Genomic DNA, 112,928 nt, shown 5'->3' with positions numbered 1-112,928 from the left:
CAGAACGATCTGCTTGTCTTCCTCGGTGAGCGCCGCGTAGTCGGCTTCCACGCCCGCGCGCGCGAGCAGTTCGGCGATCACCGCCTCGTGGATGTCCGAGCTCTGGCGCAGGTCGATGCTCGCGAGGTGAAAGCCGAACACTTCCACGGCGCGCAGGAGCGGCGCGAGGCGCGGCGTGGCGAGCGAGGCGCCGTGATGCTCGGCGAGCGAGTCCATGAGGACGTGCAGGTCGCGCGAGAATTCGGCGGCGTCGGCATAGGGCTGCGCGCGCACCGGCGCGGCGCCGCGGTCGGCGCGGCCCGCGCGGCGCACCGTGACGACGCCTTCGCCCAGACGCACGCGCGCGCTCGCGGCAAGGCGCGTGTACACGCCGATCAGCGCGCGGCGGTACGGTTCGTCCACGCGGTGCGGCGAGGTGTCGGGCGAGGCCTCGGCCAGCGCCTTCAGTTCCTCGCTGCCGCCCGAGAGCAGGTTCGACACCGAAAGCTCGGCGCCGAGCTTGTGCACTTCTTCCAGGTAATGCTCGAAGATCACGATGGCCTGGCGCTCGATGGCGGCTTCGAGGGTTTCCGCGGTGACGTTCGGGTTGCCGTCGCGGTCGCCGCCGATCCAGCTGCCCATCTGGAGGAACGCGGGCAGGCGCGCCGCCAGGCCGTGCTCCTTGAGCACCGTTTCGATCTCGCCGTAGAGCGCGGGGATCTCGGTGAGGAAAGTCGTGTGGTAGTACGAAAGCGCGTTCTCGATTTCGTCGGCGACCGTGAGGCGCGAGTCGCGCAGCATGCGGGTCTGCCAGAGCGAGGTCACGCGCGCGCCCAGCAGCGCTTCGTTCTGCGCGCGCTCGCGCTGCGTGAGCGGCTGGTCGCGCTCGGCGAGCAGGCGCGCGATGTCGTGCTGCGCGTCGAGAATGCTCTTGCGCTGCACTTCGGTGGGGTGCGCCGTGAGCACGGGCACGATCAGCGCCTCGTTGAAGAACTGCTGCAGCACGGGCGTTGCGGCCGCGCCGGCTTGCGCGAGGCGTTCGAGCGAGTGCGAGATGGTGCCCGACTGCGGCACCGAGCCGGCCAGATCGTGAATGCGGTGACGGCGGTTGCGGTGACGGTCCTCGGCGATGTTCGCAAGGTGCGAGAAATAGCTGAACGCGCGTACCACGCTCACGGTCTGCTCGGGCGAGAGCGCGCGCAGCTGCTTTTCGAGCGCGAGCGCGGCGGCGTTGTCGTCCTCGCGGCGAAAGCGCACGGCGGTCTGACGGATCGTTTCCACGACATCGAACACGGCGTCGCCTTCCTGCTCGCGCAGCACGTCGCCGAGCAGGCGGCCGAGGAAGCGGATGTCGTCGAAGAGCGGCTGGTCCTTGTCGTCGCGCGTGCGCGCGTTGCGCGCCGGGGCCTTCGCCGCGCCGGCGGCGGTCTTTACGGCCGGGGTCTTCGGAGTCTTCGGCGCCGCTTTCGCGTTCACCGCTTTCTTCGTGGTGCTCGCCGTGCCGGCCGTTGCCGCTTTCGCAGCCTTCGCGGCTTTCGAGGTTTTGGCCGGCCTGGCGGTTTGCGTGGCCGTCGTGTCCGAGGCCGATGAAGAAGCGTTCTGCGATGCGTTGTTGCGGCGCTCTGCGCGCGCCGATCCGGAAGACTTCACGATGGGTTCCTTAAGGCTTGCCAGGGGATGAGTCGGTTGATCCAAAGACTACCTGATACATGAGCCGCGGCGCCTCGCCGGGCTCGCTACTGCGGGTGCAACCTGGAACGGGGGGTGGGTGTAACCCGGCGCCACGCCCGCAAAGCCCTAAGGGGCCTGCCGGAAAAAGGGCGCGTGCTAACATTGCCTGTTATCCGATTCTGTTTTTCGATCCCGTCATTCGATGTCCTTGCCATGAACTCCGAGACCTTATCCGCGCCCATGCCGGCCACACCGCGCACGCTGGTGATCGCTTCGCGGGAGAGCCGCCTTGCGATGTGGCAGGCCGAACATGTGCAAGCTGCGCTGCACAAATTATATCCATCCTGCGACGTGAAAATCGTTGGAATGACGACACGCGGCGATCAAATTCTCGACCGCACGCTCTCGAAGGTGGGCGGCAAGGGGCTCTTCGTGAAGGAGCTCGAGCAGGCGCTGGCCGAAGGGCGCGCCGATCTTGCCGTGCACTCGCTCAAGGACGTGCCCATGGAGCTGCCCGAAGGCTTCGTGCTCACGGCCGTCATGGAGCGCGAGGATCCGCGCGACGCGTTCGTTTCGAACCACTACGGTTCGCTCGCGGAGCTGCTGGCGGGCAGCGTGGTGGGCACGTCGAGCCTGCGGCGCGAAGCCATGATCCGCGCGCATTATCCGCATCTGGACGTGAAGCCCTTGCGCGGCAACCTCGATACGCGCCTCGCCAAGCTCGACCGTGGCGACTATGCGGCCATCATCCTCGCGGCGGCGGGCCTCAAGCGCCTCGGCCTCGGTGCGCGCATCCGCGCCCTCATCGAGCCCGAGGACAGCCTGCCGGCGGCGGGCCAGGGGGCGCTCGGCATCGAGATCCGCGCCGATCGCGCCGACATCGCCGCCTGGCTCGCGCCGCTGCACGACGAGGCGACCGCGAAGGCCGTCGAGGCCGAGCGCATGGTGTCGCGCGCGCTGGGCGGCAGCTGCTCGGTGCCGCTCGCGGCCTATGCGCAGTGGCATGACGGCGCGTTGCGGCTGCGCGGCACCATCGCCACGCCCGACGCAAGCCGCGTGCTGGCCGCCGAGGGCGCCTCGCGGGCCGCGAGCGTGGACGAAGCCCTCGCGCTGGGCCGCGACGTTGCCGATGCGCTGATCGCGCAGGGCGCGCTCGATATCGTGCGCGCGCTCGCCGACGCCCCGAACACGCCGCCGGGCGCCGGCCCGGCAGACCCGCAATGACCGGCGCCGCGAACCCCGGCGCCGGCCGCCCGCGCCAACCCGACGAATGGGGCGGCCCGAGCGATCGCGCGCCCACGCCGCCTGTGCCATTCACGGCCGTCATTACCCGTCCGGCCGGTCAGTCCGCGGCGCTGTCGGCGCAGTTGGTCGCGCGCGGCATCCGCACGCTCGAATTTCCGCTGATCTCGATCGAGCCGGTTCGCGACGACGCTCCGCTGCGCGCGGCGCTCGCGGCCCTCGACCGCTATGCGCTCGTCGTGTTCGTCTCGCCGAACGCCGTCGATTGCGCGTTCGCCGCCTATGCCTCGATCTCGTCGATCTGGCCGCATGCGCTGCCGGTGGCCGTGGTGGGGCCGGCCAGCGTGGCGGCGCTCGCGCGCCATGGCGTCGCGGCGCCCGGGCATCGCGTGATCAGCCCCGCGGGCGCGGGCGACGAAGAGCCCGCGCGCTTCGACTCCGAATCGCTCTATGCGGCGCTCGAAGCGCAGATGGGCGCCGATGCGTTCGCGGGCCGGCGCGTGCTGATCGTGCGCGGCGACGGCGGCCGCGAGTGGCTGGCCGACCGCCTGCGCGAAGCGGGCGCCGAAGTGGAGGCTGTCGCGGCCTACCGGCGCGTCGTGCCCGAGCCGTCCATCGCCGCCTGGGCGCAGGTGCACGCGCTGCTGGCGGGCGTGCCGCATGCCTGGCTCGTGACGAGCTCCGAGGGCGCGCGCAATCTCGCCGAACTCGCGCGCGAGCATCTCACGGCCGGCGAGATCGTCGAGCTGTACCACGCGCCGCTCGTCGCGCCGCATCCGCGCATCGCTGACACGGCCCGCGGAATGGGTTTTGATAGGATTACGGTGTCCGGCGCCGGTGACGACCGCATCGTCGAGACGCTGCTTGGCCTTGCTTCTTCCGTTGTACAACCGGTTCAGAACAGTCCGGCCCAGGCGCCGGCACAACCACGCATGACTGATTCGAACGATTCCAGCAACGTTACCCATCAGGGCAGCGCGTCCGCAGGCGCGTTGTCCACGCCCGCACGGCCCGTCTGGTCCGCCGCGCCGGTTTCGGCAAGCGGCGGGCGGCGCGGCGGCAGCTCCGCACTGCTGTGGCTCGTGCTCGTGCTGGTGGCGGGCGGGGCCGGCGCGGGCGGCTACGCGCTGAACCGCAAGCTCGACCGCGTCGATCAGCAGCTCGTGCAGCGCCAGCAGGCCGCCGACCAGCAGACCGCCGCGCTGCGCGCGCAGGCCAACGCGGCGATCGCGGGCGCGCAGCAGCTCGACAAACAGATCGCGCAGCTCGAAGGCAAGATCGCCGATGCGCAGACTTCGCAGCAGGCGCTCGCGCAGCAGTATGCGGACCTCGCGAAGAACCGCGACGACTGGACGCTCGCCGAAGTCGGCCAGATGCTTTCGAGCGCGAGCGAGCAGCTCCAGCTCACGGGCAACACGCAGCTCGCGCTCTTCGCGCTGCAGAGCGCCGACACGCGCCTCGCCGCCTCCGACAGCCCGCAGGCGCTCGCGGTGCGCAAGGCCATCGCGCAGGACATCGACAAGCTGAAGGCCGCGCCCTCCACCGACCTCGCGGGGCTGGCGATCAAGCTCGACACCGCGCTCGCCCAGATCGACACGCTGCCGCTCGCGGGCGAGGCGATCGTCGCGCACACGAAGCCGGAGGCCGCCGCGCCCGCCGATATCGCGCAGATCGCCGCCGCCAACGACGAACCCCGCTGGAAGGCGTGGCTCCAGACGTTCGGCGCGGGCATCGGCCAGCAGATCGCGAGTCTCGTGCAGGTGCGCCGCATCGACAATGCCGACGCCATGCTGGTGTCGCCCGACCAGGGCTACTTCGTGCGCGAGAACGTGAAGCTGCGGCTGCTCTCGGCGCGCCTTTCGCTGCTCTCGCGCAACGAGGAGACGCTCAAGTCCGACCTCGCCGCCGCCGACGCGGCGCTCGGGCGCTACTTCGACAACGCCTCGAAGCAGACCCAGGCCGTGCGCGATCTCGTGAAGGAGGTGAGTGTTGGCTCGGCCGCGGTGGCGGTGCCGAACATCGACACGAGCCTGCAGGCGGTCGAGCAGTACCGGAGCCGGGGGTAAGACATGGGTATCCGTGGACTCCTGTGGCTCGCCGTCCTGTTCGTGATCGCCGTCGCGCTCGCGACGGTGGGGCGCTTCGACGCCGGGCAGGTGCTGTTCGTCTATCCGCCGTATCGCGTGGACGTCTCCCTGAATCTCTTCATCGTCGGCGTGATCGTGGCTTTCCTGCTGCTCTACGCGATCCTGCGCTTCGCGCGCAACATCGTGACGATGCCGCGGCGCGTCGCCGCCTATCGCGCGCGCATGCGCACGGAGAAGGCGAATTCGGCGCTGCGCGACGCCGTCGGCAATCTCTATGCGGGCCGCTTCTCGCGCGCCGAGAAGGCTGCGCGCGACTCGCTTGCGGAGGAGAAGAACAAGGGCGCCGCGGGCCTCATCGCCGCGCTCGCCGCGCATCGGCTGCACGAATACGCGCGCCGCGACGAGTGGCTCGCGCAGGTCGAGGATGCCGATCTGCAGGAAGCGCGCCTCATGGCGACCGCCGACATGCGCGCCGACGGCCGCGATGCCGACGGCGCGCTCGCCGCGCTCACCGAAATGCGCTCGCAGGGCGGCCGGCGCATTCACGCGCAGCAGATCGCGCTGCGCGCGCAGCAGCAGCTGAAGAACTGGAGCGAAGTGCTCAAGCTCGTGAAGACGCTGGAAAAGCGCGAGGCGCTGCATCCGGCCGTGGCCGTGCGGCTACGGCAGCTCGCGGCGGAGAATCTGTTGCGCGATCGCCGTCACAACGCCGAGGCGCTGCTCGAACTGTGGCAGACGCTCTCGCCCGTCGAGCGTCATTCGCCGCGTCTGGCCGATTGCGCGGCCGAACTGCTGATCGCGCTCGACCGCCAGAACGATGCGCGCAAGATCGTCGAGGAAGCGCTCGCGCAGAACTGGGACGCGCGCCTCTTGCGCCGTTATCCGGACACCTCGGGCGCCGACGCGCTGCCGCTGATCCAGAAGGCGGAAGCCTGGCGCAAGGATCGTCCCGAAGACGGCGACCTGCTGTTCGCGCTCGGCCGTCTGTGCCTGAAGCAGCAGCTCTGGGGCAAGGCGCAATCGTTCCTCGAAGCGGCGCTCAAGTCGGCCGACGCGACCGACAACGAGCCGCTCAAGATCCGCTCGCATCGCGCGCTCGCGCGCCTGCACGAGCAGCTTGGCGACAGCGGCAAGGCCGCGAGCCACTACCGCGAGAGTGCGCTGTCGATGAATATTGTCTAGGCGCGTTTCCGGCGCGGCTCACGCTGCGACAGAAACAGAAATGAGAAATGAGAAATGGCCGCTTTTTAGCGGCCATTTCTGTTTGGGCGGGCGGAAAACGCGCCGCGCCAGTGAATCAGCGGTTCACGAGCTTCGCAGGCGCGGCAAGCGCGAGCAGGCCGCCCAGGATCATGAAAGCGGCGAGCATGACCATGCCCGAGTCGTTGGCGGCGGTGGCCTGCTTGAGCCACCCCACGGCATACGGGCTCAGAAAGCCCGCCAGATTGCCGATCGAGTTGATGAGCGCGATGCCGGCCGCCGCGCCCGTGCCGGCGAGCCACGCCGTGGGCAGGCTCCAGAACAGCGGCAGCGTGGTGAGGATGCCGATGGTCGCGAGCGTGAGCGCGGTCATGGCGAGCGTGGTGTCGTGCGCCCATGTCACCGAAAGCACGAGGCCGAGCGCGCCCGCGGCCGCCGGAATCGCGATGTGCCAGCGGCGCTCGCGCGTGCGGTCGGCACTCCTTGCCACCAGCACCATGCCGATCACCGCCGCCGCGAACGGAATCGCGGCAAGGAGGCCGATCGCAAGCGGATCCTTCACGCCCGTCGCCTTGATGATGGTGGGCAGCCAGAAGCTCACGCCGTAAAGGCCCATCACGAACGAGAAGTAGGTGAGGCTCATCACGAGCACGCGCGGATTCGTGAGCACGGTCGAGAGGGGCAGGTCTTCCTTGGTGGCCTCCTCGGCCGCGATATTGCGTTCGAGCAGCGCGCGCTCTTCGTCGGTGAGCCACTTTGCCTTGCCGATGCGGTCGTCGAGCACGAAAAACACCAGCACGCCCACCAGAATCGACGGCGCCCCTTCGAGCAGGAACAGCCATTGCCAGCCCTGCCAGCCGTTCAGTCCGTCGAAGGAGCGGAGGATCCCGCCCGAGACCGGGCCGCCCACCACGCCCGAGATCGCGATGGCCGTCATGAACCATGTCGTCATGCGGCCGCGCCGGTGCGCCGGATACCAGTAGGTGAGATACAGGATGATGCCGGGGAAGAAGCCCGCCTCGCACAGGCCCAGCAAAAAGCGCATCACGTAGAACATCGCCGGCGTGGAGATGAACATGGTCAGGATCGAGACGATGCCCCATGTCACCATGATCCGCGCGATCCAGACGCGCGCGCCCACCCGATGCAAGATGATATTACTTGGCACTTCGAACAAAAAGTAGCCGATGAAGAAGATGCCCGCGCCGAAGCCGTAGACCGCATCGGAGAGGTTGAGCGCCGAGCTCATCTGCAGCTTGGCGAAGCCGACGTTCACGCGGTCCAGATAGGCGACCACGTAGCAGAGCATCAGGAGCGGGATGAGGCGCCACGCGACCTTGCGGTAGGTGGCCTCCTCGAAAGCGGAGGGCGGCACGCTGGCGTCCGCCTGCGGCAGGTGATTCGCTGGAGTGGTCATGATGTGTTCTCGCGTTGTGTTCCCGCGCTGTGTTCCCGCTATACGCAGCGGCCGCCGTCCACTTCGATACAGGTGCCGGTGATGAACGCGGCTTCGTCGGAGGCGAGGTACAGGCAGGCGTTCGCGACATCCTGGGGCGTCGAGAAGCGGCCGAGCGGAATGCTGGCGACGAAGCGCTGGCGGTTCTCCGGCGTGTCCGCGACGCCCATGAATTCGGCGGTGAGGCCCGTGTTGCCGATCACCGGGTTCACGCAGTTCACGCGGATCCCGTCCGGGCCGAGCTCGGCCGCGAGCGTCTTGCTCGCGACGATCATCGCGCCCTTGCTGCCGTTGTACCAGACGAGCCCGGGACGCGGCCGCACGCCGGCCGTCGACGCGATATTGACGAACACGCCGCCGCCGTGCGCGCGAAAGTGCGGCACGAAGGCCCGGACGCTCCAGTAGAGACCTTTCACGTTGACGGCATAGACACGGTCGAATTCGGCTTCGGTCACTTCGAGCACGGGCTTGTTGCGGTGGGTCGTGCCGGCGTTGTTGACGACCACCTGCACGCTGCCGAAGTCTTCGAGCGCCGCGTCGTGCAGGGCGTGCCAGTCGGCCTCGCGCGTCACGTCGCCCGCCACGGCGATCGCCTTGCCGCCCGCGATGGCGATCTCGCTCGCCACGCGCTGCGCCGCCGCGGCATTCAGGTCGTTGACGACGACGTTCGCGCCTTCGCGCGCATAGGTCTTCGCGATGCCTTCGCCGAAGCCCGAGCCGGCGCCCGTGACGACGGCCGTCTTGCCTTTGAGTCGCATGGTGTCTCCGTGTTGTTGTCGATGGGTATCGATGGTTCAGCCGTGGCGAATGGCGATCGTCTTGAGCACCGTGAAGCCGTAAAGCGCCTCGAAGCCTTTCTCGCGGCCGTGGCCCGACTGCCCGCTGCCGCCGAACGGCAACTCCACGCCGCCGCCCGCGCCGTAGTTGTTGACGAACACCTGTCCCGCGCGCACGCGGCGCGCGATGCGCAGCTGGCGCGCGCCGTCGCGTGTCCAGATGCCGGCCACGAGCCCGTAGGGCGTGCTATTGGCGAGTGCGACGGCTTGGGCTTCGTCGTCGAACGGCATGGCGGCGAGAACCGGGCCGAAGACCTCTTCCTGGGCGAGCCGGCTTTGCGGCGGCACGTCGCGCAGCAGGGCGGGCGCTTCGTAGAAGCCTTGCGCGGGCGCTTCGGGCACGATGCGCCCGCGCGCCGCCGTGGCGATGCCCTCGTGCGCCGCTTCGTCGAGGAAAGCGCGCACGCGCTGGCGCTGCTTCTCGCTGATGAGCGGCCCGCACTCGAGATCGGCCGATGCGGGCCCCACGCGCAGCGCTTCGAATGCCGCGGAGAGCCGTTCGAGCAGCGGTTCGTAGGCCGCGCGCTCGATCAGCACACGGCTGCCCGCCGAACAGGTCTGCCCGGCGTTCTGCACGATCGCACCGACGAGAAAGGGCAGCGCCGCGTCGAAGTCGGCGTCGGCGAAAACGATCTGCGGGGATTTGCCGCCTAGTTCGAGCGTGGCCGGCACGTGGTTTTCGTTAGCCATCCGCGCGACGAGCTTGCCCGTTTGCGGCGAGCCCGTGAACGAGAGGTGATCGATGCCCGCATGCGCGGCGAGGGCCGCCCCCGCTTCATGGCCGTAGCCCGTCACGATGTTCAGCGCGCCCGGCGGCAGGCCCGCTTCGTGCGCGAGCGCGGCGACGCGCAGGACCGAGAGGCAGGCGTCTTCGGCGGGCTTCACGACGCAGGCGTTGCCCGCCGCGAGCGCGGCGCCCACGCTGCGGCCAAAGATCTGCATGGGGTAGTTCCAGGGGACGATGTGGCCCGTCACGCCGTGCGGCTCGCGCAGGGTCAGCACCGTATAGCCTGCCTGGTACGGCAGCGTTTCGCCGTGAAGCTTGTCGGCGGCGCCCGCGTAGAACTCGAAATAGCGGGCGAGCGCGGCGGCGTCGGCGCGCGCCTGCTTGAGCGGCTTGCCGGTGTCGCGCGATTCGAGGTGCGCGAGCGTTTCCTGATGTTGCGCGACGAGCGCCGAGAGGCGGGCGAGCGCGCGGCCGCGCTCGGCGGCGGAGAGCGCGCCCCATGCGCCGTCGAACGCACGACGGGCGGCGCTCACGGCGGCATCGACGTCGGCCGCATTGCCGCGCGCGATCCGCGCGAACGTCTCGCCGTCGGAGGGATCGATCACGGCGATCGTCTCGCCGCTTGCCGGCGCGCGCCATGCGCCGTCGATGAAGTGCTTCGCTTCGTCCATGCCTGCGCCTCGCTGAAAAGGAAAACGCAAAACGGGAAACGTTGCTGGGCCCGGCCGCCGTGCTATCGGAGCGCAGGCGGCGCCAGCCGGACCATTATCGCGCTATTCGCAGCGCGCTTCATAGTCTTCCTCAGTGCGCCGTCGCGGGGCGTTGCGGGGGCCGCCGCCCTCGATTGGCTATAATGACGCCATCCTCTAACGTCCGGTTTCCGCGCCGGCGCGCCCTGCCAGCAAGGCGCGCACGAACCAGTTTGCGCGCGGAGTCGCCGGTTTTCCCTCTGAACCGAGAGTGCCCATGAGCTTCGCAAACGTCCCCGCCGGCAAGGATCTGCCGCAAGACTTCAACGTGATCATCGAGATTCCCGCGCAAAGCGACCCGGTGAAGTACGAAGCCGACAAGGATCTGGGCCTGCTCGTCGTCGACCGTTTTGTCGGCACGGGCATGCGCTACCCGGTGAACTACGGCTTCATCCCGCAAACGCTCTCCGGCGACGGCGACCCCGTCGACGTGCTCGTGATCACGCCGTTCCCGCTGCTCGCGGGCTCGGTGGTGCGCTCGCGCGCGCTCGGCATGCTGCAGATGACCGACGAGTCGGGCGTCGACGCCAAGCTGATCGCCGTGCCGCACGACAAGGTCTGCCCGATGACGGCCAACATCAAGTCGATCGAAGACGTGCCGCAATACCTGATGGACCAGATCAAGCACTTCTTCGAGCAGTACAAGGCGCTCGAAAAGGGCAAGTGGGTCAAGGTGGAAGGCTGGGCCGGCATCGAAGCCGCGCACAAGGAAATCACCGAAGGCGTTGCGAACTTCAAGAAGTAAGCTGCGCATCGTGCCGTTCTTCGCGGGCGCCGGCGTGCGGGAACGGGGCTGCAGTCGACGCCGCACGGGCTATATGGGCCGTGCGGCTTTTTTCATGGCGTGCTGGCCGGGGTGAATGCTTCGTCTGCTTCGGCTTTCGTATCGGCAAGCTCCACCACCGGCAACACCGATTCGAGCGTGCGCTCACCCGCCGCAAGCGCGCGCTTCTCGCGCGGCGTGAGCCGCTTCACCCAGTATTCGGCGCTCGATGCCTCGGCGCGGCCGGCCAGCTCGAACGAAGCCAGCACGCGCACCGGCTTGCGCGAGCGCGTGTAGCGCGCGCCCGTGCCGCTCGCGTGCTGCGCGAACCGCGCGGCAACATCGGTGGCGATACCGGTGTAGACGCTGCCATCGGCGCATTCGAGCAGATAGAGGAACCACGGCGCGGCGCGTGTCTTCGCGGGAGAGCGTGTCATGAGCGAAACGGATTGTGCTCGTTCAACTCGTGCACATAAGCATGAATGTGGTTCGTCTCGCTCGCCAGAAAGCGCGCGACTGCATCGGCAAAGGCAGGATGCGCGAGCCAGTGCGCCGAGCGCGTGACGGTGGGCATGAATCCGCGCGCCATCTTGTGCTCGCCCTGCGCGCCGCCCTCGAACACAGCCAGCCCTTCCTCGATGCAGAACTCCAGCGGTTGATAATAGGCCGTCTCGAAGTGCAGGCAGGGCACATGTTCGAGCGCGCCCCAGTAGCGGCCGTACAGGGTGCCGCCGTCGCCGTTCGTGTCCCGCTGATAGACCACCAGCGAACTCGCGATCGGCTTGCCCTCGTACTCGGCGATCACGAGCAGGAGGTTCTCCGGCATCGACTCGCCGATCATGCGGAAGAAGTCGAGGTTCAGATAGGGCGTCGAGAAATGCTCGCGGTAGGTCTGCCGGTAGCAGCGGCTGAAGAAGCGCCAGTCCTCGTCGCGAATGTCCTCGCCGCGCACGCGCCTCAGCGTCACGCCGGCGTCGCGCACCTTGCGCCGCTCCGCGCGGATGTTCTTGCGCTTCTTCTGCTCGAGCGTGGCGAGGAATTCGTCGAAGTCGCGATAGCCCGGGTTGAGCCAGTGAAACTGCACGCCTTCGCGCTCCATCATGCCTAGATCGGTCAGCGCGCTCGCGTCCTCGGTCGTGGGGAAGAGCACGTGCAGCGAGGAGACGTCCGCCTGCTCGGCAAAGGCCAGCAGCGTGGCGGCGAGGTGGCGCCGCGCGGTTTCGTCGGCGGCGATCAGGCGCGTGCCCTGCACCGGCGTGAACGGCACCGCGCAGAGCAGCTTCGGGTAGTACTCGACCCCGTTGCGCTTGTACGCGTCGGCCCAGGCCCAGTCGAACACGTATTCGCCGTACGAGTGGCCCTTCAGATAGACGGGCGCGGCCGCGGCGAGGCGGCCCGTGCGCTCGTCGGTCAGCGTCACGAACTGCGGCGCCCAGCCGGCCTCGGGCGTCGCGCAGCGCGCGGCGTGCAGGGCCGAGAGGAATTCGTGGCGCAAAAAGGGCGTAGGCTGCGCCTGGCGCGCGAGCAGCGCGTTCCATTCGCCCGCATCCACCTCGGCCGGTGAGCCGAGGATGCCCGTGCGATAATCGAAATGTTCCTTGTTCAACGTGCGTGCCTGTCCGATAAGGCTTGCGCAGCGCCGGGACTTCATGCGGCGCCGCTGCGGCAAACGGTCATGGTAAAGCAAACGCCCCGAACGGGTGAGGGCCGTCGCGCCGCGTTTGCGTGGGTGTTCGAGCCGGCGCTCAGGTCCGCAATCGACACAGGCCGCCCGCGCGTGCCTCCAGGGTTATCGAAATGAAAGAGCGCTTCTTCAATCTCTACACGCACGGTTTCGCGCGCGTGGCCGTGGGCGTGCCGCGCTGCCGCGTGGCCGATCCGGCGTTCAACGCGGGCGAAACGCTCGCGCTCGCGCGCGAGGCCGCCGAAAAGGGTGCCGCGCTCGTGGCGTTTCCCGAGCTGGGCATTTCCGCCTACACCTGCGACGACCTCTTTCACCAGAAGGCGCTGCTCGACGCGTGCGAGCGCGCGCTCGAAACGCTCGTCGAGGCCTCGGCCGCGCTGCCGCTCGCGATGATCGTCGGCATGCCGGTGCGCGCGGGCCAGACGCTCTTCAACTGCGCCGTGGTGGTGGCCGGCGGGCGCGTTGCGGGCGTCGTGCCGAAGAGTTATCTGCCGAACTACGGCGAATTCTACGAGCCGCGCCAGTTCAGCGCCGCCGATTGCGCGCGCACCGATACGGTGCGGCTCGCCGGCGAGGACGTGCCGTTCGGCGCGTCGCTGCTGTTCGACGTGCCGGCCGTGCCGGGCCTGCGCTTTCATGTCGAGATCTGCGAGGACGTGTGGGTGCCGATTCCGCCGTCGTCGTTCGCGGCGCTCGCGGGCGCTTCGGTGCTCGTGAATCTTTCGGCGTCGAACGTGGTGGTGGGCAAGGCGGGCTACCGGCATCAGCTTGTTTCGCAGCAGTCGGCCCGCTGCCTCGCCGCGTATCTGTACACGTCGGCGGGCAAGGGCGAGTCGACGACCGACATGGCCTGGGACGGCCAGGCGCTCGTCTACGAGAACGGCGAGCTGCTCGCCCAGTCGGAACGTTTTCTCGACGATTCTCACCTCATCGTTGCCGATGTCGATCTCGAACGGCTCGCGCAGGAGCGTATCCGCCAGACCACGTTCGGCGACTCGATTCGCCGCCATCACGACGAGATCGGAAAGTTTCGCGTGATCCGCTGCGAGGTGCCGCAACAAGGCGCCTGGCAGGCGCCGGCGCTGCCGCTCGTGCGCCGTGTGGAACGTTTCCCGTATGTGCCGGCCGACCCGAAGCGCCGCGACGAACGCTGCAACGAGGTCTACAACATCCAGGTGCAGGCGCTCGTGCAGCGGCTTTCGCAGAGCGGCATCAAGAAGGTGGTGATCGGCGTGTCGGGCGGGCTGGACTCCACGCATGCGCTGCTCGTCTGCGCCAAGGCCATGGACCGGCTAGGCCTGCCGCGCGCGAATATCCTCGCGTACACGATGCCGGGCTTCGCGACGAGCGAGCGCACGCTGCGCCAGGCACGCCAGCTGATGGAGCTGGTGGGCAGCACCGCCGCGGAGATCGACATCCGCAAGAGCTGCATGCAGATGCTCGAAGACCTCGGCCATCCGTACTCCGCAGGCAAGGAAAGCTACGACATCACCTTCGAGAATGTGCAGGCCGGCGAGCGCACGAATCATCTGTTCCGGCTCGCGAACTTCAATCACGCCATCGTGATCGGCACGGGCGATCTGTCCGAACTGGCGCTCGGCTGGTGCACGTATGGCGTGGGCGATCACATGTCGCACTACAACGTGAATGCGAGCGTGCCCAAGACGCTGATCACGCACCTCGTGCGCTGGGTTGCGGAGACGGGGCAGATAGGCGAAAGCGGCTCGGACGTGCTCGAAGCGATCCTCGACACCGACATCAGCCCCGAGCTGATTCCCGGCAAGGCGAACGGCGCGCCCGAGCAGAAGACCGAGAGCGTGATCGGGCCGTACGAGCTGCAGGACTTCAACCTTTACTACACGCTGCGCTTCGGTTTTACGCCGGCGAAGGTCGCGTTCCTCGCGCAGCACGCGTGGGGCGACCGGGAGCAGGGCGCGTGGCCCGAGAACGCGAAGGTCGCGCGCAATCAGTACGATCTCGCGGCCATCAAGCGCAATCTGCGTATTTTTCTCGACCGCTTCTTCCGCCAGAGCCAGTTCAAGCGCACCTGCATCCCGAACGCGCCGAAGGTGGGCTCGGGCGGTTCGCTCTCGCCGCGCGGCGACTGGCGCGCGCCGAGCGATTCCGAGTCCGTGGTCTGGCTGGCGGATCTCGAACGCGTGCCCGACACGGCGCCGGCGCCGTGAGTGCCGCGCGCGCAGCGTAGAATTCCCAGCAACACCGACGATTTTTCTACCGATACGACAACCCGATCCGAGACGAGGTCCGCCATGAAACGCATTACTGCCGTCATCAAACCGTTCAAGCTCGACGAAGTGCGCGAGGCGCTGGCCGAAGTCGGCCTGACGGGCCTGACCGTCACCGAGGTCAAGGGCTTCGGCCGCCAGAAGGGCCACACCGAGCTGTATCGCGGTGCCGAATACGTGGTCGATTTCCTGCCGAAGGTGAAGATCGAAGTGGTGGTCGCGAACGACCAGGCCGACCAGGTGATCGACGCGATCATCGGCGCGGCGCGCACGGGCAAGATCGGCGACGGCAAGATTTTCGTCACCGACGTCGAGCGCGTGATCCGCATTCGCACGGGCGAGGAGAACGAAGCGGCAGTTTGAGCTTCGACTCGCACGGGCCGCCGGCGCGGCCCGTGCGTCGTTATGTGCCGCACGCCGGCGTAAATACGCCGGCACAAAAAAAATGGTGCGGATCCTTTCGGATACCGCACCAATACGCGCCTCTCGCAGCAGCGTGAAAACGTTGATGTTGCTGTTCTTTGCGCACCCGTTCGATCGGAACGCGTGCCGTCATCCATTCCTTCCGTTATCTATCCCCAAGGGCTCTACCTAAGCACTGCGAAAAGTGTCCGCGCGCATATCTGCATGTAAATTGCAGCGGACGAAAGTCGCAGTCGCGGAAGGGGGCTCGATTGGGGATCAGGCGTTTGCCGGGCGGTTGCCCTGCGCCTGAACGACACGTCTTGCTGGTCTCCTGACTGATGTTCCCGGTTCTTCTTTGAAGTGAAACTACTTTTTAGCCGTGTTGTTTTGCTACTTTGGTTACTAATTTAGCAAAAAAGCGCAGGCGTGGCGACCGAAATTATCGGCGTGATCGCGCGCGATGCTCGAAACGCTGGAGGAACGAAGCGTAGTGCCTTGTCAGACAAGGGATTCTCGGCGCTTGCGAAGCGGCGCTCAGGATTGCCACAATTGACGCATCGGGCCACCGGTAGTAATGCGAAACGGCTCGTGAGACGTCGAAAATGTGGGATGCCAAGCCTGGCGGAAGGAAAAAAGAAAAGGCGCTGAAAGCGCCTTGAAGTACTACTTTGACTACATCGGGCCGGCCTACTTGAGGCTGCCCGAAATGAACTGCCGCAGGCGTTCGCTCTTCGGATTGCCGAACACTTCGGACGGATGGCCCTCTTCCTCGACACGCCCCTGGTGCAGGAACATCACGTGATTCGAGACGTTGCGCGCGAAACCCATCTCGTGCGTGACGACGATCATCGTGCGGCCTTCCTCGGCGAGCTTCTGCATCACCTTCAGCACTTCGCCCACGAGTTCGGGATCGAGCGCCGAGGTAGGTTCGTCGAACAGCATGACGTCCGGTTGCATGGCGAGCGCGCGCGCAATCGCCACGCGCTGCTGCTGGCCGCCCGAAAGATGCGACGGATACTGCTTTTCCACGCGCGGCGCGAGACCCACCTTTTCGAGGTATTCCCGCGCGCGCTCCTCGGCCTGGCGGCGCGGAACGCCCAGCACGTGCACGGGCGCTTCCACGACGTTCTCCAGCACCGTCATGTGGGCCCACAGATTGAAGTGCTGGAACACCATCGCGAGCTTCGTGCGCACGCGCTGCAACTGCTTCGGGTCGGCCGCCTGCAGCGCGCCCGTCCGCCCGTTCTGGCGTGTGAGGACTTCTTCGCCGTCCACGATGATGCGGCCCGCGTTGGGCTGCTCGAGAAAATTAATGCAGCGCAGCATCGTGCTCTTGCCGGAGCCGGACGAGCCGATCACGCTGATCACGTCGCCGGCGTTGGCCTGCAGCGAAACGCCTTTGAGCACTTCATGGTCGCCGTACTGCTTGTGCAGGCCATCGACGAACAGCTTTTGCTTCTGGGAATTCATCAAAATCCTCGGTGCGGGCTCACTTGCCAAGCGGTCGCAGGTACGCGAGCCAGCGGCGCTCGGCCTGGCGGAACAGCCACACGAGCGTGAACGAAATGGTCAGGTACAAGAGCGCGGCGATGCCGAACGCGGTAAACGTTTGATAGGTCGCCGAATTGACGTCGCGCGCGATCTTCAGGATGTCCGGCACCGTGGCCGTGAACGCCACGGTGGTCGCGTGCAGCATCAGGATGACTTCGTTGCTGTAATAAGGCAGCGCGCGGCGCAGGGCCGAAGGCAGGATCACGCGCCGGTACAGCGTGAACTGCGACATGCCGTAGGCGCGCGCCGCTTCGATTTCGCCGTAGGGCGTGGCCTTGATCGCGCCGGCGAAGATCTCGGTGGTGTACGCGCAGGTGTTGAGCGTGAACGCGAGCAGCGTGCAGTTCATGCCGCTGCGGAAAAACGCGGCGGTGAGCTCGTGGTTGCGGACGATCTCGAGGCTGTAGAGGCCCGTGTAGCAGAGCAGCAGCTGCACGTAGAGCGGCGTGCCGCGGAAGATGTACGTGTAGAGCCACACGAGCCCCGAGAGCCACTTCTTCTTCGAAACGCGCGCGACGGCCAGCGGCACCGAGAGGCAGAAGCCGAGGCCGATCGACACCACGAGCAGCCACAGCGTGATGGCGACGCCCGTGAAGTGATAGCCGTCGGTGTAGAGGTAGTTGCGCCAGTACTGCTGGATCAGCTGGATCAGGTCTTGCATGTTCTTGGCCTTGTTGTTCCGGATCCGCTCAGAGGTCCGCCTTGCGCACGCCCGTGGAATAGCGGCGGTCCAGGTACATCAGCACGAAGTTCGAGACGGTCGTGATGACGAGATAGATCGCGCCCGCAAGCAGCGCGAAGAAGAAAAAGCGCAGCGTGCCCTTGCCGGCGTCCTGGCTCGCCTTGACGACGTCGGCAAGACCGATGATCGAAACGAGCGCCGTCGACTTCACCAGCACCTGCCAGTTATTGCCGATGCCCGGCAGCGCGAAACGCATCATCTGCGGGAACATGATGCGGCGAAACACCTGCCAGTTCGTCATGCCGTAGGCGTGGCCCGCTTCAAGCTGGCCGCGCGGCACGGCGAGGAAGGCGCCGCGGAAGGTCTCCGTGAAGTACGCGCCGTAGATGAAGCCCAGCACGATCACGCCCGCAATGAACGGGTCGATGTCGATCTGATCCCAGCCGAGCAGGTCGGTGAGGTCGTTCAGCCAGATCTGCAGGCTGTAGAAAAGCAGCAGCATCAGCACGAGGTCGGGCACGCCGCGGATCAGTGTGGTGTAGACGGTGCCCGCGCCGCTGGCAATGCGGTTCTTCGAGAGTTTCGCCGCCGCGCCAATGAGCCCGAGCAGGAACGACAGCACGAGCGACAGCACCGAGAGTTTGACGGTCTGCCAGGTGCCGGCGAGGATCAGCGGGCCGTAGCCTTGAAGCAACATAGAGGGGTCCTTGACGAGGCTCGTCACGAAGGCTGTCACTGTATACGAAGCCCGGAAGCGGTCCATCGGGTCCGGTCCCGGGCACTGCCGTTCTACGGCGTTCGGTGCTTACTTGCCTTTGTAGATATCGAAATCGAAGTACTGCTTCGCAATCCGGTCGTATGTGCCGTCCTGGTGGATCGACGCCAGCGCGGCATTGAATTTCGCCTTCAGGTCGGTGTCTTCCTTGCGCAGGCCGATCGCGGTGCCGTCGCCGATCGTTTTCGGGTCTTCCACCGCCGGGCCCGCCCAGGCGTAGCCCTTGCCGCGCGGGGTCTTCAGGAACCCGAAGTCCGCCTCTACCTCGTCTTGCAGCGTCGCGTCGAGTCGGCCCGACATCAGGTCCTGGTAGACCTCGTCCTGGTTCTGGTACGAGACCACGTTCACGCCTTTGCCGGCCCAGTGGGCTTTCGCATAGGCTTCCTGGGTCGAGCCCTGCTCGACACCGACGGTCTTGCCCTTGAGCGATTCCGGCGTGGGCAGGAGCGGCGCGCCGGCCTTCGCGAGCATGCGCGCGGGGGCGTCGAACATCTTGTCGGAAAAGTCGATCTGCTGGCGGCGCTGGTCGGTGACGCTCAGCGACGACACGATCGCGTCGAACTTGCGGGCTTTCAGCGCGGGGATGATGCCGTCGAGATCGTTCTCGACCCAGACGCACTTGACGTTCATGCGCGCGCACAGCGCGCGGGTCAGATCCACGTCGAAGCCGACGATCCGGCCGTTGGGCGCCTTCGACTCGAATGGCGGGTAACTGGCGTCCACGCCGATGCGCACGGTCTTCCAATCCCTGGCGGCGGCGCTGCCCGCCACGAGGGCGAGTGCGACGCACACTGCGAACTTCTTCATCTCTCTCCTGATACGGACGGCGCGGGCATGCCTTGTGGCGGACCTCTCGGGGTTGTACCTCGGGGCGGACCTGCAAGGCGCTGCCGGCGCGCGGCCGGCCGGCTCGTGGCCGGTTGCCGCCATTTCAGGCGGCCAAAAATGCGGGGGCGGGCGGGTGGCGCCGGACGCTCGGGACTAGCCGATCGGGCTGCTCGCGCGGCACGGGCCGCTGTGCGGACAACGCACTGGCCGAAAAGCGCGGTATTTTACCCGAAGCCGCAGGGGGCGCCAGCCAAACCCAGCCAGACCGAACCAGGCGGGCCGGGCCGCGGCTGGTTCCGCCCCGTCGTGGCGGGATGCCAGCGCGGCGCCCCATTGACGTTGCTGGCGAAACGATCCGGTGCGCGGGCGCGGATTGTCGTGCGTGCAGGCGACCCTTACATTCGGGTATCGAAACGCCACACGGAGATTCTCATGCTGACCATCCGCCATGCCGACGAACGCGGCCACGCCAACCACGGCTGGCTCGACTCGTTCCACAGCTTTTCGTTTGCCGACTACCACGACGAGGAGCACGTCCACTACGGCGCGCTCAGGGTGCTCAATGACGACCGCATCGCGGGCGGCCAGGGATTCGGCGCGCACGGCCACCGCGACATGGAGATCGTCACCTACGTGCTCGAAGGCGCGCTCGCGCACCGCGACAGCATGGGCAACGGCTCGACGATCCGCCCGGGCGACGTGCAGCGCATGAGCGCGGGCACCGGCGTGATGCACAGCGAGTTCAACGGCTCGCGCGAGGACGAGGTCCATTTGCTGCAGATCTGGCTGCTGCCCCGCGAGCGCGGCGGCGCGCCGGGCTACGAGGAAAAGCGCTTTTCCGATGACGACAAGCGCGGCCGCCTGCGTGTGATGGCGTCGCCCGACGGGCGCGACGGCTCGGTGACGGTGCAGGCCGACGCTTCGATCTACGCGGGGCTGATCGATGGCGCCGAGCGCGCGCAGTACCCCGTGCCTGCCGGAAGGCGCGTGTACGTGCACGTCGCGCGCGGCGCGCTGGACGTGAACGGCGAACGCCTCGGCGCGGGTGACGCGGCCATGATCGAGGTCGAGGAGGCCGTGACGCTCGCGAACGGCGAGAAGGCCGAGGTGCTGCTGTTCGACGTGGCCTGATAGCGGGGCCGCCGCTCGTATCGGCCGCACGGGCATAGCAGGCAAAAAAGCGCCGCGGGTTGCCCCGCGGCGCTTCGTTTTTTTGATGCCCTGGCCGGTGGTTGCCCGGGCCCGGTTCAGGGTCGGTTTCCGACCCCAAATCGGCCCCGGCGGCATAACCGCCGCTCAGGGAAAGGCGCTTACTGCCCGGCCGGCGCCGATGCTGCGCCGTGGTGCTGCCAGTGCTGGCGCATCTTCTCGCGGAACTGCTCCATCTTTGCGAAATGCTCCTTGAGCGCCGTGCTGACGGTGGTCTTCTGCTGGTCGTTCAGGCCGTTATAGAACGCGAGCCAGGCCTGGGCGCCCTGTTCGCGCAGCTGCGCGCTTTGCTGCTCGGCCTGCTGATGCGCGGCGTGCAGCGCGTTCATGTCGAGGATCGGCTGATTCTTCATCGACTCGAACTGCTGCTTGAGCTGCTCGTGAATCTTGCGCATCTGCTCGTGGTTCTGCTTCATCGTGTCGAGCGCGGCTTGCCACTGCTTTTCCTGATCGGCGTTCAGGTTCAGCTTGTCGTGCAGCTTCTTGAGGCCCATCATGAAGCCGCCGTCGTGCATGTGATGCATGCCGGGGCCGCCGGCGCCATCGGGGCCGCCCGGGGGCGGCGTCTGGGCCTGGGCGACGCCCGCGGTGAGAGCGAGCGAGGCGGCGGCGATCGCGAGAAAGCGCGAGGTCTTCTTGTACATGGTGATGCTCCTGACAAATCCGTGAAGGGTTTTATCCGGTGAGGCGCGGCGCTCCCTGCAAAGTGCTATTGCCGCATCCGGTGACCCTAGCGTATCGGGCGCCTCTGCCTCGCGTGTTACTTGGCGGGTCCGTGTCATTACGCGACATTACTCGCGCCTTTCGTCGTAACACCCCGTAACCCAAAGTGCCTTATCGTAAGAAAAGGGCTTCTGCGCGCGCGTTAAACTTCGTCCCATGGCTACTCAAATCCTTGTCGTCGACGACGACCTCGAATTACGCGACCTGCTGCGCGACTATCTGGCGCGCCAGGGAATGGAAGTGTCGGTGCTGCACGACGCCGGCTCGCTGGAGCGGCGCCTCGAGCGCGAGCGCCCCGACCTGATCGTGCTCGACCTCATGATGCCGGGCGTCGACGGGCTGACGGCGCTGCGCAAGCTGCGCGCGTCCGGCGACGACATTCCGGTCATCATGCTCACGGCGCGCGCGGACGACGTGGACCGCATCGTCGGCCTCGAACTCGGCGCCGACGACTATCTCGGCAAGCCGTTCAATCCGCGCGAGCTGCTCGCGCGCGTGCAGGCCGTGCTGCGCCGGCGCCGCACGGTGCCGTCGGCGGCGGCGCCGGAGCAGCGCGAACCGTTCACGTTCGGCCGCTTCACGCTCGATTTCCAGTCGCGCACGCTGCAGCAGGAAGGCAAGCCCATCATGCTGTCGGGCAGCGAATTCGCGCTCCTGAAGATCTTCGTCAATCACCCCATGCGCACGCTCACGCGCGAGCGCCTGCTCGAGCTGCTGCACGGTCCCGAGTACGACGGCACCGACCGCGGCATCGACGTTCAGGTGTGGCGTCTGCGGCGCATTCTCGAAACCGATCCCTCCACGCCGCGTTTCATCCAGACGGTGCGCGGCCGCGGTTACGTGTTCGTGCCGGACGGCGAGCAGGCGAGCCATGCGACGCCCGGTTGATTCGCTGTTCGGGCGGCTCGCGCTGCTCTTCGTCGGCGTTCTCCTGCTCTCCCATGTGGCGTGGTTCGCGCTGATGCGCCTCGACCGCAACCAGATGCAGACGCGTTATGCGGTGGAGGAGGCGGCCTTTCTCGTCGATGCCGTGCGCCAGCACGTCGCGCGCGAGCCCGACCAGCCGCTGCCTTCGCGCGTGCAGCTGGTCGATCCGGCGAGCAGCGCGGTGCCGCCGGACAACGCCGGCATTCCCGAACCGCTGCGCCGTTTCCTCGACGAAGTGCGCGAGCGCATGCCGCCGGGCACCGACGTGCGCGTCGGCCCGCCCGGCCATCCGCCCACGCTCTGGGTGCGCGGCCCGCAGGATGCGCGCTGGATCGTCGTGCCGGTGCAGCCGCTGCGGATCATGCGGCCCGCGATCGACCGCATGATCCCGTGGCTGGTCATTATTTTCTCGGCGGCCGTGATCGCGGCGCTGGTGGCCGCCTGGACGCTGCAAAAACCGCTGCGTCTGCTGGCGCAGGCCGTGGCGCGCTTCGGGCGCGGCGAGCCGGTCCCGCCGCTGCGCGAGCGGGGTCCGCGCGAGCTGCGTCTGCTCACGCACGGCTTCAACCAGATGGTGAAGGAAGTGGAGCGCACCGAGCACGACCGCGCCGTGATGCTGGCCGGCGTCGCCCACGATCTGAAGACGCCGCTTGCGCGCCTGCGCCTGCGCGCCGAGATGATGGACGAGGCCAAGACGCGCGACGGCGTGGTGCGCGACGTGGAGTCGATGGCGCATATCGTCGACCAGTTCCTCGTGTTCGCGCACGACGGCGCGGACCGCAGCGAGCCCGTGGAGGTTGACGAGCAGTGCGAGCGCATCGTGCGCAATTACCGCACGGCGGGCACGGGCGAGAGCGCGTCCATCCAGATGCGGCTCGCCGCCGGCAGCGACTTCCGCCTGCCTGCCGCCACGCTCGACCGGGTGGTGTCGAATCTGCTCGATAACGCGCATGCCTATGGCGCGCCGCCGGTCGTAATCGAAACCGCGCTCGGGCCGGACGGTTACACGCTGACGGTGCGCGATCATGGCAGCGGCATCGCGGCCCCGGATCTCACGCGCGCGAGCCGGCCGTTCGTGCGGCTCGACCCGGCGCGGGGCGGCAACGGCCATAGCGGCCTTGGCCTCGCGATCGTCGAGCGTCTCGTGCGGCGTGCGGGCGGAGAATTGCAGATCGGCAACGGCGAAGGCGGCGGCCTTGCCGTGCAGATGACCTTTCCCGAGGAAGTGGTGCAGCGCACCGTCGCCGAGGCAGCGCACGCCTGGTGAGCGCGCTGTGGCCTGGGGTGGCCCCGGAGTGGCCAGGTGCTGACGATTACGCGGAGAAGAGCGTGTCGAGTGCCGCCGCCGCTTCGCTGTCGACGGTGTTGTAGGTCACAGTGCCGGCCTCGAAGATGTAGTGCGTCGTGTATCTGCCGAGACGCGCGAGTATTTCCTCCTGAATCAGCTCGGGCGCGGCGTCGAGCTTCAGATACCACGCGGTCGAGGACAGGCGCGTCTGGAACGCGCCGTACTCGACCATCAGCTGGTCGAACGCGTGAGCATCCTGATCGCGGCAGACGATGACCAGATTTCCCTTCATGCGATTACCTCCAGATTGAGCGGAACGGCGCGGTGCTGTGCGCTTTCCTGAGCCAGAGCCTGCCGTGAGGGCGAACAGGCTCGCATGGCGCGCCGCCGGATGCGGCGCGGGCGTTCATTCGATGATACCGCGTTGTTTCCCCGTCAGTTTCCCGTCGGTTTCCCGTCACCTGGGCGGGCTCCGCAGCGAGGCGCGGGCCGACGTGCCGGCTACCAGGTCTCGGCAGTGGCGCGCGGCGGCGTGGCGCCGTCGGCGGGCATGGCTTCGCAGCGGTCGCGGCCGCCCGCTTTCGCCATGTAGAGCGCGAGGTCGGCGCGGCTCATCAGCCGCTCCGGCAGATCCTGGGTCACCGCCAGTTCCGTGATGCCGATGCTCACGCTCAGGTTCGACTCGGCCGGCAACTCCGGGCAGGCGCTCGTCTTCACCTTCTGGCGCAGCCGCTCGATCACCTCGCGGCCGGTCGAGAGCGAGGTTGCGGGCAGCAGAATGCCGAACTCTTCGCCGCCAAGGCGTCCCACGGCGTCGTCGGAGCGCAGTCCGGTCCGGCAGGTTTCCACGAAATGCTTGAGAGCCCGGTCGCCGGCGGGGTGGCCGAAGCTGTCGTTGATCTGCTTGAAGTGGTCGAGGTCGGCGATCGCCATGCACAGGGTCGTGCCGCTTGCGTAGGCGCGCTCGATTTCGCGGCGCAGCAGATCGAGGAAATAGCGGCGCGACAGCGCGCCCGTGAGCGCGTCCACGCGCGCCTCCGCCGCAAGCATCGCATTGGCCGACTGCAACTGTTCGGCGAGGTCGCGGCTCGCGCGGTGCAGCCGCCGCTCGCGCACCCACGACACGGAGATCACGGCCGCGAGCGCCGACGTGCCCGCGAGCGTCAGGAAGATCAGGATCTGGTCGCGGCGGCGGTTCGCAAGCAGTTCGGGCCAGGCGTTCAGCGGATCGACGAGATGCGCCGAGAGCCCGGAATTGAGGCCGCCGCGCCATTCATAGAGGGCGGGCGCCGGCCGGCCGGGCAGCTCGACCATCTCGGCGGCCTGGGCGCGCGGCATCCAGGGCGCCTCGCCCAGCACGTCCCGCTCGGCCGAACGCAGCGCGACTTCGGAGAAGCGCTCGCGCAGATAGGTGTTCACCCGGTCGACGGCATTCATTTCCTCGACGTGCGAGCCCGGCAGCACGAGGCCCTCCAGCGCGCTGTCGTGCGCCATGATGACGACGCCGTTGTTGTCCGAAACGAACGTGCCCGGCCGCGTGACCCAGTGCCGTAGCCGCGAGATGCTGACCTTGGCCACCACGGCGCCGACCAGCAGGCCGTCGTCGTAGGCGGGCGCGGCGACGAAGATGCCGGGCTCGCCGCTCGACATGCCGACACCATAGGTTTCCGTGAAGGCGCCGAGCAGGGTTTCGCTCAGGTAGGCGCGGGCGTGCATGTCCACGCCCACATAGGAGAGCTTGTCGAGCGCATTGCTCGACGCGATGCAGATGCCGTTGGCATTGACGAGCCAGATGGCGTCGAGACCGGAGAAACCCTGGGCTTCGTGCAGAAAGCGGTCCACGGCGAGGAGCGCGGGCGTGCTCTGCAGTTCGGTGCGCCGCACCAGTTCCGTCGACTGCGGCGTCGCGGCGTATCGCGCGGACTCGGCCAGCGCCTTCTCGACGACTTGCGTCTGCGCCATCGTGGCCGGAATGGCGCGCGTCATCGAAAGGTCGCTCGCGATCACCTCGGCCATGCTGTCCACGACCGAGCGCGACACCTGCCGTTGCATGGCGAGCGCCGTATCGAGCTCCTGGCGGACCATGCGGTCGGCAAGCAGACCCGCCACGATCCAGCAGAGAATCGCCACTGCCATGACCCCGAGGGGGCCGGCTGTCTGACGCAAGAGTCTCCGGTTCATCGGCCTTGGGAGTCGTGGATGGGCGTGGTTCGGCGGTAGGCGGCGCGGCCGGCGGGCGCGGCGGCTTCAGGGCGGCGGTACCCGCCTCGCATCCGCCGTCACGCCGCGATTTTACCGCTCGAATCGCGCCTGCGATCCTCCGTTGAGCGGGCCTGACCGCACTTCGGCTGCACTTTTTGCCATGGTTTTGCGGCGGCCTGTCTGCGGCGGGGGCTTCGCGCGGGTCCGCCTCGTGTGCCTGCGGCGCGTTCGCGACCATTGGGCGGACCGAAGCGCCGGGGCGGCTAGCCAGTTCCGGCGCGGGGCGGCCAATGCGTTGTTGTTCACGAAGGCGAGGTTGTATCTGTCACAAAGGTTGTGTAGTGTCGTTCCCTTCAAATCAGGGCAAGCCTGCAAAGATTGCTGTCATGGCGCAGATGCCGGGGATCGCCGGCAGCTGCGCGCAGTGTGTGCGGCGGTGCCCACGCCGCACGCTTGATCAACGCCAACGAGTATTTGTGCCCATGCGCCTTGCCTTCCTCGATTTGTCACAGCCGGGCGATGCGCCCGGCGTCGATGCGAATTGCATTACGCTCTGCCAGGGAGACGCCTGAATGGACTTCGGCTTCAACCTGAACCGCACGGCCAACGCCTCGGCGTGGCGCGTGCTGCCCAATCGCTGGGACTTCGTCGCGTTTCCGCTCATCATCTGCCTGATCGCGATGGCGGCCATCGGCTTCCATCAGACGCTTGCGCCGATGTCGACGCTCAAGACCCAGGTGATCTCCACCGATCCGCGCATGCTGCCCGAGTACGCGATGCGCACCACGCTGCGCATGCTCGCGGCCATGGTGGCCTCGCTCGTCTTCACGCTCGTCTACGGCACGCTCGCGGCCAAGAGCCGCCGCGCGGGCCAGGTGCTCGTGCCGATTCTCGACATCCTGCAGTCGGTGCCGGTGCTGGGCTACATCTCGTTTACCGTGACGTTCTTCCTCTCGCTGTTCCCGGGCCGCGTGCTGGGCGCCGAGCTGGCCGCGATCTTCGCCATCTGGACGAGCCAGGCGTGGAACATGACGTTCAGCTTCTACCAGTCGCTGCGCACGGTGCCGCGCGATCTGGATGAAGTCTCGAAGGGCTTCCACCTCACGGGCTGGCAGCGCTTCTGGAAACTGGAAGTGCCGTTCTCGATGCCGGGCCTCATCTGGAACATGATGATGTCGATGTCGGGCGGGTGGTTCTTCGTGGTGGCTTCGGAAGCGATCACGGTGGGCAACAACACGATCACGCTGCCGGGCATCGGCGCGTATCTGTCCCAGGCCATCTCGGACAAGAATCTCGGCGCGGTGGGCTGGGTGATTCTCGCGATGACGGTCGTGATCGTCGCTTACGACCAGTTGCTGTTCCGTCCGCTCGTCTCCTGGGCCGACAAGTTCCGCATGGAAACGACGAGCTCGGGCGATGCGCCGGGATCCTGGCTGCTCGATCTCGGACGCCGTACCCACCTGATCCAGCAGATGCTCATGCCGGTGGGCTGGTTCTTCACGACGGCGGCGCGCGTGCCGCTCAGGCTGCCGTCTTTCCCCGTGATCGAACGCGCCATGCCGGCGGCGCCGGGCAAGGGCACGCTGCGTTCGCGCGTCGGCGACGTGGTGTGGGCGATCCTCGTGCTCGCGCTCACGGTGTACGTGGTGTGGCGCGTCGTGGCCTATGTGCGCACCGGCGTGACGCTCGACGAGGTGGGCCACGTGCTCGTGCTCGGGCTCATCACGCTCGTGCGCGTCCTGCTGCTGATCGTGATCGCTTCGGTCATCTGGGTGCCGATCGGCGTGCTGATCGGCCTGCGCCCCGCGCTCGCCGAGAAGGTCCAGCCGCTCGCGCAGTTCCTGGCCGCGTTCCCCGCGAACCTGCTGTTCCCGGTGTTCGTGATCGTCATCGTGAAGTTTCACCTGAACCCGGACATCTGGCTCTCGCCGCTGATCGTGCTCGGTACGCAGTGGTATATCCTCTTCAACGTGATTGCCGGCGCGAGCGCCTATCCGAACGACTACCGCGAAGCCGCGACGAACTTTCGCATTCGCGGCTGGCAGTGGTGGCGCAAGGTCATGCTGCCGGGCATCTTCCCGTACTACATCACGGGCGCGATCACGGCGTCGGGCGGCGCGTGGAACGCGAGCATCGTTTCGGAATTCGTGCAGTGGGGCGACACGAAGGTGCAGGCGCATGGCCTCGGCGCCTATATCGCGCAGACCACGGCCGCCGGCGACTTTCCGAAGATCATTCTGGGCATCGCGGTGATGTCCCTGTTCGTGACGCTGTTCAACCGCCTGCTCTGGCGCCCGCTGTACGCTCACGCCGAAGCCAGGCTGCGGCTGGACTGAGACCGATTGAGAAACGAAGGCAAACGCGATGCAAAATCCCAAGACTATGAGTGCCGCAAACAGCGATGTCGAGACGCCGGCTCCGCCGCGGCTCGGCGAGGAAATCCTGCGCGTGCAGGACGTGTGCCGGGGCTTCAGCAAGGCCCAGGGCGAGCTGCTCGTGCTCGACGACGCGAATCTCTCGCTGCGTGAAGGCGAAATTGTCGGGCTGCTGGGCCGTTCGGGCTCGGGCAAGTCCACGCTCCTGCGCATCATCGCCGGCCTGATCTCGCCGACTTCCGGCGAGGTCACCTGGCGCGGCAAGCCGCTCGACGGCCCGGCCGAAGGCGTCGCGATGGTGTTCCAGACCTTCGCGCTGTTCCCGTGGCTCACGGTGCTGCAGAACGTGGAAGCGGGCCTCGAAGCGCAAGGCGTGGGCGCACAGGAGCGCCGCGAGCGCGCACTGGCCGCCATCGACCTGATCGGTCTGGACGGCTTCGAGAATGCCTACCCGCGCGAGCTCTCGGGCGGCATGCGCCAGCGCGTGGGCTTCGCGCGCGCGCTCGTGGTCGACCCGATGCTGATGCTGATGGACGAGCCGTTTTCCGCGCTCGACGTGCTGACCGCCGAAACGCTGCGTACCGACCTGCTCGACCTGTGGACCCAGGGTCGCCTGCCGATCAAATCGGTGCTGATCGTCACGCACAACATCGAGGAAGCGGTGTTCATGTGCGACCGCATTCTCGTGCTTTCGTCGAACCCGGGGCGCGTCGTGGCCGAGATCGAGGTGCCGTTCAAGCACCCGCGCAACCGTCTCGACCCGGCGTTCCGCAAGCTGGTGGACGACATCTACGCGAAGATGACCGCGCGCCAGATCGGCGAGACCACGAAGAAGGGGCTGGAGCTCGGCAGCTGGCTGCCGCGCGTGTCCACCAACCTGATGGCGGGTTTGATCGAAACGCTGGCGATGGCGCCGTACCACGGCCGCGCCGACATGCCGGAAATCGCGCGCACGCTGCATCTGGAAGTGGACGACCTGTTCCCGATCGCCGAAATGCTGCAGAACCTCGGCTTTGCCGACGTGCGCGAGGGCGACGTGCTGCTCACGCCGCCGGGGCGCGTGTTCGCCGAGTTCGGCACGCAGGAGCGCAAGATGATGTTCGCGGAGCACCTGCTGCGCCACGTGCCGCTCGCGGCGCGGATCAAGAAGGTGCTCAACGAGCGTCCGGGACACCGCGCGCCGCGCGTGCGCTTCGAGCAGGAGCTGGAGGATTTCCTCTCCGACGGCGCCGCCGAAGAAACGCTCGATACGGTGATCGACTGGGGCCGTTACGGCGAGATCTTCTCGTACAACGACCAGTCGGAGATCTTCAGCCTCGAGGACGTCGAGTCCTGAACGCCGGCAGTGCCCGCCAGCAAAAACGGTCGCCCAAGGCGACCGTTTTTTCTGCAGCTTTTGACACGCTTACTGCAGCGTGCCCCAGCGCTCGACCGCCGGCTCGGCCGACGCCCACTTCCAGCCGCCGGCGTCGCGGCAGGTGCTCGCGGTGTACCACTGCTCGGGGGCGTCCGCGGCCTCGCCGTCCTGCACCGAGAACACGAATTCCTTGCACAGCGCGAGCGCCGACGAGAACGCCCGCGTCACGCGCACCTGCCCGTGGCCGTTCTCGACCGGCAGCTGGTGCTTGACGCGCCAGATGTCCATGCCGCCCACGGGCAGCCGGCCGGCGGTTTGGGCGATCATGTCCTGCTGATCGGCGTGCATGTTCTTCATGAAGCGGTTCACGGCCTCGTCCGTGGCGGCCTGAACCGCGATGCCCACGCCGACGCCGACGGCCGGGTTGGCCGTGACGATGCCCGTTGCGGCGGCCGCGGCCGCGCCGCTGGCGGCGCCGATCGAGGCGCAGCCGCTCGCGGCCAGTGCCGCGCCGGCGCACAAGGCGGCGAGCGCGAGGAAACGCGCACCGGGGCGTAGAAGCGGACCCGCGAGCGGCGCGCCGGGCGCGGATGCGGCTGCGGCGGTGCGCGCGGTCATTGCAGCGCACCCCAGCGGTCGGTGGCAGGCTCGGCGGAGGCCCACTTCCAGGCGCCGCCGTCGCGGCAGACGGCGGCCACGTAGAACGCGCTCGTGGCGGCGGCGTCCTTCGTCGCGTCGTGATCGACCGAGAACACGATTTCCTTGCAGTCCAGCGCGCCGCTGCTGATCACGCGGCTCACGGTCACGCGGCCATGCTCGTCGTCCTCGATCGGGAACGAGTGCGTGATGGACCACGGGGCGACGCCGCCCACGTCGAGCGGCCCGGCAACCTTCGCGATGCTGTCCTGGGTGTTGCGGTGGACGACCCGTTCGGAGTACTGCACGCCGGCCTTCGCGGCGGCCACGAAACCAAGGCCGATACCCGTCGCGACCGCGGCGTTGTTCGTGACCTTCGAGGCGATCGCGGCGCCGCCGATACCGGCGCCCGTCTGCGCCCCTTCGGAATAGAGCGAGCTGCATGCCCCGCAGGCGAGGCTCAGCGCGGCAAGCAGTGCGAGCGAGGCCGCGCGTCGCGGCGAAAAGGAAGGGGGAGCGGATTCAACCGAGGATGTGAGCCGTTGCGCGGCGCGTCGTTCTTGCATGTTCTATCCCTGCCTTGCGCCAGCGGCCTGCAGGACGGCCTGCAAACGGCATGCGGCGCGCTTTTGTGCTGTCGCGAATTGTGCAGGACGCTACCGGGGAAGGGGATAGGGAAAGTGCAAAAGTTTGCAAAATATGCTGCGATGCAAGTGCGGATCTGCTTGGCGCCGCGGCTTAGCCGGGCTCGCGCTCGCTCGTCTCGCCGCCTTCGTCGCTGTCTTCGGCGCCGTAGCTGCCGAGCCGGTTGTAGAGCGTCTTGAGGCTCACGCCCAGCGTGCGCGCGGCGAGCCGTTTGTCGCCGCCGCAGTACTTGAGCGTGCCGAGGATGATCTGTTTCTGCGCGTCGGCGAGCGGCGTGCCGATCCACACGCTCATCGCGTCGCCCTGGGTGACGGGCTTTTTCACGCGCGGCACGAGTTGCGGATGCGTGATCTCCACCACTTTCTCCGCGAGGATGAACGCGCGATAGACCGCGTTCTTCAGCTCGCGCACGTTGCCGGGCCACGACCAGTTGCGCACCGCGTCGAGCGCGCGCTTGCTGAAGGTCTTTTGCGTGCGCTCCTGTTCGTTGAGTTCCGCGAGAAAGTGCTGCGCGAGCAGTTCGCGGTCGCGCTCGCGTTCGCGCAGCGGCGGCGTGCGCAGCGGAAATACGGCGAGGCGGTACATCAGGTCCTCGCGCAGGCAGCCTTCCTTCACGGCGACGACAGGGTCGCGGTTGGTCGCGGCGATGATGCGCACGTCGCCGCGGATGGCGGCACTGCCGCCCACCGGGAGATATTCACCGGTTTCGAGCGCGCGCAGGAGCTTCACCTGATGCAGGAGCGACATCTCGGTGATTTCGTCGAGGAACAGCGTGCCGCCGCGCGCGTGTTCGAAGTGGCCGTCGCGTGCCTGCACGGCGCCCGTGAAGCTGCCCTTCTCGTGGCCGAAGAGCTCGGCTTCGATCAGTTCGTCGGGGATCGCGCCGCAGTTGACCGCGATGAACGGGCCGTCGTGCCGCGCGCCGCGCTCGTGTATCGTGCGCGCGACGAGTTCCTTGCCGGTGCCCGATTCGCCGACGATCAGCGCCGTGGCGTCGGTGACGGCCACGCGCTCGATCTGCGCATAGAGGTCCAGCATCACCTCCGACGATCCGAAGAGCAGGCCATAGGATTGCAGGCCTGCGGCGCGCGCACCGGCGCTTCCGGTTTCGTTGCCGGCGTTTTTGCCGGCGCCGCTGCCGGCGCTGTTGCCAGATTTGTCGCCGGGGGTGTCACGCCTCGTGGCGGGCGAGCCCGGTTCGGTTGATGCCATAGGGTAATCGTCCTGCAAAGGGTTTCGGTCGTTACGCTGCCGCGCGCCGACGGCCACTTTGTTTCTATCTCGTAAACATTTAACCACTGTCGCATGTTGCACGGCAATGGAGCGGCCAGGTGGCCGCCGCCGCCGCTCGCCGCGCGGGACGGACAGACGGCATGAATCCTGCTGCGGAACTCGTGGCGTCTGCGGGAATCGAGAACATCAGGGAGGGCGGCTGCGTTGGCGCGAAGTGCGAACTTTACCGGCTCATCCCGTGCAAAGAGATTGGACCGACGAAACTGGGAGGACGCAAGATGTCGAGGAACAGGACGAATCTGGCCAGCGCGCTGATTGCCGTCGGGGCGATCGGTGCAACGGCGGGGATGCTGGCCTGGCGCTGGTCGCAGCGCCATCGGGCGCAGCGTTTCACTTACCACCGCGAACTGAATCGCTGGGAAGGAGAAGGCGGTTCGCTTGCGTCGGCGGTGGACGGCGCGGTCGAGGCCGGCGCGTCGGCGAATGAAGCGACCCTGGGCGCCGCTTCGGCGCCGTCGGCGAACGGCGCCGCGGGTACGCCCTGGCCGTTTCCTCACGGCAACGCCTGAAGGGGCATCCCGTCAGGCCAGAAAGACTCGAGGTAGGCGCGCGCTGAGGCCCTGCGTGCGCCTCTATCTCGAATATGTCTATAATGGTCATATCTACAACAATCGGTTCCGGGATCGCCGAATGACGGCGAGATTGTTGCGTCAATGCGGTTAAACCGCGCCTGCAGCCTCTTCGGCGCGTATTCCGCCGCTTCGTACTCCACTGTGCAGCACCGCCGTAGGCGCCGTCAGGCGCCGGTTGCCGTTGCCCGGCGCCGGGTGCGGGGGCGACGGCCGAGTGGGGTCATTCAACTTTCACGACTGACGAGACGCGATGCCACATGTATTGATTGTCGACGACGATGCAGAAACCCGCGAGGCGCTCGCCGTCGTCGTGGGAGAGGACGGACTCACCACGGCTCAGGCCGGCGACCTGCGCGAAGCCCGCATCCAGCTCGTGCGGCAGATGCCCGACGTCGTTTTCACCGACCTGAAGCTGCCCGACGGCAGCGGTACGGACCTCTTTCAGGATCTCGACCCGCGTTCGGGCGTGGAGCTTGTCGTCATCACGGGCCACGCAACCGTCGAGACCGCCGTCGACGCGCTCAAGGCGGGCGCGATCGACTACCTCGTCAAGCCGATCAACCTGCAGCGCGTGAAGGCGATCCTGAACCGCCTGCCGCGCGCGGGCGACCTCAAGGCAGAGATCGGCACCTTGCGCGGCGAGCTGCGCCGCATGGGGCGCTTCGGCCTCATGCTCGGCAATTCCGCGGTCATGCAGGACGTCTACGACCAGATCGGCCGTGTCGCGCCCACGCCCGCTTCGGTGATGCTCGTGGGCGAATCGGGCACCGGCAAGGAAGTCGCCGCGCAGACCATTCATCAGCTGAGCCTGCGGCGCAAGCACGAATTCCTCGCCGTGAACTGCGGCGCGATCTCGCCCAACCTGATCGAATCGGAGATGTTCGGCCACGAGCGCGGCTCGTTCACGGGTGCGGATCGCCAGCACAAGGGCTACTTCGAGCGCGCGAACGGCGGCACGCTGTTCCTCGACGAAATCACCGAAATGCCGATCGAGCTGCAGGTGAAGCTGCTGCGCGTGCTGGAGACGGGCATGTTCATGCGCGTGGGCACGACGAAGGAGATCGAGACCGACGTGCGCCTCATCGCCGCGACGAACCGCGATCCCGAAGAGGCCGTGGCCGAAGGCAAGCTGCGGCTCGACCTCTATCACCGGCTCAACGTGTTCCCGATCAGCCTGCCGCCGCTGCGCGAGCGCGGCAAGGACGTGGAACTGCTCGCCCAGTCTTTTCTCGACGAACTCAACGAGCGGCACGGCACGAAGAAGCAGTTCCCGCCGGCGGTGCGCGAGACGCTTGCGACCTACCCGTGGCCCGGTAATGTGCGCGAGCTGAAAAACTACGTGCAGCGCGCGCACATCATGTCCGGCGCGGACGGCGAACTCACGGCGGCCGTGCCGTTGCAGATCTCGCTGTCGAAGCCGATGGCCGGCACGGCGGTGACGATCCCGTTCGGCACGTCGCTCGCCGACGCCGACCGTCAGCTGATCCTCGCCACGCTCGAGCAATGCGGCGGCGTGAAGACGCGCGCCGCCGAGATTCTGGGCATCAGCCTGAAGACGCTCTATAACCGCCTCGTCGAATACGGCAACGAGCCGGCCGGCAAGGGCGGCGTGGAAGCGGAGCCGCGTGCGCGCGCGGCGGGCGGCGCGGGCGTCTGAGGCGAGGCCTTGCGACCGGCTCCGGCGGCCGGGTTTTGTGCGCGGTATGTCTCTTGCAAACGCTTGGGACAGTGCCCCCGAGGAGTCAGCCATGCCGTTTTGCCGAGCCGCCGATCACTTCCGCGTCCAGCCTTCGATGGCTCACACGCCGCAACCCGACGATCCGCCGCCGGGTGAACCCGACAGTCCCGACGTGCCGCCCGTCGGCGATCCGCCGCCGGAGCCCGGCGAAGTCCCGCGCTCGGCCGGCCGCCGTCCCCGACCGCCGGCCCGGGCCGGCCGCGCGGCCTCGATGCGCTGGGCCCGCTGGGCCTGCTGGATCGCCCGCGCGGGCTGAATGGCTGCGCGACGGCCCGCCCAGGACGTTTATGTACGACTTACAAGCGCTGCACCATTTTTACCGGCATTTTCACGCGGCGACCCCTAGACTGTAAGAGCGCCACCTCCATGTGGCGGCCTTCCGCTGGAGGCTTCGAGATGAGACACCCTGCATTGCGCCGCTCCGCACGTCACCCGGGCAAGCGTGGCCCGCGTGACGGAGAACAGAAGGGCAGCAATCCGCCACCGATGGCCGTGCCCGACCCGGCTGGCCAGAACCGCCCCGCGCCGGGCATTCCGCCGGACGGCGAGCACAATCAGGGCGGCTCGCGGGCCGAGGGTCTCGAGTACCAGCGCGATCTCGGCTCGGAACAGGACGCCTGAGCGCCCGGCTCCGGCCAGGCTCCATCGCACGCTATCGAATGTTTGAACGGGCGCGAATATCGCGCGGAGTGCGCTCGCGCGTGCGCCGGGCCGCGCCTTGTCGCAGCTTGTCGAATATGTCCTGCCGCGCAGGCGGCACGAAATTTGCATTCATTTGAAAAGCAGAGTCTTTGAATAACGAAACAGGAGGATTGCCGCAATGGGCAGACTGATCGTGGTATCGAACCGCGTCGCGCCGACACAGGAAGGACGACCCGCAGCAGGAGGCCTTGCCGTGGGCGTGCTGGATGCGCTCAAGGAAACGGGCGGCGTATGGTTCGGCTGGAGCGGCGAAACCGTTGCGGAGCCGTCGTCTCCGGTCATCGAGCAGCAGGGCAGCGTCACCTACGCGACGGTTGGCCTCACGCGGCGCGATTATGACCAGTACTACAAGGGTTTCTCGAACACGACGCTCTGGCCCACCTTCCACTACCGCAACGACCTTGCGCGCTACGAGCGCCAGGAATACGCCGGCTATCTGCGCGTGAACGTGACGCTCGCACGCCAGCTCCAGCCGCTGATCGAGCCCGACGACATCATCTGGATCCACGACTATCACCTGATCCCCTTCGCGCGCTGCCTGCGCGACCTCGGCGTGAAGAATCCGATCGGCTTCTTCCTGCACATTCCGCTGCCGGTGCCGGAGGTGATGCGCTCGGTGCCGCCGCACGAAGAACTGATGAAGTTCATGTGCCACTACGACGTGGTGGGCTTCCAGACCGACGCGGACCGCCAGGCCTTTCTCGACTACATCGAGCGCGGCGGCCATGGCAGCGCGAGCGAGGACGGCATGGTGCACGCCTGGGAGCGCTTCCTGAAGGTGGGCGCCTATCCGATCGGCATCTACCCCGATGCGATCGCGGAGGCCGCCGGGCAGTTCACCGATCGCAAGTCCGTGCGCAGCTTGCGCGACGCCATGCGTGGCCGCAGGCTGATCATGAGCGTGGACCGGCTCGACTATTCGAAGGGTCTCGCCGAGCGCTTCCAGGCGTTCGAGCGCCTGCTGCAGAACGGGCCGGGCTGGCACGGCCGCGTTTCGCTGCTGCAGATCGCGCCGCCGACACGCTCCGACGTGCAGACCTACCAGACGATCCGCCGCAACCTCGAAGGCGAGGCGGGCCGCATCAACGGCCGGTTTGCGCAGCTCGACTGGACGCCGATCCAGTACCTGAACCGCAAATACGAGCGCAATCTGCTGATGGGCCTGTTCCGGCTCGCGCACGTGGGCTTCGTGGCGCCGCTGCGCGACGGCATGAATCTCGTTGCGAAGGAGTACGTGGCATCGCAGAACCCGGACGATCCGGGCGTGCTGGTGCTCTCGCAGTTCGCGGGCGCGGCCGAGCAGATGCCCGGCGCGCTCGTCGTGAATCCTTACGATCTGAACCAGACCGCGGAGGCGCTCGAGCGGGCCCTCTCGATGCCGCTTGCCGAACGGCGTTCGCGCTACGAGGACATGATGGCGGGGCTGCGCCTGAACAATCTTTCGGTATGGCGCGACTCGTTCCTTGCCGATCTGCGCAGCGTGGCGACCGCGGCTTCCGTGACGGCGAAGGCGCGCGGCGCGGTGCCCGCCCCTTCGCCCGAGAAGGCGAAGGCTGGCTGACGCTTGCTGCGCGCGCCTTGTCGGGCGCGCACGGTCCCACCCACGCGGCGGCCTTCGAGCCGCCGCGTTGCGTTGCAGCAGTCCTTCGGCAGTCCGTCGCCAGTCCCTGGGCTAGGCCTGCTGCTGGCCCGCTTCTCCATAGGGCTCGGGCGAGCGGGTCGGATCGAAGTCCGCCCAGTGCCCGCCCTGCCAGTGGCCGGAGGCGCGCTCGATGTCGGTGGCGCCGGCTTCGCCGAGCACCTCGGCGGCGATCGCCTGGTTTTCGGCGCACACGTGCACCGCGAGCAGCACGCCCGAATTGCGCGTTTCGCGCAGCACCCGTTCATGATGCTCGTCGACGTGCGGCCGGCTCGCGCTGATGCCGATGCGCGAGCCGACCCACGCACCCACACCCGCCGCGATCACGACGATCGGAAACGACGCCGACATCCCGCCGAAGATCACGACGCCCACCACGGCACCGGCGACCGCGCCGGCCGTGAGGTTGCGCGCGAGATGCGGCGACATGGGAAGGGCGGCGTGAGGCGCTGCGGCGTGCGCCGCGTGACGGGCATGCTGCCCGCGCGGATTGACGAAGAAAAGGTTGACGTCTTCCTCGACGAAGCCGCGCGCGAACAGCTTTTCGGCGACGGCCTCGGCGGCGGGGAAGGTGGTGAAGCGTCCAGCGACGATCAGTGACATGGCAATCCCCCTTTTGACCTCGCGCGAGGCGCCGTGAAGGGACGAAAGACGCGGCAAGGCGCGGAGCGTGCGCGAACCGGGGGCTGCTCAGTACGACTGATCAGGCTCGGCCGGCGACGCGCGCTGAGCGCGGCGCCGCCAGGAAATGGGTCAGCGGCCGCGCGGCGGAGTGCGACGAGGTATGTACTGGGTAGTGTAGTCAGGCGTGCGCGGCGCGGGGCCCGTGTGCGGGAATTTACTCCGGCGTCCCTGCCGCGTTGCCCGGCACGAGCCGCAGCATGCTGACCACGGCGGCGAGCGCCGCGAACCCCGTCGCCACATAGAGCGCGATCGTGGGTCCGTGCTGCGGCGCCACACCGAAGATCAGCGCGACCAATGCCGCGCCCAGCGTCTGGCCCGTGAGGCGGGCCGTCCCCAGCATGCCGCTTGCGCCGCCCGAGCGTTCGCGCGGGGCCGACGCAAGCATCTGCCGGTTGTTCGGCGACTGGAACGTGCCGAAGCCCGCGCCGCACAGCGCCATGCGCCAGCCGATGTCGAACGCGGAAGGATGCGCGCCGAGCGTGGCGAGCAGCAGGAGCCCCAGCGCGAACAGCGCGAGCCCGATGCCGCCGAGCATGCCCGCGGGGTGGCGGTCGGAGAGCCAGCCGGCGAGCGGCGCGGCGCCGACGATCACGAGCGGCCAGGGTGTCATGAGCAGGCCGGTCGCGACCTGGGTGAAGCCGAAGGCGTCCTGCAGCAGAAAGGGCAGCGCGACGAACGCGAGCATCTGCGCGCAGAACGAGCAGACGGAGGTGCCGACCGAAAGCGCGAACACGGGAATTCGCAGCAGGTCGACGGGCAAGAGCGGCGCCGGCTGGGTCAGCTGGCGGCGCACGAAGAACCAGCCGATCACGAGCGCCGCGGCGAATTCGGCGCCGATCCACGCGCGGCGCTCGCCGTGACCGAGGCCGTCGACGGCGAAGATCAGGAGGCCGAACACCAGCGCGTTGAGCACGGCGCTCCCGTAGTCGTAGGGGGCCGGATGCGGCCGGTTGACGGGCAGCGCGCGCAGGGCGAGCACGTAGGCGGCGACGCCGATCGGCACGTTGATCGCGAAGAGCCAGGGCCACGAGGCGACCGAGAGCACGCCCGACGCGATGGTCGGTCCCACCGCCGACGCGACCGCCACCACCATCGCGTTGATCGACACGCCGCGGCCGAGCTGGTTGCGCGGATAGATCATGCGCACGAGCGCGGTGTTGACGCTCATGATGCCGGCGCCGCCCAGGCCCTGCACCATGCGCGCGACCGCGAGCAAGGGCAGCGAGGTGGAGAGCGCGCAGCCGAGCGACGCGATGGTGAAGAGCCCGAGCCCCCATAGATACACGCGCCGGTAGCCGATGCGGTCGCCGAGCGAGGCGAGCGGCAGCAGCGAGATCGTCACCGCGAGCTGGTAGGCGTTGACGATCCAGATCGAGCTCGCTTCGCTCGCGTGGAGATGGCGCGCGATCGTCGGCAGCGCGACGTTGGCGATCGCGCTGTCGAGCACGGCGAGCGTGATGCCGAGCGCCACCACGACGATGGCGTGATAGCGCTGCGGGAAAGGCAGGCCGGCTTCCGCCTCGGCGGCGGGATCGGCGTTCGGATGGGGCAGCGTGGATGTGGTGGTGGGCATCGATTGGCGGGCGCGCGCAAGGGCGGTCGGCATGGCTCGCGGGCGCGCACGCATCGCGCCTGGCGGCGCAGGCATGGGCCGCGCCGTCTGGGCTGCCGGCGACGCTTGCGCACGCGCGGTTATTTCAGTTCGTAGAGCCCGACGTAGGTCGTCGAATCGATTTCGTTCAGGTGCGTCATGAAGCGCGCCACCGCATTGGTCGTGTCGGGCGTGACCGGAAGTTCCGGCACCTTCAGCGCATGCACGCGGAAGATGTAGCGATGCGGCTTGTCTCCGCGCGGGGGCGCCGCGCCGCCGAAGCCGACCGTGCCGTAGTCGTTGCGCAGCTGCAGGGCCCCGCCCGGCAGCAGGCTGCCGTCGGCCTTGCCGGCATTGCGGGCGAGCGCGCGCACGTCGACCGGAATGTTGACGACGACCCAGTGCCAGAAGCCGCTGCCCGTGGGGGCGTCGGGATCGTAGAGGGTCAGCGCGAAGCTCTGCGTGTCGTCGGGCGGCGCATCCCATTGCAGCGCGGGAGAAACGTTGTCGCCGTCCACGCCGAAGGCCCGTTCGTCGAATTCCTGCGCCTTCGGCATGAAGCCGTTGTTCGGGAAGTCGTCGGACCAGAGTCGGAATTCAGCCATGGGTTGTCTCCTTCTCGTGCGTTCTTGCCGGCTCGCGCCTTGCATGGGGCCGCGCACGGCTTGTCGATCGAGTTTAGCACCGCGCACGACACTTACGCGCGGGCTTCGAACCACCTCGAGGCGGGGTCCCGGAGCCAGGCGTCGAGGCGCTCGACGACGGCCTGCGGGTCGTGGCCGGCGCCGCGCAGCGCACATTCCCAGATCACCGCGACGCGCCAGCCCTGCGCCGCAAGCGCGGCGAGCGCCTTCGCGTCGTTGGCGCGGTTGCGCGCGATCTTCTCGCGCCAGAACTCGGGGCGCGTCTGCGGCCACTTGAAGAGCGCGCAGCCGTGGCCGTGCCAGAAGCAGCCGTGCACGAACACGGCGGCGCGGTAGCGCGGCAGCACGATATCGGGGCGGCCCGGCAGCTCGCGCACGTCCAGCCGGAAGCGGAAACCGCGCCGGTGCAGCAGGCTGCGGATCACGCGCTCGGGCCGGGTGTTGCGCCCGCGAATGCCGGACATCATCCGGCTGCGGGTGGCGGGATCGACGACATCGACCATGGTTGCCGTCCGCTATCGTGTCTTCGCTCGCGCCGTCAGGCCGCCTCGGCTGCCGGTTGCGTGCGCACTGACCGGGCTGTCCGGCTGCGCACGGCGGGTGCCTCGGTCGTGCCGGCGGTTCTGGCCTTCGCGCGCGGCTGCGCCTTCGGCTGGGCTTGCTCGGCTGCCGTTGCGGCGCGGGCCTGCGCGTGCGCTTTGGCGCCGGCGGTGGCCAGCAGGGCGTCGAGATGCGGCATCATCGTGCGCGCCACTTCGCGCATCACCGGCATCACCACGCTGTTGCCGAACTGGCGATAGGCCTGGGTGTCGCTCACGGGAATGCGGAAGGTGTCGGGAAAGCCCATCAGCCGCGCGCACTCGCGCGGCGTGAGGCGGCGCGGGCGTAGTCCTTCGCCCTGGTGAACGAGGATCTCGCTGCCGTCCTTGTGATAGCGCGCCGAAAGCGTGCGCGTCACGCTTTCCGGAAACGCGAGGCCGTAGCCGAACCCATTGCCGGCGGCGCGGTGCTTCTCCGCATATTGCTGGAGGTATTGCCAGAGGCCGGGCGTAAGCGTGTATCGGGGCTGCACGCGGCGCGCGGCGTGGTCGAAGAAGCGCTCGCCGTCCCACGGCAGGACAGGTTCGCTGCCGTCCGTGCGATGCAGGATCGAGGCGAGGCGCGGCCCCTCTTCGGGCAGCGCGAGCGCGTCCCACGAGAACGGCGCGGGCTCGCGGAAGCCGGCGATGATGATGCGTTCGCGGTGCTGCGGCGTGAAATGGCGGCCGTCGACGACGCGATAGTGCACGTCGTAGCCGAGTTCGTCGCGCAGCACCTGGAGGATCACGTCGAACGTGCGGCCGCGGTCGTGCGAGAGCAGGTTCTTGACGTTCTCGAGCAGGAAGGCGGCGGGACGCCTGGCGGCGATGATGCGCGCGACGTCGAAGAAGAGCGTGCCCTGGGTCGTGCACTCGAAGCCATGCGGCCGGCCGAGCGCGTTCTTCTTGCTCACGCCCGCGATCGAGAACGGCTGGCACGGAAAGCCGGCGAGCAGGACGTCGTGGTCGGGGACGGCCCCGGCGTCGCAGGTCGTGATGTCGCCGACGAAGGCGTGGTGCCCGTCGTGGTCCTGCGTGTAGTTCTCCAGATAGGTCTTCTTCGAGAACGGGTTCCACTCGCTCGTGAACACGCATTCGCCGCCGTGCGCCTCGAAGCCCATGCGTATGCCGCCAATGCCCGCGAACAGGTCGACGAAGCGAAACCGCGCGCCGGCCGCCGGGCTATCGGCGCCGCCGCGCAGAAGCTCGCGCAGGGCGGCTTCGAGCGTGGCCGGGCAGGGCGTCTCGCCTTTTTCCCAGCGGCGCACGGTTTTGACGTCCTTGCCGACATGGGTGGCAATCTGCTGCTGGGTGTAACGCTGGCGTGCCTGCCGGAGCAGGTCTCGCGGATGGGCCGTGGGCACGGAGTCCTCTCTGGGTATTTTTGCGGACATTATGACCGAGAGGCCTTGCGCGGCGCCAGGATTTCCGTGGCGCGGGACGAGGTGGGGCCCTGCCGGCACGGTCGCGCGGACGGGGAATGAGGTGGTGACCGGCCTTGGGCCGTCGCAGCGGCTGCGCGCGTTTTAGCAGCGCGCGGACCCGGCGGCGCTGCGATGGTGTGCCGAAGCGTCCGCGCTGCTGCGCGTGTCGTGCGCGTCGAGCAAATGCAACAGGCTGTCGATCTCGCCCAGTTGGCCTTTGTTCACGTGGCCAGTGTCGAGCAGGCGGTGCAGGCGCTGGCGCCAGTAGGGCGAGGGCAGGATCGGGCCGGCCAGATCGCCCGAGAGCGACAAGGGCATCACGCGGCGGATGTGCGCAATATCCTGGTCGATGAGATTCGACATCAGGTAGCCGGCGGGGATGGGACGGATGGAGTCCATGAAGGACTTAACGGCACGGGAAGCCGCGGCTTTAGGGCTGTGCGGCTACTGGTTTACCCGGATCGGCAGCGCAATGCGGACCCTGCCCGCGGTGCGCGCCCGTCGGCTAGTGCAGCACCAGCATTGCCAGCGACGAGAAAACGACTGTCGCGAGGAAACCCATCAGCGCGAAAACGTATGAAGAGGTCATGCCGTCCACCCTCCGTTCTGACAGAACGAATCGTAGGCGATGGACGTCGCCGTGAAAGTTAACAATTGACAAGCGGGGCGCGGCGGGCTGCAAAGCCTCGTCCCGCCTGCTCACTCGGCTTGCGGCGCCGCGCCGGCGGCAGGTTGCGCGGCGCCTTCGAGGAACCGGCGCGTCGCTTCGAACGACTGCAGCATCGGGTCGGGCCAGGGCGTTTGCAGCATGACGGCCTGATGGTTCGCGAAAGCCGAAGTGAGCAGCTTCGCGAGCTCCGGTGAATTCAGATGGCGCAGCACCACGCTCAATGCAATGGCGGCGGCCTGACTCGCGCCGGCGGTCTGGAGTTCGGAAGCGGTAAGGGCGGCGACCTGCTTGTTGATGTCCATGGGGATGTCTTGCTGGGAGGGTTGAGCGTGCGGCGCTTTCCGGTGCAAACCGGAACGGTCGGGGCCTGGGATCTCGGGCGGGCTGCGGGGGTGTCCCGCGCCGGAACTGGGTGGCTGGTCCCCCTGGCAGGAATCGAACCTGCATCTAGCGCTTAGGAGGCACTTGTTCTATCCATTGAACTACAGGGAGGCATGCGGCACGCAGGCCTGCGGGCTTCGCGTGATCGCCATGTTTCCCAAGTCACCCGTCATGGCGCGAAGCGATTCGCGAGTTTCGCACTTCTGGCGAATCGCGATGCAGGACGTGGAGTATAGCAAACGCCTTCCGGCGCGAAAATGACTACGCGGGAAGCTGCCGTGACCCTGCTGTGATCCCGCCATGACGCGCAGCGCGCTACGGCGGCGAGCCCGGAACTCAGAATTCGACGACCGCGAATTCCGCCTTGCCCACGTCGCACAGCGGGCAGCGCCAGTCCCCGGGGATATCCGCGAAACGCGTGCCTGCCGCGATGCCTTCGTCGGGCAGCCCCTCTTCCTCGTTGTAGATCCAGCCGCAGATCAGGCAGATCCAGCTCTTGTATTCGATCACTTCGCTCACCACAACACCTTTCATCTGTTCCATGCGTTGCCCGCTTTCCCGCCCCATTTTGGGGCGGCGGGCGACCCGCGATGTTACCGGAAAATTGCGCCGCTTCCGCCGAGTGCCTTTGCCGCAGGGGGGCTCACCGCACGCCGTCGAGCGCAGCGACGCGCAGATCGTGTGCCTTCACGGATGCGTTGTATGCTGGGCCTCCGGCGTTCTGCAGCCGCCCGCGGATGCGGCATGGCGCGCGGCACGCCGGGCTGGGTTTCCCATTCCCGAGGAGAACAACGATGGTCAGAAACAGCTTGCTCGCCGCCGTGGCGTTCACGGCCCTGCTGGCGGTGACGGGCGTCGCGCGTGCCGAAGGCGTCTACTTCGTCGAACCGAAGGACGGCGCGACGGTTACCAATCCGGTGCACGTGGTATTCGGCATCGACGGCATGACGGTCGCGCCCGCCGGCACGGTGACGCCGGGCACCGGCCACCATCACCTGCTGATCGACAGCGGGCCGTTGCCGCAAGGCCAGATCGTGCCGGTGAGCGATAAATCGATCCACTACGGCAAAGGGCAGACCGAAACGGATATCACGCTGCCGCCCGGCGACCACACGCTCACCGCGCAGTTCGCGGACGGCGCGCACCATTCGTACGGTCCCGAGTGGAGCCAGACCATTACGGTTCACGTGAAGTAAGGCCGGCGCGACCGCGCGCGGTGGCGGCGAAAGCGCCGCCGCGCCGGACCGGTACAATGCGCGCTTCAGGTCCAACGCAGGCATCGTTTTCCAGTCATGTCGCTTTACACCCTCACCGGCGCGCAACTCGCGTTCGGCCACGTCGCGCTGCTCGACCATGCGGACTTCTCGCTCGAAACCGGCGAACGCGTCGGGCTGATCGGCCGCAACGGCGCGGGCAAGTCGTCGCTCTTGAAGATCGTCGCCGAGCTGGCGAAACCCGACGACGGCCTCATCACGCGCCAGCAGCATCTTTCGACCGTCTACGTGCCGCAGGAGCCCGAGTTCGACGCCGACGCCCCGGTATTCGACGCGGTTGCCTCCGGGCTCGAAGGCGTGCGCGCGCTGCTCGACGAATACGACACCGTCGCGCACAAGCTGGCGGACACGCCCGAAGGCGCGGAGCACGATGCGCTGCTCGCGCGCATGAACACGCTGCAGTCCTCGCTCGACGCCGCCGATGCCTGGAACTGGCGCACGCGCGTGTCGACCACGCTCGCGCAGATCGGGCTCGACGGCGAAGCGCGGGTGGGCGCGCTCTCGGGCGGTATGCAAAAGCGCGTGGCGCTGGCGCGTGCGCTCGTCGTGCAGCCCGACGTGCTGCTGCTCGACGAACCGACCAACCACCTCGACTTCGACGGCATCCGCTGGCTCGAGGAACTGCTCGTCGCGCAGCGTTCGAGCCTGCTCTTCATCACCCACGACCGCGCGTTCCTCGACCGCGTGGCCACGCGCATCGTCGAGCTCGACCGCGGCAAGCTGCTCTCGTATCCGGGCAACTTTTCGCAGTATCAGGAGCGCAAGGCTCAGCAACTGGAAGTGGAGCGCGTGGAGAACGAGAAGTTCGACAAGCTGCTCGCGCAGGAAGAGGTGTGGATCCGCAAGGGCGTCGAAGCGCGCCGCACGCGCAGCGTCGGGCGCATTGCGCGGCTCGTGCAGATGCGCAACGAACGCGCCGAGCGCCGCAACGTGCAGGGCAACGTGAGGCTCGATGTGGCGCAGGGCGAGAAGTCCGGCAAGATCGTCGCCGAACTCACGGACGTGACGAAGCGCTATGGCGATCGCACGATCGTCGACCGCTTTTCGGCCACGGTCATGCGCGGCGACAAGATCGGCTTTGTCGGCCCGAACGGCGCGGGCAAGACCACGCTGCTCAAGCTCATTCTCGGCGAGCTGAAGCCGGACGAGGGCACGGTGCGCGTGGGCACGAATCTGCAGGTCGCGTACTTCGACCAGATGCGCGCGCAGCTCGACCTGGAGAAGAGTCTTGCCGACACGATCAGCCCCGGCAGCGACTGGGTCGAGATCAACGGCGCGAAGAAGCACGTGATGAGCTATTTGGGCGACTTCCTGTTCGCGCCCGAGCGCGCGCGTTCGCCCGTGAAATCGCTTTCGGGCGGCGAGCGCAACCGCCTGCTGCTCGCGCGTCTTTTCGCGCGGCCCGCGAACGTGCTGGTGCTCGACGAGCCGACCAACGACCTCGATATTCCGACGCTCGAACTGCTCGAAGAACTGCTGGCCGATTACGACGGCACCGTGCTGCTCGTGAGCCACGACCGCGCATTTCTCGACAACGTGGTGACCTCCGTGTTCGCGGCCGAGGGCGGCGGCCAGTGGCGCGAATACGTGGGCGGTTTCACCGACTGGCAGACGCAGAGTGCGCGCGCGCAGCAGCTGGCCGAGGCGCGCGCGCCGCAGGCCGCCGCGCCGGCCGCCGCCGCCGCGCCGAAGGAAAGCGCGACGGGGCGCAACGCGCAACGCTCGGTCAAGCTGTCGTTCAAGGAGCAGCGCGAACTGGAGGAACTGCCCAAGCGGATCGAGGCGCTGGAGACGGAGCAGAAGACCATCGGCGCGCAGATCGAAGAAGGGTCGATTTTCGCGAAGGACGCGCAGGAGGGCGTGCGGCTTACCGAACGCTATGCGCAGATCGACGAGGAATTGCTTGCGGCGCTGGAGCGGTGGGAAGAGCTGGAGAGCAAGCGGAAGTGAGGTGATGCGGGAGAGGGCGGCCTGATGAGGGCCGCTTCGTTTATTCGCCGATAAGCCGCATCAGATCGCGCTCGAGTACCGGGAGATGTTGTTTCACCGTGCTCCGGATTATCTCGACGTCCACTGCGAAATAGCCGTGTGAGATCTGATTGCGCATCGCGTACAGCGTCGAGGGCCATCGGCGTGTCCTGGAGCGATTGTGCCGAGCGGCTTCGGCGCGGTGCGCGCACAAGGCTTCGGATGGTTTCATGGTGACTCCACGTTTCCCGGGCGGCGGCTGGCGCCGTTCCACGAGCCATCGATTCTACGCGAGTCCCGCGTCCGCCAACCCCTCGGCCGAACGGCTGACCCCCGCGCAAATTGCCGCGCCGCCCCAAATCAGTACAATACCTCGCGAATCCCGTCCGCCGCGCCGCTGCCCGCGCGGTGGGCATGCCAGTTCATCCCGTTGTTTCGTTTCGCTTTTTTTGAAAACTCAACGCGTTGTCCACGCAGATGTCCACAGGACCTGTGGACAACCGCGCGGCAACCCGACGGACCACCATGTCTACGAAGAAGTCAAACGCTACCTATAGCGAAGCGTCGATCAAGGTGCTCAAGGGCCTCGAGCCGGTCCGGCAGCGGCCGGGCATGTACACCCGCACCGAAAACCCGCTGCACATCATCCAGGAAGTCATCGACAACGCTTCGGACGAAGCCCTCGGCGGCTTCGGCCGCCGCATCACGGTGACGCTGCACGCGGACCAGTCCGTCTCCGTCGAGGACGACGGCCGCGGCATTCCGTTCGGCCTGCACCCCGAAGAGAAGGTGCCCGTCGTCGAAATCGTCTATACCCGCCTGCACGCGGGCGGCAAGTTCGACAAGGCCGCCGGCGGCGCCTACACGTTCTCGGGCGGCCTGCACGGCGTGGGCGTCTCGGTCACGAACGCGCTTTCCACGCGCCTCGACGTGACCGTGTGGCGCGACGGCAAGGTCGCCGAGATCGGCTTCGCCAACGGCGACGTCGTCAGGCCGCTCGCCGTGCGCAATGCCGCGCGCGACGAGAAGAAGACCGGCACGCGCGTCACCGCCTCGCCCGATCCGAAGTACTTCGACTCGCCCAATCTGCCGTTCGGCGAACTGCAGCGCCTCTTGCGCTCGAAGGCCGTGCTGCTGCCCGGCGTGGAGGTCGAGCTCGTCAACGAGAAGACGGGCGAGCGCCAGAGCTGGAAGTACGAAGACGGCCTGCGCGGCTATCTGCTCGAAGGCATGGGCGGCAGCGAGCTGCTGATCCCGCTCTTCGAAGGCGAACGATACGCCGACGCACGCACGGCCGACGACACCTTCGCCGAAGGCGAGGGCGCCGCCTGGGTCGTCGCATGGACCGAGGAAGGGCCGCTCACGCGCGAGTCGTATGTGAACCTCATCCCCACGCCGGCGGGCGGCACGCACGAAAGCGGCTTGCGCGACGGTCTGTTCCAGGCCGTGAAAAGCTTCGTCGAACTGCACAATCTTCAGCCCAAAGGCGTGAAGCTGCTGCCCGAAGACGTGTTTGCGCGCGTCTCGTTCGTGCTCTCGGCGAAGGTGCTCGATCCGCAGTTCCAGGGGCAGATCAAGGAGCGCCTGAACAGCCGCGATGCCGTCAAGCTCGTCTCGTCGTTCTCGCGTCCCGCGCTGGAGTTGTGGCTCAACCAGCACGTCGAGCACGGCAAGAAGCTCGCCGACCTCGTCATCAAGCAGGCTCAGGCGCGCACGCGTGCGGGCCAGAAGGTGGAAAAACGCAAGAGTTCGGGCGTGGCCGTGCTGCCCGGCAAGCTCACCGACTGCGAATCGACCGATATCGCGCGCAACGAACTCTTCCTCGTGGAGGGCGATTCGGCGGGCGGTTCCGCGAAGATGGGGCGCGACAAGGAATATCAGGCCATCCTGCCGTTGCGGGGCAAGGTGCTGAACACGTGGGAAACCGAGCGCGACCGTCTTTTTGCCAACAATGAAGTGCACGACATTTCTGTTGCGATCGGCGTCGATCCGCACAGTCCCGACGAAACCGTCGATCTCGCGAACCTGCGTTACGGCAAGATCTGCATCCTCTCGGACGCGGACGTGGATGGTTCGCACATCCAGGTGTTGCTGCTCACGCTCTTCTTCAAGCACTTCCCGCAGTTGATCGAGCGCGGCCACGTGTGCGTGGCGCGCCCGCCGTTGTTTCGCGTGGACGCGCCCGCGCGCGGCAAGAAGCCCGCGCAGAAGCTCTACGCGCTCGACGAAGGCGAGCTCGAAGCGATCCTCGACAAGCTGCGCAAGGACGGCGTGCGCGAAACGCAATGGACCATCAGCCGCTTCAAGGGTCTCGGTGAAATGAGCGCCGAGCAGCTCTGGGACACGACCATGAACCCGGACACGCGGCGCCTTTCGCCGGTGGCGCTCGGCGACCTCGACTACGAGGCCACCGTCGCGCGCATGACGATGCTGATGGGCAAGGGCGAAGCGGCGTCGCGCCGCTCGTGGCTCGAAGAGAAGGGCAACGAAGTCGAAGCGGACATTTGACGTTCCCACGCCCCCCGCACACGAATACGGATTGATTGAACATGGACGATCTTTTTGCTGAAGTGACCGGCGGCGCCGAAGGCGACACGCTCACGCTCGGCCACTACGCGGAGCGCGCGTACCTCGACTACGCGGTGAGCGTGGTGAAGGGCCGCGCGCTGCCCGACGTCTGCGACGGCCAGAAACCGGTGCAGCGGCGCATTCTCTTCGCGATGAACGAGATGGGACTCGGCGACAACGCCAAGCCCGTGAAGTCGGCGCGCGTGGTGGGCGATGTGCTGGGCAAGTACCATCCGCACGGCGACCAGTCGGCGTACGACGCGCTCGTGCGCCTCGCGCAAGACTTCTCGATGCGCTATCCGCTCATCGACGGCCAGGGCAACTTCGGCTCGCGCGACGGCGACGGCGCCGCGGCGATGCGATACACCGAAGCGCGTCTCACGCCTATCGCGAAGCTGCTGCTCGACGAAATCGACATGGGCACCGTCGATTTCATGCCGAACTACGACGGCTCGTTCCAGGAGCCGAAGACGCTGCCCGCGCGCCTGCCCATGCTGCTGCTGAACGGCGCTTCGGGCATCGCGGTGGGTCTCGCCACGGAAATCCCGTCGCACAACCTGCGCGAAGTCGCGGCCGCGGCGGTGGCGATGATTCGCAATCCGAAGATCACGCACGCGGAACTGATGGAAAAGCTGCCGGGGCCGGACTTCCCGGGCGGCGGCCAGATCATCTCCAGCGAGGCCGAAATCGCGGCAGCCTACGAGATGGGCCGCGGCAGCCTGAAGGTGCGCGCGCGCTGGAAGATCGAGGATCTCGCGCGCGGCCAGTGGCAGCTCGTGGTCACGGAACTGCCGCCGAACACATCGAGCCAGAAGGTGCTGGAAGAGATCGAGGAGCTGACCAATCCGAAGCTCAAGCTCGGCAAGAAGACGCTCACGCCCGAGCAGTTGCAGAGCAAGCAGTCCATGCTCGCGCTGCTCGACGCCGTGCGCGACGAGTCGGGCAAGGACGCGCCCGTGCGCATCGTGTTCGAGCCGAAGACGAGCCGCATCGACCAGGCCGAGTTCGTGAATTCGCTGCTTGCCAACACGAGCCTCGAATCGAACGCCTCGCTGAATCTCGTGATGATCGGCGCCGATGGGCGCCCGCGCCAGAAGGGCGTGAGCGAGATCCTGGGCGAGTGGATCGGCTTCCGCTTCGCCACCGTCACGCGCCGCACGCAGCACCGCCTGACGAAGGTCGACGACCGCATCCATATCCTCGAAGGGCGGATGATCGTCTTCCTCAATATCGACGAGGTCATTCGCATCATCCGCGAGTCGGACGAGCCGAAGAGCGCGCTCATGAGCGCGTTCGGGCTTTCCGAGCGCCAGGCGGAAGACATTCTCGAAATCCGTCTGCGTCAGTTGGCGCGGCTCGAGAAGATCAAGATCGAGAAGGAGCTCGAAGAGTTGCGCGACGAGAAGGCGAAGCTCGAAGAGCTGCTCGCGAACGAGTCGTCGATGAAGCGCCTCATCGTGAAGGAGATCGAAGGCGACGCGAAGCAGTACGGCGACGACCGCCGCACACTGATCCAGCAGGAAAAGCGCGCGACGTTCGAAGTGCGCGTCGTGGACGAGCCCGTTACCGTGGTCGTCTCGCAGAAGGGCTGGGTGCGTGCGCTCAAGGGCCATGGCCTCGATCCGCAGAGCTTCACGTTCAAGGCCGGCGACGGCCTCTACGCCACTTTCCTGTGCCGCACGCCCGACACGCTGATCGCGTGGGGCAGCAACGGCCGCGTCTATTCGGTCGCGGTTGCGCAACTGCCGGGCGGGCGCGGCGACGGTGTGCCGGTGACGTCGCTCATCGAGCTCGAAGCGGGCACGCATCTGCTGCACTACTTCGCCGCGAACGCGGAGCAGCAACTGCTGCTGGCGTCGAGCAACGGCTTCGGCTTCATCGCGAAGATCGGCGACATGGTGAGCCGCGTGAAGGCGGGCAAGGCGTTCATGACCATCGACGAGGGCGCCTTGCCGCTCGCGCCGATGCCGATGCTGCCGGGCGCGATCCAGGTGGCGTGTCTTTCGTCGGGCGGGCGTCTGCTCGTGTTCGGCCTCGACGAGATGAAAACGCTTTCCGCCGGCGGCCGCGGTGTCATCCTGATGCAGCTTGACGATAATGAAAAGCTCACGCAGGCGCTCGCCATCAGCGCGGCGGGCGTGGTGCTGATCGGCGCGGGCCGCGGCGGCAAACCGGGCGAAGACCTGATGGCGGGCGCGGTGCTCGCGCCGCAGATCGGCAAGCGTGCCCGCAAGGGCCGCACGCCGGATTCGAAGCTCAAGCAGGTCGTGGCGTTGCGTCCGGTGTTGCCGCAGTAAGGCGCGGGGCGCGAATGTCTTCAAAAGCAGTCACAAAGGCGCGCACGTCCGGTGCGCGCCTTTGTGCCGCATGGAATAATCGCGCGCAGGCTGGCATTGCGGGCATGCGTCTTGCGCTGCGCCGCCTCTCCACACATACAGGAATCTGAAGCATGGGCCACGCGATCGAAGTCGCGCTTTTCTTGCATTTGCTGGCTGTCGCCGTCTGGGTGGGCGGCATGGTGTTCGCGCACTTCTGCTTGCGACCGGCGCTCGAAGATCTTTCGCCACAGCTGCGGCTGCCGCTCTGGGAGTCGGTGTTCGGCCGCTTCTTCAACTGGGTGGCGGGCGCGGTGCTCGTCATTCTGGTCACGGGCGGTTTTCTGCTCATGCAGTTCGGCGGTGGCCACGCCACCTGGCAACTGCATACGATGGCAGGGTTGGGCGTGCTGATGATGCTGATTTACGGGCACCTGCGCTTTGCGGTCTTTCCGCGCATTCGCCGCGCCGTGCAGTCGCAGCGCTGGCCCGACGGCGCGCGCGCCGTGGGCACCGTGCGCCGACTCGTGCTCGTCAATCTCGTGCTTGGCGTCGTTACGATCGGCGTTGCCGTGATGTCGCGCGGGTTCTGAAACCGGTCGGCGTTACCTGGTCAAAGCCTCTCGGCCAACGCATGGCGCTGCATGCAGCGCTCCATCGCGTCGAAGAACGCCGCCTCGGCCGCATTCATCTTGCGCTCGCGATGCCACAGCAGGTGGATATCGACGTCCGCGAGCCCTTCCTCGGGCGGCAGCCGCCACAGCCGCTGCCGCGCCAGATCGTCCCGCACCGCGTGCTCGGGCAGGCAGCCGATGCCGTAGCCCGCATAAATGAGCCGCCGCACCTCGTCGAGACTCGGCGAAGACGCCACGATGCGCCCCGTGAAGCCGCGCTGGTCGCGAAACACCGTGAGCGGCGAGAGGCTGTCGCCGATCTGGTCGCTCGTGAACGACACGAAGTTTTCCGCGAGCAGATCTTCCATCGTCAGTTGGGACAGGCCGAAGAGCCGGTGATGGCGCCCGCAGAAAATGGCGTAGCGTTGCCGCAGGAATAGCCGCCGCTCCAGTTTCTCCACGGGCGTGCGGCACAGGCTCAGGCCCGCCGTCGCTGTCTTCTGCAGTACCGACGAAATGATGTCCGACGAGCGCATGACTTCGATCTGCAGGTCGATGCGCGGATAGGCGACGTGAAATTCCGCGAGGAACTCGTCATAGACGCGCGATTCGATGCGGCTCACCGTGAGGAGCCGGATCGTGCCCGTGATGTCGGCGGTCCGTTCGTCGAGCTCGGTTTCGAGGCGCGAGATGTTGCCGTAGATATCGCTCGCGATGCGATAGACCTCCTCGCCGGCCTGGGTCGGCATGAACTGCGCGCCGCGCCGTTCGATCAACTTGCGCTCCAGGGTGTCTTCGAGGCGCTTGAGCGCCTGGCTCACGGCGGGCTGCGTCACGAAAAGACGCGCCGCGGCGCGGCTCAGGCTGCGCTCCTGCATGATCACGAGGTAGGTGCGCAGCAGGTTCCAGTCGAGCCGGTCGTTGAGAAATCGGGTCGGTTCTGCTCGCATGGCGGCGGCTCTCCATCGTAGGTATTAGCCAGATTTATGAGCGAAATAATAACGCGAAATTTGACTAATGTTTTGTGGCCGGCGATAAACCTTGCACGCACCTATCGCGTGAGACGCCATACGGCACACGAGGAGACGCTCCATGAGCCCAACCCAACCGGCGGACGCCACCCGCCAGCCCGTGCGCGCCGCCGCCGCGGCGTTTATCGGCACCATGATCGAGTGGTACGACTTCTACATCTACGCCACCGCCGCCGCGCTCGTGTTCGGCGAACTCTACTTCCCTTCCGAGGACCGCTTCGTCAGCACGATGGCTTCGTTCGCCACGTTCGCCGTCGGCTTTTTCGCCCGACCGCTGGGCGGGCTGATCTTCGGCCACCTGGGCGACCGCATCGGCCGCAAGAAGGCGCTCATGACCACCCTCATGATGATGGGCGTCGCGACCGTCTGCGTCGGCCTGCTGCCTTCGTATGCGAGCGTCGGCATGCTTGCGCCGGTGCTGCTCATCGTGCTGCGCGTCGTGCAGGGCATCGCGGTGGGCGGCGAGTGGGGCGGCGCCGTGCTGATGGCGGGCGAGCATGCGCCGCAAGGCCGCCGCACGTTCTTCGCCTCGTTCGCGCAACTCGGTTCGCCCGCGGGCCTGATCCTCTCGCTGCTCGCGTTTCGCGCCGTCACCTCGCTCGACAAGGCCGCGTTCCTCTCATGGGGCTGGCGTCTGCCGTTCCTCGTTTCGTCCGTGCTGCTGGTGGTCGGCATCGTGATCCGTCTGGGCGTGAACGAGTCGCCCGAGTTCGCACAACTGAAGGACCAGCGCCGCACGGTCAAGCTGCCGGTCGCCGAAGTGTTCCGTTCCGCGTGGGGGCTCGTGCTGCTCTGCATCGGCGCGAACACCATCGGCATTGCGGGCGTGTACTTTACGAACACCTTCATGATCGCGTACACGACGCAGTACGTCGGCATCACGCGTTCGATGATCCTCGACTGCCTCTTCGTCGTCGCGATCATCCAGTTTCTTTCGCAGCCCGTTGCCGCGTGGCTCGCGGAACGCATGGGCGGCGCGCGCTTCCTGAAGTGGGCGGCCATGGCGGCGATGCTCTCGCCGTACCCGATGTTCGCGCTCGTGGAAAGCGGCCGGGTCGTGCCGATGGTGATCGGCATCGCGCTCGCCGTGGTCTGCATGGCCAGCTTCTATTCGGTGATCGCGGGCTTCGTCTCCGGCGTGTTCCCCACGCGCGTGCGCTACTCCGCGATCTCGCTTTCGTACCAGGTGTGCGGGGCGGTGGCGGGCGGGCTCACGCCGCTCGTCGGCACGTGGCTCGCGCATCGCTATGCGGGGCAGTGGTGGCCGCTCGCCGTGTTCTATACGTGTCTCGCGGGCGTGTCGTTCCTGTGCATTGTCGCGCTCGACGCGCGCCGCGCAGCGCAGGCGCACGACGGGGCGGCCGCAGGCGCGGTGAGCTCGCGCTGACGAATCGATATGTTCGACCAGTAGGGATGTCATGATGAAAGAGCAGTTGCAGGTTGATGGCGCGCGCCTGTGGGCGAGCCTAATGGAGATGGCGAAGATCGGCGCGACGCAGGGCGGCGGGGTGCGCCGCCTCGCGCTGACCGACGAGGACCGGCGCGGCCGCGAGCTGTTCGCGCGGTGGTGCCGCGAGGCGGGAATGAATGTGTGGACCGACGAGGTGGGCAACCTCTTTGCGCGCCGCGACGGCACGGACCCGAGCGCGGCACCCGTGCTGATGGGCAGTCATCTCGACACGCAGCCCGAAGGCGGCCGCTTCGACGGCGTTTATGGCGTGCTGGCCGCGCTCGAAGTGGTGCGCGCGTTGAACGACGCCGGCGCCACGACGCAAAAGCCCATCGCGATCTGTTCGTGGACCAACGAGGAAGGGGCGCGCTTCACGCCGGCGATGCTCGGCTCGGCGGTGTTTGCGGGCGCGATGCCGCTAACCGATGCTCTGGCGCGCGAAGACGCCGACGGCGTGACGCTGGGCGAGGCCCTCGACGCGTGCGGTGCACGCGGCACGCGCGCGGCGACGGGGGTTCCGGTCGACGCGTACTTCGAGGCGCACATCGAGCAGGGACCGGTCCTTGAAGCCAACGGCACGACCATCGGCGTGGTGACGGGCGGCCAGGCGATCCGCTGGTTCGACGTGACGGTGACTGGCGTGGCCGCGCATGCGGGCACGACGCCGATGCGCTATCGCAAGGACGCGTTCTTCGGCGCGGCGCAGATGGCGCTCGAAATCGAGCGCGTGATGGCGCGCTACGCGCCGCTCGGTCTCGTGACGATCGGGCAGGTGCAGATTGCGAACTCGTCGCGCAACACGATTGCGGCGAATCTCACGTTCACCGTCGATATTCGCCACCCCGACGACGCGCAGTTCGACGCCATGGAGTGCGACCTGCGCGCGGCGTGCGCGACGGCGGCCGCGGCGCGCGGGCTCGACGTGGCGATCGCGCACTGCTGGACGAGCCCGGCCACGCCGTTCGACGCCGAATGCGTGGGGCTCGTCGCGCAGGCGGTGACGGCGCTCGGGCTTTCGAACGAGCATATCGTGAGCGGCGCGGGCCACGACGCAATCCATCTCGCGCGCTATTGCCCGACTGCGATGGTGTTCATTCCGTGCGTGGGCGGGCTTTCGCACAACGAGGCCGAGGACGCGCTGCCCGCAGACGTCACGGCGGGCGCGAACGTGTTGCTCAATGCGGTGGCGGCGCGCGCCGGCGTGCAGGCGCGCGTGCACGCCGAGGTATGAGAAAGGAGTCCTGATAATGCTGACCTGGTTTCACCCCGAACAACTGCTGCACCACCCGCGCACGTATCTCTCGCGCGGCCAGATGCGCGAGCCGCAGGAAGTGCCCGAGCGCGCGGCGCGGCTCGTGGCGGCGGCGCATTCGCTCGGCTTCGAAGTGCGCGAGCCGGTCGACGCCGGCACGGCGCCCATCGCGGCCGTGCACGACATGAACTACCTGCGCTTCCTCGAAGAGGCGCACGGCGAATGGAAGCGCATGCCCGAGGACTGGGGCGACGAAGTGATGTCGAACATCTACGTGCGCGATCCGAATCCGCTGCGTGGCGTGCTTGCACAGGCGGCGCGCTATCTCGCGGACGGCAGCTGCCCGGTGGGCGCGAACACATGGCGCTCGGCGTACTGGTCGGCGCAGAGCGCGCTCGCGGCGGCGGCCACGGTCAAGGACGGCGCGCGCGCGAGCTATGCGCTCAGCCGTCCGCCCGGCCATCATGCGCGCGCCGACGCGGCGGGCGGCTTCTGCTACCTGAACAACGCGGCCATTGCCGCGCAGTCGCTGCGGGAACGCTTCGGCCGTGTGGCGATCCTCGACACGGACATGCATCACGGCCAGGGCGTGCAGGAGATCTTCTACGGCCGCGGCGACGTGCTGTACGTCTCGATCCACGGCGACCCGACGAACTTCTATCCGGTGGTGGCCGGTTACGAGGACGAGCGCGGCGCGGGGGAGGGCGAGGGCTACAACGTCAATCTGCCGATGCCGCACGGCGCCTCAGAAGACGCGTTTTTCGAGCGCGTGGAGGCGGCGTTGCGTGTGTTGAAGCGCTTCGAGCCCGACGCAATCGTGCTTGCGTTGGGCTTCGATATCTACAAGGACGATCCGCAGTCGAAGGTGGCCGTGAGCACCGAAGGCTTCGGGCGGCTTGGCGCGGCGATCGGCGCGCTCGACCAGCCGTGCGTGATCGTGCAGGAAGGGGGCTATCACCTCGCGAGCCTCGAAGACAACGCGCGGGCGTTCTTCGGCGGCTTTACGCACGCGCAAGCGCGCTGACGCAGCACACTGAGCGGCGCAACGGCCGCGCGCCGCCCTTAGCGCGGCTGCGACGCGTCGCTCACGTGTTCGCCGTGTTCGGCGGCCCCGGCGGTATGGGCCATGCCGCACACGCCGAAGCGCTCGATCAGCGCCGGCACGCCCTCCACCGGCACGGGGCGCGAGAACAGGAAGCCTTGCGCCTCGATCGGACCGAGCGCCGCGAGCCACGCGATCTGCTCCTCGGTCTCCGTGCCTTCCACGACCACCGTGAGGCCGAGCGAACGTGCGAGATTCACGATTGCCGAGACCATCACGCACACGCTGCGGTCGGCGGGAATCGCCTGGACGAACGAGCGGTCCACCTTGAGCGTATCCACGGCGAAGCGGTTCAGGTAGGAGAGCGAAGAGTAGCCCGTGCCGAAGTCGTCGAGCGCCACGCGCACGCCAAGGCGCTTGAGCGCGAAGATTTTTTCGGAGACGAGCTCGGGGTACTCCATCATCGCGGTCTCGGTGATCTCCAGTTCGAGGCGATGGGCCGCGATGCCCGTTTCCTCGATCGCGTGCGCGACCGTCTCGTAGAGGTCGCCGCGCCAGAACTGCACGGCCGAAATGTTGACGGCCAGCGAGAGGGTTTCGTACCCCTGCTGCTGCCACTGCGCGAGCTGCGCGCAGGCCGTGCGGATCACGAAGTCGCCCACCGGCACGATGAGGCCGGTCGATTCGGCCACCGGAATGAATTCGCTCGCCGGAATCAGGCCGTACTGCGGATGGTTCCAGCGCACGAGCGCCTCGAAGCCCGTAATGCAGCGGCGCCGCAAATCGATCTTCGGCTGATAGGCGAGGAACAGCTGCCCTTCGGACAGCGCCACGCGCAACTGCTGTTCCCATTTCATCAGATGGTCGGCGCGGTGCGCGAGCTGCGGCGAGTAGAAGCGGAAGCAGTTGCGGCCCGCTTCCTTCGCGGCGTACATCGCAAGGTCGGCTTTCTTCAGCAGGTCGATCTCGCTTTCGTGTGCTACCGCGAAGAGCGCGATGCCCGTGCTCGCGTGCAGCACGAACGCGCTGCCGCGCACGTCGAACGGATGCGTGAACGCCAGGTTGGTGGCCTCCGCGAGCGAGATCGCCCGCTTTTCGATGTCGTCGCCCTTCACGATGACCACGAACTCGTCGCCGCCGATGCGTGCCAGCGTGCCGCCCGCGCCTACGGCGTCGGCGAGGCGCGCCGCGCTCATCTGCAGCACGATGTCGCCGGCGTTGTGGCCGAGCGTGTCGTTGACGGTCTTGAAGTTGTCGAGGTCGATGAAGAGGATCGCGAGACGCCCGAGGTTGCCGGGCTGCGAGACTTCGTGGCGCAGCCGCTGCAGCGTCGCGTAGCGGTTGGGCAGACCTGTTAGCAGGTCGTACTGCACGAGTTGCGACATCTCGCGCTCGCGCCCCAGCAGCTTGCCGATCAGCCCCGTCGCGACGGCGAAGAACGACAGCATGGCGAGCGAGATGAACGTCGCCATCATCAGGTAGACGTCGCGCGTGTGGTTGTAGTCGGCAAATTGCTCGGCCTGCGAGAGCCCCACGAGCACGCCGAGCGGATAGCCGTCGATGTGACGGTACGAAACGATGCGCGCGACGTGGTCGATCGGATCGACATAGGTGCCCGAGACGTGCTCGGCGATCGGATAGACGCCGCTGGCCGAGAAGGCGCCGCTCGCGCGTTCCGCGCTGCCGGTGCGGCGCGCGAGCACGGCGCCCGTGTCCGAGATCACGGCGATCACACCGTCGCGGCCAATGGCCGCGTTGTTGTAGAAGTCGCTCGTGAAGTAGCTGGGGTCTTCCGAAACCACCACGACGCCCGCGAAAGAACCGTCGGGATGATTGAGGCGGCGCGTCATCTGCAGCGTCCAGCGTCCCGACACGCGGCCGAGCACGGGCTTGCTGATGTAGAGCTGGTCGTCGTTCTCGTGCTCGTGCACGCGGAAGTGGGCGCGGTCGGAGAGGTTGATGGGCTTCGGATGCGGATCGTTGGTGTTGGCGACGAGCTTGCCGTGCTCGTCGATGATCGACACCTGCACGAGCGAGTCGCTCTGCACGACGCCTTTTTCGACCGTGGTCGCGAGATCGAAAGTCGCGGGCGACTTCTCGTACTCGTACTTCACGAAGCGCGTGATCTGGTCGACCTGGTGGATCGACTTGACGGTGTGCTGCTCGAGCCCTGCCGAAAGGATGGCCGCCGAGGCGGTTGCCTCGCGCACGGTCGCTTCCTTTTCGACCGAGAGGCGCATGAAGATCACGGCCCACAGCAGGAGCAGCACGAGCACGCCGAGGAGCGGAATGGCCAGCAGCGTGCGCGGGCGCGTGAAGGCCGGGCCGGGCGTACCGCGCTGGCTCGGGTCGCGGGAGAACGGTCGCCGGGCGGTGCTCATCGCGCCCGCCGCCCGCATGATTCGCCATGCCGCGGATGCGGCGGCCGGGACGGCAACGAGGCGCTCGGTTTCATGGGCGGCATGCTATGCGGGACGGCTGAGAGAGTGGCGCGCGGGATGCACGCGGAAATAGACACAGCAGGGCCTTTCGGCACCCGATATTCCGATATTAATGGTTGGGCAATGTTTAAGGAAGCACAGCCTCCCCGGGTATACACGAATCGTGTTACCGGGCGCGCACATTGCCTATTCGGTGAGCATAGATGCGAGGCCGCGCATAGATTTTGCGCTGCGCGCGGCCGAAGGAGGTCGTGCCGCCCGGGTGGGCGATCAGGGGAGGAGGCAGGTGCCGTCGATGACGGTCACCGATGCGCCGCCGATCCAGATTCGGCCGGCGGCATCGTCATAGTCGACCGAGACGCGGCCGTCGCGCCCCATCGCGGTGCCCTGGCGCACCGTATAGCGCATGCCGGGGCGCAGGTTCTGCTGCTGCAACAGCAGGGCGATCGCGGCATTGGCGCTCCCCGTGACGGGGTCTTCGCCCTTGCCGAGGCCCGTCATCAGGCAGCGGACCTCGAACGTGGCGGGGTCGCCCGCCGCGTGCGGGCCGTAGGCCGCGATGCCGCGTGCGCCCACGCTCTCGGCTATCGTCGTGAACGCCTGCAGATCGGGGTCGAGGGCGAGCACGGCTTCGGCCGAGGTGAAGCGCGCGACGAGCCATGGCGCGCCGTTGTCGGCGGCGCTGGGGGCTGCCCCAAAATCGATGGTGTCCGAGCGCAGTGCGGCGCGCAGCGCGTCGTAGCGGTCCGCGGGCAGCGGCGTCACGCGCGCGGGCGGGGCGGCGAAGGCCCAGCGGCTCGGCGTGCCGTGATCGGGGTGATCGCCGCGGCCTTGTTCGGCCAGTTCGACGAGACCGGCGCCGCATTGCTGCACGAGGCGGCCGGGCGTTTTCGGCCGATAGCCGCTATCGAGCAAGGCATGCGCCGTGCCTAGCGTCGGGTGCCCGGCGAACGGCAACTCGCCGCGCGTCGTGAAGATGCGCACGCGATAGTCGGCGCGCGCATCGGTCGGCGCGAGCAGGAAACTCGTTTCGGAGAGGTTGGTCCAGCGCGCGATGGCCTGCATCTGCGCGGTATCGAGGCCGTCGGCGTCGAACACGACGGCGAGCGGGTTGCCCTTGAACGGCACCGACGTGAACACGTCGACCTGTTTGAAGCGGACGCTGCGTTGGGACATGGCGGGGAGTCTCGGTGGAAGGGGAAGCACGCGCAGGCCGCCTCGGGCAAGGCGGCCTGCGCGTTGGGGCGGGTTGCCGGCGGCATGCCGCCGCGGGCGGCCGAAGCGGCTGAAGCGGCCGCGTGCTTATTCGACTTCGGCGATCAGCTCGATTTCGACGCAAGCGCCGAGCGGGATCTGCGCCACGCCAAATGCCGAACGAGCGTGCTTGCCCTTCTCGCCGAAGACGTCGGCGATCAGTTCCGAGGCGCCGTTCGTGACGATGTGCTGCTCGGTGAAGGTGAGCGTCGAGTTCACGAGGCTCATCAGCTTGACGATGCGCTTGACCTTGTTGAGGTCGCCCGTGTGGGTGTGCAGCGTGGCCAGCAGGTCGATGGCGATGGCGCGCGCGGCGGCCTTGCCTTCCTCGGTGCCGAGCGTGTCGCCGAGCTTGCCGGCCCATACCTTGCCGTCCTTTTTGGCGATGTGGCCGGACAGGTACACGGTGTTGCCGCTTTGCGCGCTCATCACGTAAGCGGCGGCGGGCGCGCCTGCCTGCGGCAGTTCGATGCCTAGCTGTTCGAGACGGTCGTAAATGTTGATGTCAGCCATGATCAGGAGTCCTCGTGGGAGAGAAAAACAACGGAAATCGGATGTGCCTCGCCGTCAGCCGCGCGCGCGAATCAGCGCGCCGAGTTTCGCGACGCCTTCGTCGATCTTCGCGGGCGGCACGGTGACGAACGACAGACGCAGCATAGTGTGCCGCGCTTCGCTTGCAAAGAACGGCGCGCCGGGCACGAAGGCCACGTTCTGCGCGATCGCGTCTTCGAGCAGCTTCATGCTGTCGATGTGCGCGGGCAGGTTGACCCAGATGAACATGCCGCCCTCGGGGCGGTTCCAGCTCACGCCCTCGGGCATGTAGCGCGTCAGCGCCGCGAGCATCGCCTCGCACTGGCTGCGATAGAGCGTGCGGATGGTCGGCACGTGCGTGTCGAGAAAGCCGTCTTTCACGACCTCGTGGACGATGCGCTGCGTGAAGCTCGGCGTGTGCAGGTCGCTTGCCTGCTTGGCCTGCACCAGCTTGAAGTGCAGCGCTTCGGGCGCGATGACGTAGCCCACGCGCAGGCCCGGCGCGAGCACCTTCGAGAACGAGCCCAGATACACGATGTGCTCGGGGGCCATCGAGAGCAGCGTCGGCAGCGGCTCGCCCGCGTAGTCGAGCGCGCCGTAGGGATCGTCTTCGACAACCGGGAACGGTGCGCGCTGCGCATACGCGGCGAGCGCCTCGCGGCGCGCGAGCGGCAGGCGGCGGCCGGTCGGGTTCTGGAAGCTGGGGATCGCGTAGAGCAGGCGAGCGCCGGCCGTCAGTGCGGGCGTGAGCGCTTCGGGCACGAGACCGAGGTCGTCGGTGGGCACCTGCACGTAGCGCGGCTCGTAAAGCGAGAAGGACTGCAGCGCGCCGAGGTAGGTGGGCGTTTCGACCAGCACCGGGCTGCCCGGCGAGACGAGCACCTTGCCGAGCAGGTCCAGCGCCTGCTGCGAGCCCGTGGTGATGAGCACCTGCGAAGGACGGATCTTCGCGCCGCCTGCCGAATGGCGCTCGGCCACCCATTCGCGCAGCGGCAGGTAGCCCTCGGTCGCGCTGTACTGGAGCGCGCCGGCCGGGTTGTCGCGCAGGATGCGGTCGGACGCGGCGCGCATGGCCTCGGCGGGGAAGGTGGCCGGCGAGGGCAGGCCGCCCGCGAAGGAGATGACCTCGGGGCGTTCGGTGACCTTCAGGATTTCGCGAATGGCCGAGCTGGTCAGCTTGATGGCGCGCTCGGACAGTTGCCAGGCGCGGGCCGGTTGAAGTTCGCTGTGGTCCATGAAGTCTCCTTTTTTCAGGTGAACGGATGAAACGCCAGGTTGGGCGCGGCGCCACACCGCGCCGCCGGAAGGTTTTCGATTATGACGCGACGCGTCTCGCAAGACGGCCGTTACACGGCCCGTGCCGGCTGCGGCGCGGTCTGGATCGAGGCGCGGCGGCCGAGCATCACGGTGAGGATCACGGCCGCCGCGTAGAACCACGCGGACGCCGCAACGTGTTCGCCGAACAGCAGCGCCGAGAACGCCATCGTGAAGAAGATCTGCAGCAGCTGCACCTGGCCCACGCGCGCGGTGCCGCCCATGGCGAGGCCCGCGTACCAGGCGAAGAAGCCGATGAACTGCGAGAACAGCGTGACATAGCCGAACGCGAGCCAGGTCTTGAGCGCGACGGGGCCGGGGTGCGCGAGATGGTGCTCCCACGCGAGCCAGCCGACCGGCAGCGCGAGAAACGGCGCCGAGAGCACGAGCGCCCAGCAGATCACCTGCCAGCCGCCGAGCTGCCGCGCGAGGCGCGCGCCTTCGGCATAGCCGAGCGCGCCGATGCCGACCGCGACGAGCATCCACGCGTCGCCGGCATGGAGCGAGCCGCCGCCCGCCTGCAGCGCGAACGCGATGACGAGTGCGCTGCCGGCGAGCGCGCTGGCCCAGAACGCCTTCGAGGGCCGCTCGTGCGAGAGCCAGGCCGCATAAATGGCGACGGCGAGCGGCTGCAGGCCGTTGACGATCGCGCCGTGCGAGGCCGGCACGCTCTTCATGGCCCACGCGGAGAACACGGGGTAGGCCACGATCACGCCGAGCGAGACCACGGCGAGGCTCTTCACCTGCGGCCAGGTGGGCCGCTGTTCGCGGCGCCAGGCAAGCAGGGCGGCGGCCGGTATCGAGGCGGCCAGCGCGCGGCCGAGGCCGTTGAGCAGCGGGTGGAATTCGAGGACGACGATGCGCGTCATCGGCAGCGTGAGGCTGAAGATCACGACGCCGACGAGGCCGAGCAGCATGCCCTGGGTTTCGCGTGCTTTCATCATGGGTGTTCGGTATGCAGGGCCGCCGGGCGGGCGCAGGCCACAGGCTGGCGGCCCGACGGGGTTTCGACCGGATCCTTACCGGTACGCACGTCGATAAATGTACCGGTATGGACGCTGACAGTAACGGTACAATCGATCCGATAGTGTTCGGTACAGTTTGGAGCCGCCATGTCCTCCGTTCCGCTCGACCAGATTCCGGCGCCGCACGACGCGGCCACGCTCACCCTCGTTGACCAGCTCGTGCAGTGGGGCCGCCGCCGCATCGAGGAGCGCGTGTTCCGTCCCGGTATGCGCATGCCGTCGATCCGCAAGCTCGCGCTCGACAAGGGCGTGTCGCGCTTCACGGTCGTCGAGGCCTACGAGCGCCTCGTCGCGCAGGGCTACCTCGATTCGCGGCGCGGCTCGGGCTTCTACGTGCGCGAGCGGCTCGCCACGGTCGCCTCGGTCGAGCGGCGCGGCGGCGCCGGCACCGGCGCGGCCGAACCGGTAGCGCCGCCGCCTCCGCCCACGCTCGACGTGGTCTGGCTGCTGCGCAACATGCTGCACTCCTCGACGAATCCCGAGAAAAAGCCCGGACTCGGCTATCTGCCCGCGCGCTGGCTGGAAGGCGACCTGATTACGGGGGCGCTGCGCTCGCTCGGGCGCCAGAGCGGCACGCAGATGCTCGGCTTCGGCTCGCCGCAGGGTTTCCTGCCGCTGCGCCAGCAGTTGCAGACGCGCTTGGCCGAACTCGAGATCGGCGCCTCGCCCGACCAGATCGTGCTGGTTTCCGGCGTCACCCAGGCCATCGACCTGCTCGCGCGCCTCTACGTGGAGGCCGGCGACACCGTGGTGGTGGGCGATCCGGCCTGGTTCCAGATGTTCGGGCGCTTCGCCTCGCAGGGCGCGCGGCTCGTGGGCATGCCGTACACCCCCGAAGGGCCGGACCTGGACGCGCTGGAGGCGCTGGTCGAGACGTGGCGGCCGAAGATGCTCGTCATCAACTCCGTGCTGCAGAACCCCACCGGCACGTCGCTCACGGCCGCGCAGGCGTTTCGCATCCTGCGCCTGGCCGAGCAGTACGACTTCATTGTTGTCGAAGATGATATTTACGGCGATCTTTGTCCGCCGGGCTATCCCGCCACGCGTCTCGCGAGCCTCGACCAGCTGCGCCGCGTGATCTACCTCGGCAGCTTTTCGAAGACGCTCGCGCCCAATCTGCGGGTGGGCTTCATCGCGTCGCGGCTCGACGTCACCCAGGCGGTGACCGACCAGAAGATGCTCGTCGGCATGACGAGCCCGGAACTGAACGAGCGCGTGGTCTACCGGGTGCTGACCGAAGGCCATTACCGGCGCCATGTGGAGCGCTTGCGCGCGCGCCTCGACGGCGTGCGCGACAAGGCCGCGCGGATGCTGGAGCGCGCAGGCATGCGCCTCTTCGTGGCGCCGGGAGCCGGCATGTTTCTCTGGGCCGATACCGGCGTCGACGCCGACGCGCTTTCCGCCGCCGGCCACGAGGCGGGCTTTTTGCTCGCGCCGGGGAGCCTCTTCTCGCCGCACCAGTCGCCCACCACATGGATGCGCTTTAACGTGGCGAACTGCGGAGACCCGGCGCTGTCCGCGTTTCTCGCGAGCTATCTGGACGGCGTGGCGCGCCGCGGCGCAGGCACCAGTACAGGCACCGGCCCTTGAAAACCGGCCGGACCGTCCCCATCTGGGCGGTCGGCGCGTCGCAGGCGGCGCGAAAGCCATCTAATCTGCACTGCAACGAAACAACGAACGAGGACTTATGGCCCAGGAAACGATGAGCTTCCAGGCGGAAGTGAAGCAGCTTCTGCATCTGATGATCCATTCGCTGTACAGCAACAAGGAAATCTTCCTGCGCGAACTGATCTCCAACGCGTCGGATGCAGCGGACAAGCTGCGTTTCGAGGCGATCGAAAACAGCGCGCTCTACGAAAACGATCCGAACCTGCGCATACGCGTGGGGTTTGACAAGGCCGCGCGCACGATCACGATCGACGACAACGGCATCGGCATGAGCCACGACGAAGCCGTGTCGAACCTCGGCACGATCGCGCGTTCGGGCACGAAAGAGTTCTTCGGCAAGCTCTCGGGCGACCAGCAGAAGGACGCGGCGCTGATCGGCCAGTTCGGCGTGGGCTTTTATTCGGGCTTCATCGTCGCGGACAAGATCACCGTGGAAACCCGCCGCGCCGGTCTGCCCGCGAGCGAAGGCGTGCGCTGGGAAAGCGCGGGCGAGGGCGACTTCTCGGTCGAGACGATCGAGCGCGCCCAGCGCGGCACGACGATCACGCTGCATCTGCGCGAGGGCGAGGACGAATTGCTCTCCGCGTGGAAGCTCAAGTCGATCATCCAGAAGTATTCGGATCACGTCGGCCTGCCCATCGAGATGAAGAAGGAAGAATGGGACGCCGAAAAGAGCGAGATGGTCACGAAGGACGAGTACGAGACCATCAACCAGGCGAGCGCGCTGTGGACGCGCGCGAAGAGCGACATCGGCGACGAGCAGTATCAGCAGTTCTATCAGCATCTCGCGCACGATCACGAGAACCCGCTCGCGTGGACGCATAACCGCGTGGAAGGCCGCAGCGAGTACACGCAGCTGCTCTACGTGCCCGCGCACGCGCCGTTCGACATGTGGAACCGCGACCACAAGAGCGGCCTGAAGCTCTATGTGAAGCGCGTTTTCATCATGGACGACGCCGAGCAGTTGCTGCCGAACTACCTGCGCTTCGTGAAGGGGGTGGTCGATTCGAGCGATTTGCCGCTCAACGTCTCGCGTGAAATCCTGCAGGAAAGCCGCGACGTCAAGGCGATTCGCGACGGTGTGACCAAGCGCGTGCTGTCGATGCTCGAGGAGCTGGCTTCTGCACAAACCGACGCCGAAGCGAAGGAAGAGGACAAGGCGAAGTACAAGACGTTCTGGACCGAGTTCGGCCAGGTGCTCAAGGAAGGCATCGGCGAGGATCATGCCAATCGGGAACGCGTGGCGAAGCTCGCGCGTTTCGCCTCCACGCACAACGACACGGCCGAGCAGAACGTCTCGCTGGCCGATTACGTTGCGCGCATGAAGCCCGAGCAGACGAAGATCTACTACGTCACGGCGGATACGTGGCAAGCGGCGAAGAACAGTCCGCACCTCGAAGTGTTCCGCAAGAAGGGCGTGGAAGTGCTGCTCCTCACCGACCGCGTGGACGAATGGGCGCTCTCGTTCCTCACCGAGTTCGAAGGCAAGCCGCTCGCGAGCGTGGCGCGCGGCGACCTCGACCTGGGCGCGCTCAACGACGAGGAAAAGCAGCAGCAGGAGAAGGTGGGCGAGGAACTCAAGCCGCTCGTCGAAAAGATGAAGGAAGCGCTCAAGGACAAGGCGAAGGACGTGCGCCTCACGTTCCGCCTCACCGACTCGCCCTCGTGCCTCGTGGCCGACGAAGGCGAGATGAGCGGCTACCTGCAGCGCATGCTGAAGGCGGCGGGCCAGAATGCGCCCGAGTTCCATCCGATTCTCGAAGTGAACCCGGAACATCCGCTCGTGAAGGCGCTTTCGGCAGACCGCGCCGACTTCGCCGACTGGTGCCATCTGCTCTTCGATCAGGCGCTGCTGGCCGAAGGCGGTGCGCTGGAAGATCCGGCGAGCTTCGTCAAGCGCACGAACGCGCTGCTGCTCGCACGGTGATGGGGCGTTGACGGGGCGTTGTTGGGGCGTTGATGGGCGCGCCGCCAGGCCGGCGGCCTGCCCGGCGTAAGCCCTCCTTCGAAACCCCTCGCGGCATGGTTTGCCCCGAGGGGTTTTCTTTTGCGCGCGTGCGGGCGCCGCGCCTGGGGCGGGGCCTATAATGCGCGCCATGTCCATCCGATTCGATGCCGCCGACGCGCGCTGGCGCGTCGCGCCCTTGCCGGCCTTCAGTCCCGCTCAGAAAGACTGGCTTACCCGCGGCGGTTCGCTGACCGCGCATCTGCGCACATTGGGCCAGGTGGAGGTGCGAGTGACACGCGAGGCCGTTGACCTGCCCTGGCCCGACGAGCGCGCGGCGCTCGGGCTCGCGCCGCGCGAGCGGGCGTGGGTGCGCGAGATCGCGCTCGTCGTGGACGGCGTGCCGTTCGTGGCCGCGCACAGCGCAACGCCGCTGGCTGCGAGCCACGGCGTCTGGCAGGCCATGCGCAGCTTGCGCACGCGGCCGCTCGCAGAACTGCTTTACAGCGATAGCGGCGTGGCGCGCTCGGCGCTCGTGAGCCGACGCGTCAATGCGCGGCATCCGTTGCATGCGCTCGCGGCGCGGCAGACAGCGGGGCATGCGCCGCACGCATTCTTTGCCCGGCGTTCAGTGTTCGAGCGGCATGGCGCGCCTTTGCTCGTGACGGAATGCATGCTGCCGGCGCTGTGGCTGCACCTTGGCGGCGTAGTTGCGGGCGGCACGCGTGCCGTCCATCTGGGGCGCGAGCGCGGCCCGCTCGACCATACCGCTTCGCGTGCGCATGCCGCGCAACGCGAGCATCCTATGTCGCGCTGAGCTTGCGCGCGGCCTTTTGCCCATGACGTTCAAGCGCTCTTTCCCCCCCGTCGTCGATGACGAGACGCGCGTGCTGATCCTCGGTAGCCTGCCGGGCGAAGCGTCGCTCGCGCAGCAGCAGTATTACGCGCACAAGCAGAACCGCTTCTGGCATTTGATCGGCGACGTGATCGGCGAGGACCTGCGGGCGATGGAATACCCTCAGCGGCTCGAGGCGCTGCTCGCGCATCGCATCGGCTTGTGGGATGTCATTGCAGAGGCGCGCCGCGAAGGCAGCCTCGACAGCCGGATTCGCGACCATGCCGCGAACGATGTGGCGGCGCTCGTGACCTTGCTGCCGAATCTCGCGGCGGTAGCGTTCAACGGCGGCACGGCGGCCAGGCTCGGCATGCTGGCGCTGGCGGACAGCGGCAGGCCGCTCGATTTCGTCAGGCTGCCTTCGAGCAGCCCTGCCTATGCGGCTGTGCCTTACGCCGAGAAGCTGCACGCGTGGGAAGGATTGCGCAAGTGGCTCTTGCAGGAGCGCGCTTAGGTCTGCATTTCGGACCGCTCTCGGTACTGCGCTTGGTACTGCGCTTGGTACTGCGCGATCAGGCGGCGAATACGACTTCGATATGCCCTTCGGCTTCCGAATGGCGGTCCGGGCCAACGACGATGCGCACGTCGCGCCCGAGCTTCGCGAGACATTCCAGCATCTTCGTTTCGCTCACGCCGCGAAACTGCCCGCGCAGCATGTTCGAAAGTTTGGGTTGCGTCATGCCCAGCACTTTGGCCGCCTGCTGCTGAGTCCATTTCCGTGCCTGGATGATCTCCCGAATTTTTGTGGCGAGCTGCGCCTTGACGAGCATTTCGTCGGCATTGGGGATATCCAGGTCGGCATAGACATTGTCGCTGCCGCGTTCGATCTCGATCATTTCACTTCTCCTTTCGCATGCGCTTCGGCCGCCTTGATACGCTCGCGAACCAGGTCCATGTCGGGCTTGGGTGTCACGATGCCATAGCGAGATTTTTTCTGGAAACAGTGCAGCACGTACACGGCATTGCCGAGCTTCACCGTGTAGACCGCGCGGTACGTGCCGCTCTCCGCCGATTCGACGACTTCTAGCACGCCCGCCGATCCAAAGCCCTTCAATGGCCTGGCCCGCTCGTGCTTTCGTCCCGTCTGGGCCAGATGCAATGCATAGCCGAACGTGTCTTGTATCGTGTCGGGCATCGCTTTCAAGTCCTTGCGCGCGGTGCCGACCCAGTAGAGGGGTTTGGTGTCGTGTTCCATTGGCGAATTTATATCTATTTGGGTATATTTGCAAGGGATATGTGCAAACGACATGACTCGGCGCAGGGGAGACGTGCAGACGGTGGGGAGACGACTATGAAGTCGTCAGGAATGCTTGTTTTTATGGATGCCGAGCCCGGCGGCGCCGTGCTTCGTATTTTTCTTTTAGTCGAAGCAGGCGGGAAGTCGGCCAAGGGATATATGACGTTTCGCCGAGTCTGCTATTTGCGAGGCTTGCAGCGCCGCGTTAGCATGCCAAGGCAACGTCGCTGCACGCACAACTATCGTCGGGGGGAGAAGAGACGACAATGAACGGAAAACGCCAGCTTCTAACTGCTGTGCTAGCAGCATTCGCGCTTATGCTCGGCGCTTGCGCGTCTGAAGAGGCATCGTCGACGGGTCCTCACCATTGGCTCACGCCCGAGCAAGTGACGCAGCGCTGCCTTGCCTACGTCGCCACGCCTGGCTTTGCCGCGCCTGCCGAAACCACATTGAGCGCACCGCAATGGCGGCGCTACGTCGCCTGCAAAATCGAAAGCAACCTGCGCGCGCGAAGCAGCAAGCTGACCGGCGACCCGGTCGCGGTCGTCACGATCCGCGTCGCACCGGACGGCGCGATTACTTCGGTGACGCTGGCAGGCACGAGCGGTAGCGACGAGTGGGATCAAGCCGCCCGTCGCGCGATCGACGCCGTCCTGCCTCTGCCGGCCGTGCCGCCCTCCCTGCGTGTCTCGCGAATCGACATGCATTTCCGGCCCGCGAAGATCGACCCCATTGCGCTGAAAGACGGGGCCTCTGCAAGCGACGGAGCGGGCGCGGGCACGGGGCTCACCGGCGAAAGCCACTGGAGCGTGCAGCATTGCAACACGGTTGGCGGTGCGACGGCGTGCAACTGAGCGGATAGGCCACCCGCGCCGTCGATGCCGGATTGCGGCGGATTGTGCCGGTACGAGCCGCGACGAATGCTATGCTCTGGTCCGCCCGCTAATTTGCCTATTCAGCAAGAAGAATTTTCATGACGACTTTGATCAAACGCGCCTCGGCCGAAGCGCGCGCATTTCGCACCGACCACAACGCCGATTTCGCAGCCGCGCCGCGCGCGAAGGTCGACAAGGCCGCGAAGACCGCCGCTCGTGCCCGCCGCGCCGCCGAAGACCTCGAACACGCGCCGCTCATCGAAGCGCCGCGCAAGCCGCGTTTCGCGCCGGTGACGTTCTCGGAAGAGGGCGGCGTGCGCTATCTGCACTTCGGCACCGAGTGGGTGCAGGGCGCGATGCGCCTGAAGAAGCCGCATCACATCGAGCTCGAATACGCGCAGCAGATGATGGCGTGGCTGCTGTTCCTCGCGACGCCGAAGCGCATCGTGCAGCTCGGCCTTGGCGCCGCGGCGCTCACGAAGTTCGCGCATCAGTATCTGCGTCCCGCGAAGGTCGAGGCGATCGAGCTGAATCCTGCCGTGGTGGTGGCCGCGCGCACGATGTTCGAGCTGCCGCCCGACGACGCGCGCCTCGCCGTGCGCGAGCTCGACGCGTGGGACTTCGTGAACGACCGCGCGAACCATGGCACGATCGGCGCGCTGCAGATCGACGTCTACGACGCCACGGCGCGCGGCCCGGTGCTCGACAGCGTCGCGTTCTATCGCTCCGCGCGCGCGTGCCTCACGGATGCGGGCATCGCGACGGTCAACCTGTTCGGCGATCACCCGAGCTTCGTGCGCAACATGAAGCGTTTGAACGAAGCGTTCGAGGGCCGCGTGATCGCGCTGCCCGAGGTGCACGATGGCAATCGCATCGCCGTTGCCTTCTCGGGGCCGGCGCTCGAGGTCACGTGGGCGGCGCTCGACAAGCGTGCGCGCCTGCTGGAAACCCGCCTTGGCCTGCCCGCCCATCAGTGGGTGAAGGCGCTGCGCGAAGCGAGCGGTCAGCAGGGCGTGACGTTTTCGATCTGAGGGCGCGAGCCGAGAGTCGCCCAGGGCCGGTCGCTGACCGGCCTTTTTCATTGCGCCGAGGCGCGAGGCTTGTTGGCCAAATGTAATTGGTAGTGCGCGCTTGCAGGCCAGGTTCCCGAAGGTCTCGATTCAAGATATCCTCTCTTCGAATTCGCGCGGCGGTCCAAAGAAAATTGCAGACTCCGCGCTAGAACAACATATCGGGGCGGGTACCCAATGGGCGTCGAGAGGCCAGAAACGCAGACAACCGCGCAGATAGCGCGGCAAGCGGACAAACAGAACCGGCATCGCCGGGTTCTCGCGAAGTCCGTTCTCGCGACGGCGACGGTCGCCGTCATCCTCACCACGGGCGTTTTCTACACGTCCGGGATTTCCTCCTTTGCGGCAGGGTCCGGCGACGACGTGAGCGATGCCGATCGCAAGGCTCGCATCGACGCCTTCAACGCGCTCAAATATCTGCCACTGGCGCAGGTGGATACGAAAGACATTCCGGCTGCCCTCGGCTCGATGCACCTGAGTCCGGCCGATCGGGCAACGATCGCCGCGGCGATGGCACCTGCGAGCGCGCCGTTGCCCGCGCTTGCTCATGCCGCATCGGCGTCGCCGCTCTCGGCAAGCGAGCGCTCGCCGGCGAACGCCGCCGTTGCACCCGCAACCGCACCCAACACGGCCCGCGTCGCGAAGCCCTCGCCCGCACCGGCCGGTGCCGTTGGCGAGAGGACACGCCTGACGCTCGCATGGGTACGGCTTTGGGACTCGGATGTCGAAGACGGCGATGTCGTTCGCATCGACAGCGCCGGCTATTCGCGAACAGTCACACTAACTAACCGCGGACTGACTTTCGCGGTTCCGGTGCCGGCAAACGGCCAGATCCGGATCACGGGCGTGCGTGACGGCGATGGCGGGGGGATCACGGTGGGCCTGGCTTCCGGCGCCGCGCAGGCGGTCCTGCCGGTCATGAGCGTAGGTCAGGTGCTGACCTTGAATGTCAGGACGAACTGATGCGCTGGCTCAATTCTCTCGCGACGCGCTTCGCCCCGCTGGCTTTCGTTGTCATGGCGTGCGTGGCGCTCGCCCAGTTCCTGTTGCAGCACAGTCCCGACGCCGCGCCGCTCGAGCGCTACGGACACGAAGCGGCGGATTTTCTGCATGGTCATGCATGGACCCTGCTAGGGATTGCGATCGTTTTCTGGCTGCTCGCTTTCGCGGGCTTATTTCACGACCGGCATCGGAAGCGCCATCCCGATGCCAAGGCAGACGGGTGGGTAATGGACGCACTTGACAGGCTCACAAATCGGAGCGCGCTCGAGCAGAAGCTCGCACAGGAGCCCGAGCCACAGATCATCGACGCGGAGAAGCTGGCCGACGCCCTGAAAAGCAAGGTCATCGGCCAGGACGCGGTCTGCAGCGACATGGCAGCCCAGATTCGCCGTCGCCTCGCCCTCAGGCAGCGCAACAAGCCTATCGGTGTTTTCATGCTGGCGGGGCCGCCGGGCACGGGCAAAACCTATCTGGCGAAGTGCCTTGCGGCGGAGCTGGGCCGCTCTCTGCTGCACTTCGACATGACCCAGTTTTCGGGCGGAGCGCATGCGGCGACGCAGCTCTTCGGCGCATCGAAGGGCTACGTGGGCTCGAATACTTACGGCAAGCTCACGGCCGCGTTGCGCGACACGCCCGATGCCGTGGTGCTGCTCGATGAAATCGAAAAGGCGCACCCCGAGATTCACAAGAACTTTCTCACGGCCTGGAACGACGGCTTCATTACCGAAGCGTCCGACGGCAAGCAGATTTCGACCACGCGCGCGATCTTCGTCCTGACCACGAACGCGGCAACGGACGATCTGCAGGCTTTGAGCGCTACCTATGCCAACGACGCGGACGAGCTGCGGCGGGCTTCCACGAATGCGCTGCGCGAAGCGGGCTTCGCGCCCGAGGTACTCAATCGTATCGACCGCATCTTCGTCTTCAAGTCGCTTTCCGGTCTCGACATCGCACGCGTCGCGGCGCTCGAAATCGAAGCGATGATCAAGAGCTACGGACTCGACGTCGCGAACGAAGGCATCGATCCGGACATCCTGATCGACATGATGCGACGCCAGCAGCGCATCGGCGTCGGGGCTTCGTCGCGGGATCTGGTGCGCGCCGTGGAAGAGTCGCTCGCCGATACGCTCATCGACGCCAAACAGCACGGCTTCGCCCGGGTGCGGCTCGTGTCGGATGCGGGCGCCGTCGTTGCCAGGCCGGAAGCATGAGCGCAGACGTGCAGGGCGCCACCGATCGCAAGTCCGATTCCCTGTGGGCGCGGGCGCCATTGTGGCGTGCCTGTTTGTCGGTCGCCGTACTGCTCTCGGCCGGGGTCGTGTGCTTTCCGCCCAGCTGGCGCACGGTAGACAACACGCCGCTGCCCGCGCTGCCTGAGTCGATTGCTTACCACGCGCCGCCGGCCCCCGTCGTGCCGCCGGCCGAGTCCATTGCGCGGACGGCCACGGCCGCAACGCCCCAGCCTGCGGCGACGCAGGGCGCGTCGGCGGCCATCGTGGCGCGCGCGGAGGCCAAGGGGCGGCAAGCGAAAGCGGCCATGACGACGGCCGATTCGAACATGCCCGCGAAGGCACTCCCCAAGGCATCCGCGCAGGCACCCGTGAACGCGCAGATTTCTATGGCTGTGCCGACCGCCACGACCAGCAGCGATGCGTCGGGTCTGAACAGCGCCTTTGTCGGGCGGACCTATCGCCAGTCGATAGCGGTTGCCGGCTACGAAGTGCCGCTTCCGCCGGGGCAGTGGGCCATGCTGGCAAACAGCAGTATCAAGGCGCGCGGCGGCTCGGGCATTGCCTATTTCCTGGGCCGCATCGAGCACCGCAGACTCGTGGGTGCGGTGCGCGTATTCGCCGTGCACAGCAACGACCAGCCCGGGACCGGTTTTCCCGCGGCGTCGGGGTGTGTGAGCGGCAATCATGACGTGAACTACCTCTCCCTCGATTCGGTCACGCCGTTCGGACATCAGGCCTGCTGGCTGATCAACAATTACTTCACGCCGCCATGGCAGCAGTGGGCCGATCGCGCGACCAGGATGTCGGCGCTGGATCGTGCCGCAGCGGGCGATCTCGCGGCAAAAGGCGTGGACTATCCGCAGGATCTGGTTGACGTTCGATTTACCCGTGCGGAGACCTGGGGGCTGCTCGAAGTGTCTTATCTGTTCGATCCCGAACTGGATGGCGTCACGTCGGGCACCGCACTGTCCGTGCGCGATTCGGAGTGGCATGGACCGAATGCCGATCGGTTTCCCGACAAGCTCGCCTATATCGCGAAAATGCGCGACTGGGGCGAGGGCTTCTGGCCGAAGTTCCAGGCGGCATTCGATACCGGGATGCCGCCGTCCTTCTCGTCGGGCTCCGACGGGCGCAAGGAATTCAGCGCGATGCCTGGGAGCGGTCCCGCCGCCCCATGACGCCCTCCCGGATTGGGATCCCCCCGGCTTGACCCGGCGCACGGCGCTCTATACTCTCTTTGTCGTTTTCGGGGACCTGGCCGGCTACCGGCCTGCCGGGCCAGGGGTCGCCACGGGGGCGGCTCGCGCGACACCATAAAAGAGGAGACGTCATGGCTCACGACGCCGACGCCGGCAAGAGCAGCAGGCACTGGCTCTGGCTGTTGCTGCTGCCCTGGATCGCCATGATCTGGGTGCCGTCGTACAACAAGGTCGAGCCCACGCTGTGGGATTTCCCGTTCTTCTACTGGTACCAGCTGGCCTGGGTTCTGATCAGCGCCTGCATTACGGCGCTCGTCTATCACAAGACGAAGAACCGGACGAAGAACCGCAGCAAAGGCGAAACGGGAGGCGCGCGATGAACCTGACCGCGACCTTCGTTTTCGTCCTGTTTTTCATTGGCGTCACCATACTCGGCTTCGTCGCCGCGCATTGGCGTAAAGGCGATCTCGCCCATCTCGACGAGTGGGGTCTCGGCGGCCGCCGCTTCGGCACCGTCGTCACGTGGTTCCTGCTGGGCGGCGATCTCTATACCGCCTACACTTTCGTCGCCGTTCCCGCGCTCGTGTTCGGCGCGGGCGCAACCGGCTTCTTCGCGCTGCCTTACACGATCCTCATCTATCCGTTCGCGTTCGTCGTGTTCCCGAAGCTCTGGGCCATCGCGAAGCGTCATCGTTATGTCACATCGGCGGACTTCGTGAGCGCGCGCTACGGCAGCCGCACGCTCGCGCTCGCCGTCGCCGTGACGGGCATTGTCGCGACCATGCCGTACATCGCGCTGCAGCTCGTGGGGATCGAGGTGGTGATCGGCGCGCTCGGCTTCGATACGACCGGTTTTGTTGGCGACCTGCCGCTCATCATCGCGTTCGCGATCCTCGCCGCGTACACCTACACTTCGGGCCTGCGCGCGCCGGCGATGATCGCCGTCGTGAAGGATCTGCTCATCTACATCACGATCGCCGCCGCGATCATCGTGATTCCCGCGCAGATGGGCGGCTTCAGCCACATCTTCGGCGCGGTGCCGCCCGCGAAGCTGCTGCTCAAGGCCCCCGATGCGTCGAGCCTGAACGGCTACAGCGCCTACGCCACGCTCGCGGTCGGTTCGGCACTCGCGCTGTTCCTCTATCCGCACTCGATCACGGCCGTGCTTTCGTCGTCGTCGGGCAATACGATCCGCCGCAACATGGCGATGCTGCCCGCGTACTCGCTCGTGCTCGGCCTGCTCGCGCTGCTCGGTTTCATGGCGCTCGCCTCGGGCGTGAAGGACATGCCGGAGTACGCGCCGTACTTCAAGGCTTTCGGCCCGAACTTCGCGGTGCCGGCGCTGTTCCTGCACTTCTTCCCGCCGTGGTTCGTGGGCGTGGCGTTCGCCGCCATCGGCATCGGCGCGCTCGTGCCCGCCGCGATCATGTCGATTGCCGCCGCGAACCTGTACACGCGCAACATCCACAAGGAGTTCATCAACCGCAACATGACCAACGAGCAGGAGACCAACATCGCCAAGATGGTCTCGCTGATCGTGAAGGTGGGCGCGGTGGCGTTCATCCTCGGGTTGCCGCTCACGTATGCGATCCAGCTGCAGCTTCTCGGCGGCATCTGGATCATCCAGACGCTGCCGGCCATCGTGCTCGGTCTCTATACGCGCATGCTCGACTGGCGCGGCCTCCTGCTCGGCTGGCTGGCCGGCATTGCCACCGGCACCTGGATGGCGGTTTCGCTGCACCTCAAGGGCTCGATCTTCGTCGTGCATCTGTTCGGCATGGCCGTGCCGGGCTACGCGGCCGTCTGGTCGCTGATCGTGAACCTCGTCGTGGCTGTCATCGTCTCGGCGCTCGTGCATGTGCTCGGCGTGCGCAAGGGCGAGGACCGCACGCGGCCGGAGGACTATCTCGACGTCGTGGAGAACTGAGCCATGTTTTCGCGCGCACCATGGCCCGCTCCGAACCCGAAACTGCCGTGATCGGCGCCACGCCGCCGCGCCGCGGCCGTTCGCGGCTCGCGCGGTTGTGGCGCTCGCTGGCCTCGCCGTACTACCGCTACCGCAATGCGCGCATGATCCATAGCGTGCGCGTGGGTCTCGCGATGCTGGCCTCGATACTCGCGACCACCGGTATCGACATTCCGCACGGCATCTGGTCGTCCGTGACCGTGCTCGTGGTGATCGGCGGGCTGCAGCATCACGGCAACATCCGCAAGAAGGCGGCCGAGCGCTCGCTCGGCACGCTGCTCGGCGCCGGCATCGGCCTCGCGCTGATCGTCGTGCAGGCCTTCACGCATTCGCTCTGGCTCACCTGCGCGCTCATGTCGATCGTCGCGGGCGTCTGCGCGTGGCACGCCATCGGCAAGCCGGGCTACGTCGCGCTCCTCACCGCGATTACGATGTGCATCGTCGCGGGCCACGGCGACAACCTGATCGACACAGGCCTCTGGCGCACGCTGAACGTGATGGTGGGCATCGTGATCGCGCTGGCGTTTTCGTTCGCCTTGCCGTTGCATGCCACTTACTCATGGCGCTACCGGCTCGCCGACAACCTGCGCGAGTGCGCCCGCCTTTACGCGCAGGTGGTGCACGGCGAGCACGCGGATCCCGACGAGACGGTGCGCACGTTCATGCGCCTGACCGGTCGGCTCGTGCAGCTGCGGGCGCTGATGCCGTCGGTGGCGAAGGAGATCGACGTGCCGGTCGCCCGGCTCGAGCAGATCCAGCGGCTGCACCGCTCGCTCTTGAGCGCGCTCGAAATGATGGCGACGGGGATGGAGCGCTGCGAGCAGCAGAGCGTGCGCGCGGCGTTTGCCGAAGGCGGGGCCGGCGTGCGGCGCGCGCTGCTGGCGACGGCGCGGGCTTTGCGCTTCGGCGGCGGGCGCCACCCGGAGGCGGCCGCGCGGGCGCTGCGCGCGGAGCCGGTCGTCGCGGCAGCGGGACGTGCGGACGACGAAGGTGACGAGCCTGCCCCGCTATCGCTTGTGGCGGCCCCGCTTGCGCCGGAATTACAGGGTCCGTACTGGCTCGGCCAGCGGGTGGAGGAGCAGGTCGAGGCGCTGCGCGCGCTGCTGCTCGAGATGGAGCCGCGCTGGAATATCGAGCACGCCTCGGTGCACCGCATGGTGTGAGGCGCGCTTCGTTGCCGACTTCGGGGAAACCCCGCGGAAAACAGCGCCAGGCGCCGCCGGCGTTCGTCAGGCGGCGGGCGCCCCCTGCGGCGGCGCGCTGACCATCCAGGGCACGCCGAAGCGGTCGGTCAGCATGCCGAAGCCGGGCGACCAGAAGGTCTTCTGGAACGGCATCGTTACCTGGCCGCCCTTGGCGAGCGCGTTGAAGTAGCGTTCGGCCGTGGCGGCGTCGGGCGCGGTCAGCGAAACGCTGAAGCCCTGAAATTTTTCTTGCCCGGTCATGCAGCCGCCGTCGGACATCATGAGCTGCGCATCGCCGATCTGCAGCGTCGCGTGCATGACCTTGTCGGCCAGTTCGGGCGGCAGCGGCCGCGCCGGATCGGGGGGCGCTTCCTTGAAGCGCATCTTGAACAGTTCCTTCGCGCCAAGCGCTTCGCCATAGAACGCGATCGCCTCGTCGCAGGCGCCGTTGTAGGAGAGGTAGGGCTGGATTTGCATCGTCGGTTTCCTTGCGCAGGGAGGACTGGCCGGCCGGACCCGGGCCGGGGTTGGGGCCGGATAGGGCGGCCCGGTGAGCCGCTGCCCTGATTCTAGGAGCGCGCGGGCGAGGCGGCGTCCCTGGGTGTCGCCAGGGTTTGCGAGAGCGCGGGCAGGACCGGATTTTGCGCAGGGCAGCACCACACGAGGGCGCGGCCCTGCGCGAGGCGCGTCAGTGCGCGCGCAGCTCTTCGATCAGCTTTTCGAGCTTCACGGCGTCGGCGGCGAACGCGCGGATGCCTTCGGCGAGCTTCTCGGTCGCCATGGCTTCGTCGTTCACGAGGAAGCGGAACGAGGACTCGTCCACCGGCACGCGCGCGATCTGCTGGTCCTTGAACGCTTCGGGCGAAAGCTTGCGCTCGATCTTCTCCGTGCTGTCGTGCAGCTTCTGCAGCAGGTCGGGGCTGATCGTGAGCAGGTCGCAGCCCGCGAGTTCGACGATCTGGCTCGTGGTGCGGAAGCTCGCGCCCATCACCTCGGTCTTGTAGCCGAACTTCTTGTAGTAGGCGTAGATGCGGCGCACCGACTGCACGCCCGGATCGTTCGCGCCGCCGTCCTTCGCCTCGTCCCAGTTCGGGCCCGCGGCCTTCTTGTACCAGTCGTAGATGCGGCCGACGAACGGCGAGATCAGCTGCGCGCCCGCCTCGGCGCACGCCGCCGCCTGCGCGAGCGAGAACAGCAGCGTCATGTTGCAGCGAATGCCTTCCTTCTGCAGCACTTCGGCCGCGCGGATGCCTTCCCACGTCGAGGCGAGCTTGATCAGCACGCGCTCGCGCGCAATGCCGGCCGCCTTGTAGAGGTCGATGATGTGGTGCGCTTTTTCGATCGACTTCTTCGTGTCGAACGAGAGACGTGCGTCCACTTCGGTCGAGACGCGGCCCGGGATGATCTTCAGGATCTCGGTGCCGAAGGCGATCAGCAGGTGGTCGATGATCGATTCGACCGATTCGCCCGAGTGATCGCGCACGGTTTTTTCGAGCAGCGGGCGGTACTCGGCCTTCTGCACGGCCTTGAGAATCAGCGACGGGTTCGTCGTTGCGTCCTGCGGCTTGTACTGCGCGAGCTGCTGGAAGTCCCCCGTGTCGGCGACGACGGTGGTGTACTGCTTGAGCTGATCGAGTGCGGTAGTCATGTCAGGCCTTGAGGGCGCTCTCGCGCCGTGTCGGTTGAGTGTTGAACGGCCGGACGCCGGAAGGCGCCAGGGCAAAACGCTAAGGGGCGCTGCTGCGCCGCCGCCCCCGGTGTCCCGTCGCCGATGTTCAGCAGCACAGGGCGCACCCGGGTGGTGGACGGCGCGGAGGCCGCGCACGGGGCGCGGCGCACATCTGTCATTTTATGGCGGATCGGCGGGCGTTGCGATGTTGCGCGACCCCGGGGCGCGATCAGGCCCGCCGCGCGTTCAGCACGACCTGCGTGAGCACGCCCGCGACGAGCCCCCAGAACGCCGCGCCGATCGAAAGCAGCGTGAGGCCCGAGGCGGTCACCATGAAGGTGACGAGCGCGGCCTCGCGCTGCTTCGGGTCCTGCATCGCGTTGGTGAGCCCGCTCATGATCGAGCCGAACAGCGCGAGCGCCGCGATCGAAACGACGAGCGCCTTCGGGAACGCGGCGAAGAGCGCGGCGATGGTCGCGCCGAACGTGCCGGCGATCAGATAGAACACGCCGCACCAGACGGCTGCCGTATAGCGTTTGTTGCGATCCTCGTGCGCATGCGGGCCGGTGCAGATGGCGGCGGTGATGGCGGCGAGGTTCACGCCGTGCGAGCCGAACGGCGCGAGCAGGAGCGAGGCGATGCCGGTCGTGGCGATGAGCGGCGAGGAGGGCACGACCTTGTGGTCGTAGCCGTCGGCGCGCAGCACGGCGATGCCGGGCACGTTCTGCGAGGCCATGGCCACGACGAAGAGCGGAATGCCGATGCTGACGACCGCGGCCACGGAGAACGCCGGCATCGTGAAGACGGGCTTCGCGACGGCCACGCGGAAATGGCTGAAGTCGAGCAGCCCGAGCGCGGCGGCGGCGAGGATGCCCACGCCGAGCGTCGCGACGATGGCGTAGCGCGGCGCCGTGCGCTTGAAGGCGAGATACGCGAAGAACATCGTGAGCACGAGCGGCGTCTGGACCTGCGCGGCGTGGAAGATCTCGATGCCGATCTCGAACAGGATGCCTGCGAGCAGCGCGGCGGCGATGCCGCCGGGAATGCGCTTCATGAGCGAGTCGAACCAGCCGGTGAGCCCGACCGCCGTGAGCAGCAGCGCGCAGACGAGATAGGCGCCGATGGCCTCGGCATACGGCACGTGCGGTAGCGAAGCGATCAGGAGCGCGGCCCCCGGCGTGGACCAGGCGACCACGATGGGCGCGCGGAACCACAGCGAGAGGCCGATGGTGCATACGGCCATGCCGATGGAAAGCGCCCAGATCCACGAGGAAATCTGCGCTTCGGTGAGATGGGCGGCCTGGCCGGCCTGGAACATCAGCACGAGCGAACTCGTGTAGCCCGTCATCATCGCGACGAAGCCCGCGACCACCGCGGACACCGAAGTGTCGGCGAAGGGCCGCAGCGGTCCCGACCGGAGAGCTTGAAGGTCGGGCGACGAAGGCGCGGTCATGCTGTGAATCTCCTGTTGATGCGTTGTTGTTTTGATGACACTGATCTTGCGTTGCGCACGCCCTCACTTGCTGAGCGTGCGCATGGCCGTTTCGAGCCCGGCGATGGTGAGCGGGTACATGCGGTGGCCGAGAATCTCGCGTATGACCGACACCGACTGCCGATACTCCCACAGCCGCTCCGGCTCCGGATTAAGCCACGCGAAGTGCGGGAAGTGGTCGGCCAGGCGGCGCAGCCACACGGCGCCCGCCTCGGGGTTGTTGTACTCGACCGAGCCGCCCGGCTGCAGCACTTCGTAGGGGCTCATCGTGGCATCGCCGACGAAGATCAGCTTGTAGTCGGGCGTGAACTTGTGCAGCAGGTCCCAGGTGGGCGTGCGTTCCGCGTGGCGGCGGCGGTTGTTCTTCCACAGGTAGTCGTAGACGCAGTTGTGGAAGTAGTAGAACTCAAGGTGCTTGAATTCGGCCTTCGCCGCCGAAAAGAGCTCCTCGGTGCGCCGGATGTGATCGTCCATCGAGCCGCCCACGTCGAGCAGCATCAGCACCTTCACGTTGTTGTGCCGCTCCGGGACCATCTTGAGGTCGAGCCAGCCCGCGTTGGCGGCGGTGCTGCGAATCGTGCCGGGCAGATCGAGCTCTTCAATGGCGCCTTCGCGCGCGAAGCGGCGCAGCCGCCGCAGCGCGACCTTGATGTTGCGCGTGCCGATCTCGACCTGATCGTCGTAGTCGCGGTAAGCACGCGCGTCCCACACCTTCACGGCGCTGCGCTGGCCGCCTCGATCGTTGGCCTCGCCGATGCGGATGCCCTCGGGGTTATAGCCGCCGTTGCCGAACGGCGAGGTGCCGCCCGTGCCGATCCACTTGCTGCCGCCCTCGTGGCGTTCCTTCTGTTCTTCGAAGAGTTCCTTGAGGCGCTCCATGAGCTTGTCGAAGCCGCCCATCGCCTCGATCTGCGCGCGCTGCTCGGGCGTGAAGTCGCGCTCGAGACGCTTCTTGAGCCAGTCCTCGGGAATCTCGAACGCGAGTTCCGACTTCTTCTCGATGCCGCGGAAATACGCGCCGAAGGCCTGGTCGAAGCGGTCGAAGTACTGCTCGTCCTTCACGAGCGTCATGCGCGCGAGATAGTAGAAGTCGTCGAGCGACGGCGCGATCACGCGCTCCTTGAGCGCTTCGACGAGCGTGAGGTACTCCTTCACGGAAACCGGCAGCTTCGCGTCGCGCAGCGTGTAGAAGAAGTCGATCAGCATGCGGGGCCTCCGGGCGCGCGTGGCGCCTCAGCGGTTGTGGCGGTTCATGTAGATGAGGCGCTCGAACAGCGTCATGTCCTGCTCGTTCTTGAGCAGCGCGCCCGCGAGCGGCGGCATGGACTTCTGGCCGTCGACGGCGCGCAGCGCGTCGGGCGGAATGTCCTCGGCGAGCAGCAGCTTCAGCCAGTCGAGCAGTTCCGACGTGGAAGGCTTCTTCTTCAACCCCGCGACGCCGCGCAGCTCGAAGAAGCTCGAGAGCGCCGCGTTCAGCAGCTCCTTGCGGATGCCCGGGTAATGCACCTCGACGATCTGCTGCATCGTGGCAGGGTCGGGGAACGTGATGTAGTGGAAGAAGCAGCGGCGCAGGAAGGCGTCGGGCAGCTCCTTCTCGTTGTTCGACGTGATGATCACGAGCGGGCGCTGCTTCGCCTTGATGAGCTCGCGCGTCTCGTACACGTAGAACTCCATGCGGTCGAGCTCGCGCAGCAGGTCGTTCGGGAACTCGATGTCGGCCTTGTCGATCTCGTCGATCAGCAGCACGCTTTGCTCGTCCGACTCGAACGCCTGCCACAGCACGCCCTTCACGATGTAGTTGCGGATGTCCTTCACGCGTTCGTCGCCAAGCTGCGAGTCGCGCAGGCGCGAGACCGCGTCGTATTCGTAGAGGCCTTGCTGCGCCTTGGTCGTGGACTTGATGTGCCACTGCATGAGCGGCATGTTCAGCGCGGCGGCGACTTCTTCGGCCAGCATGGTCTTGCCGGTGCCGGGCTCACCCTTGATCAGCAAGGGGCGCTTGAGCGTGATCGCGGCATTGACCGCGAGCTTGAGGTCGTCGGTGGCGACGTACTGCGATGAGCCTTCGAAACGCGTGGCGCACATGGTGGAGACCGCCCACTGAAAAAAATCCCAGTATAAGTCAGATGGGGTGTCGCGTCGGAGGCGCCTCGCGTAGGCTGAGGCCAGCCGGTGGGCCGGTCGAACCTTCCCGTCCGCAGAGGTGCGGCCGGCCGCGCGTGGGGCGCCGTGTGGACGGCCGGCGCGGGGGCGCGGTACAATCGGTTCGATTTTTTTCGCCCGGCACGGCGACGCAAAAGTACAAACGGCAGTAAGAAAGGCGGTACAAACGCGGTACAAGCGCGGTACAAACGGGCGCAGGCAGCAGCCTGCGGTTCGGGCGTTCGAGTCCCCTTAAGCCAGGTTGAGTGCTATGAAAAAAATTGTCGGCAGGCACGTCGTGAGCGCGGCGTTGACGGTGCTGGCGGCTGTGGCAGCCACGGCGCATGCGGATGTCGTGGGCAATGCGACGGCAGGCCAGGGCAAAGTCGCGATGTGTATCGGATGTCATGGTATTCCCGACTATCGCACTGCCTATCCCGAGGTTTATCACGTGCCGATCCTCGGCGGCCAGAACGCTCAATACATCTCAAACGCGCTGCACGCCTACAAGAAGGGCGATCGCCACTTCGAGACCATGCACGCGATCGCCGCCTCGCTGTCCGAACAGGACATTGCCGATATCGCCGCTTATTACTCGTCGCAGACGGCCAACTCGAAGAACAATCCCGAGAAGTAACCGGCACCTGACCGGGTATGCACGGAAGAGGAAAATTCATGAACAAGCCCACCCAGGCCGCGCAGTCCTTCGTTGCCGACGCGTTCGCAAAAGGCGCAAAGCGCATCGCCCCGCTTGCGAAAGGCGCTGCATGCGCCGCCGCGCTGGCCACGGCCGTCGCACTGCATCCCGCTTACGCCGCCGACGCAGCCAACGGCAAGGTGCTCGCCGACAGCCACAACTGCGCCGCCTGTCACGGCGTCGGCCTGAACAATCCGGTGAGCCCGGAATATCCGAAGCTCGCGGGCCAGCATGCGGACTACATCTACTGGGCGCTGCGCCAGTACCAGATGGGCACCGGCAACCCGCATCTGGGCCGCAACAATCCGATCATGCAGGCGCAGGTGCAAAGCCTCTCGCAGAACGACATGAAGGACCTGGCCGCGTACATCGAATCGCTCCAGGGCAGCCTGGTCGACAAGAAGTGACGCGCCGCGCGGCCCGCGCCGCGCAGTGTGCGAGGACAAGACCCCGCGAGGGTCCCGCCGGCAGGGCGGGGCGTTCGCGGGGTTTTTCATGCATGCCGGGTAGTCGCGGACTCTGGCGGGAATGCCCGCGAGGGCGCGCCTAGTCGCGCGAGGCGCGGCGTTCGATGCGCGCGAGATAGGCGTCCGTGTCGGGCGGGGTGTTGGTGCGCTGCGCTTCCCAGATCGTTTCGCCGAGGCATTCCATGATCGCGTGCTGCGCGTCGTGCGTGGAGCCGAGGCGCGCGGCGAGCCGGTCGTGCGCCGCGCGAATGCCGGGCGGCTGGTCGATCGACAACTGTTCGCTGATTGCAAGGTGCATCGACAGATGCAGGAAGGGGTTGCTCTGGCCGCGCTCGGGCGAATAATCCTGCGCGGCGGCCGCTTCGGCGTCGGCGAGCTCGGCATGGTACTCGGGATGCTCGACGATCCAGTCGGCGGCGATCGCTTCGAGCGGGGTCAGGATTTCACCCGCGCGCTGCTTGCGCCAGGTCTCGGTGAAAAAGCGGCGGACTTCGTCGCGGCTGGGATTGAACATCTTGTGCGGGGCTACGTGTGGCTGGCTGGGGTGCAAGCGGCCATTTTACGCCGCGCGGCGCACGCGCGCCGGTCCCGCTCACAGCTCGGGCGGCGGCGTTTTCGGCTTGAATTCGCATAGCGGCTCGATCACGCAATGCCAGCACTCGGGCCGGCGCGCCTTGCAGACGTAGCGGCCGTGCAGGATCAGCCAGTGGTGCGCGTCCTGGCGAAACTCCGAAGGCGTGAACTTCTCGAGAGCCGTTTCGACGGCGCGCACATCCTTGCCGGGCGCGAGCCCAGTACGATTGGCAACCCGAAAGATATGCGTGTCGACGGCGATGGTCGGCTGGCCGAACGCCGTATTGAGCACCACGTTCGCGGTCTTGCGTCCGACGCCGGGCAGGCCTTCGAGCGCCTCGCGCGTTTGGGGCACAACGCCCTCGTACTGCGCGAGCAGGATCTCGCAGGTCGCGATGACGTTCTTCGCTTTCGTGCGGTACAGGCCGATGGTCTTGATGTAGTCGGCCACGCGTTCCTCGCCGAGCGCGAGCAGCGCCTTCGGCGTGTTCGCCGCCGGGAACAGCTTGCGCGTGGCCTTGTTCACGGAGACGTCGGTCGCCTGTGCCGAGAGCATCACGGCGATCAGGAGTTCGAACGGCGTGGCGTATTCCAGCTCGGTGGTCGGGTGCGGGTTGAGGCTCTGCAGCGTTTCGTAGATCGCTCGGCGCTTGGTCGCGTTCATGCTCGTGGTTTTGTCCGCTTGGTTCGTCCGCTCAGGCCGACGGGTCGTCGTTCTTGTCCGCATGCGGGGCGCCGGCGCGGCCGTTGCCCGCAGGCTCGTCGATGCCGAGGCGCCGGCGCCGCACTTCCGCGGCGTCGATCTGCGCCTGCACGTCGGCGCTCACGTTCTCCGTGTTGCGCGGGCCGAGACCCTGTTCGGCCATCTCGGTCTTCTTGCGGCGCGCCCGCTCCAGCGCCGCCTGGATAATCGCCTTCTTCTTCGCTTCGGCGTCGTCGGCGGGCGCTTGTGCGCCTGCAGCAGTGGTGTCCGCCGCCGTTCCAGTCGCCGTGGGTGCGGCCGCCGCCGCCCGCCGCGCCGCTGCGCGCGCAACCGCTGCGTCGCGCTCGCCGGCGAGGCGCGCGAGGCGCCGGTCGTGCCGCACGCGTGCGGCAGCGGCCTGCTGTTCGGTCCAGGCGTCCCAGCCGGCTGCGTCGCCCGTGACCGGGATCATGGCGATGCAGTCGACCGGGCACGGTGCGACGCACAGGTCGCAGCCCGTGCACTGATCCTTGACGATGGTGTGCATCTGCTTGGGCGCGCCGACGATCGCATCGACAGGGCAGACCTGCATGCATAGCGTGCAGCCGATGCACAGGCTCTCGTCGATGAAGGCGACCGGGCGGGGCCGCTCGACGCCGTTGGCCGGATTGAGGGCAATGACGGGCTTGCCGAGCAGGCGGGCGAGGCGCACCACGCCTTCGGCGCCGCCGGGCGGGCACTGGTTATAGTTCGCGGCGCCGGCGGCGACGGCTTCGGCATAGGGCCGGCAGCCGTCGTAACCGCACTTCGTGCATTGCGTCTGGGGCAGCAGATCTTCGACGCGATCTGCGAGTGTCTTGGAATCGTTCACGGTGGCAACATCGGGGCGGGCCGGGCGAGGCCAGGATCTGTGCCCGCCGCCTGCGGGACCGTCGCGGCGGGAGGGCGCGCGCACGGCGCCAAAGCTCGCATTATCGCCGATTTCCCGCATTGCCATTGGCGGGCCATGTGCCATAATCAAAGCGCTTAATTCGAACAACAAAGAAATGAACCGGGAGACAAATAAAGGGAGAACGGCGAGAAAACCGCGGCGCGAACGAAGCGGATAACTCCGGCGCCGGGACAGTACAGGCTTTGGAAGAGGGCGCCGAAGCAGCGCGCCGCATCGCGGCGCGATATACGGCAAAAAACGACGGCAAAAACGACTGCATACAACAACAGCGAACGCAAGACCGTAGGATGAAGGGTGTCGGTCCATTAACCTGGCGCGCCCCGTACAGCGCTGTCGCTGAAAGGCGAACACCGGGCGAGGAGAGGCCCGGCGGCGTGATCCGGAACACGCGGCTTACCGAGCGATCCTGCCACCATGAATCAACCCAAAATCAAAAGAGATCCTGAAGGCACGCGCCGCCGCATTTTGCTGGCCGCGGCGGAGGAATTCGCCAATGGCGGCCTGTTCGGCGCACGCGTCGACCAGATCGCCCGCCGCGCGGAAACCAACGAGCGCATGCTTTATTACTACTTCGGCAGCAAGGAGCAGCTGTTTACGGCCGTGCTCGAGCACGCGTTCTGCGCGCTCAACGAAGCGGAAAGCACGCTCGACCTCGCCGGCCTCGCACCGGTGGAGGCCATGACGCGGCTCGCGCATTTCGTGTGGGACTACTACCGGGATCATCCCGATTTCCTGCGCCTCATCAACAACGAGAATCTGCATGAGGCACGCTACATGCAGAAATCGACGCGTATTCGCGAGATGATTTCGCCGATCGTGGCGACGCTCGGCGCGATTCTCACGCGCGGCGAATCGGCGGGGCTGTTCCGCGCGAATGTGGACCCGCTGCGCCTTTACGTGACGCTTTCGGGCATGGGCTATTACATCGTCTCGAACCGCTTTACGCTCGCCGCCACGCTCGGGCGCGACTTCAGCGCGAGCGCTGAGCGCGCCGAAATCATTCAGCTCAATACGGAGATGCTGCTCGCCTTCCTGATGCGCAAATAGCGCGGAAAGTGCAGAAAACGCAGGGAAGGCGGCCGGAATCCGGCCTGAAGGCAAAGCCTGAAACGACACGGGCGCCGTCCATGACGGCGCCCGTGATCATATGCGCGCGGGCTCAGGCGACGGCGTTTTCGCTCGCCGGATGCTTGGCCTTCTGGTGCTGGCGAATGAAGTCGCGCAGCTGCGGGTAGATGATGGTGCGCCAGCGGCGGCCCGAGAAGATGCCGTAATGGCCGCACTTTTCGGCGGTGAGGTGATGCTTGTCCGCTTCGGGAATGCCCGTGCAGAGGTCGTGCGCGGCACGCGTCTGGCCCGAGCCCGAAATGTCGTCCAGTTCGCCCTCGATCGTGAGCAGGGCCGTGGCGCTGATATCCTGCGGGCGCACGCGCTCGCCGGACACGTCCCACGTGCCTTCGGCAAGGCGGAACTCCTGGAACACGGTCTGGATGGTCTCGAGATAGTACTCGGCGGCCATGTCGAGCACCGCGTTGTATTCGTCGTAGAACTGACGATGCGCTTCGGCGTCCTCTTCGTCGCCGCGCAGGAGGCTCTTGTAGAAGTCCCAGTGCGAGGCGGCGTGGCGGCTCGGATTCATCGCGACGAAACCCGCGTGCTGCAGGAAGCCCGGATACACCTGGCGCCCCTCGCCCGGATAATTGGCGGGCACCGGATGGATCACGTTGTTCGCAAACCATTCGTGGGAGTGCTCGGTGGCGAGCGAGTTGACCGAGGTGGGGCTGCGGCGCGCATCGATCGGTCCGCCCATCATCGTCATCGTGAGCGGCGTGTCCTCGCCGCGGCTCGCCATCAGCGAAATCGCCGCGAGCACGGGCACCGTGGGCTGGCACACCGAGATCACGTGCAGGTTTTTCGCGCCGATATGGCGGATGAATTCCTGGATGTAGGCGACGTAGTCGTCGAGGTGGAACGGGCCGGCTTCGAGCGGCACCATGCGCGCGTCGACCCAGTCGGTGATGTACACCTTGTGGTCCTGCAGCAGCGTGCGCACGGTGTCGCGCAGCAGCGTGGAATGGTGGCCCGAAAGCGGCGCGCACAGGAGCACCGCGGGCTCGTCCTTGAGCGTGGTGACGGCATGGCTGTCGTCGGCGTAGCGCTTGAAGCGCAGCAGGCGGCAGAACGGCTTTTCGACAATCGTTTGTTCGACGATGGGAATGTTGAAGCCGTCTTTCGTGATCTGGCGGATGTTGAACTCGGGCTTCTCGTAATCCTTGCCGAGCCGGTAGATCAGCTCGTAGCCGGCGGCGAGGCGGCTGGCGCCAGGCACGAGGGAGAACGGGCTGGCCGGGTTCGAGAAGGATTTCGAGGCGGCCTGGGCCCAGGCCGTCAGCGGGCTCAGCAAAGCGCGCTGAAATTCACGGATTTGGTAGAGCATGGACGCTCCAGCATCATGGGGTGGTTCGCACCGGGGCACGCAACGCTTACGCAGCGCAATATCGGAACGACGGGTTGGGGGAAAAGCGCTTCGGAAACATCAGACAAAAAGGGCTCGCGCCGCTTGGCAATTGGGGGCATTCCATCGGACCCCATATTGTTGTGCGGCGCAACAAGCATAGTTTAACGCACCTCCATGAAAGCGGATCGCTGCGTCAGGGCGCCGCAACAGTTTCGAATTCCGCCGATACGCCGGTGTACGGCGGATGGCCGGTTTCCTTTGCCATTTCCTGCTCGTGGCGCATGAGATTGAGCCCCGTATGCACGAGCGCCACGTGCGAGAACGCCTGCGGGAAATTGCCCACCAGCCGGCCCGCTATCGGGTCGTATTCCTCGGCGAGCAGCCCCACGTCGTTCGCGAGCGAAAGGAGCCGCTCGTACATGCGGCGCGCGTCGTCCATCCGGCCCTGCAGCGCGAGGTTGTCGACCATCCAGAAGCTGCACGCGAGGAAAGTGCCTTCGCCGGGCGGCAGGCCGTCGTTGAATTCGGTGGTGCGGTAGCGCATGACGAAGCCTTCGCACATCAGGTCGCGCTCGATGGCCGCGACGGTGCCCGCGATACGCGGATCCGACGCCGGCAGGAAGCCGACGAGCGGCATGAGCAGGAGGCTCGCGTCGAGCTCTGCGCCGTCGTAGACCTGCGTGAAGGTATTGAGCGCCTTGTTGAAGCTGCGTGCGCAAATGGTCTCGTGGATCGTGTCGCGCAGCCCGCGCCAATGATCGAGCGGGCCCGGCAGCTCGAATTTTTCCGCCGACTTGACCGCGCGGTCGAACGCCACCCACGCCATCACCTTCGAGAACGTGAAGTGCTGGCGGCCGCCGCGCGTTTCCCAGATGCCCTCGTCGGGTTCGCTCCAGATGGTCTCGAGGTGCTCGAGCATCGCGCACTGGATCGACCAGGCCGTGTCGTCGGCCTGCAGGCCGCCCACGCGCGCGAGATGCAGCGCGTTCATCACTTCGCCATAGACGTCGAGCTGCAACTGCCCCACCGCATTGTTGCCGATGCGCACGGGCGCGGAGTTTTCGTAGCCGGGCAGCCAGTCCACCTCGAATTCGGGCAGGCGCCGCTCGCCCGCAATGCCGTACATGATCTGCAGTTGCGACGGCGAGCCCGCCATCACGCGGCCGAGCCACGCGCGCCAGGCGCGCGCCTCGTCGTAGTAGCCCCCGCGCATCATCGCGAGCAGCGTGATCGTGGCGTCGCGCAGCCAGCAATAGCGGTAGTCCCAGTTGCGCGTGCCGCCGAGCTGCTCGGGCAGCGAGGTGGTGGGCGCGGCGACGATGCCGCCCGTGGGCTCGTAGGCGAGCGCCTTCAGCGTGATGAGCGAGCGGCGGATCGGCTCGGCCCAGCGGCCCTCGACGGTGCTGCGCGCGGACCACTCGGACCAGAAGTTCCCGGTGCGCGCGAGCGCCGTGAACGGATCGCGCGGCGGCGGCAACCGCAGATGCGAGGCCGCATAGGCCAGCGAGAACGGCACGCGTTCGCCTTCCTTCACCTCGAACTGCGCGACCGTGCGCATGTTCTCGCCTTGCAGGTCGACGGGCGTGCGCAGCACGACGGTGTCCGGGCCGACGGTCGCCTTGATGCCGCTCTCGTAGGTGAGGCGGCTCACCCACGGCACCGAAAAGCCGTAGTCGAAGCGCAGCACCAGCTCGGTCTGCATGCGCACGGTGCCGCGCCGGCCCACCACGATGCGCACGAGTTCCGACCAGCCGTTGCCGGGCGGCATGAAGTCGATCAGCGTGACGGCGCCATTCGGCGTCTCGAAATCGGTTTCGAGGATCAGCGTCTCGCCGCGGTAGCGGCGCGTGATCTTGATCTCGGCGCCTTCGTCGACGACGGGGCTGACGACCCAGCGGCCGTTCTCCCCGGTGCCGAGCAGCGCGGCAAAGCACGCGCCGGAGTCGAAGCGCGGCCAGCAGAGCCAGTCGATCGAGCCGGTGCGGGAAACGAGCGCGGCCGTGTGGCCGTCGCCGATCAGGGCATAGTCTTCAATGGGTGCAGGCATGGTAAGCAATTTGACAGCTTTCGGACGATTCGACAGCGAGTCCGATAGCGGGTTTAACGGCAGATTTCACGCACAAGATTAGTGGGTGCGAACCCGCTCGCGCAACGCGTTTTATTACTTTGGGTGCGCCGGCACCCCAGCCGCGGGCCGCCCCGGGGGGCGATGCGTCAAAAATGCCCGTTCGTGCCGAAGAGGCCGAGGAGACCGATGATGATCAGGTAGAGCGCGACGATGTAGTTGAGCAGGCGCGGGACGGCGAGGATCAGGATGCCGGCGATCAGCGAGGCGAGGGGACCGATGGCGAGATGGACGTTCATGTTTCCTCCCTTGTTTCTTCCTTGCAGCAGGCCACGCGCGGCGCGCGTGCGCCGAACCTTTCTTATACTGGGCCGAAATCCTTCAGAACATGGCGCGCACGATGATTGCGCCGCTTTCAGGCTCACAAGAAAAAGGAGATCGACATGTTCCAGCGCCCTGCATACGCATACCGCATGCCCGGCCTTTCCCGTCCACTCGGCCCGCGTCCGCGTGGGCTGCTTCGATCGCTCGCCAAGGGCCTCGTCATCATGGTTTCCGTCGCCGCCACCCACGCCTTCGCGCAATCGTCGCCGGCCGCCGCGCCGGCGGACGGCGTCTACGACCTGATCGTCGGCACCTATACGGGCGGCAAGAGCGAGGGGCTGTACGTCTACCGCTTCGACACGAAAACCGGCGACGCGACCCAGGTGAGCGTCGCCAAGACCGTGAATCCGTCCTACCTCGTCGTGAGCCGCGACCGGCGCTTCGTTTATGCCGTGAACGAACTGCCCGGCGACAACGGGCCCGCCTCGCTGCGCGGCGACGTGAGCGCGTTCGGCTTCGATCCGGCGAGCGGCCAGCTCACGTTCCTCGACAAAGTGTCGTCCGAAGGCAACGATCCGTGCTACCTGAGCCTCTCGCCGGACGGCAAGTATCTGTTCGTCGCGAACTATTCGGTTGCGGCCGATCCGGGCGGCAGCTTCGCCGTGCTGCCCGTCGAAGCGGGCGGCAAGCTGGGCACGGCCGTACTCACCGTCCACCACGAAGGCGGCGGTCCCGTGAAGGGGCGCCAGGACAATGCGCACGTGCATTCCACGGTGTTCTCGCCGGACGGCCGCTTCCTCTTCGTCCAGGATCTCGGCGCCGACAAGGTCTACGCCTATCGCTACACGCCGGACGGTAGCCGCGGCCTCCTCGGGCCGACCGAATGGCGCTATACCGACATGAAGGCCGGCAGCGGGCCGCGTCATCTGGTTTTCGGCAACGACGGCCGCCACGCGTATCTCACGAGCGAGCTGGCGGGCACGGTCAGCGTCTTGCGCTATCGCGACGGCCATCTCGCCGTGGAACAGGTCGAGACGCTCGCCGCGCCGGGCTTCAAGGGCAAGGTGGGCGCCGCCGCGCTGCATCTGTCGCCGGACGGCCGCTTCCTCTACGTTTCGAATCGCGGCGACGCCAACGACATCTCGATCTTCGCCGTCGACGCAAGCACCGGCAAGCTCAGGCGCGTGGGGCGCCAGGCGAGCCTCGGCGGGTCGCCGCGCGAGTTCGCGATCGATCCCACCGGGCATTGGCTGATTGTCGGCAACCAGAACAGCGATACGGCCTACGTGTTCCGCCGCGATCCGCAGACGGGCCTGCTCGGGCCGGATCCGAAGCGGCTCGATATCGGCTCGCCGGTCGACTTCAAGTTCGTGGCGCCGTAAGTTCGGGCGGCGTGCGCCCGCGGGAGCGCACGCCGCTATGGGCGTCTTATTCCGGCTGGCCGGGCACGAGCACTTCGCGGCTGCCGTTGATGCCCATCGGCGAGACGAGCCCCGCCGCTTCCATCTGCTCGACGAGCCGCGCCGCGCGGTTATAGCCGATGCGCAGCTGCCGCTGCACCGACGAAATCGACGCGCGCCGCGTGCGCACGACGAAGGCGACGGCCTCGTCGTAGAGCGGATCGGCTTCGGCCTCGGGGGCGTCGCCAAAGAGGTCCTGCGGCGCGCCTTCGCCGGCGGGGCCGTCGAGAATCCCTTCCACGTACTCCGGCTCGCCGAACTGCTTCAGGTACTCGACGACGGCGTGCACTTCCTCGTCGGCCACGAATGCGCCGTGCACGCGCTGCGGATAGCCCGTGCCGGGCGGCAGGAACAGCATGTCGCCCTGGCCCAGCAGCGATTCAGCGCCCATCTGGTCGAGGATCGTGCGCGAGTCGATCTTCGATGAGACCTGGAAGGCCACGCGCGTCGGGATGTTGGCCTTGATGAGGCCCGTGATGACGTCCACGGAGGGGCGCTGCGTCGCGAGGATCAGGTGGATGCCCGCGGCGCGCGCCTTCTGCGCGAGACGCGCGATCAGCTCTTCGATCTTCTTGCCGGCCACCATCATGAGGTCGGCAAGCTCGTCGATCACCACCACGATCATCGGCAGCGGCGAGAGCGGCTCGGGAGCGTCCGGCGTGAGCGAGAACGGGTTGCCGATCTTCTTCTCCTGGGCCTCGGCGTCGCGGATCTTCTGGTTGAAGCCCGCGAGGTTGCGCACGCCCACGGCCGACATCAGCCGGTAGCGCTTTTCCATCTCGCCCACGCACCAGTTGAGCGCGTTGGCGGCGAGCTTCATGTCGGTGACCACGGGCGCGAGCAGATGCGGAATGCCTTCGTAGACCGAAAGCTCCAGCATCTTCGGGTCGATCATGATGAGCCGCACGTCCTCGGGCGTCGCCTTGTAGAGCAGCGAGAGGATCATCGCGTTGATCGCGACGGACTTGCCCGAGCCGGTCGTGCCCGCCACGAGCATGTGCGGGGCCTTGGCGAGGTCCGTGACGATGGGGTGGCCGACGATGTCCTTGCCCAGCGCGATCGTGAGCTTCGAGGGCGAGCGGTCGTACGGCGCCGATTCGAGGATCTCGGAGAGGCGGATCGTCTGGCGGCGCGCGTTCGGCAATTCGAGCCCCATGCAGGTCTTGCCGGGAATCGTTTCGACGACGCGGATCGACGTGAGGCCGAGGCCGCGCGAGAGATCCTTCATGAGGCCGACGATCTGGCTGCCGCGCACGCCGAGCGCGGGCTCGACTTCGAAGCGCGTGATGACCGGGCCCGCCGAGGCGCCGACCACCGTGACCGGCACCTTGAACTCCTGGAGACGCTGCTCGATGAGCTGGCTCGTTTCGGCGAGCTTCTGCTCGGAGACGGGCTCGATTTCCGACGACGCGCGCTCGAGCAGATCGAGGCCCGGCAGATCGACGGAGGAGGCGCTGAGCGGCTGGAACTCGAAGTTCGTCGGCGCATGGCCGCGCACCGGTTGGCGCGCGGCGGGGTCGGGCGCGGGGGCTGCTGCGGCCGCGATGGGTGCTGTGGGTGCTGTGGGTGACGTAGGTGCCGCGGGTGTGATAGGCGCGACAGGTGCAGTCGGCGGTGGCGCAAGGAATGCCGACGGCGTGTCCGGTAAGGTCGGCGGCTCTGCCTGCACGGCAATGGGAGCCGGGTCCCAAGGCGCGATGGGCGGCAGCACGGTTGCCGCGAAGGTGGGCGCCGATGGTGGTGGGGCACTTTGCGCATCGGCGACGGTGGGCAACGCGAATACGGCGCCCGGCGCTGCCGTTGCGGGTTCGGCAGTCTCCGCTACGAGGTCATGCGTCTCGGCGGGCGAGGGCGCGGGGTCTGCGGCGGAAGGCGGCGCTGTGACCTGCCAGTCGAACGTGTCCGCAGCGATTACGCTTTGTGCAACATGCGGGGCGGTTGCTGCTGCGATGGCGGTCGGCTGGGCGTCATCGGTCATGCGCGGGAAGCGCACGACATTCGACCCGTCCGCTGCCGCTGCGGGCACGGGCCCGTGCGCGGAGGCGCTCTGGATCGCCGGTTCGGTCTCTGCGCCCTCGTCTTCGTCGATCGCAGGCTCGCGGACGATCGGCGTGGCGTCGTGCGCGCGCGCCGACTCGGGCTGTGCGACCGACTCCACCGGTTCTTGCGCAGCGGAGTAGAGCGTCGGCATTACGTCGTCGGCGTCATCGGGCGTGTCATCGTCCAGCAGGATCCAAGGCGCGACGCCATGCTCATCCCCGGCCCATGCCGGTTGGACGAACTCGGTGGGTGACGTTTCCACCGCTTGCGCAGAGGGCTCCGGTTGTGCGAGCGGCGGCGTCGGCGCGTCGGCCGCGACAGCGGGCAAGTCTGGGGCAAGCGAGGGCGCCGCCTCGAAGGGCGATACAACTGGCACCGCCGGTATCGCCGCCGCGCTTTGTGCGCCGACGTCCGGGAATGCGGCGGGCGAAAGCGCAGGGTGATCTCTCCATGCGGGCACCGGGCTCTTGGCCGGCTCGTGGGCTTCGACGGCTGGCGGCGCCACGGGCGCTTCGGCTACGGGCTCCGGCGCGGCAGCCGCGGGCAGCACGGCGCGCATGCCGGTGTCGTCCGTAACCGCAGCGGCGGGCTTCCTTTCTGCCGTGCCTTCGTCGATGCCATTACGCCGCGCGAGGCTCGCGCCGGCGAGCTGGGTCCAGCGAGCGGCGTTTTCCTCGATCGAGCGCAGCGTTTCGAGCACGCTCGTCGGGAGCGGCTCGCGCGCGTCGGACGGCGCCGGAACGGTGGGGCGCGGCGCGACCGGCGTAGCCGCGGGCATACCCGCCGCCGGTGCGCCGGTTGGCACTCCTCGTGTCATGTTGCGCGTAGACGGCGTCGGCCAGACGAACGGACGCGGCGGCTTGGGCCGCGGCGCGGGCGGTGCACTCGCCGCCGCGCGCGCAGCCGTACTGCCCGCGACCGGCGGCGGAGCGCTGCGGCGGGTCGGCGCCGGGCTGGCAAACGGTGAAATCAGCGGATCGAACGGCGCGGCAGCCGTGGCCGCAAAGCCGCGCGCGGCTGCGCTGGCGGCTGCGGCAGCCTGCGCCTGCTGTACCGCCGCCGATGCCGACGACGCAATCGGGCGAGCGCCCGGCAGGGGGGTACGGGCCGTGTCGGCGCGCCATCCGGCCAGGTTCGCGGTCTGGTTCGCAGTGGGTCGGGCCGATACCTGCGGGGCGGGCGGTATTCCGGGCTGTGCGGCGGGCGCCGTCGGCCGGCGCGCGTCGAAAGGCGTCGCGGATGCTGCTGCGGTTCGCGCCGTAGCCGTTATCGGCTCACGCAGCCATCCGTCGGGCACGACCGGTTCGGTGCGCGACCGGGCGGGCGTCGTATCGGCATTGCCCGATAGGCTCGGTTCGGCGCGCCAGGAAGCCGGCGCCGGGCGTGCCGGCGCGCTGCTCGCGGTAGATGTTCCCGCCGCAGAGGCCGGCGTAGCGCGCGCGGCGGCCGCGGCCGGCCGCCACACAGTCGGTCGGCGTCGGCGCGAGCCGTCCAGCGCGGCTTGCGTATCGAGCGTGCTCGCGCCCGCCATGCCGTGCGGCACGCTTGCCTCGTCGGGACCGGCGCGGCGGCTGCGCGGCGCGGCGGCGCTGTCGCCGTCCTGGCGGCGGCGTGCGCGCAGGTTCAAGCCGAGCCCGAGCGACAGGTCCGCCCAGAACAGTACGTCGCGCCAACGAAAATCGATCAGCCAGGGCAGGCTGACGAGAAAGAGGCCCGTCATGGCGAGCGCCGTGCCCGCGTGGCCGGCCAGCTTGCCGAGCCCCGAAGCGAGCGCATGCCCGAGCGCGTCGAACCCGGCGACGTCGACGAGCATCGCTTCGAGCGTGCAGCTCGCGACGAGCACGCAGAAAAAGCCGAGCCAGAGCCGGATCGTGCCCGGCCCGCGCAAGCCAGCGCCGCCCGGCAGTGCGGCCCTGACGAGACGCCAGATCAGGGGGACGAACCAGATGGACGAGGCGCCGAACCAGCCAGGAACTACCGTGTGCATGCCAAAGATCTACGTAGGGAAGAAATGCAACGCGTCGAGTGTAACGTTTCAGCCCGCTCAGGCCGAATCGCGGGTTGCTACGGCGCCACGCCTGCCTCGACGCAGGGGGCGCCGCGCGCCGTTAGCCCTGGCGCAAACGACGAAGCGGACGAAGCGGCGGCGCTGCCGCGGCATGGCGCCGCGGCTGTTTGGCCGACCGCTCACTGGCCCGGCTGCGCGGCGCTTGCGCTGCCGGCCGGATGCATGAAGGTGAGACGGTCGCCGTTATCGAGGATGACGTAAAGCGCCTGCGGCGCGCGCATCTCGACGCCGGTGCGTGAGATATGCGTGAGGGCGTCGAGGTACGCGCCTTCGATGTTCCCGCCCGCGCCGGCGCAGGCCATGCGCGTGGCCGCGAGCGGCCCGAATGAGAGCAGGCCGTTCTTGAGCACGTAGCTGCCGGAGTAGCGATTGCAGCCCGAGAAGCCGCTTGCGCGGCGCTGGCCGGTGGCGGCCGAGAGATCGAGCGTGATCGCCTGCGCGTTCGGCGCCGCGCTGCCGACGGCTGCCGAGGCAGTGGATGCGGCGGGCGCATCGGCGGCGCCCGGCAAGGCGCGCAGCGTGCCGTCGGCGTTTTTCCACTCGGTGAGCTGCCACTGCGTGTTGTCGAGCAGCTGCGTCGCGGCGGGCGTAAAAGGATCGGGCGGCGGCGCGGACGAGTCCTGATGCACCGGGATCTTGCAGGCGGCCAGCATCAGGGCGGCGGCGAAGGGCGCCATGAAGGGCGCCACGCGCGACGCGATCCGTCCTGCGTGCAGGCGCAGGTTGCGCTCGGAAGGGCGCCGGCCGGGGCGTGCGCTCAAACGGATGGGCATCGCATGGGTCCTCTCGTAGACGGCGAAAAAAGGCGAAAAACGGCGAAGGCGTAAGCGTAACGCAGTAGTGGCGCTGCATGCGAGCGCAAACGTTGAATCCCGTGCGTCCGCGCGGCTTTTCGAGTCCGCGCGCAGGCGCCGTGACGGCCGGGCCGCATGTTAACATCGGCGCTCTTTCGTATCGTGCAACACCGTCATTCCGGAGACATCATGCAGACCATGCAAACGGCGCAGCGCATCGGCACGCCGCTTTCCGCTTCGGCCACGCGCGTCATGCTGCTCGGCGCCGGCGAACTGGGCAAGGAAGTGATCATCGCGCTGCAGCGCCTCGGCGTCGAAGTGATCGCCGTGGACCGCTACGAGAACGCGCCGGGGCATCAGGTCGCGCATCGCGCGCACGTGATCGACATGGCCGATCCGCAGGCGCTGCGCGCGCTGATCGACGCCGAGCGTCCGCACCTCGTCGTGCCCGAGATCGAGGCCATCGCCACCGACGCGCTCGCGGCTGTCGAGTCCGAAGGCGTGGCCGAAGTGATTCCCACCGCGCGCGCCACGCAGCTCACGATGAACCGCGAGGGCATCCGGCGCCTCGCCGCCGAGGAGCTCGGCCTGCCCACGTCCCCTTGCGCGTTTGCCGATTCGCTCGACGAGCTGAAGGCGGGTATCGCGAAGGTGGGCTACCCGTGCGTGGTGAAGCCGGTGATGTCGTCGTCGGGCAAGGGGCAGTCGGTGCTGAGGAGCGAAGCCGACGTGGAGCGGGCATGGCAGTACGCGCTCGCGGGCGCCCGCGTGAATCGCGGCCGCGTGATCGTCGAGGGCTTCATCAACTTCGACTATGAGATCACGCTGCTCACCGTGCGCGCGATCGACCCCGCGAGCGGCCAGGTTCAGACGTATTTCTGCGATCCGATCGGCCATCTGCAGGTGGACGGCGACTACGTCGAATCGTGGCAGCCGCAGCCGATGAGCGCGAAGGCGCTCGCGCGTTCGCGCGAGGTGGCGCACAAGGTCACCGCGGCGCTGGGCGGGCGCGGTCTTTTCGGCGTCGAGCTGTTCGTGCGCGGCGACGACGTGTGGTTCTCGGAGGTGAGCCCGCGTCCGCACGACACGGGGCTCGTCACGCTCGCGTCGCAGCGCTTCTCGGAGTTCGAGCTGCATGCGCGCGCGATCCTCGGCCTGCCCGTCGACACGGCGGCGCGCGCGCCGGGCGCCTCGGCGGTGATCTACGGCGGGCTCGAGGCGCGCGGCATCGCCTTCGAAGGGGTGGCGCAGGCGCTGGCGATGCCGGGCGCGGACCTGCGTCTCTTCGGCAAGCCGGAGAGCTTCGTCAAGCGCCGCATGGGCGTGGCGCTCGCGAGCGGCGCCGATATCGACGAAGCGCGCACGCGCGCCCGCGCCGCGGCGGCGGCCGTGCGGCCCGTGCCGGGCGACGCGGCGGAGCGCTCCTGAGGAAAGCGGTCATACCTGGACTGGAGAACACGATGATGAGCATTCCCCCGCTTGCTGCCCGTGCCGCGCTGCTGGTGGTCGCCGGCCTCGCCGCTGCCGCGCAGGTGTGCGCCGCGCCCTTGAGCGTAGGGGAGATCCAGACGCAGATGCGCCGCACCTATAGCTACACCTGCGCGGACGGCAAGACCTTCAAGGTGTCCTACCTCAATGCGAAGAACGGCCAGAGCTTCGCGATCGTGCCGGTGGCGGGGCGCAGCCTGCTGTTCGTCGCCACCCTCGCGGCTTCGGGCGTGAAGTACCAGGCCGACCGCTATACGTGGTGGACCAAGGGCCCGCGCGCCGATCTCTACGACGCGATGGCGGGCGAAAACGCCGCGCCCATGCTGGCCGGCTGCGCGACGATCATGCGCTAGGCGCGCCCCTGCGCCGCAGCCCGCGCTCCGCGCGCCTCGGCGCCTCGCTGCCCGCGTCACGGCGGAAAATCCGCCACGGTAGTACGCTGTCGGGCATTGTCTGTCCCCGCTCGCGAGGTGGTCGATGAAGGCGTCGGATCTGTTCGTCAAAGCGCTCGAAGCCGAAGGCGTCGAGTATGTGTTCGGGATTCCCGGCGAGGAAAATCTCGATCTGCTCGAATCGCTGCGGCGCTCGAACATCCGCCTGATCGTCACCCGCCACGAGCAGGCCGCCGGCTTCATGGCCGCCACCTACGGGCGGCTCACGGGCCGCACCGGCGTGTGTCTCGCCACGCTCGGCCCCGGCGCGACCAATTTCGTCACGGCCGCGGCCTATGCGCAGCTCGGCGGCATGCCGATGCTGATGGTCACGGGGCAAAAGCCCATCAAGTCGAGCAAGCAGGGCCACTTCCAGATCGTCGACGTCGTGCGCATGATGGAGCCGCTCACGAAGTACGCGCGCCAGATCGTCTCCATCGGCAATATTCCGGCGCTCGTGCGCGAGGCGTTCCGCCAGGCGGAGCAGGAGCGTCCGGGCGCCGTGCATCTGGAGCTGCCCGAGGACGTGGCCGACGAAGAGGGCGACGGCAAGCCCATCCCGAAGAGCTACAGCCGCCGGCCGATCGCCGAGGAAAAGGCCGTCGCGCATGCGGTGGCCGCGATCTGCTCGGCGCGCCATCCGGTCCTCATGATCGGCGCGGGCGGCAACCGCAAGACCACGCGCAACGTGCTGCGCGAGTTCGTCGACGCCGCCGGCATCCCGTTCTTCACCACGCAGATGGGCAAGGGCGTGATCGACGAATCGCACCCGCTGTGGCTCGGCAACGCCACGCTCTCCGACGGCGACTTCGTCCACCGTGCGATCGAGCACGCCGACTGCATCATCAACGTCGGCCACGACGTCATCGAAAAGCCGCCGTTCTTCATGCGCAGCGCCGATGCGAGGACCGTGATCCACGTGAACTTCCTCGGCGCGGAAGTCGATCCCGTGTACTTTCCGCAGATCGAAGTGGTGGGCGACATCGCCAACGCCGTCTGGCAGATGAAGGAGAGTCTCAAGACGCGCGAACACGCGTGGGATTTCACGCGCTTCGAGGAGATCAAGCGCCATTTCGACGCCCATCTCGCCAAGGGGCAGCACGATCCGCGTTTTCCGATCTATCCCGTGCGGCTCGTGCACGACGTCTACGAGACCATGCCCGAGGACGGCATCCTGTGCCTCGACAACGGCATGTACAAGATCTGGTTCGCGCGCTACTACCGCGCCCACGAGCCGAATTCGCTGCTGCTCGACAACGCGCTCGCCTCGATGGGCGCGGGGCTGCCTTCGGCGATCGCCACGAAGATCGTGCACCCCGAGCGGCGCGTGATGGCCGTCTGCGGCGACGGCGGCTTCATGATGAATTCCCAGGAGCTGGAGACGGCCGTGCGCCTGAAGCTCGACCTCGTCGTGCTGCTGTTGCGCGACGACGCGTTCGGCATGATCCGCTGGAAGCAGGAGAACATGAACTTCCCCGATTACGGCATGACGCTGCAGAACCCCGACTTCGTTGCGTACGCGCAGAGCTATGGCGCGTTCGGCCACCGCGTGCAGGCCGCGGACGAACTCGCGCCGCTGCTCGAACAGTGCTTCGCGACGCCGGGCGTGCACGTGATCGACGTGCCGATCGACTACACCGACAACGAGCGGGTGCTGAACCGCGAGATCAAGCGGCTTTCCGCGCAGCTCTGACGCCGGCAAGCCTGCATGGGCGTGCGCCTTGCTGCGCAGTCCGCGGTGCGCGCGCCTCGCGCGGATGGCGATTAATGAGGTGCGCAGGCTCATCTAGTGCGCGGCGCGGGCCGCTGCGCTTCACGGAGACCCCGTTATGCTGAAACCGACCTATCCGTACTATCTCGCGAACGTCGCGGTAGCGGCGAATACCGACCTCGACGTCACCGACAAATACAGCGGCGAGGTTGCCACGCGCGTCGCGCTCGCCGACGCGAAGGCGATCGATCAGGCGATCGCCGCCGCCGAGGCGGCCATGCCCGCGCTGCGCGCGTTCCCGCCCTTCAAGCGCCAGGCGGTGCTCGACCACTGCGTCGCGCGCTTTCGCGAACGCTTCGACGAGCTCGCGATGGCACTGTGCATCGAGGCGGGCAAGCCGATCAACGACTCGCGCGGCGAGGTCACGCGCCTCATCGACACGTTTCGCGTCGCCGCCGAAGAGTCGGTGCGCATCGACGGCGAAATCATCAACCTCGAAATCTCGGCGCGCGCGAAGGGTTATCACGGCTACGTGAAGCGCGTGGCGATCGGGCCGTGCTCGTTCATCTCGCCGTTCAACTTCCCGCTCAATCTGGCCGCGCACAAGGTCGCGCCCGCGCTCGCCGCCGGCGTGCCGTTCGTGCTCAAGCCCGCGAGCCGCACGCCGGTGGGCGCGCTCATCATCGGCGAGGTGCTGGCGGAAACCGACCTGCCGAAGGGTGCCTTCTCGATCCTGCCCGCCCACCGTGACGGCGCCGATCTCTTCACCACCGACGAACGCTTCAAGCTGCTCTCGTTCACGGGCTCGCCCGCGGTCGGTTGGGATCTGAAAGCGAAGGCGGGCAAGAAGAAGGTGGTGCTGGAACTGGGCGGCAACGCCGCGGCTGTCGTCGACGCGGACCAGGCCGGCAAGCTCGACTATGTGGTCGACCGCCTCGCCTTCGGCGCGTACTACCAGTCGGGGCAAAGCTGCATCGGCGTGCAGCGCATTCTCGTGCACGCCTCGATCTACGACGCGCTGCGCGAGAAGCTGATCGCAAAGACGAAGTCGCTCAAGATGGGCGACCCGAAGGACGAGAAGACCTTCGTCGGGCCGATGATCTCGGAGTCGGAGTCGCGGCGCCTCGCGGGCTGGATGGAGGCGGCGGTGGCGGCGGGCGCGAAAATCATTGCGGGCGGCAAGGTGGACGGCGCGATGTTCGAGGCAACGCTGCTCGAGAACGTGGGCCGCGACACCGATCTTTACCGCCGCGAGGCATTCGGCCCCGTGGCGATCCTCGAACGTTTCGACGATTTCGGCGAGGCGTTGAAGGTCGTCAACGACAGCGATTTCGGCCTGCAGGCGGGCGTGTTCACCGATTCGCTCGCGAATGCTCATCGCGCCTGGGATACGCTCGAAGTGGGCGGCGTGGTGATCAACGATATTCCGTCATTTCGCGTCGATAACATGCCGTATGGCGGCGTGAAGGATTCGGGGCTGGGGCGCGAGGGTGTGCGCTACGCCATCGAGGACATGACCGAACTGCGACTGATGGTGATGCGCGAGACCTGGTGAGGGCGCGGGCGGGTTTCGCGTGCATATGGGGCCACAACATGCGCATCCGCGTTGGCCGGTAGGGATGCCGGCAGTTCGGAGCGCCGTTAGAGAGACCTGTAGCGTGCTGACCGTGAGTTTCATGTCGCAGTGCTACAATACCGCCCTTTCGGCGGGGTGCGCGTTGCTGCGCCTGTCTGCCTGACGGCCGAGCTGTGGGCGTGAGAAGCACCTTCAAGGTACCCCCGACCTTCGAGGTCATCCCGCGACCACCCCGAGGCCACCCCGGCCGTACGCCGGGTGACCTGCGCCGGGCGTACCGCTTGCGACCCCCGGTGACCCGCGGCGACCCGCGATCTGTTGATGCGGGTGGCGCAAATGCCACCGCGCCATGCGCCAAAGCGCCTTTATAGCGAAGCCACCATGTCCGACACCGACGTCAAGCCCAGCACTGCGACCTTCGACCAGTTCGGCCTTGCACCTGAAATTCTCAAGGCCATCAAGGACCAGGGCTACACGACGCCTACGCCGATCCAGGCGCAGGCGATCCCCGTCGTGCTCACGGGCCGCGACGTGATGGGCGCCGCGCAAACCGGCACCGGCAAGACCGCGAGCTTCTCGCTGCCGATCATCCAGCGCCTCTTGCCCGGCGCCAGCACGAGCGCTTCGCCCGCGCGCCACCCGGTGCGCGCGCTGATCCTCACGCCCACGCGGGAGCTGGCCGACCAGGTCGCCGCCAACGTGCGCTCGTATGCCGTGCACACGCCGCTGCGCAGCGCCGTGGTGTTCGGCGGCGTGGACATGAATCCGCAGTCCGACGAGCTGCGCCGCGGCGTCGAGATCCTGATCGCGACGCCGGGCCGCCTGCTCGACCACGTCCAGCAGAAGACCACGAATCTCGGCCAGGTGCAGATGCTCGTGCTCGACGAAGCCGACCGCATGCTCGACATGGGCTTCCTGCCGGACCTCCAGCGCATCATCAACCTGCTGCCGAAGGAACGCCAGACGCTCCTGTTCTCGGCCACGTTCTCGCCCGAAATCAAGAAGCTCGCCGCGACGTATCTGCGTTCGCCGCAGACCATCGAGGTCGCGCGCAGCAACTCCACGGCCACCAACGTCACGCAGATCGTGTACGAGGTGCACGAGGGCGACAAGACCGGCGCCGTTGTCCAATTGATCCGCGATCGCGGCCTGAAGCAGGTGATCGTGTTCTGCAACAGCAAGATCGGCGCGAGCCGTCTCGCCCGCCTGATCGAGAAGCAGGGCATCGTCGCGACGGCGATTCACGGCGACCGCTCGCAAAGCGAGCGCATGCAGGCGCTCGACGCCTTCAAGCGCGGCGAGATCGAGGCGCTCGTCGCGACCGACGTGGCCGCGCGCGGCCTCGATATCGCCGAGCTGCCGGCCGTCATCAACTTCGACCTGCCGTTCAATGCGGAAGACTACGTGCACCGCATCGGCCGCACGGGCCGCGCGGGTGCCTCGGGCGACGCGCTCTCGCTGTGCAGTCCGAGCGAGAAGAAGCAGCTGGCGGACATCGAAAAACTCATCAAGCGTCCGCTCACGGTGGAGCGGCTTGTTGTCGACACGCCCGTGCCGCATCACGAGGGCAGCAGCCGCGGCCGGCGCGAGCGTGACGGCTACGAGGGGCGCGGCGAGCGCAGCGGCCATCGCAGCACGGCGTCGTTCGACCGGCCGCATCATCGCCGCTCACAGCCGGTCGACGAGTTCTTCCTGAAGCCCTACGAGCCGTCGCCGAGCGCGCGCAAAGCCGCCGAAGACCAGCCGGCCGCGAGCGCCGGCGCGTCGCAGAAACCGCAGTCGAAGCAGCCGCTTGCGGCGCTGCTGGGCGGCTTGGGGTCGGCGTGGCGTAACAAGCCTTCGTCGTCTTCGTCGAACTGACGCGAGGCTTTGGCGGGTAGAGAAACGGCGTGCTTTGGGGCACGCCGTTTTGCATTTCTGGGTAGCGCTTTCAGCATCGCCGCGCTCAGGCCGCAGCGGACCGTTGCGCGAGCCTGCGCCGCCACGCGTCGATCGCATCGGCCTGGAACGCTTCGAGCGACGCCGGCGCCGGATCGTGCAAATCGAGTTCCAGATGCCGCGCGGCTGCAACCAGCGCATCGAGCGGCCGCGACGAGTCGAGCGGCTGCGCGCCAGTCTGCTTGGACAGTTTTTCGCCCTCGGCGTTGGTCACGATCGGCACGTGCAGCCAGGCGGGCGTTGGCACGCCGAGGCACTGCTGCAGCCAGATCTGCCGCGCCGTGGAGTCGAGCAGATCCGCGCCGCGCACCACGTGCGTGATGCCCTGCTCGGCGTCGTCCACGACCACCGCCAACTGATAGGCCCACTGGCCGTCGGCGCGCAGCAACACGAAGTCGCCGACCTCGGTCGCCAGGTCCTGCGATTGCGGGCCTTGCCAGCGATCGTCGAAGCGGATCGTGGCATCCGTATCGGCATCGTCCGGCACGCGCAGGCGCCAGGCCCGTGCGCGCTTGCCGTGCAGGCCGTCGCGGCAGGTGCCGGGGTAGATCAGCGTGGTGTTGCGCCGATGGACGTGAAGTTGCGAATCGGCGATTTCCTTGCGCGTGCAGCCGCAAGGATAAACGTGGCTTGTCGCGAGCAGCCGGTCCAGCGCCGCGCGGTAGAGATCGAGGCGCGCGCTCTGCCGGACGGGCGCCTCGTCGGGGTGAAAGCCGAAGCGTTCGAGCGTCGCGAGAATGTCTTCGGCGGCGCCGGGCACCGTGCGCGGCGCGTCGATGTCCTCGATCCGCACGAGCCACGCGCCGCCATGTGCGCGGGCGTCGAGCCAGCTCGCGAGCGCCGAGACGAGCGAGCCGAAGTGCAGCGGGCCGGTGGGCGAGGGCGCGAAGCGGCCGCGGTACGTGCGATGGGAGCCGTTGCCTGCCGCCGTCACGCTCATGCCAACCCGGGCTTCACGCCGCCGCGCCGGCTTGTGCCGTTGCGCCGCCCTCGTCGCGCGCCGGATGGCACGCCGGGCAGCTCTTGCCCGCGACGTAGAGCGGCGAAGCCTGCTCGGCCGGCGTAACGATAGCGCGGCACGCAAAGCACTGCACCGTGTCGGTCGGTTCGAGCTCGGGGTTGAGTGCGGTGCGCTGGTCGAACACGAAGCAGTCGCCCGTGTAGTGCGCGCCGCCCACTTCCTCGAAATACTTGAGAATGCCGCCTTCGAGCTGATAGACGCTCTCGATCCCCACTTCCTTCATATGGATCGCGGCCTTCTCGCAGCGGATGCCGCCCGTGCAGAACGACACCACCGTCTTGCCTTCCAGATCCGCGCGGTTCGCCTCGATCACGCCGGGGAATTCGCTGAACTTGCTGATGCGGTAGTCGAGCGCGTGCTCGAACGTGCCGACGTCCACCTCGAAGGCGTTGCGCGTGTCGAGCATCACGACGGGGCGGCCTTCGTCGTCATGGCCGCGGTCGAGCCAGGTCTTGAGCGTGGCGGGCGCGACCGAGGGCGCGCGGCCTTCTTCGGGACGGATCGCGGGCTTCTTCATCGTGATGATCTCGCGCTTCAGGCGCACGAGCATGCGATTGAAGGGGCGGGTATCCGAGAAGCTTTCCTTGAACCGGAGCGTCGCGAACTTGCCTTCGAACAGCGGATCGTGGTTGATGTAGTCCATGAACGTGCGAACGGCAGCTTCCTCGCCGGCCACGAACAGGTTGATGCCTTCCGGCGCGAGCAGGATCGTGCCCCGCAAATCGAGCGACTTGCAGCGCTCGAGGACTTGCGGGCGCCATTCGGCGGTCTTGTCGAGCGTTGCGAACTGGTAGGCGGAGAGATTGAGAATGGGCATGGCTTGAACCGGTGAAACCCGCCCGCCTGAAATCCGCGTTGGGGCCGCTTTGGACTCGCGTAAGGCGGCGGGCGCAATCCTCTATTATCCCTCAAGCGGAACCCCGGGGCGTCCGGCGGCGGTGCGAGCGTTTGACGCGGCAGCGAGTGCGGCGTTAAAACACCCGGTTCGTTGGCCCGCTTCGCAGCCGGAATTCGCGCGAGGCAAGCGTTACAATGACGCCCATGTCAGATCCCCGCTTCGTTCATCTTCGCGTCCACTCCGAATTCTCGATTGCCGACGGCATCGTGCGCCTCGACGACCTCGTCAAGGCGGCGGCCAAAGACGGCCAGGGGGCGCTCGCGCTCACCGATCTCGGCAACGCATTCGGCCTCGTTCGTTTTTACCAGGAAGCGCGCGGCAAAGGGGTCAAACCCATCGCCGGCTGTGACGTCTGGATCATGAATCCGGACGACCGCGACAAGCCTTCGCGCCTTTTGCTGCTCGTGAAGGACAAACGCGGCTATCTGAACCTGTGCGAGCTGCTTTCGAAGGCGTGGCTCACGAACCAGTACCGGGGGCGCGCCGAAATCGACGTCGCGTGGCTGGAAGCGGGACTGGGCGAAGGGCTGCTCGCGCTCTCGGGCGCGCAGCAGGGCGACATCGGCCTCGCGCTCGCGGCGGGCAACGTCGAAAGCGCGAAGCGCCACGCGCAGCGCTGGGCGAACCTTTTCCCGAACGGCTTCTATGTCGAACTGCAACGCTGCGGCCAGCCCGGCGGCGAGCAGTACGTCCAGCAGGCCGTGGCAATTGCGGCGGAACTGAAGCTGCCCGTGGTCGCCACGCACCCCATGCAGTTCATGGAAGGCGACGAGTACACGGCGCACGAAGCCCGCGTGTGCATTTCCGAAGGCGACATCCTCGCGAATCCGCGCCGCCAGAAGCGCTTCACCACCGACCAGCGCTTTCAGACCCAGGACGAAATGGCCGCGCTGTTCGCGGACATTCCGTCGGCGGTCGCGAACACGGTCGAGATCGCGAAGCGCTGCAATCTCAAGCTCGAACTCGGCAAGCCGAAGCTGCCGCTGTTCCCGACGCCCGACGGCATGTCGCTTGACGACTACCTCGTGCAGCTCTCGAAAGAGGGCCTCGAAAAGCGCCTCGTGCAGCTTTATCCGAACGAGGCCGAACGCGAGAGCGAACGCGCGCGCTACTACGAGCGTCTCGACTTCGAGTGCAAGACCATCATCAAGATGGGCTTCCCGGGCTACTTTCTGATCGTCGCGGACTTCATCAACTGGGCGAAGAACAACGGCGTGCCGGTGGGACCGGGCCGGGGCTCGGGCGCGGGCTCGCTCGTTGCCTACGCGCTCGGCATTACCGACCTCGATCCGCTGCGCTACAACCTGCTGTTCGAGCGCTTCCTGAATCCGGAACGCGTTTCGATGCCCGACTTCGACATCGACTTCTGCCAGCACGGGCGCGATCGCGTGATTCAGTACGTGAAGGAGAAGTACGGCGCCGACGCGGTCTCGCAGATCGCCACCTTCGGCACCATGGCCGCGAAGGCGGCGGTGCGCGACATCGGCCGCGTGCTCGACCTCGGCTACAACTTCACCGACGGCGTGGCGAAGCTGATTCCGTTCAAGCCGGGCAAGCACGTCACGATCGCGGACGCGATGAAGGAAGAGCCGCTCCTGCAGGAGCGCTACGACAACGAAGACGAAGTGCACCAGCTGCTCGACCTCGCGCAGCGCGTGGAGGGCCTCACGCGTAACGTGGGCATGCACGCGGGCGGCGTGCTGATCGCGCCGGGCAAGCTCACCGACTTCTGCCCGCTCTACACGCAGGGCGACGAAAGCGGCGTAGTGAGCCAGTACGACAAGGACGACGTGGAAGCCGTCGGGCTCGTGAAGTTCGACTTTCTGGGCCTGACCACGCTCACGATTCTCGACTGGGCCGAGCGCTACATCCGCATGCTCGACCCGTCGAAGCAAGACTGGTCGCTCGCGCAGGTGCCGCTAGACGATGCGGCCTCGTTCCAGATCCTCAAGAAAGCCAATACGGTTGCCGTGTTCCAGCTGGAAAGCCGCGGCATGCAGGGCATGCTGAAGGACGCGCAGCCCGACCGCTTCGAGGACATCATCGCGCTCGTGGCCTTGTATCGTCCGGGCCCGATGGACCTGATCCCGAGCTTCTGCGCGCGCAAGCACGGCCGCGAAGTGGTGGAATATCCCGATCCGCGCGTCGAACCGGTTCTGAAAGAGACCTACGGCATCATGGTCTATCAGGAGCAGGTGATGCAGATGGCGCAGATCATCGGCGGCTACTCGCTCGGCGGCGCGGACTTGCTGCGCCGCGCGATGGGCAAGAAGAAGCCCGAGGAGATGGCCCAGCACCGCGAGATCTTCGCCGAGGGCGCCGCGAAAAACGGCCTCACGCGCGAGAAGGCCGACGAAACCTTCGACCTGATGGAGAAGTTCGCGGGCTACGGCTTCAACAAGTCGCACGCGGCCGCCTACGCGCTGCTCGCCTATCACACGGCGTGGCTCAAGGCGCACCATCCGGCCGAATTCATGGCGGCGAATATGTCGCTCGCCATGGACGACACCGACAAGGTGAAGATCCTCTTCGAGGACTGCCTCACGAACAAGATGGCCGTGCTGCCGCCGGACATCAATGCTTCGGCGTACCGCTTCGAGCCGGTAGCCGAGGTGGACGGCTCGCGCTCGCGCACGATCCGCTACGGCCTCGGCGCGATCAAGGGCAGCGGCCAGAGCGCCATCGAAGAGATTTTGCGCGCGCGCGAAGAAGGCGGCCTCTTCAAGGACCTGTTCGACTTCTGCGAGCGCATCGACCGCCGTGTCGTGAACCGCCGCACGATCGAGGCGATGATCCGCGCGGGCGCGTTCGACACGGTGCACGCGAACCGCGCGCAGTTGCTCGCTTCCGTGCCGATGGCCATGGAAGCCGCCGACCAGGCGAGCGCCAATGCCATGCAGGCCGGCCTCTTCGACATGGGCGACGCGCCGCTCGCCGCGCATGAGCTGGTGGACGAACCCGCATGGGCCGAAAAACGCAAGCTCCAGGAGGAGAAGGGGGCGCTTGGCTTCTATCTCTCGGGCCACCTCTTCGACGCGTACAAGGACGAGGTCCGCCGCTTCGTGCGCCAGAAGATCGGCGACCTGAAGGAAGGGCGCGACAAGCTCATCGCGGGCGTGATCGCCTCGTTGCGCACGCAAATGACCCAGCGCGGCAAGATGCTTATCGCGTTGCTCGACGACGGCTCCGGCCAGTGCGAAGTGACGGTGTTCAACGAGCAGTACGAGGCGCACAAGGCGCTCTTCAAGGAAGACGAACTGCTCGTCGTGCAGGGCGGGGCGCGCAACGACGCGTTCACGGGCGGCATCCGCTTCACGGTGGACACGGTCATGGATCTGGAGCGCGCGCGCAGCCGCTATGCGCAGGCCGTGAAGCTGCAGATGAACGGCAATGCCGACGCCCACGCGCTGCGTAGCGTGCTGGAAGCGCATCGCGCGAAGCCCGACGACACGCTGCCCGCGCCGGTGGTCGAGGCGCGCGGACGCGGCGGCTTCGGGCGCGATCGCGGCGAACGCACGCAAGCCGCGATTCCCAACGGGCTCGCCGTCCAGATCGTCTACCGCAACGAGCGTGCCGAGGGCGAGGTGCGCCTGGGCGACGCCTGGCGCGTCAAGCCTACCGACGACCTGCTCGCGGCGCTGCGCGGCGAGTTCGCCGACAGCTCGATCGAGATCCTTTACTGAGGTTGTGGCGCGACTTGCAAGCCCGGGGGCGCGGCGCCCCCGGAGCGTTCATTGCGGCAGTTCGGCAAGGCCCCGCTCGGCGCGCACCGAGCCATCGGCAATGCGTGCCTTGACCCGTTCGTAGTTGGGGCTGGCCTGCGTGCGCGGCTGCTCGCGGTGCCACAGGTGGAAGATTTCGGTGGCATAGGCGCCGAGCTTGCGGTGCACGCCACAGTTGGCGAGCCGGATCACGAGATCGGCATCTTCGTGCCCCCAGCCGACGAAGCTGGTGTCGAAGCCGTTCACGCGCTCCAGATCGCGGCGCCAGGCGCTCATGTTGCAGCCCTTGATGCCGCGCCACTTGAACTGCTCGACAACGCGCCATGTGCGGTCTGGCAGCTTGACGAGGAGCGGCGCAATCTTGTTGACGTGGCCGCCCACGCGCTGCCGTGCCCAGAAGCCGAAACCTTGGTCGGGCAAAGCCACCTTGCGCTCGATCACCTCGCGCGTGAGCGTTTCGTCCAGCAGGATCCTGCTGCCGGTGACGATGGCGCCCTCGCTCGCGAGCTGCCGGTGCCGCGCGACGAAGTCGTGCTGCGGAACGCAGTCGCCGTCCAGAAAGACCAGGTAGTCGCCGCGCGCTTTGGCAATGCCCTTGTTGCGGATCTCGGCCAGCCGGAAGCCGTCGTCCGGGTGCCATACGTGCTCGATGCGCACGGCAGACGCCTCGGCACAGGCCGCGACCGTCTCGCGCGTCGCGTCGCCCGAGCCGTCGTCGGCAACGATGATTTCGTAGTTCGTATCGTTCTGCGCAGCACAGCCGGCCAGCACGCGTTCGAGCGCATCGGGACGGTTATAGGTGCTGACGATCACGGAAACCAGCATGTCGTGCCGCCCGTTCATGGTTTTTTCGTGCCTTCGCGGGTCGGCTCGGCTTCGAGCAGCATCAGCTTGAGATAACGGTAGTAGGTGCCTTCGGCGTTGGAAATCGCCAGCACGAGCCCCATCTTGCCGTCGAGAAAGCCGCGCTGGATGATCCACGTGCGCACGAAGGTCCAGAATCCGTGCAGCAGTGCGCGGCCGACGCCGCCACTGCGTTTGCCAGGTTGACCGCGCGCGGCCCGCTGCGTCGCGCCGTAGCTCGAATAGCTGTCGATCTTGCCGAGCACTTCGGAAAAGTCGCGGAAGCTGTAGTGCATCAGCGGCTCGGAGAGCGTGCCGAGGCGTGTGTCGGGCGCGGCGATCACGCGCTCATGCACGAGATCGTTCGAGAAATGCGCCGCGTCGCGGCGAAAGAGCCGCGTGACGTAATCGGGCGACCAGCCCGAATGGCGTATCCACTGGCCGCAATAGTTCGACCGGCGCGGCAGCCGGAACAGGTCGGCGGCGCTCGCCTTCACGCTCGCGAGAATTTCGTCGCGCAGCGCGGGGGGAATGCGTTCGTCGGCGTCGAGCGACAGTATCCAGGGGCCGCGGGCCGCTTCGAGGGCGCGCTGTTTTTGCGGTCCGAAGCCGGGCCAGTCGGTTTCGACGACCGTGGCGCCGAACTCGCGGCAGATCGCCTGAGTGCCGTCGGTGCTGCCCGAGTCGAGCACGACGATTTCGCCGACCCAGCCGTGAACCGAAGCGAGGCAGTCCCGAATATCATGGGCTTCGTTTTTGACGATGACGATGACACTGATCGCATCGGATTGGGCGCTGAATTTGCCGCTATCACTCATCGGTGCTAGGTCGCGACGGCTCGAAGAAGGGGGCGAATATCGCCGGAGACCGGCTACGGATCGGCCCGGGCGCGGTGAAGGGGGAGAGGGGCTGGCGGCGCGCCTTTCGTCCCGCTTGCATCGCGCCGAAGCCGAGCAAGGGAGTATATCCAAAAACGTTGCCAGCACGCGAACCGCGTCGGCAGATCCTACGCATCGCCGGCCCGGCCGAGCGTTTACAATGGCGTACCCGTTTGTCCGCCAGGCGTGCGCCTGCCGGCGGACAGCTTCATCCGCATTTTTCGAGGGCATTTTGAGCGAGAAGTCAACCTTGAGCAAGCCGATCGGCTCCGGCACGAAGTCGTCGCCGCTACTGATCGGCCGCCGGCTATGGCCGTACGTGAAGCCCCTCGCCTGGGTGCTTCTCGCGGGCATCCTGGCGATGGCCGTCGTGGCGGCCACGGAGGCCGGCATTCCGGCCCTGCTGAAGCCGCTGCTCGACGACGGCTTCGGCACGCACGGCGCTTCCAGGGCGAAATGGATCGTGCCCGCGGCGATCGTCGGCCTCTCGCTCGTGCGCGGCCTCGCGCAATATGCGTCCGGCTATCTGCTGCAGTACGTCTCGAACCGCGTGCTGCTCTCGCTGCGGCTCAAGATGTTCGAGCGGATGATCCATGCCAGCGTCGGCTTCTTTCAGCGCGAGACCGCGAGCACGGTGATCAACGCGATCGTGTTCGAGGTCAACCAGATTCTTGGCGTGCTGCTCGGCGTGCTGGTCACGATCGTGCGCGATTCGCTCACGGTGGTATTCCTGCTCGGCTATCTGTTCTATCTGAACTGGCGGCTCACGCTGATCGTCGCGGTGCTGCTGCCCGGCATCGGCTGGCTCGTGAGCAAGATCAACCGGCGTCTGCGGCGCCTGAACCGCGAGCATCAGACGTTCACGAACGAGCTGTCGTACATCGTCGAGGAGACCGTGGGCGGGTACAAGGTCGTCAAGGTGCACAACGGCGAGCAGTACGAAAAAGACCGCTTCGGCGCGTTGAGCAAGCGCCTGCGCGGCTACCAGATGCGCATGACGGTCTCGGGCGGGCTCGCGCAGCCGCTCACCCAGTTTCTTGCGTCGATCGCGCTCGCGCTCGTCGTCAGCATTGCGGTCGTGCAGGCGGCAAACGACCAGACGACGGTGGGCGGCTTTGTCGCGTTCGTCACGTCGATGCTGCTCGTGATCTCGCCGCTCAAGCACCTGATCGACGTGAACCAGCCCTTGCAGCGCGGGATGACCGCGGCGGAGCTGATCTTCGGGCTGATCGACGAGCCGCCGGAGCCGCCCGGCGGCGGCCTGCCGCTCGAACGGGCGCGCGGCGAGGTGGAGTTCCGCGATGTTTCGTTTGCCTACGGGGCGAGCCATCGTGCGACGCTCGACCATGTGTCGTTCCGGGTCAGGCCCGGCGAGATGGTGGCGCTGGCCGGCCCCTCGGGCAGCGGCAAGACGACGCTCGTGAATCTGCTGCCGCGCTTTTTCGATCCGACGGGCGGCAGCGTGCTGGTGGACGGCGTGCCGATTCCCGACTACGACATCCATGCGCTGCGCCGGCAGATCGCGATGGTGAGCCAGGACGTGGTGCTGTTCAACGATACGGTCGCCAACAACGTGGCCTACGGCGAAACGGCCGACCGCGAGCGCGTGAAGCGCGCGCTGCAGGCCGCGAACCTCTGGGAGACGGTTTCGGCGCTGCCCGACGGCATGGATACGCTGATCGGCGATAACGGGATGAAATTCTCGGGCGGCCAGCGCCAGCGTCTCGCAATCGCTCGCGCGATCTACAAGGACGCGCCGATCCTGATCCTCGACGAGGCAACGTCGGCTCTGGATTCGGAATCGGAGCGCCACGTGCAGGCGGCGCTGGAGACGCTCATGCGCGGGCGCACGACGCTCGTGATCGCGCACCGCCTCTCGACGATCGAGCGCGCGGACCGCATCCTCGTGATGGATGGCGGCCATATCGTCGAATCGGGTACGCACCAGCAACTGCTCGAGCACGGCGGGCTGTACGCGCATCTGCACAAGATCCAGTATCAGCAGAGCGCAGCCTGAACTATCTGAGA

General features: G+C 67.1%; 97 protein-coding genes and 1 tRNA gene (1 of these 98 running past the window's edge). 47 read left to right on the top strand and 51 right to left on the bottom strand.

Annotated elements, in window-relative coordinates; translation table 11 throughout:
- Window positions 1-1,629, bottom strand: partial view of a phosphoenolpyruvate carboxylase gene (ppc, locus tag BAC01S_RS15580; protein WP_027795608.1) — the 5' portion only. The gene continues 1,461 nt to the left of window position 1, outside the view; the window shows 1,629 of its 3,090 coding nt (coding positions 1-1,629); it begins with the start codon at window positions 1,627-1,629; its stop codon lies beyond the left edge, outside the window.
- Window positions 1,630-1,863: 234 nt separating this feature from the next.
- Here ppc and hemC point away from each other — a divergent pair, with 234 nt between their 5' ends.
- The 3 genes from hemC to BAC01S_RS15565 are packed head-to-tail and all read left to right on the top strand — an operon-like array spanning window position 1,864 to window position 6,161.
- Entirely contained in the window at window positions 1,864-2,874 is a 1,011-nt protein-coding gene (gene hemC / locus BAC01S_RS15575) for a hydroxymethylbilane synthase (RefSeq protein ID WP_027795607.1), read from the top strand.
- On the top strand, window positions 2,871-4,958 hold the full coding sequence (hemDX, locus tag BAC01S_RS15570; RefSeq protein ID WP_084168600.1) for a fused uroporphyrinogen-III synthase HemD/membrane protein HemX: 2,088 nt from the start codon (window positions 2,871-2,873) through the stop codon (window positions 4,956-4,958). The genes hemC and hemDX overlap by 4 nt, the downstream gene beginning before the upstream one ends.
- Before the next feature lie 3 nt (window positions 4,959-4,961).
- A complete protein-coding gene (locus tag BAC01S_RS15565) occupies window positions 4,962-6,161 on the top strand; it encodes a heme biosynthesis protein HemY (protein ID WP_027795605.1) in 1,200 nt (399 codons plus the stop codon).
- A 115-nt stretch (window positions 6,162-6,276) separates the two neighbouring features.
- Here the strand turns inward: BAC01S_RS15565 and BAC01S_RS15560 are convergent, their stop codons facing one another.
- Genes BAC01S_RS15560 through BAC01S_RS31410 form a run of 3 tightly spaced genes read right to left on the bottom strand, consistent with a single transcriptional unit; the run spans window position 6,277 to window position 9,869 of the window.
- Window positions 6,277-7,596 carry an MFS transporter gene (locus BAC01S_RS15560; RefSeq protein ID WP_027795604.1) on the bottom strand — a complete coding sequence of 440 codons (1,320 nt, stop codon included), beginning with the start codon at window positions 7,594-7,596 and terminating at the stop codon, window positions 6,277-6,279.
- Between the two features lie 38 nt (window positions 7,597-7,634).
- Window positions 7,635-8,393: an SDR family oxidoreductase gene (locus BAC01S_RS15555; protein ID WP_027795603.1), complete on the bottom strand. Its 759-nt coding sequence runs from the start codon at window positions 8,391-8,393 to the stop codon at window positions 7,635-7,637.
- A 36-nt stretch (window positions 8,394-8,429) separates the two neighbouring features.
- A complete protein-coding gene (locus BAC01S_RS31410) occupies window positions 8,430-9,869 on the bottom strand; it encodes an aldehyde dehydrogenase family protein (RefSeq protein ID WP_043202398.1) in 1,440 nt (479 codons plus the stop codon).
- Window positions 9,870-10,164: 295 nt separating this feature from the next.
- Between BAC01S_RS31410 and ppa the strand changes: the two genes are divergently transcribed.
- On the top strand, window positions 10,165-10,692 hold the full coding sequence (ppa, locus tag BAC01S_RS15545) for an inorganic diphosphatase (RefSeq protein ID WP_027795602.1): 528 nt from the start codon (window positions 10,165-10,167) through the stop codon (window positions 10,690-10,692).
- A gap of 92 nt (window positions 10,693-10,784) precedes the next feature.
- Here the strand turns inward: ppa and BAC01S_RS15540 are convergent, their stop codons facing one another.
- Complete coding sequence (locus BAC01S_RS15540) at window positions 10,785-11,147, bottom strand: GIY-YIG nuclease family protein (protein ID WP_027795601.1); 363 nt, start codon at window positions 11,145-11,147, stop codon at window positions 10,785-10,787.
- Window positions 11,144-12,316, bottom strand: coding sequence for a GNAT family N-acetyltransferase (locus BAC01S_RS15535; protein WP_027795600.1), 1,173 nt, complete (start codon window positions 12,314-12,316; stop codon window positions 11,144-11,146). Before BAC01S_RS15535 ends, BAC01S_RS15540 begins: the two co-directional genes overlap by 4 nt.
- Before the next feature lie 191 nt (window positions 12,317-12,507).
- Here BAC01S_RS15535 and BAC01S_RS15530 point away from each other — a divergent pair, with 191 nt between their 5' ends.
- Both BAC01S_RS15530 and BAC01S_RS15525 read left to right on the top strand, forming a co-directional pair.
- Complete coding sequence (locus BAC01S_RS15530) at window positions 12,508-14,580, top strand: NAD(+) synthase (protein ID WP_027795599.1); 2,073 nt, start codon at window positions 12,508-12,510, stop codon at window positions 14,578-14,580.
- A gap of 84 nt (window positions 14,581-14,664) precedes the next feature.
- Entirely contained in the window at window positions 14,665-15,003 is a 339-nt protein-coding gene (locus tag BAC01S_RS15525) for a P-II family nitrogen regulator (protein ID WP_027795598.1), read from the top strand.
- 729 nt (window positions 15,004-15,732) lie between these two features.
- Here BAC01S_RS15525 and BAC01S_RS15520 read toward each other — a convergent pair.
- The 4 genes from BAC01S_RS15520 to BAC01S_RS15505 form a co-directional block, all read right to left on the bottom strand.
- Window positions 15,733-16,515, bottom strand: coding sequence for an ABC transporter ATP-binding protein (locus BAC01S_RS15520; RefSeq protein WP_027795597.1), 783 nt, complete (start codon window positions 16,513-16,515; stop codon window positions 15,733-15,735).
- 19 nt (window positions 16,516-16,534) lie between these two features.
- Window positions 16,535-17,248: an ABC transporter permease gene (locus BAC01S_RS15515; protein ID WP_027795596.1), complete on the bottom strand. Its 714-nt coding sequence runs from the start codon at window positions 17,246-17,248 to the stop codon at window positions 16,535-16,537.
- A gap of 37 nt (window positions 17,249-17,285) precedes the next feature.
- On the bottom strand, window positions 17,286-17,975 hold the full coding sequence (locus tag BAC01S_RS15510; RefSeq protein ID WP_027795595.1) for an ABC transporter permease: 690 nt from the start codon (window positions 17,973-17,975) through the stop codon (window positions 17,286-17,288).
- 108 nt (window positions 17,976-18,083) lie between these two features.
- Window positions 18,084-18,860, bottom strand: a complete 777-nt coding sequence (locus BAC01S_RS15505) for an ABC transporter substrate-binding protein (RefSeq protein ID WP_027795594.1) — start codon at window positions 18,858-18,860, stop codon at window positions 18,084-18,086.
- A 453-nt stretch (window positions 18,861-19,313) separates the two neighbouring features.
- Here BAC01S_RS15505 and BAC01S_RS15500 point away from each other — a divergent pair, with 453 nt between their 5' ends.
- Window positions 19,314-20,012 carry a pirin family protein gene (locus BAC01S_RS15500; RefSeq protein WP_027795593.1) on the top strand — a complete coding sequence of 233 codons (699 nt, stop codon included), beginning with the start codon at window positions 19,314-19,316 and terminating at the stop codon, window positions 20,010-20,012.
- A 179-nt stretch (window positions 20,013-20,191) separates the two neighbouring features.
- Here BAC01S_RS15500 and BAC01S_RS15495 read toward each other — a convergent pair whose 3' ends face one another.
- The gene (locus tag BAC01S_RS15495) at window positions 20,192-20,734 is read right to left on the bottom strand and encodes a periplasmic heavy metal sensor (protein ID WP_027795592.1); all 543 of its coding nucleotides are present in this window, start codon (window positions 20,732-20,734) and stop codon (window positions 20,192-20,194) included.
- A 235-nt stretch (window positions 20,735-20,969) separates the two neighbouring features.
- Here BAC01S_RS15495 and BAC01S_RS15490 point away from each other — a divergent pair, with 235 nt between their 5' ends.
- Together BAC01S_RS15490 and BAC01S_RS15485 are read left to right on the top strand one after the other, a co-directional pair.
- On the top strand, window positions 20,970-21,701 hold the full coding sequence (locus tag BAC01S_RS15490; RefSeq protein ID WP_027795591.1) for a response regulator: 732 nt from the start codon (window positions 20,970-20,972) through the stop codon (window positions 21,699-21,701).
- A complete protein-coding gene (locus tag BAC01S_RS15485) occupies window positions 21,685-23,007 on the top strand; it encodes an ATP-binding protein (protein ID WP_027795590.1) in 1,323 nt (440 codons plus the stop codon). Before BAC01S_RS15490 ends, BAC01S_RS15485 begins: the two co-directional genes overlap by 17 nt.
- 46 nt (window positions 23,008-23,053) lie before the next feature.
- Here the strand turns inward: BAC01S_RS15485 and BAC01S_RS15480 are convergent, their stop codons facing one another.
- Together BAC01S_RS15480 and BAC01S_RS15475 are read right to left on the bottom strand one after the other, a co-directional pair.
- The gene (locus BAC01S_RS15480) at window positions 23,054-23,320 is read right to left on the bottom strand and encodes a double-stranded DNA-specific endonuclease (RefSeq protein WP_027795589.1); all 267 of its coding nucleotides are present in this window, start codon (window positions 23,318-23,320) and stop codon (window positions 23,054-23,056) included.
- A 209-nt stretch (window positions 23,321-23,529) separates the two neighbouring features.
- Entirely contained in the window at window positions 23,530-25,209 is a 1,680-nt protein-coding gene (locus BAC01S_RS15475; RefSeq protein WP_027795588.1) for a sensor domain-containing diguanylate cyclase, read from the bottom strand.
- Window positions 25,210-25,802: 593 nt separating this feature from the next.
- Here BAC01S_RS15475 and BAC01S_RS15465 point away from each other — a divergent pair.
- On the top strand, window positions 25,803-27,566 hold the full coding sequence (locus BAC01S_RS15465; protein ID WP_027795587.1) for an ABC transporter permease: 1,764 nt from the start codon (window positions 25,803-25,805) through the stop codon (window positions 27,564-27,566).
- Between the two features lie 28 nt (window positions 27,567-27,594).
- A complete protein-coding gene (locus tag BAC01S_RS15460) occupies window positions 27,595-28,941 on the top strand; it encodes an ABC transporter ATP-binding protein (protein WP_027795586.1) in 1,347 nt (448 codons plus the stop codon).
- Between the two features lie 69 nt (window positions 28,942-29,010).
- Here the strand turns inward: BAC01S_RS15460 and BAC01S_RS15455 are convergent, their stop codons facing one another.
- From BAC01S_RS15455 to BAC01S_RS15445, 3 genes are all read right to left on the bottom strand, one after another.
- Window positions 29,011-29,580: a hypothetical protein gene (locus tag BAC01S_RS15455; RefSeq protein WP_027795585.1), complete on the bottom strand. Its 570-nt coding sequence runs from the start codon at window positions 29,578-29,580 to the stop codon at window positions 29,011-29,013.
- Entirely contained in the window at window positions 29,577-30,164 is a 588-nt protein-coding gene (locus BAC01S_RS15450; protein WP_043202392.1) for a hypothetical protein, read from the bottom strand. Before BAC01S_RS15450 ends, BAC01S_RS15455 begins: the two co-directional genes overlap by 4 nt.
- 172 nt (window positions 30,165-30,336) lie before the next feature.
- Entirely contained in the window at window positions 30,337-31,455 is a 1,119-nt protein-coding gene (locus BAC01S_RS15445) for a sigma-54 interaction domain-containing protein (RefSeq protein ID WP_043202389.1), read from the bottom strand.
- 119 nt (window positions 31,456-31,574) lie between these two features.
- Here BAC01S_RS15445 and BAC01S_RS34640 point away from each other — a divergent pair, with 119 nt between their 5' ends.
- From BAC01S_RS34640 to otsA, 5 genes are all read left to right on the top strand, one after another.
- Window positions 31,575-32,045 (top strand): hypothetical protein, encoded by a 471-nt coding sequence (locus BAC01S_RS34640; protein WP_156954418.1) that lies wholly within the window; start codon window positions 31,575-31,577, stop codon window positions 32,043-32,045.
- A 313-nt stretch (window positions 32,046-32,358) separates the two neighbouring features.
- Window positions 32,359-33,765, top strand: coding sequence for a sigma-54-dependent transcriptional regulator (locus BAC01S_RS15435; RefSeq protein WP_027795581.1), 1,407 nt, complete (start codon window positions 32,359-32,361; stop codon window positions 33,763-33,765).
- A gap of 91 nt (window positions 33,766-33,856) precedes the next feature.
- On the top strand, window positions 33,857-34,102 hold the full coding sequence (locus BAC01S_RS31405; protein WP_043202386.1) for a hypothetical protein: 246 nt from the start codon (window positions 33,857-33,859) through the stop codon (window positions 34,100-34,102).
- A gap of 140 nt (window positions 34,103-34,242) precedes the next feature.
- Window positions 34,243-34,467: a hypothetical protein gene (locus BAC01S_RS15425; protein ID WP_027795580.1), complete on the top strand. Its 225-nt coding sequence runs from the start codon at window positions 34,243-34,245 to the stop codon at window positions 34,465-34,467.
- A gap of 199 nt (window positions 34,468-34,666) precedes the next feature.
- A complete protein-coding gene (gene otsA / locus BAC01S_RS15420) occupies window positions 34,667-36,109 on the top strand; it encodes an alpha,alpha-trehalose-phosphate synthase (UDP-forming) (protein ID WP_027795579.1) in 1,443 nt (480 codons plus the stop codon).
- Between the two features lie 111 nt (window positions 36,110-36,220).
- Here the strand turns inward: otsA and BAC01S_RS15415 are convergent, their stop codons facing one another.
- From BAC01S_RS15415 to BAC01S_RS15370, 9 genes are all read right to left on the bottom strand, one after another.
- Window positions 36,221-36,790 (bottom strand): hypothetical protein, encoded by a 570-nt coding sequence (locus BAC01S_RS15415; RefSeq protein WP_027795578.1) that lies wholly within the window; start codon window positions 36,788-36,790, stop codon window positions 36,221-36,223.
- A gap of 235 nt (window positions 36,791-37,025) precedes the next feature.
- On the bottom strand, window positions 37,026-38,444 hold the full coding sequence (locus BAC01S_RS15410) for an MFS transporter (protein WP_043202418.1): 1,419 nt from the start codon (window positions 38,442-38,444) through the stop codon (window positions 37,026-37,028).
- A 119-nt stretch (window positions 38,445-38,563) separates the two neighbouring features.
- The gene (locus tag BAC01S_RS15405; RefSeq protein ID WP_027795576.1) at window positions 38,564-39,067 is read right to left on the bottom strand and encodes a YbhB/YbcL family Raf kinase inhibitor-like protein; all 504 of its coding nucleotides are present in this window, start codon (window positions 39,065-39,067) and stop codon (window positions 38,564-38,566) included.
- Window positions 39,068-39,159: 92 nt separating this feature from the next.
- On the bottom strand, window positions 39,160-39,609 hold the full coding sequence (locus tag BAC01S_RS15400) for a very short patch repair endonuclease (RefSeq protein WP_027795575.1): 450 nt from the start codon (window positions 39,607-39,609) through the stop codon (window positions 39,160-39,162).
- Window positions 39,610-39,644: 35 nt separating this feature from the next.
- A complete protein-coding gene (gene dcm / locus BAC01S_RS31400) occupies window positions 39,645-41,078 on the bottom strand; it encodes a DNA (cytosine-5-)-methyltransferase (RefSeq protein ID WP_084168599.1) in 1,434 nt (477 codons plus the stop codon).
- A 132-nt stretch (window positions 41,079-41,210) separates the two neighbouring features.
- Window positions 41,211-41,507 (bottom strand): hypothetical protein, encoded by a 297-nt coding sequence (locus tag BAC01S_RS15390; protein WP_245616593.1) that lies wholly within the window; start codon window positions 41,505-41,507, stop codon window positions 41,211-41,213.
- Between the two features lie 300 nt (window positions 41,508-41,807).
- Entirely contained in the window at window positions 41,808-42,080 is a 273-nt protein-coding gene (locus BAC01S_RS15380; protein WP_027795573.1) for a hypothetical protein, read from the bottom strand.
- 115 nt (window positions 42,081-42,195) lie between these two features.
- Window positions 42,196-42,270 (bottom strand) — tRNA-Arg (locus BAC01S_RS15375).
- Window positions 42,271-42,495: 225 nt separating this feature from the next.
- Window positions 42,496-42,678, bottom strand: a complete 183-nt coding sequence (locus BAC01S_RS15370; RefSeq protein WP_027795572.1) for a rubredoxin — start codon at window positions 42,676-42,678, stop codon at window positions 42,496-42,498.
- A gap of 275 nt (window positions 42,679-42,953) precedes the next feature.
- On the opposite strand from BAC01S_RS15370, the gene BAC01S_RS15365 reads away from it, so the two are divergent.
- Together BAC01S_RS15365 and BAC01S_RS15360 are read left to right on the top strand one after the other, a co-directional pair.
- Complete coding sequence (locus BAC01S_RS15365) at window positions 42,954-43,355, top strand: DUF4399 domain-containing protein (protein WP_027795571.1); 402 nt, start codon at window positions 42,954-42,956, stop codon at window positions 43,353-43,355.
- 96 nt (window positions 43,356-43,451) lie between these two features.
- A complete protein-coding gene (locus BAC01S_RS15360) occupies window positions 43,452-45,383 on the top strand; it encodes an ATP-binding cassette domain-containing protein (RefSeq protein WP_027795570.1) in 1,932 nt (643 codons plus the stop codon).
- Window positions 45,384-45,423: 40 nt separating this feature from the next.
- Here BAC01S_RS15360 and BAC01S_RS33860 read toward each other — a convergent pair whose 3' ends face one another.
- On the bottom strand, window positions 45,424-45,633 hold the full coding sequence (locus tag BAC01S_RS33860) for a HepT-like ribonuclease domain-containing protein (RefSeq protein ID WP_084168598.1): 210 nt from the start codon (window positions 45,631-45,633) through the stop codon (window positions 45,424-45,426).
- Window positions 45,634-45,926: 293 nt separating this feature from the next.
- On the opposite strand from BAC01S_RS33860, the gene BAC01S_RS15350 reads away from it, so the two are divergent.
- From BAC01S_RS15350 to BAC01S_RS15340, 3 genes are all read left to right on the top strand, one after another.
- The gene (locus BAC01S_RS15350) at window positions 45,927-47,909 is read left to right on the top strand and encodes a DNA topoisomerase IV subunit B (RefSeq protein WP_027795569.1); all 1,983 of its coding nucleotides are present in this window, start codon (window positions 45,927-45,929) and stop codon (window positions 47,907-47,909) included.
- Window positions 47,910-47,950: 41 nt separating this feature from the next.
- Window positions 47,951-50,266, top strand: a complete 2,316-nt coding sequence (gene parC / locus BAC01S_RS15345) for a DNA topoisomerase IV subunit A (RefSeq protein WP_027795568.1) — start codon at window positions 47,951-47,953, stop codon at window positions 50,264-50,266.
- A gap of 152 nt (window positions 50,267-50,418) precedes the next feature.
- On the top strand, window positions 50,419-50,877 hold the full coding sequence (locus BAC01S_RS15340) for a CopD family protein (protein WP_027795567.1): 459 nt from the start codon (window positions 50,419-50,421) through the stop codon (window positions 50,875-50,877).
- A 20-nt stretch (window positions 50,878-50,897) separates the two neighbouring features.
- On the opposite strand, the gene BAC01S_RS15335 is transcribed toward BAC01S_RS15340, so the two are convergent.
- Complete coding sequence (locus tag BAC01S_RS15335; protein WP_027795566.1) at window positions 50,898-51,848, bottom strand: LysR family transcriptional regulator; 951 nt, start codon at window positions 51,846-51,848, stop codon at window positions 50,898-50,900.
- 142 nt (window positions 51,849-51,990) lie between these two features.
- Here BAC01S_RS15335 and BAC01S_RS15330 point away from each other — a divergent pair, with 142 nt between their 5' ends.
- Genes BAC01S_RS15330 through BAC01S_RS15320 form a run of 3 tightly spaced genes read left to right on the top strand, consistent with a single transcriptional unit; the run spans window position 51,991 to window position 55,655 of the window.
- Window positions 51,991-53,316, top strand: a complete 1,326-nt coding sequence (locus tag BAC01S_RS15330) for an MFS transporter (RefSeq protein ID WP_027795565.1) — start codon at window positions 51,991-51,993, stop codon at window positions 53,314-53,316.
- A 34-nt stretch (window positions 53,317-53,350) separates the two neighbouring features.
- Window positions 53,351-54,610 carry a Zn-dependent hydrolase gene (locus tag BAC01S_RS15325; protein WP_027795564.1) on the top strand — a complete coding sequence of 420 codons (1,260 nt, stop codon included), beginning with the start codon at window positions 53,351-53,353 and terminating at the stop codon, window positions 54,608-54,610.
- A 16-nt stretch (window positions 54,611-54,626) separates the two neighbouring features.
- Window positions 54,627-55,655, top strand: coding sequence for a histone deacetylase family protein (locus tag BAC01S_RS15320; protein ID WP_027795563.1), 1,029 nt, complete (start codon window positions 54,627-54,629; stop codon window positions 55,653-55,655).
- Window positions 55,656-55,693: 38 nt separating this feature from the next.
- Here BAC01S_RS15320 and BAC01S_RS15315 read toward each other — a convergent pair whose 3' ends face one another.
- The 5 genes from BAC01S_RS15315 to BAC01S_RS15295 form a co-directional block, all read right to left on the bottom strand.
- Window positions 55,694-58,054 (bottom strand): bifunctional diguanylate cyclase/phosphodiesterase, encoded by a 2,361-nt coding sequence (locus BAC01S_RS15315; protein ID WP_027795562.1) that lies wholly within the window; start codon window positions 58,052-58,054, stop codon window positions 55,694-55,696.
- A 330-nt stretch (window positions 58,055-58,384) separates the two neighbouring features.
- The gene (locus BAC01S_RS15310) at window positions 58,385-59,290 is read right to left on the bottom strand and encodes a PhzF family phenazine biosynthesis protein (RefSeq protein ID WP_027795561.1); all 906 of its coding nucleotides are present in this window, start codon (window positions 59,288-59,290) and stop codon (window positions 58,385-58,387) included.
- Between the two features lie 126 nt (window positions 59,291-59,416).
- Window positions 59,417-59,881 carry a RidA family protein gene (locus tag BAC01S_RS15305; RefSeq protein WP_027795560.1) on the bottom strand — a complete coding sequence of 155 codons (465 nt, stop codon included), beginning with the start codon at window positions 59,879-59,881 and terminating at the stop codon, window positions 59,417-59,419.
- Between the two features lie 54 nt (window positions 59,882-59,935).
- Entirely contained in the window at window positions 59,936-61,135 is a 1,200-nt protein-coding gene (locus BAC01S_RS15300; protein ID WP_027795559.1) for an aminotransferase-like domain-containing protein, read from the bottom strand.
- A 110-nt stretch (window positions 61,136-61,245) separates the two neighbouring features.
- Complete coding sequence (locus tag BAC01S_RS15295) at window positions 61,246-62,154, bottom strand: DMT family transporter (RefSeq protein WP_027795558.1); 909 nt, start codon at window positions 62,152-62,154, stop codon at window positions 61,246-61,248.
- 171 nt (window positions 62,155-62,325) lie between these two features.
- On the opposite strand from BAC01S_RS15295, the gene BAC01S_RS15290 reads away from it, so the two are divergent.
- The 4 genes from BAC01S_RS15290 to BAC01S_RS15275 all read left to right on the top strand — a co-directional run bounded on the left by BAC01S_RS15290 (window position 62,326) and on the right by BAC01S_RS15275 (window position 67,200).
- Window positions 62,326-63,828 (top strand): aminotransferase-like domain-containing protein, encoded by a 1,503-nt coding sequence (locus BAC01S_RS15290; protein ID WP_027795557.1) that lies wholly within the window; start codon window positions 62,326-62,328, stop codon window positions 63,826-63,828.
- 97 nt (window positions 63,829-63,925) lie between these two features.
- Window positions 63,926-65,833, top strand: coding sequence for a molecular chaperone HtpG (htpG, locus tag BAC01S_RS15285; protein WP_027795556.1), 1,908 nt, complete (start codon window positions 63,926-63,928; stop codon window positions 65,831-65,833).
- A gap of 169 nt (window positions 65,834-66,002) precedes the next feature.
- Complete coding sequence (locus BAC01S_RS15280) at window positions 66,003-66,668, top strand: chorismate--pyruvate lyase family protein (protein WP_027795555.1); 666 nt, start codon at window positions 66,003-66,005, stop codon at window positions 66,666-66,668.
- Between the two features lie 22 nt (window positions 66,669-66,690).
- Entirely contained in the window at window positions 66,691-67,200 is a 510-nt protein-coding gene (locus tag BAC01S_RS15275) for a DNA-deoxyinosine glycosylase (RefSeq protein ID WP_027795554.1), read from the top strand.
- A gap of 58 nt (window positions 67,201-67,258) precedes the next feature.
- Here the strand turns inward: BAC01S_RS15275 and BAC01S_RS15270 are convergent, their stop codons facing one another.
- Complete coding sequence (locus BAC01S_RS15270; RefSeq protein WP_027795553.1) at window positions 67,259-67,582, bottom strand: helix-turn-helix domain-containing protein; 324 nt, start codon at window positions 67,580-67,582, stop codon at window positions 67,259-67,261.
- Window positions 67,579-67,941 carry a type II toxin-antitoxin system RelE/ParE family toxin gene (locus BAC01S_RS15265; protein WP_043202376.1) on the bottom strand — a complete coding sequence of 121 codons (363 nt, stop codon included), beginning with the start codon at window positions 67,939-67,941 and terminating at the stop codon, window positions 67,579-67,581. Before BAC01S_RS15265 ends, BAC01S_RS15270 begins: the two co-directional genes overlap by 4 nt.
- A gap of 359 nt (window positions 67,942-68,300) precedes the next feature.
- On the opposite strand from BAC01S_RS15265, the gene BAC01S_RS15260 reads away from it, so the two are divergent.
- From BAC01S_RS15260 to BAC01S_RS15225, 8 genes are all read left to right on the top strand, one after another.
- Window positions 68,301-68,837, top strand: a complete 537-nt coding sequence (locus BAC01S_RS15260) for an energy transducer TonB (RefSeq protein ID WP_169740124.1) — start codon at window positions 68,301-68,303, stop codon at window positions 68,835-68,837.
- Window positions 68,838-68,956: 119 nt separating this feature from the next.
- A complete protein-coding gene (locus tag BAC01S_RS15255) occupies window positions 68,957-69,889 on the top strand; it encodes a class I SAM-dependent methyltransferase (RefSeq protein WP_027795550.1) in 933 nt (310 codons plus the stop codon).
- A 216-nt stretch (window positions 69,890-70,105) separates the two neighbouring features.
- Entirely contained in the window at window positions 70,106-70,891 is a 786-nt protein-coding gene (locus tag BAC01S_RS15250) for a hypothetical protein (protein ID WP_027795549.1), read from the top strand.
- Complete coding sequence (locus BAC01S_RS31395; protein ID WP_043202371.1) at window positions 70,891-72,141, top strand: AAA family ATPase; 1,251 nt, start codon at window positions 70,891-70,893, stop codon at window positions 72,139-72,141. Before BAC01S_RS15250 ends, BAC01S_RS31395 begins: the two co-directional genes overlap by 1 nt.
- Window positions 72,138-73,340, top strand: coding sequence for a hypothetical protein (locus tag BAC01S_RS15240; RefSeq protein WP_027795548.1), 1,203 nt, complete (start codon window positions 72,138-72,140; stop codon window positions 73,338-73,340). Before BAC01S_RS31395 ends, BAC01S_RS15240 begins: the two co-directional genes overlap by 4 nt.
- A gap of 152 nt (window positions 73,341-73,492) precedes the next feature.
- Window positions 73,493-73,741, top strand: a complete 249-nt coding sequence (locus tag BAC01S_RS15235) for a DUF3311 domain-containing protein (protein ID WP_027795547.1) — start codon at window positions 73,493-73,495, stop codon at window positions 73,739-73,741.
- Complete coding sequence (gene mctP, locus BAC01S_RS15230) at window positions 73,738-75,288, top strand: monocarboxylate uptake permease MctP (RefSeq protein WP_027795546.1); 1,551 nt, start codon at window positions 73,738-73,740, stop codon at window positions 75,286-75,288. Before BAC01S_RS15235 ends, mctP begins: the two co-directional genes overlap by 4 nt.
- Before the next feature lie 20 nt (window positions 75,289-75,308).
- A complete protein-coding gene (locus BAC01S_RS15225) occupies window positions 75,309-76,490 on the top strand; it encodes an FUSC family protein (RefSeq protein WP_027795545.1) in 1,182 nt (393 codons plus the stop codon).
- 66 nt (window positions 76,491-76,556) lie between these two features.
- Here the strand turns inward: BAC01S_RS15225 and BAC01S_RS15220 are convergent, their stop codons facing one another.
- From BAC01S_RS15220 to BAC01S_RS15200, 5 genes are all read right to left on the bottom strand, one after another.
- Window positions 76,557-76,988, bottom strand: a complete 432-nt coding sequence (locus tag BAC01S_RS15220; RefSeq protein ID WP_027795544.1) for a VOC family protein — start codon at window positions 76,986-76,988, stop codon at window positions 76,557-76,559.
- Between the two features lie 211 nt (window positions 76,989-77,199).
- Window positions 77,200-78,159 carry a transaldolase gene (gene tal / locus BAC01S_RS15215; RefSeq protein WP_027795543.1) on the bottom strand — a complete coding sequence of 320 codons (960 nt, stop codon included), beginning with the start codon at window positions 78,157-78,159 and terminating at the stop codon, window positions 77,200-77,202.
- A gap of 250 nt (window positions 78,160-78,409) precedes the next feature.
- Window positions 78,410-79,633 (bottom strand): benzoate/H(+) symporter BenE family transporter, encoded by a 1,224-nt coding sequence (locus BAC01S_RS15210; RefSeq protein WP_027795542.1) that lies wholly within the window; start codon window positions 79,631-79,633, stop codon window positions 78,410-78,412.
- A gap of 63 nt (window positions 79,634-79,696) precedes the next feature.
- Window positions 79,697-80,878 carry a vWA domain-containing protein gene (locus BAC01S_RS15205; protein WP_027795541.1) on the bottom strand — a complete coding sequence of 394 codons (1,182 nt, stop codon included), beginning with the start codon at window positions 80,876-80,878 and terminating at the stop codon, window positions 79,697-79,699.
- Window positions 80,879-80,905: 27 nt separating this feature from the next.
- Window positions 80,906-81,757 carry an AAA family ATPase gene (locus tag BAC01S_RS15200; protein ID WP_027795540.1) on the bottom strand — a complete coding sequence of 284 codons (852 nt, stop codon included), beginning with the start codon at window positions 81,755-81,757 and terminating at the stop codon, window positions 80,906-80,908.
- A gap of 328 nt (window positions 81,758-82,085) precedes the next feature.
- Here BAC01S_RS15200 and BAC01S_RS15195 point away from each other — a divergent pair, with 328 nt between their 5' ends.
- Together BAC01S_RS15195 and BAC01S_RS15190 are read left to right on the top strand one after the other, a co-directional pair.
- Window positions 82,086-82,451 (top strand): c-type cytochrome, encoded by a 366-nt coding sequence (locus BAC01S_RS15195; RefSeq protein WP_027795539.1) that lies wholly within the window; start codon window positions 82,086-82,088, stop codon window positions 82,449-82,451.
- 38 nt (window positions 82,452-82,489) lie between these two features.
- Window positions 82,490-82,918 carry a c-type cytochrome gene (locus BAC01S_RS15190; protein ID WP_084168596.1) on the top strand — a complete coding sequence of 143 codons (429 nt, stop codon included), beginning with the start codon at window positions 82,490-82,492 and terminating at the stop codon, window positions 82,916-82,918.
- A 139-nt stretch (window positions 82,919-83,057) separates the two neighbouring features.
- On the opposite strand, the gene BAC01S_RS15185 is transcribed toward BAC01S_RS15190, so the two are convergent.
- From BAC01S_RS15185 to rsxB, 3 genes are all read right to left on the bottom strand, one after another.
- A complete protein-coding gene (locus BAC01S_RS15185; RefSeq protein WP_027795537.1) occupies window positions 83,058-83,492 on the bottom strand; it encodes a DUF1841 family protein in 435 nt (144 codons plus the stop codon).
- A gap of 78 nt (window positions 83,493-83,570) precedes the next feature.
- Window positions 83,571-84,215, bottom strand: coding sequence for an endonuclease III (nth, locus tag BAC01S_RS15180; RefSeq protein WP_027795536.1), 645 nt, complete (start codon window positions 84,213-84,215; stop codon window positions 83,571-83,573).
- A 31-nt stretch (window positions 84,216-84,246) separates the two neighbouring features.
- On the bottom strand, window positions 84,247-85,224 hold the full coding sequence (rsxB, locus tag BAC01S_RS31390; protein WP_084168603.1) for an electron transport complex subunit RsxB: 978 nt from the start codon (window positions 85,222-85,224) through the stop codon (window positions 84,247-84,249).
- A 375-nt stretch (window positions 85,225-85,599) separates the two neighbouring features.
- Between rsxB and BAC01S_RS15170 the strand changes: the two genes are divergently transcribed.
- Window positions 85,600-86,232, top strand: a complete 633-nt coding sequence (locus tag BAC01S_RS15170; RefSeq protein WP_027795535.1) for a TetR family transcriptional regulator — start codon at window positions 85,600-85,602, stop codon at window positions 86,230-86,232.
- A gap of 112 nt (window positions 86,233-86,344) precedes the next feature.
- On the opposite strand, the gene BAC01S_RS15165 is transcribed toward BAC01S_RS15170, so the two are convergent.
- The 3 genes from BAC01S_RS15165 to BAC01S_RS33855 all read right to left on the bottom strand — a co-directional run bounded on the left by BAC01S_RS15165 (window position 86,345) and on the right by BAC01S_RS33855 (window position 90,007).
- A complete protein-coding gene (locus BAC01S_RS15165) occupies window positions 86,345-87,622 on the bottom strand; it encodes a polyhydroxyalkanoate depolymerase (RefSeq protein ID WP_027795534.1) in 1,278 nt (425 codons plus the stop codon).
- A gap of 214 nt (window positions 87,623-87,836) precedes the next feature.
- Entirely contained in the window at window positions 87,837-89,690 is a 1,854-nt protein-coding gene (locus BAC01S_RS15160; protein WP_027795533.1) for a glycoside hydrolase family 15 protein, read from the bottom strand.
- A gap of 167 nt (window positions 89,691-89,857) precedes the next feature.
- A complete protein-coding gene (locus tag BAC01S_RS33855) occupies window positions 89,858-90,007 on the bottom strand; it encodes a DUF3096 domain-containing protein (protein WP_084168595.1) in 150 nt (49 codons plus the stop codon).
- A 174-nt stretch (window positions 90,008-90,181) separates the two neighbouring features.
- Between BAC01S_RS33855 and BAC01S_RS15150 the strand changes: the two genes are divergently transcribed.
- Entirely contained in the window at window positions 90,182-91,414 is a 1,233-nt protein-coding gene (locus BAC01S_RS15150; RefSeq protein WP_043202409.1) for a lactonase family protein, read from the top strand.
- Window positions 91,415-91,460: 46 nt separating this feature from the next.
- Here BAC01S_RS15150 and BAC01S_RS15145 read toward each other — a convergent pair whose 3' ends face one another.
- Both BAC01S_RS15145 and BAC01S_RS31385 read right to left on the bottom strand, forming a co-directional pair.
- Entirely contained in the window at window positions 91,461-95,519 is a 4,059-nt protein-coding gene (locus tag BAC01S_RS15145; protein ID WP_027795531.1) for a DNA translocase FtsK, read from the bottom strand.
- 200 nt (window positions 95,520-95,719) lie between these two features.
- Complete coding sequence (locus tag BAC01S_RS31385) at window positions 95,720-96,373, bottom strand: META domain-containing protein (RefSeq protein WP_043202367.1); 654 nt, start codon at window positions 96,371-96,373, stop codon at window positions 95,720-95,722.
- Between the two features lie 219 nt (window positions 96,374-96,592).
- Here BAC01S_RS31385 and purT point away from each other — a divergent pair, with 219 nt between their 5' ends.
- From purT to BAC01S_RS15115, 5 genes are all read left to right on the top strand, one after another.
- Entirely contained in the window at window positions 96,593-97,822 is a 1,230-nt protein-coding gene (gene purT / locus BAC01S_RS15135) for a formate-dependent phosphoribosylglycinamide formyltransferase (RefSeq protein ID WP_027795530.1), read from the top strand.
- Window positions 97,823-97,854: 32 nt separating this feature from the next.
- Window positions 97,855-98,235, top strand: a complete 381-nt coding sequence (locus tag BAC01S_RS15130) for an MliC family protein (RefSeq protein ID WP_245616592.1) — start codon at window positions 97,855-97,857, stop codon at window positions 98,233-98,235.
- A gap of 124 nt (window positions 98,236-98,359) precedes the next feature.
- Window positions 98,360-100,006 carry an acetolactate synthase large subunit gene (locus BAC01S_RS15125; RefSeq protein ID WP_027795528.1) on the top strand — a complete coding sequence of 549 codons (1,647 nt, stop codon included), beginning with the start codon at window positions 98,360-98,362 and terminating at the stop codon, window positions 100,004-100,006.
- Between the two features lie 136 nt (window positions 100,007-100,142).
- Window positions 100,143-101,579 carry an aldehyde dehydrogenase family protein gene (locus BAC01S_RS15120; RefSeq protein WP_027795527.1) on the top strand — a complete coding sequence of 479 codons (1,437 nt, stop codon included), beginning with the start codon at window positions 100,143-100,145 and terminating at the stop codon, window positions 101,577-101,579.
- A 402-nt stretch (window positions 101,580-101,981) separates the two neighbouring features.
- On the top strand, window positions 101,982-103,460 hold the full coding sequence (locus BAC01S_RS15115; protein WP_027795526.1) for a DEAD/DEAH box helicase: 1,479 nt from the start codon (window positions 101,982-101,984) through the stop codon (window positions 103,458-103,460).
- A gap of 85 nt (window positions 103,461-103,545) precedes the next feature.
- Here the strand turns inward: BAC01S_RS15115 and gluQRS are convergent, their stop codons facing one another.
- A complete protein-coding gene (gene gluQRS, locus BAC01S_RS15110; RefSeq protein ID WP_043202365.1) occupies window positions 103,546-104,478 on the bottom strand; it encodes a tRNA glutamyl-Q(34) synthetase GluQRS in 933 nt (310 codons plus the stop codon).
- 13 nt (window positions 104,479-104,491) lie between these two features.
- Entirely contained in the window at window positions 104,492-105,376 is an 885-nt protein-coding gene (locus BAC01S_RS31380; RefSeq protein ID WP_043202364.1) for a sulfurtransferase, read from the bottom strand.
- A gap of 215 nt (window positions 105,377-105,591) precedes the next feature.
- On the opposite strand from BAC01S_RS31380, the gene dnaE reads away from it, so the two are divergent.
- The gene (dnaE, locus tag BAC01S_RS15100) at window positions 105,592-109,140 is read left to right on the top strand and encodes a DNA polymerase III subunit alpha (protein ID WP_027795524.1); all 3,549 of its coding nucleotides are present in this window, start codon (window positions 105,592-105,594) and stop codon (window positions 109,138-109,140) included.
- Between the two features lie 48 nt (window positions 109,141-109,188).
- On the opposite strand, the gene BAC01S_RS15095 is transcribed toward dnaE, so the two are convergent.
- Together BAC01S_RS15095 and BAC01S_RS15090 are read right to left on the bottom strand one after the other, a co-directional pair.
- Complete coding sequence (locus BAC01S_RS15095; RefSeq protein WP_043202362.1) at window positions 109,189-110,022, bottom strand: glycosyltransferase family 2 protein; 834 nt, start codon at window positions 110,020-110,022, stop codon at window positions 109,189-109,191.
- Window positions 110,019-110,840: a glycosyltransferase family 2 protein gene (locus BAC01S_RS15090; protein ID WP_043202359.1), complete on the bottom strand. Its 822-nt coding sequence runs from the start codon at window positions 110,838-110,840 to the stop codon at window positions 110,019-110,021. Before BAC01S_RS15090 ends, BAC01S_RS15095 begins: the two co-directional genes overlap by 4 nt.
- Window positions 110,841-111,132: 292 nt before the next feature.
- Between BAC01S_RS15090 and msbA the strand changes: the two genes are divergently transcribed.
- Window positions 111,133-112,917: a lipid A export permease/ATP-binding protein MsbA gene (gene msbA / locus BAC01S_RS15085; RefSeq protein WP_027795521.1), complete on the top strand. Its 1,785-nt coding sequence runs from the start codon at window positions 111,133-111,135 to the stop codon at window positions 112,915-112,917.
- The last annotated feature ends 11 nt before the right edge of the window (window positions 112,918-112,928 follow it).

The organism is Paraburkholderia acidipaludis NBRC 101816 (assembly GCF_000684975.1).
Lineage (GTDB): Bacteria > Pseudomonadota > Gammaproteobacteria > Burkholderiales > Burkholderiaceae > Paraburkholderia > Paraburkholderia acidipaludis.
This window is presented reverse-complemented; position numbering and strand designations above follow the sequence as displayed.

What these genes read in the sequence shown, in the direction of transcription:
- hemC (WP_027795607.1), top strand. Translation starts at nt 1,864, where the DNA reads ATGAACTCCGAGACCTTATCCGCGCCCATGCCGGCCACACCGCGCACG.
- hemDX (WP_084168600.1), top strand. Translation starts at nt 2,871, where the DNA reads ATGACCGGCGCCGCGAACCCCGGCGCCGGCCGCCCGCGCCAACCCGAC.
- BAC01S_RS15565 (WP_027795605.1), top strand. Translation starts at nt 4,962, where the DNA reads ATGGGTATCCGTGGACTCCTGTGGCTCGCCGTCCTGTTCGTGATCGCC.
- BAC01S_RS15560 (WP_027795604.1), bottom strand. Translation starts at nt 7,596, where the DNA reads ATGACCACTCCAGCGAATCACCTGCCGCAGGCGGACGCCAGCGTGCCG.
- BAC01S_RS15555 (WP_027795603.1), bottom strand. Translation starts at nt 8,393, where the DNA reads ATGCGACTCAAAGGCAAGACGGCCGTCGTCACGGGCGCCGGCTCGGGC.
- BAC01S_RS31410 (WP_043202398.1), bottom strand. Translation starts at nt 9,869, where the DNA reads ATGGACGAAGCGAAGCACTTCATCGACGGCGCATGGCGCGCGCCGGCA.
- ppa (WP_027795602.1), top strand. Translation starts at nt 10,165, where the DNA reads ATGAGCTTCGCAAACGTCCCCGCCGGCAAGGATCTGCCGCAAGACTTC.
- BAC01S_RS15540 (WP_027795601.1), bottom strand. Translation starts at nt 11,147, where the DNA reads ATGACACGCTCTCCCGCGAAGACACGCGCCGCGCCGTGGTTCCTCTAT.
- BAC01S_RS15530 (WP_027795599.1), top strand. Translation starts at nt 12,508, where the DNA reads ATGAAAGAGCGCTTCTTCAATCTCTACACGCACGGTTTCGCGCGCGTG.
- BAC01S_RS15525 (WP_027795598.1), top strand. Translation starts at nt 14,665, where the DNA reads ATGAAACGCATTACTGCCGTCATCAAACCGTTCAAGCTCGACGAAGTG.
- BAC01S_RS15520 (WP_027795597.1), bottom strand. Translation starts at nt 16,515, where the DNA reads ATGAATTCCCAGAAGCAAAAGCTGTTCGTCGATGGCCTGCACAAGCAG.
- BAC01S_RS15510 (WP_027795595.1), bottom strand. Translation starts at nt 17,975, where the DNA reads ATGTTGCTTCAAGGCTACGGCCCGCTGATCCTCGCCGGCACCTGGCAG.
- BAC01S_RS15505 (WP_027795594.1), bottom strand. Translation starts at nt 18,860, where the DNA reads ATGAAGAAGTTCGCAGTGTGCGTCGCACTCGCCCTCGTGGCGGGCAGC.
- BAC01S_RS15500 (WP_027795593.1), top strand. Translation starts at nt 19,314, where the DNA reads ATGCTGACCATCCGCCATGCCGACGAACGCGGCCACGCCAACCACGGC.
- BAC01S_RS15495 (WP_027795592.1), bottom strand. Translation starts at nt 20,734, where the DNA reads ATGTACAAGAAGACCTCGCGCTTTCTCGCGATCGCCGCCGCCTCGCTC.
- BAC01S_RS15490 (WP_027795591.1), top strand. Translation starts at nt 20,970, where the DNA reads ATGGCTACTCAAATCCTTGTCGTCGACGACGACCTCGAATTACGCGAC.
- BAC01S_RS15485 (WP_027795590.1), top strand. Translation starts at nt 21,685, where the DNA reads ATGCGACGCCCGGTTGATTCGCTGTTCGGGCGGCTCGCGCTGCTCTTC.
- BAC01S_RS15480 (WP_027795589.1), bottom strand. Translation starts at nt 23,320, where the DNA reads ATGAAGGGAAATCTGGTCATCGTCTGCCGCGATCAGGATGCTCACGCG.
- BAC01S_RS15475 (WP_027795588.1), bottom strand. Translation starts at nt 25,209, where the DNA reads ATGAACCGGAGACTCTTGCGTCAGACAGCCGGCCCCCTCGGGGTCATG.
- BAC01S_RS15465 (WP_027795587.1), top strand. Translation starts at nt 25,803, where the DNA reads ATGGACTTCGGCTTCAACCTGAACCGCACGGCCAACGCCTCGGCGTGG.
- BAC01S_RS15460 (WP_027795586.1), top strand. Translation starts at nt 27,595, where the DNA reads ATGCAAAATCCCAAGACTATGAGTGCCGCAAACAGCGATGTCGAGACG.
- BAC01S_RS15455 (WP_027795585.1), bottom strand. Translation starts at nt 29,580, where the DNA reads ATGACCGCGCGCACCGCCGCAGCCGCATCCGCGCCCGGCGCGCCGCTC.
- BAC01S_RS15450 (WP_043202392.1), bottom strand. Translation starts at nt 30,164, where the DNA reads ATGCAAGAACGACGCGCCGCGCAACGGCTCACATCCTCGGTTGAATCC.
- BAC01S_RS15445 (WP_043202389.1), bottom strand. Translation starts at nt 31,455, where the DNA reads ATGGCATCAACCGAACCGGGCTCGCCCGCCACGAGGCGTGACACCCCC.
- BAC01S_RS15435 (WP_027795581.1), top strand. Translation starts at nt 32,359, where the DNA reads ATGCCACATGTATTGATTGTCGACGACGATGCAGAAACCCGCGAGGCG.
- BAC01S_RS31405 (WP_043202386.1), top strand. Translation starts at nt 33,857, where the DNA reads ATGCCGTTTTGCCGAGCCGCCGATCACTTCCGCGTCCAGCCTTCGATG.
- BAC01S_RS15425 (WP_027795580.1), top strand. Translation starts at nt 34,243, where the DNA reads ATGAGACACCCTGCATTGCGCCGCTCCGCACGTCACCCGGGCAAGCGT.
- otsA (WP_027795579.1), top strand. Translation starts at nt 34,667, where the DNA reads ATGGGCAGACTGATCGTGGTATCGAACCGCGTCGCGCCGACACAGGAA.
- BAC01S_RS15415 (WP_027795578.1), bottom strand. Translation starts at nt 36,790, where the DNA reads ATGTCACTGATCGTCGCTGGACGCTTCACCACCTTCCCCGCCGCCGAG.
- BAC01S_RS15410 (WP_043202418.1), bottom strand. Translation starts at nt 38,444, where the DNA reads ATGCCCACCACCACATCCACGCTGCCCCATCCGAACGCCGATCCCGCC.
- BAC01S_RS15405 (WP_027795576.1), bottom strand. Translation starts at nt 39,067, where the DNA reads ATGGCTGAATTCCGACTCTGGTCCGACGACTTCCCGAACAACGGCTTC.
- BAC01S_RS15400 (WP_027795575.1), bottom strand. Translation starts at nt 39,609, where the DNA reads ATGGTCGATGTCGTCGATCCCGCCACCCGCAGCCGGATGATGTCCGGC.
- dcm (WP_084168599.1), bottom strand. Translation starts at nt 41,078, where the DNA reads ATGTCCGCAAAAATACCCAGAGAGGACTCCGTGCCCACGGCCCATCCG.
- BAC01S_RS15390 (WP_245616593.1), bottom strand. Translation starts at nt 41,507, where the DNA reads ATGGACTCCATCCGTCCCATCCCCGCCGGCTACCTGATGTCGAATCTC.
- BAC01S_RS15380 (WP_027795573.1), bottom strand. Translation starts at nt 42,080, where the DNA reads ATGGACATCAACAAGCAGGTCGCCGCCCTTACCGCTTCCGAACTCCAG.
- BAC01S_RS15365 (WP_027795571.1), top strand. Translation starts at nt 42,954, where the DNA reads ATGGTCAGAAACAGCTTGCTCGCCGCCGTGGCGTTCACGGCCCTGCTG.
- BAC01S_RS15360 (WP_027795570.1), top strand. Translation starts at nt 43,452, where the DNA reads ATGTCGCTTTACACCCTCACCGGCGCGCAACTCGCGTTCGGCCACGTC.
- BAC01S_RS33860 (WP_084168598.1), bottom strand. Translation starts at nt 45,633, where the DNA reads ATGAAACCATCCGAAGCCTTGTGCGCGCACCGCGCCGAAGCCGCTCGG.
- BAC01S_RS15350 (WP_027795569.1), top strand. Translation starts at nt 45,927, where the DNA reads ATGTCTACGAAGAAGTCAAACGCTACCTATAGCGAAGCGTCGATCAAG.
- parC (WP_027795568.1), top strand. Translation starts at nt 47,951, where the DNA reads ATGGACGATCTTTTTGCTGAAGTGACCGGCGGCGCCGAAGGCGACACG.
- BAC01S_RS15340 (WP_027795567.1), top strand. Translation starts at nt 50,419, where the DNA reads ATGGGCCACGCGATCGAAGTCGCGCTTTTCTTGCATTTGCTGGCTGTC.
- BAC01S_RS15335 (WP_027795566.1), bottom strand. Translation starts at nt 51,848, where the DNA reads ATGCGAGCAGAACCGACCCGATTTCTCAACGACCGGCTCGACTGGAAC.
- BAC01S_RS15330 (WP_027795565.1), top strand. Translation starts at nt 51,991, where the DNA reads ATGAGCCCAACCCAACCGGCGGACGCCACCCGCCAGCCCGTGCGCGCC.
- BAC01S_RS15325 (WP_027795564.1), top strand. Translation starts at nt 53,351, where the DNA reads ATGAAAGAGCAGTTGCAGGTTGATGGCGCGCGCCTGTGGGCGAGCCTA.
- BAC01S_RS15320 (WP_027795563.1), top strand. Translation starts at nt 54,627, where the DNA reads ATGCTGACCTGGTTTCACCCCGAACAACTGCTGCACCACCCGCGCACG.
- BAC01S_RS15315 (WP_027795562.1), bottom strand. Translation starts at nt 58,054, where the DNA reads ATGAGCACCGCCCGGCGACCGTTCTCCCGCGACCCGAGCCAGCGCGGT.
- BAC01S_RS15310 (WP_027795561.1), bottom strand. Translation starts at nt 59,290, where the DNA reads ATGTCCCAACGCAGCGTCCGCTTCAAACAGGTCGACGTGTTCACGTCG.
- BAC01S_RS15305 (WP_027795560.1), bottom strand. Translation starts at nt 59,881, where the DNA reads ATGGCTGACATCAACATTTACGACCGTCTCGAACAGCTAGGCATCGAA.
- BAC01S_RS15300 (WP_027795559.1), bottom strand. Translation starts at nt 61,135, where the DNA reads ATGGACCACAGCGAACTTCAACCGGCCCGCGCCTGGCAACTGTCCGAG.
- BAC01S_RS15295 (WP_027795558.1), bottom strand. Translation starts at nt 62,154, where the DNA reads ATGAAAGCACGCGAAACCCAGGGCATGCTGCTCGGCCTCGTCGGCGTC.
- BAC01S_RS15290 (WP_027795557.1), top strand. Translation starts at nt 62,326, where the DNA reads ATGTCCTCCGTTCCGCTCGACCAGATTCCGGCGCCGCACGACGCGGCC.
- htpG (WP_027795556.1), top strand. Translation starts at nt 63,926, where the DNA reads ATGGCCCAGGAAACGATGAGCTTCCAGGCGGAAGTGAAGCAGCTTCTG.
- BAC01S_RS15280 (WP_027795555.1), top strand. Translation starts at nt 66,003, where the DNA reads ATGTCCATCCGATTCGATGCCGCCGACGCGCGCTGGCGCGTCGCGCCC.
- BAC01S_RS15275 (WP_027795554.1), top strand. Translation starts at nt 66,691, where the DNA reads ATGACGTTCAAGCGCTCTTTCCCCCCCGTCGTCGATGACGAGACGCGC.
- BAC01S_RS15270 (WP_027795553.1), bottom strand. Translation starts at nt 67,582, where the DNA reads ATGATCGAGATCGAACGCGGCAGCGACAATGTCTATGCCGACCTGGAT.
- BAC01S_RS15265 (WP_043202376.1), bottom strand. Translation starts at nt 67,941, where the DNA reads ATGGAACACGACACCAAACCCCTCTACTGGGTCGGCACCGCGCGCAAG.
- BAC01S_RS15260 (WP_169740124.1), top strand. Translation starts at nt 68,301, where the DNA reads ATGCTCGGCGCTTGCGCGTCTGAAGAGGCATCGTCGACGGGTCCTCAC.
- BAC01S_RS15255 (WP_027795550.1), top strand. Translation starts at nt 68,957, where the DNA reads ATGACGACTTTGATCAAACGCGCCTCGGCCGAAGCGCGCGCATTTCGC.
- BAC01S_RS15250 (WP_027795549.1), top strand. Translation starts at nt 70,106, where the DNA reads ATGGGCGTCGAGAGGCCAGAAACGCAGACAACCGCGCAGATAGCGCGG.
- BAC01S_RS31395 (WP_043202371.1), top strand. Translation starts at nt 70,891, where the DNA reads ATGCGCTGGCTCAATTCTCTCGCGACGCGCTTCGCCCCGCTGGCTTTC.
- BAC01S_RS15240 (WP_027795548.1), top strand. Translation starts at nt 72,138, where the DNA reads ATGAGCGCAGACGTGCAGGGCGCCACCGATCGCAAGTCCGATTCCCTG.
- BAC01S_RS15235 (WP_027795547.1), top strand. Translation starts at nt 73,493, where the DNA reads ATGGCTCACGACGCCGACGCCGGCAAGAGCAGCAGGCACTGGCTCTGG.
- mctP (WP_027795546.1), top strand. Translation starts at nt 73,738, where the DNA reads ATGAACCTGACCGCGACCTTCGTTTTCGTCCTGTTTTTCATTGGCGTC.
- BAC01S_RS15225 (WP_027795545.1), top strand. Translation starts at nt 75,309, where the DNA reads ATGGCCCGCTCCGAACCCGAAACTGCCGTGATCGGCGCCACGCCGCCG.
- BAC01S_RS15220 (WP_027795544.1), bottom strand. Translation starts at nt 76,988, where the DNA reads ATGCAAATCCAGCCCTACCTCTCCTACAACGGCGCCTGCGACGAGGCG.
- tal (WP_027795543.1), bottom strand. Translation starts at nt 78,159, where the DNA reads ATGACTACCGCACTCGATCAGCTCAAGCAGTACACCACCGTCGTCGCC.
- BAC01S_RS15210 (WP_027795542.1), bottom strand. Translation starts at nt 79,633, where the DNA reads ATGACCGCGCCTTCGTCGCCCGACCTTCAAGCTCTCCGGTCGGGACCG.
- BAC01S_RS15205 (WP_027795541.1), bottom strand. Translation starts at nt 80,878, where the DNA reads ATGCTGATCGACTTCTTCTACACGCTGCGCGACGCGAAGCTGCCGGTT.
- BAC01S_RS15200 (WP_027795540.1), bottom strand. Translation starts at nt 81,757, where the DNA reads ATGTGCGCCACGCGTTTCGAAGGCTCATCGCAGTACGTCGCCACCGAC.
- BAC01S_RS15195 (WP_027795539.1), top strand. Translation starts at nt 82,086, where the DNA reads ATGAAAAAAATTGTCGGCAGGCACGTCGTGAGCGCGGCGTTGACGGTG.
- BAC01S_RS15190 (WP_084168596.1), top strand. Translation starts at nt 82,490, where the DNA reads ATGAACAAGCCCACCCAGGCCGCGCAGTCCTTCGTTGCCGACGCGTTC.
- BAC01S_RS15185 (WP_027795537.1), bottom strand. Translation starts at nt 83,492, where the DNA reads ATGTTCAATCCCAGCCGCGACGAAGTCCGCCGCTTTTTCACCGAGACC.
- nth (WP_027795536.1), bottom strand. Translation starts at nt 84,215, where the DNA reads ATGAACGCGACCAAGCGCCGAGCGATCTACGAAACGCTGCAGAGCCTC.
- rsxB (WP_084168603.1), bottom strand. Translation starts at nt 85,224, where the DNA reads ATGCGGGAAATCGGCGATAATGCGAGCTTTGGCGCCGTGCGCGCGCCC.
- BAC01S_RS15170 (WP_027795535.1), top strand. Translation starts at nt 85,600, where the DNA reads ATGAATCAACCCAAAATCAAAAGAGATCCTGAAGGCACGCGCCGCCGC.
- BAC01S_RS15165 (WP_027795534.1), bottom strand. Translation starts at nt 87,622, where the DNA reads ATGCTCTACCAAATCCGTGAATTTCAGCGCGCTTTGCTGAGCCCGCTG.
- BAC01S_RS15160 (WP_027795533.1), bottom strand. Translation starts at nt 89,690, where the DNA reads ATGCCTGCACCCATTGAAGACTATGCCCTGATCGGCGACGGCCACACG.
- BAC01S_RS33855 (WP_084168595.1), bottom strand. Translation starts at nt 90,007, where the DNA reads ATGAACGTCCATCTCGCCATCGGTCCCCTCGCCTCGCTGATCGCCGGC.
- BAC01S_RS15150 (WP_043202409.1), top strand. Translation starts at nt 90,182, where the DNA reads ATGCCCGGCCTTTCCCGTCCACTCGGCCCGCGTCCGCGTGGGCTGCTT.
- BAC01S_RS15145 (WP_027795531.1), bottom strand. Translation starts at nt 95,519, where the DNA reads ATGCACACGGTAGTTCCTGGCTGGTTCGGCGCCTCGTCCATCTGGTTC.
- BAC01S_RS31385 (WP_043202367.1), bottom strand. Translation starts at nt 96,373, where the DNA reads ATGCCCATCCGTTTGAGCGCACGCCCCGGCCGGCGCCCTTCCGAGCGC.
- purT (WP_027795530.1), top strand. Translation starts at nt 96,593, where the DNA reads ATGCAAACGGCGCAGCGCATCGGCACGCCGCTTTCCGCTTCGGCCACG.
- BAC01S_RS15130 (WP_245616592.1), top strand. Translation starts at nt 97,855, where the DNA reads ATGATGAGCATTCCCCCGCTTGCTGCCCGTGCCGCGCTGCTGGTGGTC.
- BAC01S_RS15125 (WP_027795528.1), top strand. Translation starts at nt 98,360, where the DNA reads ATGAAGGCGTCGGATCTGTTCGTCAAAGCGCTCGAAGCCGAAGGCGTC.
- BAC01S_RS15120 (WP_027795527.1), top strand. Translation starts at nt 100,143, where the DNA reads ATGCTGAAACCGACCTATCCGTACTATCTCGCGAACGTCGCGGTAGCG.
- BAC01S_RS15115 (WP_027795526.1), top strand. Translation starts at nt 101,982, where the DNA reads ATGTCCGACACCGACGTCAAGCCCAGCACTGCGACCTTCGACCAGTTC.
- gluQRS (WP_043202365.1), bottom strand. Translation starts at nt 104,478, where the DNA reads ATGAGCGTGACGGCGGCAGGCAACGGCTCCCATCGCACGTACCGCGGC.
- BAC01S_RS31380 (WP_043202364.1), bottom strand. Translation starts at nt 105,376, where the DNA reads ATGCCCATTCTCAATCTCTCCGCCTACCAGTTCGCAACGCTCGACAAG.
- dnaE (WP_027795524.1), top strand. Translation starts at nt 105,592, where the DNA reads ATGACGCCCATGTCAGATCCCCGCTTCGTTCATCTTCGCGTCCACTCC.
- BAC01S_RS15095 (WP_043202362.1), bottom strand. Translation starts at nt 110,022, where the DNA reads ATGAACGGGCGGCACGACATGCTGGTTTCCGTGATCGTCAGCACCTAT.
- BAC01S_RS15090 (WP_043202359.1), bottom strand. Translation starts at nt 110,840, where the DNA reads ATGAGTGATAGCGGCAAATTCAGCGCCCAATCCGATGCGATCAGTGTC.